The organism is Psychrobacter sp. UBA3480, assembly GCF_002377945.1.
Taxonomy (GTDB): Bacteria; Pseudomonadota; Gammaproteobacteria; order Pseudomonadales; family Moraxellaceae; genus Psychrobacter.
This window is the reverse complement of record NZ_DFQV01000033.1, coordinates 285,096-400,438: the sequence shown is the minus strand read 5'-3', so window position 1 is coordinate 400,438 and position 115,343 is coordinate 285,096. Positions and strand designations below refer to the sequence as shown.

At 43.7% G+C, this 115,343-nt stretch carries 92 protein-coding genes and 1 tRNA gene (2 of these 93 cut by a window edge); 41 read left to right on the top strand and 52 right to left on the bottom strand.

The features are described from left to right. The 7 genes from B2863_RS14605 to B2863_RS14575 form a co-directional block, all read left to right on the top strand. On the top strand, window positions 1-118 hold the 3' portion of the coding sequence (locus tag B2863_RS14605; RefSeq protein WP_296211810.1) for a DUF2058 domain-containing protein. Its footprint begins 416 nt before the window's first position; only the last 118 of its 534 coding nucleotides appear in the window; its start codon lies beyond the left edge, outside the window; its stop codon occupies window positions 116-118. 461 nt (window positions 119-579) lie between these two features. Continuing rightward, window positions 580-984, top strand: a complete 405-nt coding sequence (locus B2863_RS14600; protein WP_102078490.1) for a hypothetical protein — start codon at window positions 580-582, stop codon at window positions 982-984. Between the two features lie 348 nt (window positions 985-1,332). Further along, window positions 1,333-3,381, top strand: coding sequence for an FAD-dependent oxidoreductase (locus tag B2863_RS14595; protein ID WP_296211808.1), 2,049 nt, complete (start codon window positions 1,333-1,335; stop codon window positions 3,379-3,381). Window positions 3,382-3,577: 196 nt separating this feature from the next. After that, entirely contained in the window at window positions 3,578-4,876 is a 1,299-nt protein-coding gene (locus B2863_RS14590; protein ID WP_296211805.1) for an ABC transporter substrate-binding protein, read from the top strand. Continuing rightward, the gene (locus tag B2863_RS14585; protein WP_296211803.1) at window positions 4,873-6,636 is read left to right on the top strand and encodes an ABC transporter permease; all 1,764 of its coding nucleotides are present in this window, start codon (window positions 4,873-4,875) and stop codon (window positions 6,634-6,636) included. The genes B2863_RS14590 and B2863_RS14585 overlap by 4 nt, the downstream gene beginning before the upstream one ends. Before the next feature lie 115 nt (window positions 6,637-6,751). After that, window positions 6,752-7,384: an ATP-binding cassette domain-containing protein gene (locus B2863_RS14580; RefSeq protein ID WP_296211801.1), complete on the top strand. Its 633-nt coding sequence runs from the start codon at window positions 6,752-6,754 to the stop codon at window positions 7,382-7,384. 80 nt (window positions 7,385-7,464) lie between these two features. After that, on the top strand, window positions 7,465-8,091 hold the full coding sequence (locus B2863_RS14575; protein ID WP_296211799.1) for a CDP-alcohol phosphatidyltransferase family protein: 627 nt from the start codon (window positions 7,465-7,467) through the stop codon (window positions 8,089-8,091). Window positions 8,092-8,133: 42 nt separating this feature from the next. Here B2863_RS14575 and B2863_RS14570 read toward each other — a convergent pair whose 3' ends face one another. The 6 genes from B2863_RS14570 to speB all read right to left on the bottom strand — a co-directional run bounded on the left by B2863_RS14570 (window position 8,134) and on the right by speB (window position 16,832). Then, window positions 8,134-8,745, bottom strand: a complete 612-nt coding sequence (locus B2863_RS14570; RefSeq protein WP_057760610.1) for a TetR/AcrR family transcriptional regulator — start codon at window positions 8,743-8,745, stop codon at window positions 8,134-8,136. Between the two features lie 246 nt (window positions 8,746-8,991). Next, window positions 8,992-10,518, bottom strand: coding sequence for an aldehyde dehydrogenase family protein (locus tag B2863_RS14565; protein WP_296211797.1), 1,527 nt, complete (start codon window positions 10,516-10,518; stop codon window positions 8,992-8,994). A 155-nt stretch (window positions 10,519-10,673) separates the two neighbouring features. Further along, a complete protein-coding gene (locus B2863_RS14560; RefSeq protein ID WP_290178997.1) occupies window positions 10,674-12,080 on the bottom strand; it encodes a YjiH family protein in 1,407 nt (468 codons plus the stop codon). Beyond that, on the bottom strand, window positions 12,061-13,887 hold the full coding sequence (dld, locus tag B2863_RS14555; RefSeq protein WP_296211794.1) for a D-lactate dehydrogenase: 1,827 nt from the start codon (window positions 13,885-13,887) through the stop codon (window positions 12,061-12,063). Before dld ends, B2863_RS14560 begins: the two co-directional genes overlap by 20 nt. A gap of 105 nt (window positions 13,888-13,992) precedes the next feature. Next, entirely contained in the window at window positions 13,993-15,714 is a 1,722-nt protein-coding gene (locus B2863_RS14550) for a 5-guanidino-2-oxopentanoate decarboxylase (RefSeq protein WP_296211792.1), read from the bottom strand. Window positions 15,715-15,863: 149 nt separating this feature from the next. After that, window positions 15,864-16,832, bottom strand: coding sequence for an agmatinase (speB, locus tag B2863_RS14545; protein WP_057760617.1), 969 nt, complete (start codon window positions 16,830-16,832; stop codon window positions 15,864-15,866). Window positions 16,833-17,152: 320 nt separating this feature from the next. On the opposite strand from speB, the gene B2863_RS14540 reads away from it, so the two are divergent. Next, complete coding sequence (locus B2863_RS14540) at window positions 17,153-18,073, top strand: LysR family transcriptional regulator (RefSeq protein WP_201567603.1); 921 nt, start codon at window positions 17,153-17,155, stop codon at window positions 18,071-18,073. A gap of 150 nt (window positions 18,074-18,223) precedes the next feature. Here the strand turns inward: B2863_RS14540 and B2863_RS14535 are convergent, their stop codons facing one another. The 3 genes from B2863_RS14535 to B2863_RS14525 form a co-directional block, all read right to left on the bottom strand. Beyond that, complete coding sequence (locus B2863_RS14535; protein ID WP_201567601.1) at window positions 18,224-20,014, bottom strand: potassium/proton antiporter; 1,791 nt, start codon at window positions 20,012-20,014, stop codon at window positions 18,224-18,226. Window positions 20,015-20,465: 451 nt separating this feature from the next. After that, on the bottom strand, window positions 20,466-20,801 hold the full coding sequence (locus tag B2863_RS14530) for a GlpM family protein (RefSeq protein WP_224737711.1): 336 nt from the start codon (window positions 20,799-20,801) through the stop codon (window positions 20,466-20,468). A gap of 189 nt (window positions 20,802-20,990) precedes the next feature. Then, window positions 20,991-22,661 (bottom strand): alpha-keto acid decarboxylase family protein, encoded by a 1,671-nt coding sequence (locus B2863_RS14525; protein WP_296211788.1) that lies wholly within the window; start codon window positions 22,659-22,661, stop codon window positions 20,991-20,993. A gap of 260 nt (window positions 22,662-22,921) precedes the next feature. Here B2863_RS14525 and B2863_RS14520 point away from each other — a divergent pair. The 4 genes from B2863_RS14520 (at window position 22,922) to B2863_RS14505 (ending at window position 25,442) form a co-directional block, all read left to right on the top strand. Next, window positions 22,922-22,996 (top strand) — tRNA-Gly (locus tag B2863_RS14520). 285 nt (window positions 22,997-23,281) lie between these two features. Further along, the gene (locus B2863_RS14515) at window positions 23,282-24,355 is read left to right on the top strand and encodes an HNH endonuclease domain-containing protein (protein WP_296211786.1); all 1,074 of its coding nucleotides are present in this window, start codon (window positions 23,282-23,284) and stop codon (window positions 24,353-24,355) included. Window positions 24,356-24,378: 23 nt separating this feature from the next. Then, entirely contained in the window at window positions 24,379-24,999 is a 621-nt protein-coding gene (locus B2863_RS14510; RefSeq protein WP_296211784.1) for a class I SAM-dependent methyltransferase, read from the top strand. 131 nt (window positions 25,000-25,130) lie between these two features. Further along, window positions 25,131-25,442, top strand: a complete 312-nt coding sequence (locus tag B2863_RS14505) for a DUF1244 domain-containing protein (RefSeq protein WP_296211783.1) — start codon at window positions 25,131-25,133, stop codon at window positions 25,440-25,442. 74 nt (window positions 25,443-25,516) lie between these two features. Here the strand turns inward: B2863_RS14505 and B2863_RS14500 are convergent, their stop codons facing one another. The 7 genes from B2863_RS14500 to B2863_RS14470 form a co-directional block, all read right to left on the bottom strand. Next, entirely contained in the window at window positions 25,517-25,960 is a 444-nt protein-coding gene (locus B2863_RS14500; protein WP_191113811.1) for an SRPBCC family protein, read from the bottom strand. An 81-nt stretch (window positions 25,961-26,041) separates the two neighbouring features. Continuing rightward, window positions 26,042-27,046 (bottom strand): 23S rRNA pseudouridine(2604) synthase RluF, encoded by a 1,005-nt coding sequence (rluF, locus tag B2863_RS14495; protein ID WP_296211780.1) that lies wholly within the window; start codon window positions 27,044-27,046, stop codon window positions 26,042-26,044. 306 nt (window positions 27,047-27,352) lie between these two features. Beyond that, entirely contained in the window at window positions 27,353-28,057 is a 705-nt protein-coding gene (locus tag B2863_RS14490) for a hypothetical protein (protein ID WP_296211778.1), read from the bottom strand. Window positions 28,058-28,273: 216 nt separating this feature from the next. Continuing rightward, a complete protein-coding gene (locus tag B2863_RS14485; RefSeq protein WP_296211776.1) occupies window positions 28,274-29,413 on the bottom strand; it encodes a CaiB/BaiF CoA transferase family protein in 1,140 nt (379 codons plus the stop codon). Continuing rightward, a complete protein-coding gene (locus B2863_RS14480) occupies window positions 29,406-31,595 on the bottom strand; it encodes a 3-hydroxyacyl-CoA dehydrogenase NAD-binding domain-containing protein (RefSeq protein ID WP_296211774.1) in 2,190 nt (729 codons plus the stop codon). Before B2863_RS14480 ends, B2863_RS14485 begins: the two co-directional genes overlap by 8 nt. Window positions 31,596-31,666: 71 nt before the next feature. After that, window positions 31,667-32,875: an acetyl-CoA C-acetyltransferase gene (locus B2863_RS14475; protein ID WP_296211773.1), complete on the bottom strand. Its 1,209-nt coding sequence runs from the start codon at window positions 32,873-32,875 to the stop codon at window positions 31,667-31,669. A gap of 140 nt (window positions 32,876-33,015) precedes the next feature. After that, window positions 33,016-34,167: an acyl-CoA dehydrogenase family protein gene (locus B2863_RS14470; RefSeq protein WP_296211771.1), complete on the bottom strand. Its 1,152-nt coding sequence runs from the start codon at window positions 34,165-34,167 to the stop codon at window positions 33,016-33,018. Window positions 34,168-34,545: 378 nt separating this feature from the next. Here B2863_RS14470 and B2863_RS14465 point away from each other — a divergent pair, with 378 nt between their 5' ends. Next, entirely contained in the window at window positions 34,546-35,184 is a 639-nt protein-coding gene (locus B2863_RS14465) for a TetR/AcrR family transcriptional regulator (protein ID WP_296211769.1), read from the top strand. Window positions 35,185-35,363: 179 nt separating this feature from the next. Here B2863_RS14465 and B2863_RS14460 read toward each other — a convergent pair whose 3' ends face one another. The 5 genes from B2863_RS14460 to B2863_RS14440 all read right to left on the bottom strand — a co-directional run bounded on the left by B2863_RS14460 (window position 35,364) and on the right by B2863_RS14440 (window position 39,755). After that, window positions 35,364-35,999 (bottom strand): hypothetical protein, encoded by a 636-nt coding sequence (locus B2863_RS14460; RefSeq protein ID WP_296211768.1) that lies wholly within the window; start codon window positions 35,997-35,999, stop codon window positions 35,364-35,366. 403 nt (window positions 36,000-36,402) lie between these two features. Then, window positions 36,403-37,386: an MDR family oxidoreductase gene (locus B2863_RS14455; RefSeq protein WP_296211767.1), complete on the bottom strand. Its 984-nt coding sequence runs from the start codon at window positions 37,384-37,386 to the stop codon at window positions 36,403-36,405. Window positions 37,387-37,468: 82 nt separating this feature from the next. Next, window positions 37,469-38,101, bottom strand: a complete 633-nt coding sequence (locus B2863_RS14450) for a TetR/AcrR family transcriptional regulator (protein ID WP_296211765.1) — start codon at window positions 38,099-38,101, stop codon at window positions 37,469-37,471. 97 nt (window positions 38,102-38,198) lie between these two features. After that, window positions 38,199-38,783 carry a YqiA/YcfP family alpha/beta fold hydrolase gene (locus tag B2863_RS14445; RefSeq protein ID WP_296211763.1) on the bottom strand — a complete coding sequence of 195 codons (585 nt, stop codon included), beginning with the start codon at window positions 38,781-38,783 and terminating at the stop codon, window positions 38,199-38,201. A 57-nt stretch (window positions 38,784-38,840) separates the two neighbouring features. Continuing rightward, window positions 38,841-39,755 (bottom strand): hypothetical protein, encoded by a 915-nt coding sequence (locus B2863_RS14440; RefSeq protein WP_296211762.1) that lies wholly within the window; start codon window positions 39,753-39,755, stop codon window positions 38,841-38,843. A 738-nt stretch (window positions 39,756-40,493) separates the two neighbouring features. Here B2863_RS14440 and B2863_RS14435 point away from each other — a divergent pair. From B2863_RS14435 to B2863_RS14425, 3 genes are all read left to right on the top strand, one after another. Next, window positions 40,494-41,693, top strand: coding sequence for a sugar transporter (locus tag B2863_RS14435; protein ID WP_296211759.1), 1,200 nt, complete (start codon window positions 40,494-40,496; stop codon window positions 41,691-41,693). A 370-nt stretch (window positions 41,694-42,063) separates the two neighbouring features. Next, on the top strand, window positions 42,064-43,341 hold the full coding sequence (locus B2863_RS14430; RefSeq protein ID WP_296211758.1) for an MFS transporter: 1,278 nt from the start codon (window positions 42,064-42,066) through the stop codon (window positions 43,339-43,341). Between the two features lie 324 nt (window positions 43,342-43,665). Then, window positions 43,666-45,519 carry an autotransporter domain-containing protein gene (locus tag B2863_RS14425; RefSeq protein WP_296211757.1) on the top strand — a complete coding sequence of 618 codons (1,854 nt, stop codon included), beginning with the start codon at window positions 43,666-43,668 and terminating at the stop codon, window positions 45,517-45,519. Between the two features lie 152 nt (window positions 45,520-45,671). Here the strand turns inward: B2863_RS14425 and arfB are convergent, their stop codons facing one another. The 6 genes from arfB to B2863_RS14395 form a co-directional block, all read right to left on the bottom strand. After that, complete coding sequence (arfB, locus tag B2863_RS14420; protein WP_102091188.1) at window positions 45,672-46,085, bottom strand: alternative ribosome rescue aminoacyl-tRNA hydrolase ArfB; 414 nt, start codon at window positions 46,083-46,085, stop codon at window positions 45,672-45,674. 357 nt (window positions 46,086-46,442) lie between these two features. Further along, window positions 46,443-47,285: an HpcH/HpaI aldolase/citrate lyase family protein gene (locus tag B2863_RS14415; protein WP_296211756.1), complete on the bottom strand. Its 843-nt coding sequence runs from the start codon at window positions 47,283-47,285 to the stop codon at window positions 46,443-46,445. A 237-nt stretch (window positions 47,286-47,522) separates the two neighbouring features. Beyond that, a complete protein-coding gene (locus tag B2863_RS14410) occupies window positions 47,523-48,287 on the bottom strand; it encodes an SDR family oxidoreductase (RefSeq protein ID WP_205963284.1) in 765 nt (254 codons plus the stop codon). A gap of 148 nt (window positions 48,288-48,435) precedes the next feature. Continuing rightward, window positions 48,436-49,218, bottom strand: coding sequence for an SDR family NAD(P)-dependent oxidoreductase (locus tag B2863_RS14405; RefSeq protein ID WP_296211755.1), 783 nt, complete (start codon window positions 49,216-49,218; stop codon window positions 48,436-48,438). Between the two features lie 3 nt (window positions 49,219-49,221). After that, window positions 49,222-50,229, bottom strand: coding sequence for an NADP-dependent oxidoreductase (locus B2863_RS14400; protein WP_296211754.1), 1,008 nt, complete (start codon window positions 50,227-50,229; stop codon window positions 49,222-49,224). Between the two features lie 22 nt (window positions 50,230-50,251). Next, complete coding sequence (locus B2863_RS14395) at window positions 50,252-52,057, bottom strand: acyl-CoA dehydrogenase (RefSeq protein WP_296211753.1); 1,806 nt, start codon at window positions 52,055-52,057, stop codon at window positions 50,252-50,254. A gap of 181 nt (window positions 52,058-52,238) precedes the next feature. Between B2863_RS14395 and B2863_RS14390 the strand changes: the two genes are divergently transcribed. Next, window positions 52,239-53,261: a GlxA family transcriptional regulator gene (locus tag B2863_RS14390; RefSeq protein WP_114700239.1), complete on the top strand. Its 1,023-nt coding sequence runs from the start codon at window positions 52,239-52,241 to the stop codon at window positions 53,259-53,261. A gap of 19 nt (window positions 53,262-53,280) precedes the next feature. Here the strand turns inward: B2863_RS14390 and B2863_RS14385 are convergent, their stop codons facing one another. Continuing rightward, on the bottom strand, window positions 53,281-54,558 hold the full coding sequence (locus tag B2863_RS14385) for an LD-carboxypeptidase (RefSeq protein WP_296211750.1): 1,278 nt from the start codon (window positions 54,556-54,558) through the stop codon (window positions 53,281-53,283). Window positions 54,559-54,761: 203 nt separating this feature from the next. Here B2863_RS14385 and B2863_RS14380 point away from each other — a divergent pair, with 203 nt between their 5' ends. Beyond that, on the top strand, window positions 54,762-55,241 hold the full coding sequence (locus tag B2863_RS14380) for a YkvA family protein (protein WP_165597862.1): 480 nt from the start codon (window positions 54,762-54,764) through the stop codon (window positions 55,239-55,241). 109 nt (window positions 55,242-55,350) lie between these two features. Here B2863_RS14380 and B2863_RS14375 read toward each other — a convergent pair whose 3' ends face one another. Both B2863_RS14375 and B2863_RS14370 read right to left on the bottom strand, forming a co-directional pair. Further along, window positions 55,351-55,656 (bottom strand): hypothetical protein, encoded by a 306-nt coding sequence (locus B2863_RS14375; protein ID WP_296211746.1) that lies wholly within the window; start codon window positions 55,654-55,656, stop codon window positions 55,351-55,353. Between the two features lie 92 nt (window positions 55,657-55,748). Beyond that, a complete protein-coding gene (locus tag B2863_RS14370) occupies window positions 55,749-56,294 on the bottom strand; it encodes a hypothetical protein (protein WP_296211744.1) in 546 nt (181 codons plus the stop codon). Window positions 56,295-56,644: 350 nt separating this feature from the next. Here B2863_RS14370 and dnaQ point away from each other — a divergent pair, with 350 nt between their 5' ends. The 8 genes from dnaQ (at window position 56,645) to B2863_RS14330 (ending at window position 65,911) form a co-directional block, all read left to right on the top strand. Next, a complete protein-coding gene (dnaQ, locus tag B2863_RS14365; RefSeq protein WP_296211742.1) occupies window positions 56,645-58,279 on the top strand; it encodes a DNA polymerase III subunit epsilon in 1,635 nt (544 codons plus the stop codon). A gap of 147 nt (window positions 58,280-58,426) precedes the next feature. Further along, window positions 58,427-60,109 carry a hypothetical protein gene (locus tag B2863_RS14360; RefSeq protein WP_296211741.1) on the top strand — a complete coding sequence of 561 codons (1,683 nt, stop codon included), beginning with the start codon at window positions 58,427-58,429 and terminating at the stop codon, window positions 60,107-60,109. Window positions 60,110-60,374: 265 nt separating this feature from the next. Next, window positions 60,375-61,313 (top strand): NAD(+) diphosphatase, encoded by a 939-nt coding sequence (gene nudC, locus B2863_RS14355; protein ID WP_296211739.1) that lies wholly within the window; start codon window positions 60,375-60,377, stop codon window positions 61,311-61,313. Window positions 61,314-61,570: 257 nt separating this feature from the next. Further along, on the top strand, window positions 61,571-62,416 hold the full coding sequence (locus B2863_RS14350) for an RnfABCDGE type electron transport complex subunit B (protein ID WP_296211737.1): 846 nt from the start codon (window positions 61,571-61,573) through the stop codon (window positions 62,414-62,416). A gap of 120 nt (window positions 62,417-62,536) precedes the next feature. Continuing rightward, entirely contained in the window at window positions 62,537-63,232 is a 696-nt protein-coding gene (nth, locus tag B2863_RS14345) for an endonuclease III (RefSeq protein ID WP_296211735.1), read from the top strand. A gap of 489 nt (window positions 63,233-63,721) precedes the next feature. Next, complete coding sequence (gene metK, locus B2863_RS14340; RefSeq protein ID WP_057760687.1) at window positions 63,722-64,888, top strand: methionine adenosyltransferase; 1,167 nt, start codon at window positions 63,722-63,724, stop codon at window positions 64,886-64,888. A gap of 76 nt (window positions 64,889-64,964) precedes the next feature. Next, window positions 64,965-65,321: a DUF3144 domain-containing protein gene (locus tag B2863_RS14335; protein ID WP_102078350.1), complete on the top strand. Its 357-nt coding sequence runs from the start codon at window positions 64,965-64,967 to the stop codon at window positions 65,319-65,321. A gap of 233 nt (window positions 65,322-65,554) precedes the next feature. Further along, the gene (locus B2863_RS14330; protein WP_296211734.1) at window positions 65,555-65,911 is read left to right on the top strand and encodes a hypothetical protein; all 357 of its coding nucleotides are present in this window, start codon (window positions 65,555-65,557) and stop codon (window positions 65,909-65,911) included. Between the two features lie 128 nt (window positions 65,912-66,039). Here B2863_RS14330 and B2863_RS14325 read toward each other — a convergent pair whose 3' ends face one another. The 13 genes from B2863_RS14325 to B2863_RS14265 all read right to left on the bottom strand — a co-directional run bounded on the left by B2863_RS14325 (window position 66,040) and on the right by B2863_RS14265 (window position 83,916). After that, entirely contained in the window at window positions 66,040-67,692 is a 1,653-nt protein-coding gene (locus B2863_RS14325) for a BCCT family transporter (RefSeq protein ID WP_057760694.1), read from the bottom strand. Window positions 67,693-67,922: 230 nt separating this feature from the next. Continuing rightward, window positions 67,923-69,575 carry a BCCT family transporter gene (locus B2863_RS14320; protein ID WP_296211732.1) on the bottom strand — a complete coding sequence of 551 codons (1,653 nt, stop codon included), beginning with the start codon at window positions 69,573-69,575 and terminating at the stop codon, window positions 67,923-67,925. Window positions 69,576-69,819: 244 nt separating this feature from the next. After that, window positions 69,820-71,463, bottom strand: a complete 1,644-nt coding sequence (locus tag B2863_RS14315; protein ID WP_191113839.1) for a BCCT family transporter — start codon at window positions 71,461-71,463, stop codon at window positions 69,820-69,822. 178 nt (window positions 71,464-71,641) lie between these two features. Then, on the bottom strand, window positions 71,642-72,919 hold the full coding sequence (locus B2863_RS14310) for a PQQ-dependent sugar dehydrogenase (protein WP_296211729.1): 1,278 nt from the start codon (window positions 72,917-72,919) through the stop codon (window positions 71,642-71,644). A 206-nt stretch (window positions 72,920-73,125) separates the two neighbouring features. Continuing rightward, window positions 73,126-75,723 carry an ATP-dependent chaperone ClpB gene (clpB, locus tag B2863_RS14305; RefSeq protein WP_296211728.1) on the bottom strand — a complete coding sequence of 866 codons (2,598 nt, stop codon included), beginning with the start codon at window positions 75,721-75,723 and terminating at the stop codon, window positions 73,126-73,128. A 399-nt stretch (window positions 75,724-76,122) separates the two neighbouring features. After that, complete coding sequence (locus B2863_RS14300; RefSeq protein ID WP_296211727.1) at window positions 76,123-76,614, bottom strand: L,D-transpeptidase family protein; 492 nt, start codon at window positions 76,612-76,614, stop codon at window positions 76,123-76,125. Between the two features lie 111 nt (window positions 76,615-76,725). Beyond that, a complete protein-coding gene (locus B2863_RS14295) occupies window positions 76,726-77,517 on the bottom strand; it encodes an SDR family NAD(P)-dependent oxidoreductase (protein WP_296211726.1) in 792 nt (263 codons plus the stop codon). A gap of 72 nt (window positions 77,518-77,589) precedes the next feature. After that, complete coding sequence (locus B2863_RS14290) at window positions 77,590-79,305, bottom strand: AMP-binding protein (protein WP_296211725.1); 1,716 nt, start codon at window positions 79,303-79,305, stop codon at window positions 77,590-77,592. A gap of 308 nt (window positions 79,306-79,613) precedes the next feature. Beyond that, on the bottom strand, window positions 79,614-80,744 hold the full coding sequence (locus B2863_RS14285; protein ID WP_296211722.1) for a DNA topoisomerase IB: 1,131 nt from the start codon (window positions 80,742-80,744) through the stop codon (window positions 79,614-79,616). 210 nt (window positions 80,745-80,954) lie between these two features. Next, window positions 80,955-81,239 (bottom strand): pyrimidine/purine nucleoside phosphorylase, encoded by a 285-nt coding sequence (locus tag B2863_RS14280; RefSeq protein WP_057760713.1) that lies wholly within the window; start codon window positions 81,237-81,239, stop codon window positions 80,955-80,957. Between the two features lie 61 nt (window positions 81,240-81,300). Beyond that, a protein-coding gene (prfB, locus tag B2863_RS14275; RefSeq protein WP_102078362.1) for a peptide chain release factor 2 occupies window positions 81,301-82,396 on the bottom strand; the annotation gives its coding sequence in 2 pieces (ribosomal slippage) (window positions 81,301-82,323 and window positions 82,325-82,396; 1,095 coding nt in all). A 124-nt stretch (window positions 82,397-82,520) separates the two neighbouring features. Then, window positions 82,521-83,222, bottom strand: a complete 702-nt coding sequence (locus tag B2863_RS14270; RefSeq protein ID WP_296211718.1) for an HAD family hydrolase — start codon at window positions 83,220-83,222, stop codon at window positions 82,521-82,523. Window positions 83,223-83,379: 157 nt separating this feature from the next. Further along, entirely contained in the window at window positions 83,380-83,916 is a 537-nt protein-coding gene (locus B2863_RS14265) for a gamma carbonic anhydrase family protein (RefSeq protein WP_296211716.1), read from the bottom strand. Window positions 83,917-84,417: 501 nt separating this feature from the next. On the opposite strand from B2863_RS14265, the gene carA reads away from it, so the two are divergent. From carA to B2863_RS14245, 4 genes are all read left to right on the top strand, one after another. After that, entirely contained in the window at window positions 84,418-85,659 is a 1,242-nt protein-coding gene (carA, locus tag B2863_RS14260) for a glutamine-hydrolyzing carbamoyl-phosphate synthase small subunit (protein ID WP_296211714.1), read from the top strand. A 153-nt stretch (window positions 85,660-85,812) separates the two neighbouring features. Then, window positions 85,813-89,076 (top strand): carbamoyl-phosphate synthase large subunit, encoded by a 3,264-nt coding sequence (gene carB, locus B2863_RS14255; protein WP_102078365.1) that lies wholly within the window; start codon window positions 85,813-85,815, stop codon window positions 89,074-89,076. Between the two features lie 330 nt (window positions 89,077-89,406). After that, entirely contained in the window at window positions 89,407-89,883 is a 477-nt protein-coding gene (greA, locus tag B2863_RS14250) for a transcription elongation factor GreA (protein ID WP_057760725.1), read from the top strand. Between the two features lie 472 nt (window positions 89,884-90,355). Then, window positions 90,356-91,249: a hypothetical protein gene (locus B2863_RS14245; RefSeq protein WP_296211712.1), complete on the top strand. Its 894-nt coding sequence runs from the start codon at window positions 90,356-90,358 to the stop codon at window positions 91,247-91,249. A gap of 189 nt (window positions 91,250-91,438) precedes the next feature. Here the strand turns inward: B2863_RS14245 and B2863_RS14240 are convergent, their stop codons facing one another. Continuing rightward, window positions 91,439-91,990, bottom strand: a complete 552-nt coding sequence (locus tag B2863_RS14240) for a hypothetical protein (RefSeq protein WP_201579583.1) — start codon at window positions 91,988-91,990, stop codon at window positions 91,439-91,441. A gap of 245 nt (window positions 91,991-92,235) precedes the next feature. Here B2863_RS14240 and B2863_RS14235 point away from each other — a divergent pair, with 245 nt between their 5' ends. From B2863_RS14235 to B2863_RS14225, 3 genes are all read left to right on the top strand, one after another. Continuing rightward, window positions 92,236-93,504: a putative DNA modification/repair radical SAM protein gene (locus B2863_RS14235; RefSeq protein WP_057760729.1), complete on the top strand. Its 1,269-nt coding sequence runs from the start codon at window positions 92,236-92,238 to the stop codon at window positions 93,502-93,504. A 75-nt stretch (window positions 93,505-93,579) separates the two neighbouring features. After that, on the top strand, window positions 93,580-94,452 hold the full coding sequence (locus tag B2863_RS14230) for a TIGR03915 family putative DNA repair protein (protein WP_296211710.1): 873 nt from the start codon (window positions 93,580-93,582) through the stop codon (window positions 94,450-94,452). Window positions 94,453-94,602: 150 nt separating this feature from the next. After that, window positions 94,603-95,925, top strand: a complete 1,323-nt coding sequence (locus B2863_RS14225) for a glycosyltransferase family 4 protein (protein ID WP_296211709.1) — start codon at window positions 94,603-94,605, stop codon at window positions 95,923-95,925. 131 nt (window positions 95,926-96,056) lie between these two features. Here B2863_RS14225 and B2863_RS14220 read toward each other — a convergent pair whose 3' ends face one another. Both B2863_RS14220 and B2863_RS14215 read right to left on the bottom strand, forming a co-directional pair. Next, on the bottom strand, window positions 96,057-96,791 hold the full coding sequence (locus tag B2863_RS14220; RefSeq protein WP_296211708.1) for a cupin domain-containing protein: 735 nt from the start codon (window positions 96,789-96,791) through the stop codon (window positions 96,057-96,059). Continuing rightward, window positions 96,766-97,506 (bottom strand): gamma-glutamyl-gamma-aminobutyrate hydrolase family protein, encoded by a 741-nt coding sequence (locus B2863_RS14215; RefSeq protein WP_296211707.1) that lies wholly within the window; start codon window positions 97,504-97,506, stop codon window positions 96,766-96,768. The genes B2863_RS14220 and B2863_RS14215 overlap by 26 nt, the downstream gene beginning before the upstream one ends. A gap of 466 nt (window positions 97,507-97,972) precedes the next feature. Here B2863_RS14215 and B2863_RS14210 point away from each other — a divergent pair, with 466 nt between their 5' ends. The 6 genes from B2863_RS14210 (at window position 97,973) to B2863_RS14185 (ending at window position 106,033) form a co-directional block, all read left to right on the top strand. Beyond that, the gene (locus B2863_RS14210; protein WP_296211705.1) at window positions 97,973-99,316 is read left to right on the top strand and encodes a glutamine synthetase family protein; all 1,344 of its coding nucleotides are present in this window, start codon (window positions 97,973-97,975) and stop codon (window positions 99,314-99,316) included. A 1-nt stretch (window position 99,317) separates the two neighbouring features. Then, on the top strand, window positions 99,318-100,694 hold the full coding sequence (locus B2863_RS14205) for an NAD(P)/FAD-dependent oxidoreductase (RefSeq protein WP_227676907.1): 1,377 nt from the start codon (window positions 99,318-99,320) through the stop codon (window positions 100,692-100,694). Between the two features lie 198 nt (window positions 100,695-100,892). Then, window positions 100,893-102,386, top strand: a complete 1,494-nt coding sequence (locus B2863_RS14200; RefSeq protein ID WP_101205679.1) for a Na+/H+ antiporter NhaC family protein — start codon at window positions 100,893-100,895, stop codon at window positions 102,384-102,386. A gap of 132 nt (window positions 102,387-102,518) precedes the next feature. Beyond that, window positions 102,519-103,391, top strand: coding sequence for an N-carbamoylputrescine amidase (aguB, locus tag B2863_RS14195; protein ID WP_339343208.1), 873 nt, complete (start codon window positions 102,519-102,521; stop codon window positions 103,389-103,391). Between the two features lie 68 nt (window positions 103,392-103,459). After that, window positions 103,460-104,575 (top strand): agmatine deiminase, encoded by a 1,116-nt coding sequence (gene aguA, locus B2863_RS14190; RefSeq protein ID WP_296211700.1) that lies wholly within the window; start codon window positions 103,460-103,462, stop codon window positions 104,573-104,575. A gap of 84 nt (window positions 104,576-104,659) precedes the next feature. Next, window positions 104,660-106,033 carry an NAD-dependent succinate-semialdehyde dehydrogenase gene (locus tag B2863_RS14185; RefSeq protein ID WP_296211698.1) on the top strand — a complete coding sequence of 458 codons (1,374 nt, stop codon included), beginning with the start codon at window positions 104,660-104,662 and terminating at the stop codon, window positions 106,031-106,033. A 73-nt stretch (window positions 106,034-106,106) separates the two neighbouring features. Here the strand turns inward: B2863_RS14185 and B2863_RS14180 are convergent, their stop codons facing one another. From B2863_RS14180 to B2863_RS14165, 4 genes are all read right to left on the bottom strand, one after another. Beyond that, the gene (locus B2863_RS14180) at window positions 106,107-107,549 is read right to left on the bottom strand and encodes an APC family permease (RefSeq protein ID WP_296211696.1); all 1,443 of its coding nucleotides are present in this window, start codon (window positions 107,547-107,549) and stop codon (window positions 106,107-106,109) included. Window positions 107,550-107,609: 60 nt separating this feature from the next. Further along, window positions 107,610-107,786 (bottom strand): hypothetical protein, encoded by a 177-nt coding sequence (locus tag B2863_RS14175; RefSeq protein ID WP_296211694.1) that lies wholly within the window; start codon window positions 107,784-107,786, stop codon window positions 107,610-107,612. Between the two features lie 87 nt (window positions 107,787-107,873). Further along, window positions 107,874-109,133, bottom strand: coding sequence for a 4-aminobutyrate--2-oxoglutarate transaminase (gene gabT / locus B2863_RS14170; protein ID WP_296211692.1), 1,260 nt, complete (start codon window positions 109,131-109,133; stop codon window positions 107,874-107,876). A 201-nt stretch (window positions 109,134-109,334) separates the two neighbouring features. Continuing rightward, window positions 109,335-110,798, bottom strand: a complete 1,464-nt coding sequence (locus B2863_RS14165; RefSeq protein WP_296211689.1) for an NAD-dependent succinate-semialdehyde dehydrogenase — start codon at window positions 110,796-110,798, stop codon at window positions 109,335-109,337. Between the two features lie 220 nt (window positions 110,799-111,018). On the opposite strand from B2863_RS14165, the gene B2863_RS14160 reads away from it, so the two are divergent. Continuing rightward, window positions 111,019-111,789, top strand: coding sequence for an IclR family transcriptional regulator (locus B2863_RS14160; RefSeq protein ID WP_296211687.1), 771 nt, complete (start codon window positions 111,019-111,021; stop codon window positions 111,787-111,789). Between the two features lie 53 nt (window positions 111,790-111,842). On the opposite strand, the gene B2863_RS14155 is transcribed toward B2863_RS14160, so the two are convergent. Further along, window positions 111,843-113,051, bottom strand: coding sequence for a CaiB/BaiF CoA transferase family protein (locus B2863_RS14155; RefSeq protein ID WP_296211832.1), 1,209 nt, complete (start codon window positions 113,049-113,051; stop codon window positions 111,843-111,845). Window positions 113,052-113,249: 198 nt separating this feature from the next. Then, window positions 113,250-114,434 (bottom strand): acyl-CoA dehydrogenase, encoded by a 1,185-nt coding sequence (locus B2863_RS14150; protein ID WP_191113865.1) that lies wholly within the window; start codon window positions 114,432-114,434, stop codon window positions 113,250-113,252. Between the two features lie 176 nt (window positions 114,435-114,610). Between B2863_RS14150 and B2863_RS14145 the strand changes: the two genes are divergently transcribed. Beyond that, window positions 114,611-115,343: the 5' portion of an IclR family transcriptional regulator gene (locus B2863_RS14145; RefSeq protein ID WP_296211684.1), read on the top strand. 95 nt of this gene lie beyond the right edge of the window; the window shows 733 of its 828 coding nt (coding positions 1-733); it begins with the start codon at window positions 114,611-114,613; its stop codon lies off the right edge, out of view.

Genomic DNA, 115,343 nt, shown 5'->3' with positions numbered 1-115,343 from the left:
TCGTATTGATACAAAAATGGAAGGCTTTATGGTTGTGTCAAACGACACTGCTGAAGAAACACTGGCAGAAGACGATCCGTATGCCGCTTATGTTATTCCAGATGACTTGATGTGGTAAGGCATTATTCTACTGCTGTTGGCTTTACTATAGTGTTATAAGCATTCCCTCAAAAGCCCTTTATAGAATTTATGTTCTATAAAGGGCTTTTTGCGTTTATACGGGTTATGCAAATCTTTATAGCACAAAATAGACGTCAAATGTGTCGATAGGCTCAATCAAACGTACATAAATCAGGCTTCTTTAACCTAACATTGCTGGTTTGGTTAAAGAAAGTAACCTATCGCTATAATTGCCAGAATATGGATATAATCAACTTGAACAGTTATTCAATAACTACTACAATGCGTTTTTAGTACATTTTGTGGTAATACTTTGTTTATTTTTGAGTAATCACTCAATATTGTTCATATTTTACCTATGTTTGTTACTTGATAGTTCGGTGCCATCGTGCCCGTTTTATTTGCTTAATTTGTTCCAATTCACTTTTACTTTTACTTTTTCTCAAAAAGAGATAATCCATGCCAAAACATTTACCACTCTCACTATTGTTTCTTCGCCTTGGTGTTTTCATCGTATTTTTCTTCTGGACACTCGACAAATTCGTAAATCCTGAGCATGCCGCCAATGTGTTCGCTAAATTCTACGCTTTAGAAAACCTAGGCATCACTATTGTTTATCTGATTGGTAGCTTACAAATCATTCTTATTTTCTCATTTGTCATGGGTCTATTCAAAAAGTGGACCTACGGCATCATTTTATTACTACACGCCGCCTCTACTTTTGCATCTTTTGGTCTTTATCTAACGCCTTTTGATAACTTATTGTTCTTTGCGGCATGGCCGATGCTGGCAGCCTGTTTGGCGCTCTTCCTAATGAGAGACTATGACACCCTAACATTGGGTAAAAATACGTCTCCAGTATAAATGTCAGCGGCAGTGCTTATTGCTTAAGTAGTATAAATATCAGACAGCAAGACATAATTTATATACTATTAAGACTGCCGACTTAAATTTTTTATCGTAGTTAGGCGATTCAGACAATTCGATTTGATCACCACGTTACTTAAATATAGTTACTTAAGTTTAGTTATTCAGATGATGAGTGTTCTACTGTTTGAGCAATAACTACGGTTTTAGCCTTCGCTCCCTTATTTGGCCGGATTTTCCATGATTAAAAGAATATTTTTAATACTATTAATATTGATATTAGCGGCAAGCTTTTTTTATTTTGACCTAAATCAATTATTGACGCTTGATGGCTTAAAAGGGTCGATGGCGCAATTTAATGAATACAAAGCGCAGTCACCGCTATTGATTATCGGTGGGTTTTTCTTACTATATGTCGTTGTTACTGCCCTCTCCTTACCAGGCGCTGCGATTTTGACGCTAGCCGCTGGTGCGCTATTTGGTTTGGTTCAGGGCTTACTCGTTGCTTCATTTGCATCGAGTATTGGTGCTACCATTGCCTTCTTGGCATCGCGATATCTACTGCGTGATACCATCAAACAGCGCTTTCCTGAGCGGTTGGCAGCTATTGATGCAGGCGTCGAAAAAGAAGGCGGATTTTATTTATTTACCTTACGTCTGGTACCCATATTTCCATTCTTCTTGATTAACCTATTGATGGGTGTAACCTCTATCAAAACATGGACTTACTACTGGGTCAGTCAAATCGGCATGCTGGCTGGGACATTTGTCTTCGTCAATGCAGGGACACAGCTGGCACAGATAGACAGCTTATCGGGTATTTTATCTTTCAACTTAATTGTCTCGTTTGCTTTATTAGGTTTCTTCCCATTAATAGCAAAAGGAGTGTTGAACATGTTTAAAAAACGCCGTGTTTATAAAGGCCATACCAAACCTAAAAAGTTCGATCGCAATATGATTGTGATTGGCGCAGGCGCTGGTGGATTGGTCACAAGCTACATTGCCGCAGCAGTAAAGGCAAAAGTCACACTGATTGAAGCAGGTGAAATGGGCGGTGATTGTCTCAATTATGGCTGTGTACCTAGTAAAGCCATCATTAAGAGCGCAAAAATCACTGATCAGATTCGCCATGGTGAAAACTACGGGTTAGAGAACACTGTACCGCAGTTTTCATTCAAAAAAGTGATGGCACGCGTACAGCAAGTAGTGGCTGATATCGCACCGCACGATAGTGTTGAGCGTTATACCAATCTGGGCGTCGATGTGGTCAAAGGCTATGCTAAATTAGTTGACCCGTGGACAGTAGAAATCCAGCTAAATGACGGCGGCATGCAGACCCTAACGGCGCGTACCATTGTCATTGCCACTGGCGCTCGCCCATTTGTACCGCCTCTACCAGGTATAGAAGAAACAGGCTACGTAACCAGTGACACGCTATGGACTAAGTTTGCTGAGCTAGAAGAAGCCCCGAAAAAGCTAGTAGTGCTAGGCGGTGGTCCAATCGGTAGCGAGCTTGCGCAAAGCTTTGCCCGTTTAGGCTCCAACGTGACGCAAATTGAGATGAGCGATCGCATTATGGGTAAAGAAGACCTTGAAGTGTCTACCTTTGCTCACAAATCGCTCACTGAAAGCGGTGTCAATATTTTGACCTCGCATCAAGCGATGCGCTGCGAGATGCGTGATGGCAAAAAATACATTATCGTCAAACACAATGAAACAGAAATCGATATCGAGTATGATGAGCTTCTTTGTGCCGTTGGTCGTAGCGCACGCCTCGAAGGTTATGGTTTAGAGGCACTAGGTATCGAAACCAATCGTACTATCGTGACCAACGAATACTTAGAGACGTTATATCCTAATATTTTTGCTGCAGGCGATATCGTTGGTCCATACCAGTTTACTCATGTCGCTGCCCATCAGGGTTGGTACGCCGCAGTGAATGGCTTATTTGGTAATTTTAAAAAGTTTAAAGTAGATTATCGCGTCATTCCTTGGGTTACGTTTATCGACCCAGAAGTCGCTCGTGTCGGTATCAACGAGCAAGAAGCCATTGATAAAGGTATCGATTACGAGATTACTCGTTTTGAGTTTGAAGAGCTGGATCGTGCCATTACAGATGGTGCCGCTAAAGGTTTTATCAAAGTCATCACGCCAAAAGGTAAAGACAAAATATTGGGCGTTACGGTAGTGTCTGAACATGCAGGCGACCTAATCGCTGAGTTTGTATTAGCAATGAAACATGGTCTGGGTCTCAATAAAATATTGGGCACCATTCATAGCTACCCTACTTGGGCAGAAGGTAACAAATACGCCGCTGGTGAGTGGAAACGTGCTCATGCGCCTGAGACCGTATTGAGTTGGCTAGAAAAATACCATACTTGGCGTCGCGGTTAATTAATGACGGTTAGTTAATAGCAGCGAATTAAGAGCAGTTTGCTGATTAATGTCATTAAATGACGCGACTGGTAGGAAAGTTCTAAAAGACTCCAATAAAGCTGGTTTAGATTTTGTGATATCTGTTTGGTTTGACATGGCAGACTATGAAATCTTTACCAGCTTTACTAACATTTAAATCATAACGGAAACTTGAATGCGCGTTATTACCGCTTTACCGATGCTCAAACGTCTTACGCGATATAGCACCTACGCTATGGTGATGAGCATTTGTATTGGTATATCAGCAAGCACAGCATCGCCAACTACTGCCAATATTAACCAAGACTTGTCACCTTGGCAGCAGATAGAAGCCCAAGGCAGCAACCAAGATGTTTACTTTTATGCATGGGGCGGTGATCCGCAAATTAACGCCTATCTACAATGGGTCGCCGATCAAGTCGATGATAAATATAATATCAACTTAGTCCATGTCAAATTGAGCGATACCAGCGAAGCAGTCAGTCGTGTACTGGCAGAAAAATCTGCTCATAATGACGATCAAGGCAGTGTGGATCTCATCTGGATTAATGGTGCTAACTTTGCCACCATGAGTGAGAGCTCATTACTACTCAAGCAATGGGCAAACAAGCTGCCCAATTTTGCGTTGACTGATCCGGACAATAATCCAACCGTAAACTTTGACTTTGGTGTGCCGACCAACGGTATGGAAGCACCATGGGGACAAGCCTCTCTGACGTTTTATTATGACAGCTTATCGACCAGTAAACCGCCAACAACGCTAACTGAACTGACCACTTGGACAGCACAAAACCCTGGCCGCTTTAGCTACCCAAAGCCACCTGATTTTTTGGGTATGAGTTTCTTAAAATACGTCTTAGTCATGCTGCATCAGCAACAAGACGCTCAAACGGGTAAAAACACTAGCGCACAGCTCAACTTGCCTGCCACTGAAGAAAACACCGCGCTCGTATTAGATCCGCTGTGGGCGTTTTTAGATGGCTTTCATCCAACCTTATGGCGTAATGGCGAGCAGTTCGTGCAGACAGGTGCGCAGATGCGGCGCTTGGTCGATGATACTGAGCTGAGTCTCGCGTTTACCTTTTCGGCACCAGAAGTTCCTGCGGCCGTGCAGCGATATGACTTACCCCAGAGCATTCGCAGCTATGCGATGAGTGACGGCAGCTTAAGCAATACTCATTTTGTTGCCATTCCTTATAATGCTAGCCATCCTCAGGCGGCACAATTAGTAGCCAACTTTTTAATGAGTCCAGAAGCCCAAGCAAAAAAACAAACCCCCTCGGTATGGGGTGATAAAAGCGTACTGGTCCAATCTACGCTTAGCCCTGCACAACAAGCATTATTCAAAACCAAGCAGCCCCATCCAAGCGCCCTGCCCTTTGACAGTGTCAAACGCACGGTAAGCGAGCCGCATCCAAGTTGGGTAGAGGCCATCCAGCAAGGCTGGCAAGCACGTTATGGGGTGAGTCCATGAGCCAAGGTTTTGACAAAATAACGAAAAAAGGTGATAGCCCTAGACCTATTACGCTTGAGAAAAAAGATCTGTTTACGCGTATCGTGTCTTTTAGCCCCAAACTCTTAATTCTTATATTAATATTACCGGTACTCTGTGGCCTCATCTGTGTACTGTTGCCTGCTCTGAGCTGGCTTCCTGCCCTAGAAAAAACAACCTTGAACCTGCAAGGGTTTATAGACCTGTGGCAAACGCCTGGGATCACGCAAATGGCTGCGTTAAGTCTTGCTACAGGACTTATCAGCACCTTACTTGCTTTTGTCATTGCCCTGATGATATTGGCCGCGTTTTTTAACAGTGTTTGGTTGCAGCGTATTGAGCACTTACTAAGCCCCATCTTGGTCATTCCTCATGCAGCTGCAGCCATTGCCGTTGGATTTTTGATTGCGCCGTCAGGTATGTTTGCACGGCTCATCTCCCCGTGGCTAACTGGTTGGGAGATGGCACCCGATGGTATGTTTCCACATGATCCATACGGTATCAGTATCATCTTAGGCTTAACCTTAAAAGAGCTGCCGTTTTTATTATTAATGGCTTTAGGCGCGCTTGCTCAGCCTGAGCTTGGCAAAAAACTGCGTCAACAATATACCGTTGCGCTTAATTTAGGTTATTACCCAATTACTGCCTTTTTTAAGGCGGTCTTGCCCCTGTTATATCCTTTTCTACGTTTACCGATTTTGGCCGTATTGGCCTATGCCAGCGCGAGTGTCGAGATGCCGTTGATATTGGGCCCTAACACACCGCCAACGCTTGCCGTCTCTATCATACAATGGTTTAACGATGTTGACCTGACATTGCGTATCAAGGCATCAGCAGGCGCATTATTACAACTCGTATTGACAGCAGGTTTAGTCGGCTTTTGGCTGGGCGGCGAAAAAACTATCAAGGCAATATTTAGTGTTTCGTCAGTCAATGGCAAACGACATTATGCAGATGCTATTTGGCAAAAAGTCACCGCCATACTTACCGTAGGCGTGATTGGTTTTATGCTACTGTCACTCTCTGGGCTTGTATTATGGGCCTTTGCAGGATTTTGGCGGTTTCCGGCGATGCTGCCAGAGCAATTCGTGCTACTACATTTTCAAAGTGCTTTTACCCAAATGAGCACGCCATTGGTCAATACGCTTAGCATTGGTGCCGTTAGTACTGCCTTTGCTGTTTTTCTGACGTTGCTATGCTTGGAAGCTGAGCAACTGAGTGCTAAACCACTGTCACACTTCACCAGTTTTATTATTTACTTACCGCTCTTGGTGCCAAGTGTTGCGTTTTTATTTGGCTTGGTATGGTTACAGCAGTTGGCCAATCATCAATCAGAATTTTTTAATGTGGCGTTTGCCCATCTTTTATTCGTGCTACCGTACGTGTTTTTATCGTTGGCCAGTAGTTATCGACGCCTAGACTCACGTTTTGCTCATGTGGCCGCTAGCCTTGGTGCTGCCCCTATCAAGGTCTTTTTCCAGATAAAACTGCCGCAGTTATTTGCTCCTATTTTGATTGCCATTGCTCTTGGTCTAGCGATTAGCTTTGGTCAGTATTTGCCAACTCTATTGGCGGGTGGCGGACGTATTGCCACTATCACGACTGAAGCGGTGACACTGGCGAATGGTGCCAGTAGGCGTACCAGTGCTGTCTATGCCATCATGCAAATGGCGCTACCGCTCATCGGTTTTATAGTGGCTTGGATGCTACCCAAATACTTCTTTAGAAGTGGCGCACGGTAGCAGGCTGACCATGAATAAGTACAGTTGTGAAAATAGCCGTTATGAAAAAACTAGCTGCTAAAAATACTGAATATTAAAATAATTAGTCGTGAAAAACGTAAATAAAGGGTTCCTGATGCCATCATCTCTACAGATAAAAGACTTACAGCTGTTCCGTCAAAACGAGCAGCTATTGAGTATCAATGAGCACATCGCTGGTGGCGATATCCTAACCGTGATGGGCCCTTCTGGTAGTGGCAAGTCCAGCTTACTAAACTGGCTAACAGGCACTTTGGCTAGCGATTTTTCCGCGACGGGTACTGTTTGGTTAAACGATGAGAACGTGACGCACCTGCCTGCGCATTTGCGCCGTATTGGTGTGCTGTATCAAGACGCACTGCTATTTTCGCATCTATCCGTCGCAGGCAACATTGCTTTTGCCATGCCAAAAGGAAACAAAAAACAGCGAGTTAAAAAAATAGCGCAGTCTTTAGCGCAAGTGGGTTTAGAGGGGATGGGAGATCGTCATCCTGATAATCTATCAGGTGGTCAACAAGCACGTGTCGCCCTACTGCGCACGCTGCTGAGTGAGCCCAAAGCGATACTACTTGATGAGCCGTTTAGCAAACTTGATACTCAATTGAGAATGGATACGCGACAATTGGTATTCGATCAGATTCGTACTCATAAGTTGCCTGCTATTATGGTCACGCACGACCAAAGTGACGCTGAAGCAGCCAATGGCAAAGTTATTTATGTAGGACGATAATTTTAGATATCAGAGTCAAATATCAACGCTAAATACCCAATCAAAATATCAAAACAAGCAAAATATAAAAGGCAGCTCGCATGCTAGACAAATTTATTACGCCCGTCATCAAGCCGTTGCTAACCCCAATAGTAGCGACATTGCATAAGCTCGGCATCACGGCTGATCAGCTTACGGTAGCTGGGTTTTTGGTTGGTATGTTGGCATTACCACTACTCGCGTTTGAGCTATGGTATGGCGCACTGGCAGTGATTATATTGAATCGTATCTTTGATGGGCTAGATGGTGCGATGGCACGCTATGCACAGCAAAGCTCAAGTGCAGGCGGTTATCTCGATATTACCCTCGACTTTCTGTTTTATGCAGCTGTACCACTCGGGTTTATCTTGGCCAATCCTGCGCAAAACGCTATTGCAGGTGCATTACTACTGGCGGCATTTATCGGTACAGGTTCGAGCTTTTTGGCCTTTGCGATTTCTGCAGAAAAGTTTCAATTAGACAAGCCTCAGTTTAAGTATAAAAGCTTTTATTATCTTAATGGTCTTACTGAAGGTACCGAGACCATTGCTCTTTTTATCGCTCTCTGTATTTGGCCTCAGCATTTTGTGCTACTTGCTGGTATCTTTGCTACCGCCTGCGCTATTACTATTTTCACTCGTATACATGGTGGGTATCATACCCTCAAGCAGCTCGAATCTACCAAGTAAGCGCCTGAGATATACACTATATTGAAACCTAGCAATGAACCTCTAAGCATTTACTGAATCATCTAGTCGCAGTGCTTCTATAGATAAGGCCATATCTTCAGCAAGGGCGTGTACCGTCGAGCTCTCTATGTCACGCTGTGCAAAGGCACGCAGCCCCATAACTTCTGCTTGTAAGCGGCGACCAAGCCTAACTGGATCAAGCTCACTATCCATCTCACCGACATTCTGCGCTTCCTTAAAGCATTCTATAAAACGCGTCTCCATACCTGCCAGCAGCATTTCTACCTTGGTTAACGCTGTTTGCTCACGCGCACCTAGCTCTAGTAAGCTTTTGACCAACATACAGGCTCGGCTCGGTAATGCTTTGTCACGAATCCCGCCAAGCTGACGTATATAAGCGGCCAGTCCCAATAAAGGCGTTTCATGATGGCTCAACACTCGCTCAAGCTCAGTCAATCCTAGACGCGCATAGTATTCTAGTGCTTCTTGAAACAGTCCCTCTTTATTACCAAAAGCGGCATAGATACTGCCTGGGCGCATATCGAGCGCTTGCTCGATGTCTTTTAGAGACGTGGCATGAAAGCCCTTTTGCCAAAAAAGCTGTAGCGCACGCTCCAAGGCATCATGACGGTTGTAAAGTGCGGTGCGTGACATAATGTGCCCCATTTAAAAAGCCGTGACCTCATATAAAAATGGGCACGGCTATAAAACTTGAATGATTGCTCAATTTTATCCTGAATGGGTGCGACAGTAAAGTTAATATAAGAAACGGTCTGGTAAACAAACGTAATGCTAGGGCGCGACTTAGCTATCAACAATCATTTCACAATAATTCAACAGTCATGCTGATAGCTAGGAAATAGCCACTCTATAGTGGCTATAATCTAGTTAAAAATCCAATTAATCGGTCAGTAATACATGTTTGCTTTTCTGATAAGCAGACAAACCATCGCCGCCCAACTCACGGCCAATACCGCTTTGCTTAAACCCGCCCCAACCCGCTTCTGGTAGTACGATTTGTTGCTCGTTAATCCAGATATGCCCGGCTTTGATTTGTAGCGTCATCTCAAGCGCAGCAGTCTCATCGGCGCTCACGATGGTTGCTGCTAGAGCAAACTTGCTATCATTGGCTAGGCGAATAGCCTCTGCATCGTTAGTAAAGGTTGTACTGACTAATACAGGCCCAAACACTTCCTCCATCCATAACTGACTGGTCGTTGGCACATTCGTATAGACAGTTGGCTTTACAAAATAGCCAGATGCTTCTAATAGCTCACCGCCGGTTAAACAGTCCAGATTTTCAGCTGTCGCAATATCAAAGAATTTTTTAACTTGATTCAGCTGCTGCTCGCTCACCAATGGGCCCATTTGCGTCTCTGTCGCAAAACCATCACCCATTTGCAAACTTTCCGTTTTTATTTTTAACGTCTCAAAAAGCTGTTCAGCGATGTCTTGATGGACAACCAATCGCGAAGTGGCCGAGCATATCTGACCTGCATTGGAAAATATGCCGCCAATGATTAAATCACAAGCGTAATTAATATCAGCATCTGCGCAGACCACAATAGCAGACTTGCCACCCAACTCTAGGCTAATGTCTTTGATACCTTTTGCTGCTTGGATCATGACCTTTTCGCCGACAACATTGCTACCAGTAAACGATACTTTGTCAATCAGCGAATGACTGGTCATAGCAGTGCCCACTTCAGCAGCACCCGGTAAAATATTAACCACCCCTTTTGGCAAGCCAATCTCAGATAAGATATTACCTAGCATAAGCTCTGGTAATAATGTCACCTCAGACGGTTTTAATAGCACAGTACAACCTGCCGCTAGCGCAGGTGCCAACTTCCAAGAGGTCGTCACCATTGGGAAATTCCAAGGGGTAATCAGCGCACAAATACCTACTGGCGAGTATGTCTTTAACAAACGAATACCCGATTCAAGCGTTGATACTTTAGACCATGTTGCCTGCTCTGTGATGAGATTGGCATAGTAGCGATAGCAGGCAATAGCGTCCCCTACGTCTATCTTTGCTTCCTCAATTGGCTTGCCGTTGTTTAATACAGATAGTCCAACCAACTTATCGAATTGCTGTTCCATAGACTCCGCAATCGCATTTAGATAGCGGGCACGCTCACTTACACTAATCTGTGACCAGCTAGCAAAGGCTTCATCAGCTGCTTCGACTGCTTGCTCTACATGGGAACTGGTGCATAAGCGTGTCGTTGCAATCACCTCGCCTGAATTTGGATCATACAACGCATGGTTATTTGTATTATCAAAGCTTGCATTATCACCGTCAGTCGCGAGTGCTTCAATCGTAACCCAATCACCATTGATATAAGCGGCATTTAATACAACTTCGTTTTGAGCCGTTTGTATGGCAGTTTCTCTGGTTAAATCTGTAGAGTTCAGCATTTCCATAATGGTTAATCGCCTTATATTTTTGATCAAATTGTCTTTATGTGCGTAACGTCCGTAACGTCATTGGCTAAATGGTCGGTTTAACTGACTACAGAAAAACCGACCATTTGTATATTATCGTCAGGCTAGATGCCTTGTGAATACTAGACACGCCTCTAATACAGTAGATGCGCCACAGACGTAATTACTACCAAGCTGATAAGCGTACGAAGGATAAAGATTAAAAATAGCTCTAATACATTTAGCTTAATGTTTGACTTCAAAATCAGCGCACCCACTTCAGACATGTAGATAATCTGAGTAATTGAAGCAGCACCAACGATGAAACGTGTCATCTCACTTTCAATGCTTTTACCGACCAATGCTGGCAAGTACATATCTGCAAAGCCCATAATCATGGCCGGGCCAGCTTTGGCCGCTTCTGGAATCTGTAACCATTCAAGTACTGGCACTAACGGTGTCGCAATCCAATTAAAGACAGGCGTGTACTCTGCTAAACCAAGACCAATCGTACCGATAGCGAACGTTACTGGAATCAATCCCAAATAGATATCAAACAGATTGTGTACGCTTCGTTTGAACACTTTACCTAAGCTAGGCATAGAATGCGCGCGAGTGACGGCACGATTGACCGCCCACTGGTACGTTGTATATTCAGCAGGGATGCCTTCATCTAGCATACTTTTGCCCGAGTGATACGTATCAGGCTTGAGTGACAATGGCGGTATACGTGGCATGATAATCGCAGCGATAAAACCAGTTAGCGCAATGGTCAGATAAAAGAAGACGAAGTTATTATCCACGCCGATGGTTTTGGCAACCACATAGGTAAAGGCGATAGAAGTGACTGAAAATGTGGTCGCGATAATGGCAGCTTCACGCTGGCTGTAGAAGCTTTTGTCATACTCTTGCATAGTGACTAGCAGGCCGATAGACGCTGCACCAAACCAAGAAGACATCGCATCGACAGCAGAACGACCAGGCAGTTTGAAAAGCTTGATAAATACTTTACTGGCTAAAGTACCCAAAAACTCCATCAAGCCGAAATCAGTCAAAAATGGCAGCGATAAAATGGCAAAGAAGAACAATGGAATCAAGACAGGTATCAAATCCTCAAAAATGACACCGCCCGTATTCCGATTGATAATAAACTCAGGGCCGACTTGTAGAAAAATCATCCAAACAAATGCCATTCCTAAAAACCGGATAGCAAGCCAAAACCACTCAATATCAAAGAGTTTTTTAGCGAGCGAACCTTCATTTAGATTTGGCTTCAATACTTTGACGGCTAGCGCACCAAAAAAGGATATCGTCACGAGCGCCATCGTGATATAGGTCACCAAACCACCTAAGGCGGATTGTAATGTATCGGTCAACACACCCAATAATATCGTGACTTTACCATCCCACTCAAACGGTATGATAAATAACGCAATACCCAATGCTGAAAACAACAAAAACTTCCACATTGCTGCACGCCACTGTCCTGCTTTTGGCGTTTCTGGATCGACCGTATTATTCCCTAAAATCGGCTGCTGCGACTTATCCATATAACTCGTCATTTAACTTCTCCTTGATGGGCGATGATTGCCAGTTTTTCCATTTCTCTGTCTGACCAATACCTGGGTTAAGCGAATTGGTTGGATCCAGTTTTTTATAAAAATAATGTAGCTCAGTTTTAGCAGGATACACATGCCCCACATTGTGCTCAGCAGGATACTCAATATGACGTTGGTCATAAAATACCAGCAGCTCATCCTTGAATTGCTTGGCATTGGTCTTAGGTTTTAACAAATAGTCTTGGTGCATGACATAACAGAAAAAATGCCCCAAATAAAAAGTTTTGCTGACTTGTTCTTGCAAATATTCAGGTAGAGTCTCGTCCCAATCTACGGCATTTCTAGGTAAGGCAATGTCGGTCGATAGCAGCTCGCCAAATTTGTCTTGATTTAAATTATGATAACGAAACATGGCAGCGGTCGCGGCACTGCGAAATACCAGTAACAATTGTGATTCAAGCTCTGTACATACATGCAGCGCACCTTGATACTGCTGTAGATGATTTTGCAAAAATGCCTGCGCAGCGACGATATTATTGCCGTCGTTTTTATTAGAATCTTTATTAATGCCATTATCAAAGTCGTTATCAGAACCATCTGCGACTTTTATAATCAAATGGTATTTATATGAGAGCGCTTGCGTACTCAAAGTGGCTGGTAATGACGGCGGCATAAACCTAGATGTCATCTGTAATATCCGATCTGGCAGCGTCTTTGGAAGATGCCACTTATCCAGATAGTAGCCAATCTTTGCTTGCAGTCGATACAGCGATCCTATCTTGCTAGCAGGAAGCTTACGCATGCTCAGACAAGTGTCTCGACCATAACGCATGGTAATGTCGTTATAGTCTTTGTGCATATACTCAGCCAACACAGGTAATTTTAACTCGCTTTTTAACCATTGTTTTCTAAGTGTGGTCAAGGTATCAGCGTCGTTAGTCGAGATATAAAACGTTTGCTCGTTTTTAGGCTTGGCAAATGTCGCTACCCTCACCGCAAATACAATGACCTTGCCAGCTGAGCCAGATGCTTCATACAGACCGTTGGGATCATTGTTAAATCGAGCAGGTGTCTCTGCCTCACAATCACGGACTTTGTATTGATAATGATGGTTGGTACAGGCTTTACTGTTACTCGTACTATTTGAGACCTTATTAAACGTACCAGCTTGCAAGTTCTCTAGCATTTCCTCTGGCTGCGACCCCAAATCCAGTCCCAGATGATTGATTAACTCAAACGCTCCTGAGGTATTGCGTCTGGCAAATAACGCCATCTCAGTGTAAGCAGGTCCACGCTGCACCAACATCCCGCCCGAGCTGTTGCAGATGCCGCCTATCACTGATGCACCCACACAACTAGAGCCCAGTACTGAATGCGGCTCACGCCCTAATGGCGCAAGGGTCGACTCTAATTGCTGCAAAGTAGCGGCTGGCAAAGCAACCAGCTCTGCTGCATCATTAAATAAATGCACACCGCCCAATAACTGCATAGAGATTACGACTAGTAGTCGATCATAATCTCCATTCGGAGTTGAACCACCTGTTAGGCCTGTATTGGCCGCTTGAGCAATGATAATCACGTCAGCGGCTGCACAGATATTAATGACGCGCCATAGTGCCACAAGAGAGTGCGGTATCACAACTGCGATGGTCGCATCTGTGACAGCCTCAATCGCACCTTGCACATAAGACTGCTGTTGGCTAGGTTTTGTCAATACATTGGTCATACCAACGACAGCAGCAAGCTCCGTTAACAAACGCGGCATTTGCTCATGTCTATTTTCTGACATTTCTCTAGCATTGGGCGTCATGAACGTGCTTCCTTGCGTAACCAGCGTTTGTCATTTTTTTGTCGTTTTTTAGAACTGTGACTATCAGTTTCGTGATTATCCGTGGCATTAGCGCCGGTATTACTATTAACTAAAATAAGTCACTGTCTCAGCCATTTCCTTTAGAAAGTCGTCTGCTTCATCAATCTCATAAATGATTGGTTGTTTACCCTTAGTGTCTGTTTCTAATGCGTCTAGCAATTGCTGCTTATCAGTAATTCTGCGATAGCCAGCGCCAAATCCTGCTGCTAATGGCTCAAAGTTTGGCGTTTTGATATTGACGCCAATCAATGGTAGGCCGCCCTCTTCCATATAACGACGTATCTCACCGTAGCCTTGGTTGTTCCATAGCAAAACGATCAATGGTAGCTCAAGCTCGGCTGCGCAGATAAGCTCGGCAATTGTAAATTGAATGCCGCCATCACCCATTAGACTGATGACAGGTAAATTTGAGCCAACCATGGCCCCGATAGCAGCAGGCAAACCATAGCCTAACGTGCCGAATCCCGTCGAAGAATTAAACCATTTACGCGTCGCTAAGGCTTCAAGACCAAGGTTGCCACTGTAGACAGGCTGCGTTGAATCACCAACGAAAATAACGTCTTCTACTTCATCTCTAATCAGCTTTAGTAATGCATTTTGACCCGCAAAATCTGTCGTTACGTCCTTTAAGATGGCCTGCTTTGCCTCATTGACGCGTGACAGTGCTTGATGGTCAAATGTCTGACCCTCTAAGCGGCTGCATAAACCACTAATCGCCATTTGTGCGTCGGACAGTACCGCGATATCTGCTCTAAATGGACGCTGCAATTGCTGTGCATCACAGTCGATACGGACCAGCGTGCCGTTGATTTTGAACCCACCATTAAAGAACACATCATAGTCAGTCTCACCAAGCTCAGTACCAATCGCTAATACCCAGTCTGCTTCTGTAATCACGGCTCGGCCTGCGTCTAATGACTGGTTGCTACCCAAACTTAATGGATGGCCAGGTGGCAGCAAACCTTTGGCATTAATCGTCAAAAACGTTGGTGCATCTATCAGCTCTGCCAATCGTTGTGCATCTTGATCGACATCGACGCAGCCGCCCCCATAAAGTATTACAGGGTTTTTCGCGGTTTTTAATGACTGTACGATCAGGTCTAATTGCGTAGGATTCGGCAATGGTCTTGTGACCTGCGGTAGGCTCAAATTATTTGTACTAGCTTCGCTATTTGCTACAGCATTTAAACTAGGCGGCTTAGCAACATGACTGGCATCAGCGGTGATGACATCGATAGGAAGCTGAATATGTACAGGGCCAGGACGTGCACCATTAAATAAGGCAAAAGCTTCTGCAATGACTTTTGGTAACGATTCAGGTTGCCAAATAGTCTTACTCGTCAATGCTACTTTACTAATCATGCCTTGCTGATCGTGAAGCTCATGTAAATGCCCTTCGCCACTACCCGTGTCTTTGACTTTATTGACACTAGAGATCACTAGCATCGGTATCGAATCAGCCAATGCCTGCGCCATCGCCGTCATAATATTGGTCATACCAGGGCCAGTGATGATAAAGCACACGCCAATCTTGCCAGAGGCACGGTAGTAGCCATCCGCCATAAACCCAGCACCTTGTTCATGACGCGGTGTCACATGACGAATATTGGTATTAGGTAGACCGCGATACAGCTCTACCGTGTGCACACCAGGGATACCAAAAACGGTCTCTACACCATAATACTCTAGCCACTGCACCAATAGCTCACCACAGGTCAATGATAATGTGTCAGACAAAGAAGAAGGCGTTTGCGTCAATTGGGTCATGGGTCAGTCATCCTAAAAAATTTCGCTGAATATTCAGATAATTATCAATACCTCAAAACAACCTTTGTATTTTTTCTTTCATACCGATTATTAGTCACTAATTACTGGCTGCAAAGGTTGCTCATTATAGAGGTAATCATTGATGGTAATTAGTAAACCGCCTTAACCTTGTCGTCATAGCGTACGCCCGGCAGGATGCATAGCATCTCGAACAATAAGTTCGCTGCCAATACCGAGGTATTACCAAATGGATCATACGGTGGTGATACTTCAACCAAATCTCCGCCCACTACATCTAGGCCGCGCATACCGCGTATGATTTCGATACCTTGAGTAGAGGTCAGACCACCGATTTCAGCAGTACCCGTACCTGGGGCAAACGCAGGATCAATACCGTCGATATCGAAGCTCAAATAGACAGGACCATCGCCTAGCTTTTCGCGTACTTCAGCCATGAGCGGTGTTAGCGACTTATACCAGCACTCTTCAGCAGGTACCACACGGAATCCTTGCTCAGTTGACCAGTCAAACTCTTCAGCGCTGTAGCCTGTACCACGTAGACCAATCTGTACCACACGATTGCCATCGATGAGGTTTTCTTCGACAGCGCGGCGGAATGGCGTACCGTGAGCGATTTTTTCGCCAAACATATCATCATTGATATCAGCATGGGCATCGATGTGCACCATACCGACAGGGCCGTGTTTTTTGGCAAGTGCGCGCAAGATAGGCAGTGCAATGGTATGGTCGCCGCCTAATGTTAAAGGGATCGCACCGTGTTTGACGATTTTATCGGTATAGAATTTTTCGATGATATCAACGCTTTTTAGCAGGTTGAATGTATTGATAGGCACATCGCCGATGTCAGCGACTTGTAATGACTCAAAAGGTGCAGCGCGAGTGGCCACATTGTAGGGACGAATCATTCTTGACTCATCACGAATCTGTCTAGGACCCAATCTTGCACCGCTACGGTTGGATGCACCAATGTCTAAAGGTACGCCAACGAACGCCACATCTAACCCTTCAGCATCGGCTTGAGTTGGCAGACGCATCATGGAAGCGAAACCGCCAAATCTTGGCATATCATTGCCGCTTAATGGTTGATTGAATGTCATAAGTTACTTCCTTGTTCTATTTGGTTTAAGTACACAATTTGCTACATGCCATTGACAATACATAAATATAAGAGCATGAACCATGGTAAAATTCAGAAGCAAACTTCTATTTTTTCGTAGTAAACGAAATTTACATATTATTATCAGAAGTTTTGACAAGCAGAATATTTTGTTAGGTAATCTTAAAACCTTGATAAAATTAGCTTTTACTTTTTATTCCTTAATGGATAGTACGAATACACATACAAAAGTAAGGTTGATGAAAATTACTCAATTCTTATCCATTACTATTTAATTAATTTGATATAGGGTGGCGATCGATGCTAGATGAGCTGATAAAAATAGATATAAAAACGCTGCGTAGTTTTATGGCTATCGTAGAGTGCCAAGGCGTGACGGCCGCTCAGTCACGCTTAAATGTCACGACTTCTGTCATCAGTGGACATTTGACCCATTTAGAAGACCGCTTAGGAATGACGCTGTGCCATCGTGGTCGTGCAGGGTTTAAGCTCACAGAGGACGGTGCGGCAGTGTATGAGGCTTGTTTGAGCTTTACAGAAGCCGTTGCCAGCTTTCAACATCAATTGCACTACATCCGTCAGTTAGATTCTGTGCGTGGTGGTCACATCAGACTGTGTTTAATCGATCAGATGCCGACGCTTTTTTATGATGCGCTGCGTCAGTGTTTGGCTGCTAGCTACCGTGACAATCCATTAATACACTTTTCGATTGACGTGCAAAGTCCTGAGAGTATGATAGAAAAGCTCCTCGGTAACGAGAGCGATATTGGTGTGGGATACTTTGGTAGCTTTCCGCCGCTATTGACCTTTCAACCTGCTTTTATCGAAACACAAGTGGTCTGCTGCGGGCGTGAGCATCGTTCATTTCATGAGCCTGACAAGCTAACATTTGAGGAATTAGAGCAAGACCATCATTGGGTGAAACGAGGCTATATTACTGATGTCAGTATCAACCATATTCGCCCAAAAATACTGAGCGCAACTACCTATCAGATGGAAGCCACCGCGCAGCTTATCCTAGCAGGTCACCATGTGGGTTACTTGCCACGCGATCTAGCAATGCGCTATGAAGAGATGGGGCTGATGAAAATACTACTGCCTGATGAGGCAAGCTATGAAGTGAAGCATCACTGGGCATACCGAGAAAACCTACACAAACATGTGGCAGATTTTTTGAATAAAATGATAAATTTGTTGTCAGAGAATTATTCTAAAGCCTAATTTATCAGCACATTTTGCTACTTGGACTCTCAGTGTTTCTTAATTATAGAATTCTAGTAGCTGGTGCATTGTCTTGAAAGTAATGCCTTCAAAAATTAAGCCTTATCTTGCTATTTTGATAGTTAGCTATTACAAAGTTACGATAAACATTTAAGCGGTCGCTACTTGGTCTTGGTACTTTAGACCAATGGTTCTTAACTTTCCTTTGTCATCGACTTCCTTAATAACCAGCGACCATTCATCACTTATTACAACGGTATCGCCCGACACTGGCGCGGTACCTAAATGTGATTTCACGTACTCGGCCACCGTCTGCTCCCACATGTTTTTTGCGCTGTCTTCATCGGACGTTTTGAGTGTTTTTACCAATGTCTCAGACGCCATAATTCCTGTAAAAAACGGCAAGTCTCCAAGCTTGACACTCGGTGATAGCAACCAATCGCCATAGAAGTCATCGATAGCTTTGCGATCTAATGTCGTGTCATTAAAAATCTTGGCAATTTTGCTCGCGTGATTACCTCTCATCGCATACCAGACACTGTCGCCGAATTTTAGCTTTGTGTTGTCATCGACTACTACGATTTGCTGATTACGGACTAGCGCAAAGACACTGATTTCATCTGGGTTGATGCCTTTGGATATACCCATAGGATGACGTCCAATGGCAAATGCACCCGACTTTGCCTCAAACTCATACAGCGTGATACTGGCCTTATCAGATACCCAGACCTCATGCTCTTCTTTGGGATCTTTATTGGTTGGAATACGTACTTTAAATAGATTGGCCATCGTCGGGATAGTTGTGCCTTGCAAAATCAACGACAGAACTACGACCCCAAAGGCAATATCAAACAGCATAAAAGCATTATCTATCCCAGCCATGACCGGTAAAATCGCCAAAGTAATAGGCACTGCACCGCGTAAACCAACCCAAGAGATAAACCCAATTTCTCTGTCTTTAAATTTGAAAGGTTTGACACTGGTATAGACGGCAATAGGACGCGCTACAAAGATCATAAAGAGCGCGATTGCAACCGAATAATGCCAGACATTGAGGACGTTTGAGGGAGTGACCAGCAGTCCTAATACCACAAACAGTACTGCCTGAGACAGCCAAGCAAAGCTGTCCATCACTCGCATGACATGCTCTGTCGAGCGCACCTTATGGTTGCCGATTAGCACACCAGTAAGGTATACCGCCAAAAATCCACTGCCGCCAATGAGATTGGTCGCGGCGAACACAGCCAAACCAGCAGAGAGAATCAAAATAGCGTACATGCCTTCTGCCAAATGTACCTTGGGCAATAATCGGGATAAGAAATAACCGAACAATAAGCCCATACCTAGCCCAAAGCTCAGCTGCTGTAGCAATAAAACTAAAAAGCCAAATACTGTCTGACCATCAGGATCAACATTTAAGGCAATCAAACCAGTGACTAATAAAATAGCCAAGGGATCGTTGGCACCAGACTCAAGTTCAAGCGTAGCCTGCACACGGTCATTTAGCTTGACGCCGCCATTACGTAATAGAGAAAATACGGCGGCGGCATCGGTCGAGCCGACAATCGCTGCCATCAGTAAACCAAAGCGCCAATCGACATCGAGCAGCCAAGTGACAAATACACCTAGCACCATGACCGTGACCAACACGCCCCACGTGGCCAGCGTAATTGCAGGCTTTAGACCCACTCGAAATGATTTAAAGGAAGTGCGTAAACCACCATCTAGCAAGATACAGGCTAAGGCTGCCTGCCCAACGAAATTGGCTAGCGCATATTGAGAGAACTCAATACCCAAGATACCCTGCTCGCCTGCCAACATACCCACTATCAAAAACAGCAACAATAATGGTACGCCTAAGCGCGCCGATAATGTACTCGCCATGATACTGGCGAAAATTAATACTGCGCCTACGAGATACAGGATATTTAAGGTATCCATTTTTTTTGAGCCCTATTTTTTATTATTAAGAATAGTAATTGATTGCGATGGGGTTTTCGTTATCTTGCTGTTAGTAGATATTACACCAGTGAGCCTATCATAAGCGGCCGTTATTCAAAATATGAATGACAATTATTTATGATGATATTAGCATTACCATCAGAACTAGCAGCCAATACTAGGGCGTGTCTTCATTTCAAAAATGGTGATAAAAATGAGATAAATTGCCGTCAAACAAGAAAAATAGCGCAGCTAATATCGGGATATTAACCAGCTATTTGACGCTGTTTGACAAGATTTAGCCATTTTTAGCCCATTTAGATGACTATCGGGTGAATTGAAGACACGCCCTAGATCAATAAAAAAGACTTCAATAAAAAACGCTCTAATATTAAAGTTAAGTTTATAAAATATCATTGCTGTGCTAAAAGAGTTTACGTCTTAATATCACTTAACCCTGAATGTATTGCCATGTCAGTACCAGAATCGCAGCCGCAACCGTCCAAGCGACCACCCCTAATAGCAGTGCCTTGTATAAACTCATATAACTGATGCTAAAAAACACCACAAAGGTATAAATCAAATGCGGTATGACACCAAGCATACTAAATATCAACGCGACCTTTAAATCAGCAGGACTGCGCTCAGTACCAACGATAAAGTGACTGATTAACGTAAACGTAGGGAATAGTGGCGCAAGTGCCGCCAAATAGAAAAATCGGGTTTGGGCGAACATTTGAATCGCCAGTACCATCAAGGCGCCGATGAGCATTTTTAACCAAATCACGACGGGTCCATCTCCTGTTGACTATAAAGGCTGAACGTAGCCCAATCCGCCATGATACTAAAGTCTGCAAACTGACATAAGAGCAATCGCTGATTAATTAATCCGTATGATAAAAAATGCAAAAAACCCCACTCAGCTAAGTTGCTAAATGGGGCTGTTACTTTTATTCAGTAAGTTTCTACGAATTGCTTAATCCTTTTTTGGCTTTAGTGCCGCGCTGATGTCTGCCAGCAATGGCGGAATATCATGCTTGTCTGCGATCACCTCAATCATTATAAGCTTATCGGTAGTCGCAGCAGCTTTGTCGAAAGCAGATTTTAGCTCGCCTGCTGTCTCTGCTTTGAGTAATACGCTATTTTCTTCTGTCGCGCCAAACGCTCGCGGCATGATTTGCCAATCGCATTTAGGAATATCATTATAGTATTGGTTTTCGCCATGAATCGCGCGCTCTACCGTATAGCCGTCGTTATTGATTAAGACAATTACAGGATTGATGCGCTCTTGAATCATGACCGCTAGCTCTTGGATCGTTAGCAATGCTGAACCATCCCCAATCAATAACACACTGCGCTTATCTGGCGATGCGATTGCCGCGCCCAAGCTGGCAGGCAACGTGTAGCCAATTGACCCCCACATCGGCTGCCCATATGACGTTACCCCTTCTGGCAGGCGCACATCACTGATACCAAAATAGGCCGTCCCTTGTTCAGAAAACACCAAGTTATTGTGGTCTAAGCGGTCAGCGATAATATGCCATAGGTCATCTTGGCGGATAGCCTCACTGTCTTTACCTTTTTGTTCGTGCGGCTTAACTTCTTCACAGAAAGGTTTTGGCACGATGTTAATGCCAGAGGTCATCACTTCATGCAGGGCTTGCAACGCATCTTTTAACGCAATCGGTGCAAAGTTCTTACCACTGATAGAGGCACGCTCATAGTGCAAGTCTACGACCACATCTTCATTGATATCTTGGCTAAACCCTGCGGTAGTAGTGTCAGTATATTGCACCCCTACTTTGATAAGGCATTCGCAGTTTTCTACCGCATCTTTGACAATTGGACGCGAAGCAACACCCGCATAAGTGCCTGCCCAACGATCACTATTTTCATCAAGCAGCGTCTTGCCCCAAGATAGCGTGGTATAAGGAATATCTGTATCAGCGATCAATGCTTTGAGCTGTGGCTGTAACCCCAAACGATGCACCATCAAATCTGCCATTAGTGTCGTGGTCTTGTTTGGCAAAAACTCGGTTAGTGCTTGCTTAAAATCTGATAATGCCGCTTGGCTAGTAATGTCTTCTTGGCTATCGATCAACTTGGTCGTTGGTGGGTAGATAGGCTGACGCGCGACGTCTGGTGATAATAGTAAGTAACCTGGGCGATGCTTTTTAAGTATTAAGCGAATCACTCTATCAATTTCTGAGGCAGCGTTCTCAGGGGTGAGCTGCGCACGGGCTACCGTTACAGGCTCGACCATCTTAATAAAATGATTGAATACACCATCACCAAGCGAATGATGAATACGGCGCTTTGAGTCTTGTAGCGCTGTGCTTGGTGCACCGACGATATGCAATACCGGTGCGTACTCAGCAAAAGAACCTGCGGTCGCGTTAATCGCTGATAGTTCGCCTACGCCAAAAGTCGTCACCATGGCGGCAAACCCACGCTCACGTGCATAACCATCAGCAGCATAGCCAGCATTTAGCTCATTGGTATTACCCACCCAGCGTAACTTGTCAGAAGCAATAACGTTATCCAAAAAAGTTAAGTTAAAATCACCAGGCACGCCAAATATCTCAGATGCACCCGCTTCTGCGACACGATCAAACAAATAATCAGCGATGGTATATTGTTGACTCATTTTTTATCCTTATGACTTATCTTTGTAAATATTGATAATTGTGAATGTGATTACGATTAAATTATAAAGTGCGTCCCAGCTTATTTATGTACTACAAAGCTTTTGGAATACATATTATAATAAACCGTTATAACATATATCCATGGCCAGAAGACATGCCTATTTTAATAACTTTAATTTTTTTCGTCATAGGTGTTGACACCTAAAAAAAACTGCGTATAATACGCCTTCATCAACTGACGATAGTTAATTGATAATTAGCGGGAATAGCTCAGTGGTAGAGCATAACCTTGCCAAGGTTGGGGTCGAGAGTTCGAATCTCTTTTCCCGCTCCAAATATAGCTTAAAAAAGCACTAAAATCCTCACTTCTTAAATAAGAAGTGAGGATTTTTTTTGTCCAATTTTCAGGGGCTACAGCGTTTCTGTATCTTATTACCCAATCAAATCATTAAGTTAATCTAACCAGATAAAAGTCTCAAAATCAGCACCGTGACCAAAACGTGACCATTTCGAACTAACCCTCTAAAGTGGAAATATCATTTCAATTGTCAAAGTTATAGTACTATTAGAGTTGACTATCACTACAGTCCATTCTAATTAACGACAGATTGAGCCATTCATGAACTTCATAGACGTTGAGCCCACGCTAGAAAATTACTGGCGAGCTATTATTCTGTTTGGTAGAAACACTGCTTCTTATAAATTCGCGCTTGCCAAAACTCTAATCGATGTCAGCTTAGAGAGAGATTCTGACTTGATTTCGCTCGAAGATTTAGCGCTGCCCTACGCCTTTCATCTATGTGAACATCTAAAACATAGCCCTAAACAAAGCACTTTTAATAGTAGTAAGTTTATCAATGCTTGCATTCAATTCAACCATCAACAGATTAGCGAAGATGAACTCATTCATGTCACGAATAAAGAAGGATTTAAATACGTTTTGGACGCATTTCATGTAGTCAATACTAAAGCAGTGCAAGAACGTTTTTATGATGTAATTGATGAAGAGTTTTTTGTTGACGAGCGTAAACACAATAAAGGAATACGTCTAACAGATAACTTATTCAAGTTATTTCATGTGTTTGATAATTCGGCTAAAAATCTGAATTTAGAGACAGAGTCACGTTGGAACTTGGTAGAAAAAGCGTGGGAGCTCAATATTAATAAAGGTTTAATTTCGGTTGAATTTGACCAAGATACCAAACAATTATTTACTAAAGATACGAAACATTGCCGCATTGATATTACCAGTTCAAGAGGTGCATTAAACGGGTATCAAAAGAGCAAATGCTTTTACTGCTTTACAGAAATCAGTGTTGCTTCTAATGACATGATGCTAGCAGACGTTGACCACTTCTTTCCGCATACTTTAAAAGCCCAAGTAGCAACCGCTGGTTGCTGTCGGCCAGTTAATGTCGATGGGGTTTGGAACTTAGTACTTGCTTGCTCTAATTGCAACCGTGGTATAGATGGTAAAGCTGCTAAAGTACCTAATATTGAGTTATTGAAAAGACTGCATACACGCAACGAATATTTGATTGGCAGTCACCACCCATTACGCGAAACTTTAATCAATCAAACCGGTATAAATGAGAAGACACGTCAGCAGTTTTTGCAGAAGTCTTTCAACTTTTCAAAAGAACATTTGATTCATGTCTGGCAACCTAGACAACAAGGAAGTAGTCTCTTCTAATAATGATCAGCGATATATAGCCCATGATAAATAAATCAAACACCCTAGCCTTTTATGATAGCAACGCAAATTCATTCTTTGAGCAAACCATTAGTGTAGATATGCATCAGCTATATCAACCTTTTATAGACAACTTCCCTGTTAGACCAGTACACCAGCAACACATACTAGATTTAGGCTGCGGCTCAGGTCGTGACAGTATCCACTTTGCCAACTTAGGCTTCAATGTTACTGCTATTGATGGTAGCCGAGAGCTGATTGAGCGGGCAAAAATTCATCACAATAATATGATTTATTGGCAGTGCGTAACTTTCGAGCAAATTCCATTTCAGAAGTGGCATAAACGATTTACGAGTATTTGGGCATGTGCTTCGCTGCTTCATGTACCTTATGAAGATCTTCCTGAATTAGTAGATAACTTACTCACCATGCTGACAGATGAAAGTAATTTTTACGCATCTTTTAAATATGGCAATAGAGATCGTATTGAGGATGGACGTTTTTTCTGCGATATGAATGAAGAACGTTGGGAAACCTTAAAGCAAAAAATCAATCATAAGTTCAAAGAAGAAACTTGGCTTACGATTGATCAAAGAGCGAATAGAAATAAAGCATGGTTTAATATTATGATTAGGAAATTTTAAGCTGATAAATCATTACTATGCTTGAGTTTGTTGTACTCGTTTTTAATATAGAACGACATAGGTTGCGCAATATTTATATCGTTAGTATCATCTCAGTTCTAAAGTGGCTCAACTACAATTAGGAAAATATTATGGCAAAATTAGAATCAAACATCGAGTTAGAAGCCGCAGCATTTCGGCGCTTACTAGCTCATTTAGACGAGCGTAAAGATGTACAAAATATCGAGCTAATGAACCTTGCCGACTTCTGTCGTAACTGTTTATCTAAATGGTATAAAACGGCTGGTGAAGAGCGTGGTATTGAAATCGACTACGAGGATGCTCGCGAGCTTGTTTATGGCATGCCTTATGCTGAGTGGAAAGAGAAATATCAACAAAAAGCCACGCCAGAGCAGTTAGCGCGTTTTAACGAGATTGAAGCTGCCAAGAATAAAACGGATTAAAGCTGACAGTGATGGCTCAATAAAATAAGCCACCACTATAGAGTGATATCAAAAAAACCAATACTGCTGCTAGATTAGCGGCTTTCTATAGACTTGAGTATGCTACTAAACCCTATGGTTCCTTGTTTCTGCATTTGACGGTCAAATAGGCGACCGACTAATGGCAGTGGTACAATCAATCGACCCTCAGATACCCAAGTCACGTGTGTGGTGCCATCGCCCAAGTCTTTTAAATCAATGATACCTTTATCATGCTGCATTTTGATAGGTTTAGATTTTTCGATTTGGTATTGCATATGAGTAGGACGCTCAAACGCTGTAATCCGCTCCCAGAACTTAACGGGTCCCGTTTGAATGCTACGTAAAGCCCCGACGCCATTGCGCTCTTCGTTACCTTCGGCTACTAACTTAGCAACCCCCACCGCTTTAAATGAGCCATAACTGGCATGGTCACTCAGTGCTTCAAATACCTCATCAATCGGTTTTTTGACAATGCGTTCTACTTTTATTTTAAACATAATATTATCTCTTTAAGATTAAAGTTATTTAGCTTACTGCCATTTTAAAAATAAATATAGCCGTCACATTGTGAAAAATTATTACCGTGAAGAGCCTCTACCTTTCGAAGGACGCCTGCCATTGGTAGTAGGTTTGCCATTGCCTCCGGACTTACCCTTACCCCCTGACGGCTTACCACGACCAGTAGGACGTCCATCCCTACCTTTAGAACCTGCTGGCTTTCTAGCATCATCCTTGGCGTATTTGTTACGCCCCTTTGCTACACCTGCCGATTTTGTAGATGGTTTTGACTTTGACGAAGCATCAGCACGAGGTTTCTTTCGTGGCGCATTGCGAGATTTCTTGTTTGAGTGATTGTCTTGCGAAGAGGAATCTTCTACAGATTTAAGTAACACAGACAGCTCTTTTGAGGTTAAGTCTCGCCAGTCACCAACGGGAAGACCCTTGAGACTTACATTCATAATCCGCGTACGTTCAAGCTTGACGACTTCGTAGCCAAAGTGCTCACACATACGGCGAATTTGACGGTTTAAACCTTGAACGAGCGTGATGTTAAAGACATTAGGAGCTACTTTAGTCACTGGGCATTTTTTGGTCATCTTGCCAAGCATCGGCACACCGCCCGCCAAACCTTCGATAACACTATCAGTTAACGGCTTATTTACCGTAACTAGATACTCTTTTTCATGGTTATTACCAGCACGTAGTACCTTATTGACCAAATCACCATTATTAGTCAAAAAGATCAAACCTTGAGAATCTTTGTCCAAACGGCCAATCGGAAAAATACGCAAACTATGTCGCACAAAATCGACAATATTATTCTTCTCAGAACTTTCCGTGGTGCTCACAATACCCACTGGCTTATTCAACGCAATAAAAATAAAATCATCAGGTTCTCGTGGCTCAATAAGCTGCCCGTTGACTTTTACCGCATCTCCAGCAGCCACTTGATCACCGACCGAAGCACGTTTGCCATTGATGTATACATTACCTTGTTCAATAAAGCGGTCAGCGTCTCGCCTAGAGCAAATACCACTTTCGCTGATGTATTTATTTAAACGAGTCGAGGAAGCGTTGAACATAAAGCACCATTTTACCTGATAAGAAGCGTTTTTTGCTAAGAAAAAAGCCTAAATTGAATAGATCAACAATAACGAAATAGCTCACATTATATAGGAAATCGACTGACCCTTTGAGGGGAGATGGGTAAAAACCTAGAAATGTATAGCGTCATGTAATTTTGGATGATGTCGAAAGAACTTATTTATGAGGTTGTGAGTTTAAAAAACCTCACCATTCATCATACGAACAGGGAGGCTTTTTTCTAGTTTTTTATTTTCAAATTTATTCTTTTGACGTTAGATCACTTCATTAACTTATCTTACTCACTACTCAGCATCATCCAACAGTTTATTAAGCTCGTCCACCATTGGATCGTCAATAATACTGCCTTCTACATAGCTGATTATCTCATCTACAGTCGTCAGATCCATTTCACGAATACCTAAACTGGCTAGTTGCGCATTAATCGATTCTAAGCTGTCATTATCTTCAGTATCATCTAATAAATCCTCTTCAAATCTACCTCTGACAAACCAGTACATTTTTTCTAGTACGGTTTCTTTTTTGGTCAAAGTAGAATAACCGTCGCCATAAATAAATAGGTTAAAATGATAAGGTATTTCTACATCATTGATGAAAAATATACGTTGGCACTCTAATGTATAGGCTTGAATTTCTTCGTTTTCAGTGCTTTCATCACTTTTATTGTCTTCATCATATTCAATCGCCTCTTCTATCAACTCACCTAATATCTGATAGTCGCCGACTTTGATTTTGTGATTATAAATGATAGCAGAGTCTGCGATTGCATCAAAAATAATGGCACTGACATCTAAGGTATGATTATCGATATCATAGAATGCTTTTAACGCTGGCAAAAACTCGGTCAGCTCTTCTTCAGGCACTTGAATGAGAAACTGCTGCTCGTATATTTTAATCATATCTTCAGGAGCATAGGTATTAGCAGTATTGGTCTCGTTTCTACCTGTTGGCTGCAAAGGTAAAAAATTATACGGGTTATGTTTGGTCATTCAGAACTGCCTTTTTGCTTAAGTTAAATTTATTAAATGTCTGTGTTGCTCAATCTCTAAGAGCCTTTGAACGCGCTACTATTTTTCAGTACCGTAAGGCTTTAGGATTTATGGGCGTATTGTCTCTTATTCAGACAATTTTAGATAGACAGTTATAAATATACAAGTTCAATCATTCTAGTTTAGACAGGCAGTCAGAATAATACAGACTAATTATTAATTCACTTGCTGCCACCCTGACGTCGCATGATGTTCATCTTGATGTGCAAATAAAGGGTGAGCTCTAGCTTCATGTAGACTCAACACAGGGGTCACACAGACATCCGTTACTGAAAATACAAGTTGCCAATACTCAAGCGTTTGACTGGCAAATTTTTCCGCGATTGTGTTGGTCGCGGCTTCACTCTCGGGTCTATTGGGCATGATACCAAGTTGCCAGTGTATTTCTTTAAGCGACGGCAGCTCCAATACCTCACATAGACCTTGCCAAAATTTCAGCTCCAAGGAACCAACCGCCATATGACGCTGATCAGCGGTTTGGTACAATCGATAGCATGGTAATGCACCGCCTAAAAAATCATGCTGCGGCAGTAGAGTGTCGTTTACGCCATTTCCTGAAAGGCTATTAATCAGTTTGCCTGTTACCTTTGGCATGACCATATGGTTGTACAAACTGTGCGTCATGCTAATAGCAATGTGTCGCCCTTTGCCCGTATGTTGGGCGGCAAGTACAGCAGCCAACAGGGCTATCACGGCTGTGTCACTACCACCTGCCAAATCCGCAAACTGGATATTGGGCATAGCCTGCTCACCCTGCGCTGTTTTTAGCTGATCAAGCACACCGCTCATAGCCATAAAGTTGATATCATGACCGGCTTTATTGGCCCAGTCATGATTCACTTGAGAGCCATCTTCTGAGTCAGCATCTTCTAAATAAGCACCTTCTTTTGTGTAATTGCCTGCTACGCCATAGCCAGTGATTGACACTATGACTAGCTTTGGGTTAATGGTATGCAGGCCCTTAGCATCTAGCCCCATTTCTGCCAAGACACCTGGGCGAAAGCTATCTAGCATCACATCGGCTTCTTTAAGATGTGCTTTTATAGCTTCAATCGCTTTGGGATCATGAAAGTCATGCTTTTCGGTAGTCTTACCGTGGTTCAGAGCTGCGAATAATTCACCAAATACCCGAGCAGGATCACCTTGTTTGGGTTCGATTTTAAGGACGTCCGCGCCCAAATCCGCAAGCAAACGCGTGGCAAAAGGCCCAGGTAGGTTACGAGTCAGATCGACCACTCGTAACCCTTGTAGACAGTCAGCCATTTGATCATGATTTGATACATGCACATCAGTCATCAGAGAACGCCTCGCCTTTGACTGTCATATCTAACAAGATTTGAGCAGGCTCAAAACGTTTGCCATATTTCGCAGCCAGCTCACGACTCCGCTCAACAAATGCACTCACGCCCATTACATTGATAAACTGTAGCGTACCGCCATGCTGCGGTGCAAACCCCCAGCCAAAGATAGACCCTATATTAGTATCGGCCACTGAGCGCACGACATTTTCCTCATAGCATTTAGCAGATTCATTGGCTTGAATAAACATCAGGCGATCCACCAAATCTTGCTGCGATGGTTGCTCTGATTTCGGCGGATATAAATTTATCAGCTCAGGCCATAGATGCTTATCACCTTCTTTTGGATAGTCGTAAAAGCCCTTGCCATTTTTCTTACCTTCGCGCCCATGCTCATTGACCAATATTTTTAGTATGTCATAAGAAGGCCGCACTACAATTGGCTTACCTTCGGCTGCCATATCAAGCTGCTGCTGTTCGCTGACATGCAATGCGAGGCTCAACGACACTTCATCTTGTAATGCTAGCGGCGGCATCGGCATACCTGTTTTTAGTCCGGCGACTTCGATGCTACGCGGATGTACACCCTCTCCTAGCATGGCGATACCCTCTGAAACATAGGTGCCAAATACTCGCGAGGTATAAAAGCCATGACTATCATTGACGACGATAGGCGTTTTACCTATTTGCACAACATAGTCGAAAGCTTTGGCCAACGTTGTATCGTCGGTTTGCTCACCCATGATAATCTCAACCAGCGGCATCTTGTCTACTGGCGAGAAAAAATGCAGACCGATAAACTGGTTTGGTCGCGTACTGGCTTTTGCCAATCCTGTAATTGGTAGCGTCGAGGTGTTAGATGCATAGACGGCCGTGTTTGAAATCACCGCTTCACTTTGCTGGGTACACTTGGCTTTAATTTCTCGGTTTTCAAACACCGCTTCGATAATAAGATCACAATCTGCCAAATCATCATAAGAAACGGTTGCCGTGATGCGTTCTAAGAGAGCTTGTTTTTTTTCTTCGGTAGCGCGCTGTCGGCTAATGGCTTTATCCAAAATATTAGCAGAGTACGCTTTGCCTTTTTCAGCATTGACAATCTCTGTGTCCAATAAGACAACATCTATACCTGCTTTGGCGGTGACATAAGCAATGCCTGCGCCCATCATGCCAGCGCCCAAAATACCGACTTTTTTAGTTTGGGTCTGCTCAAATCCTTGAGGCCGAGACTGACCTTTTTTGATGCTATTTAGCTGCGTCCATAAGGTGTTAATCATGTTTTTAGATTCAGTGGACAGTACGCAAGCGGCAAAATAACGCGACTCAATTTCAAGCCCTGTATCAATATCTACTAGGCATCCTTCAAACACACAAGACATAATATGAGTGATCGCAGGATAGTTGCCATGTGACTTCTGATTGGCCATGGCTGGGGCGATAGAGAATATAGGAACTACCTTTGGATGCTTACTATCGCCACCAGGGATTTTAAAACCTTTTTTATCCCATGGCTGCTGAGCGCTTGAATTATTTTGAATCCAGTCTTTTGCTTGCTTCAGCATATCTGCTTGATCAGTGGCTATTGCATCAATAAGTCCAATATCTTTTGCCGCTGCTGGGCGTAATTCTTTACCTTGCGTCATTAGCTTCAGTGCTGCTTGAATACCAACTAATCGCGGTAAGCGCTGAGTACCGCCGCTGCCAGGTAACAAGCCCAGTTTCACCTCAGGCAAACCTAGCTTGGTCTTAGGCGTGTCAATGGCAATACGATAATGACATGCTAGCGCCAGCTCTAAACCACCACCCAGTGCGGTTCCTGTCATAGCAGCGACGACAGGTTTACCTGAGTTTTCAAGCTGACGCATACTGCCTTTGAGCCCTTCAGTCAGTGCAAATGCTTGCTCGGCTGTCTTTATCTGGTTCAATTGATCGATATCTGCCCCGACCACAAAGGTGTCTTTGGCCGATGTAAGAATTAAGCCTGTAGCTGAATCATCATTGATAAAACTATCCACCATCGTGGCAAACGACTCCGTAAAGCCGTCACCGATGACATTCATTTTGCGTTTGCTTTGGTCAATCGTGACCGTGACGATACCATCGTTGTCATACTGGGCAGAGAAGTTTTCTAGTACATTAATGGCTGTTACGCTATCTGCTGTCTGGTTATTTGTCATCATTTTTATCCCTTAAATGATTCTTTGTATATTGCGTTTTAGTCTAATTGGTTTTCAGTCTATTTTAGAAAAAGTTAAACGCGCTCGATAATGGTGGCAATACCCATGCCACCGCCCACACATAGCGTAATCATAGCGGTCTTTAGGTCACGTCGTTCTAACTCATCAAGGACAGTCGTCATCAGCATCGCGCCTGTTGCCCCAAGCGGATGACCCATGGATATTGCACCACCGTTGACGTTGACGATATCAAGCGAGATTCCAAAATCATCAGCGGTATTCATCGGCACAGCAGCGAAGGCTTCGTTGATTTCCCAAAGGTCTATGTCAGAGGCTTGCATGCCCGCTTTATCAAGGGCTTTTTGGCAAGCTGGCGTTGGACCTGTCAGCATAATGGCAGGCTCTGAGCCAATGACTGAGGCCATTGTGATCTTGGCGCGTGGTTTTAACCCTGCTTTTTGACCAGCCGCCGCGCTGCCAACCAAACAGATAGCTGCCCCATCAACGATGCCTGAAGAGTTACCCGCATGGTGTACGTGGTTTACGGTTTCAATCGTGGTATATCTGTCCAAGATAACGCTATCAAAGCCCATTTTTCCCGGCATAATAAAAGAAGGTTTTAGACCAGCTAAGGTCTCGACATTGGTATTAGGACGGATGGTTTCGTCTTTATCTAACAGTATCATGCCATTGATATCGGTGACAGGGACGACGGACTTATCGTAATAGCCCTTCTCCCATGCCTGTGCAGCGCGGCGATGCGACTCGGTGGCAAAGGCATCGACATCACTACGACTAAAGCCTTTGAGCGTCGCGATGGTATCCGCACCTACTCCTTGCGGTACGAAATGCGTCGCTTCATTGACACGTGGATCCATGTACCAAGCACCGCCATCTGAGCCCATCGGCACACGGCTCATAGACTCAACGCCGCCTGCCACTACCATGTCTTCCATACCTGACATGACTTTGGCAGCCGCCAAATTGATAGATTCCAGACCAGAGGCACAAAAGCGAGACAAGGTAAGACCTGCCACACTTTGTGCCCAGCCAGCATCTATCGCAGCAATGCGCGCAATATCAGAGCCCTGCTCGCCCACTGGCGTCACGCAGCCAAGCACCACATCATCGACCAAACTGGTGTCCAAATTGTGGCGTTGTTGCATCTCCTTTAATAAAGTGCGCGTCAACCAAATCGGTGATGCCTGATACAGCGAGCCATCCTTTTTCCCTTTACCACGCGGCGTACGTATCGCATCATAAATGTAAGCAGTCTCAGTCATAAAAAATCCTTTTTTTATTTTAAAATAAATAATACTTATCGCAATCTGGTCAGCTTGCTTATTGAATAGTTTGCTTGCGGCCTATTGAGTTTGATTACTAAATAGACCGTTCGCTTAAAATCAATCAATGAGTAGCGCGTCTACATGAAGCGTGATGCCAGCTCTTTCATAATCTCATTGGTGCCACCATAGATTTTTTGTACGCGCGCATCGGCATACAAACGCGCGATAGGATACTCTGTCATATAGCCATAACCACCAAACAGTTGCACACACTCGTCAATCACTTCACACTGCTTTTCAGTGACCCAATATTTGATTAATGATGCATGCGGTACGGACAGTTTGCCATCTAACATCGCATCGACTGCCGCATCACACATGGTGCTGGCAGCGAGATAGTCGGCATAGCACTCTGCCATCTTAAAACGCGTATTTTGAAACTTCCAAATAGGTTTACCAAAGGCCTCACGACCTTTTACATAATCTAGTGTTAAGTTTATCGCCAGCTTCATCGAGCCGACCCCTGATAACGCAATAATCAAGCGCTCACGTGGCAGCTCCTGCATCATCTGGATAAAACCCATACCTTCTACCGTGCCGAGCAGGTTGGTTTGTGGTACACGGACATTACTAAAGAACAGCTCTGAAGTATCCTGAGAGGTCAGACCAATCTTGTCGAGATTGCGTCCACGTTCAAACCCTTCTACTTTGTCCGTTTCGACGATGATGAGTGAGACGCCTTGCGCGCCTTTTTCACGGTCTGTTTTGCATGCTAACAAGATCAGATTGGCATGCTGACCATTGGTAATAAAGGTCTTGGAACCATTGATAATGTAGTCATCACCATCTTTTACCGCATAGGTTTTGATGTTTTGTAGGTCAGAGCCAGTACCAGGCTCGGTCATAGCGATAGCGCCGATATATTCGCCCGTTGCCATTTTGGATAGCCACGCTTGTTTTTGTTCTTCAGTACCGTGGTCTAAAATATAAGGCGCGACAATGCCTGAATGCACCATACCGCCAAATCCCGATTGATTGGCCTCAGTCTGTGCGTAGATAAGCGCGGCTTCATGACCGAAATCGCCGCCGCCGCCGCCATATTCAGTAGGTATCGCCGCACACAAAAACCCCATCTCGCCTGCCTCTTTCCACGCATCGCGATCAATCATGCCATTTTTGCGCCATTGCTCATCTTTAGGATCCCAAGATTGAAACATTTTTAAGGCGCTGTCGTACACCATCTGATGCTCTTCGGTCATCCAGTTTGGGGTGAATTTTTCGATACTCATGACGTCTATCCTTGACAAGGTGGAGTGAATAACAACTATATAGTCAAGTCTATATAAATCCGCTACATCGTCATCCTCGCTAAGCATACTAATGTATAACTTGCACTCAGTTTCCTTGTATCGAAATTATATTGAACTGACTATAACTAAGCCATTTTTTGAATTATGGTAATTTATATTACCATAATGGATATATGATAAATTCTTTGTATTTATTAATATACGAGTCTTATACTAGGCTACGAAAAACCACTTCGCAATCAATTAAATAAAAATGGTAATCTATATTACTTATTAATTTGATCACGTTAAACTATCGAGCAAATCATTTAACTGGTAGGACGTATCAAATAGCTAATACTTTAAGAAGCGATAAATATGAAAACCTTTAATCATTCAGATAGCCTCATGCAAACTCGATCTCTAGCGCCCCTATCCGATATGCGGCCCGCAACTTTGGATAAAATTGAGCAAGCTGTTCGTAAAGTCTTTGCAGGATTTGACGCTAACGAGGTGACGATGGCGCAGATTGCAAAATCTGCAAATGTCTCTTTGCAAACGCTCTACAAGTACTTCGGGGATAAGCAAACGCTGTTTTATACCATTATGGATATTGTGCTCGGCAGATTAGCCGCTAGAATTATGGATCATTTGCAAGGGATTGATAGCGTACAAGATCGTCTACGTAAGACGTTGTGGGTCTGCTTTGATTTTGTCGACTCGCATCCAGATGCGGTGATGGTGCTGTCTTCTGTTTCGGCATCGCGTATACGTAATATCGCAATCTATGAAAACAAAGAGTTAATTGGCGCGTTTTTAGCGGTATTAGAAGATGGACAAAATCGCGGTGTGCTCAATGATACTGTTCCTTTGCACATACTCTTCGATGTGTTTATGGGGTTCATCAGTCGACTTGGCTTAATGCATACCATTCGCCAAACGGAAACACCGTTAAATGCAGAATTCGATGCGCTATTTGTGATTTTATGGCGCGCCATCTCTAAACCTGAAGCCTGACGCTTAAAATTAATTTTATAAAACTGATATTTAGCAGTGTTCGACTCTTACAAGAAACATAACGTAAAAAACCAAAAAGCCCCACGATAAAGTGAGGCTTTCTTATATTTTTTTTCGGTCAATGTGATTATTCAATCAATGTAATTAACAGCTCGTGCTGTTTATACGCTCAAAAAATTTTAGATACTGCTAGATTTTGGCAATCCATACTCTGCATGGTCGACCACGTGGTTGTTTTGTTCAATAGTCAGTCGATAGCCTTTGATGATACCGTCGTATGGCAAACTGCCCTCATACTGCTGATAATGCTCGAAGATGCTGTCTTGAATCACTGATTTACGGGCAGCATCGTCTAGTTTGGCAAAACCACTAGGCAAGTGTACTTGCGCAAAACGTGAAGCCGCACCACGAGACATCCAGTTATCAGCACTCGCAAATGTAAAATCCACTTCCGCTCGTAAGCTATACTTAGGTAGCGTATGAGAGCAATTTGCCAAGTCATATTTAATCTGCGCAATATCTTCTGCGAATGGCTGATACGGTATTTCGAGTACGGCAAACAGCTTCGCTAAAAATTCATCAGCAGTAAAGTATTTATCCATGTAGCTACCATCAAGCCCAAGAAATTTGCTCGACAGTACATGGCGCAGGCGGTCATAGGCAGGTATAGTATGTTTAAGAGGATAGCCCATTTGCTTGACGATATCTTGCGGGCGCAGCTCAAGCGACTCTATTTGATTGATAATATGTTGCGCTAGAGAATGACGTGGATGATAACGACGGGTATATTTAGATGGATTAGCAATGTGGCTCATGATATTGAACACCTTAGACTCCTGTAACTCCGACGAAAAAGTATGATATACGCCCAAATAGGCAAAAAATCAGGCACAAATGAGTTTGTCGGAGTACAGGCTCATGCGCTTTACCAGAGTTGTTTTATATCGTGCTGGAAGTTGCAAGGTTTGTCACACAGCCATGAGACTATTGTCATGGTCGGCGATAACAAAACTGTTAAACCCACGATAGATTGTTCAACGATAATAGCACATCAGACGATAGAAAATAAATACTGATATTTGTGACCGTTTGTGAATAATTCTTTTTCACACTGATCAATCAATACTGGACTTTTCTATACACCACTTATTCATGTGCTAACACGAGGCTCAACATAGAAACATCAGTGTTGAAGTATTAAAGGTCATGCTTGCTAAACTAACGGTTAACATCAACAACTATTCGACCACGAACCTTACCATCCAACAATTCACTTGCTGTCGGAATGACTTCGCTTAGGCCAATCTCTCTGGTAATTGCCTCTAGTTGTGTCATATCCAAACTCGTGCTCAAGCGCTGCCATGCTTCTACGCGCTCAGCGTAAGGTCGCGTCACGCTGTTAATTCCAAGTAAGCTGACACCGCGTAAAATAAAAGGAGCAACAGTAGCAGGGAAATCCATGCCTTGAGCCAGTCCGCAGGTAGCGACTAAACCATCCTCACACGTACTGGCACAAACGTTGGCCAACGTGTGACTACCAACAGAATCAATTGCAGCGGCCCATCTCTCCTTACCAAGCGCACGTCCTGGACTACTCAGCTCATTACGGTCAATGATCGTCGTTGCACCAAGGCTTTTTAAGTATTCTGCTTCTTCTAAGCGACCCGTAGAAGCGGTGACAGAGTAACCTTGGTTTGCCAAAAGTGCGATGGCAAAGCTACCAACGCCGCCATTGGCACCAGTCACTAATACTTCGCCACTCTCTGGTGTGAGTCCATGACGCTCTAATGCGATTAGACAAAGCATCGCAGTATATCCTGCGGTGCCTATCGCCATCGCTTGACGCTCAGTCATTGATTCAGGAAGCGGGATAAGCCAGTCACCGTTTAACCGTGCTTTTTGAGACAGTCCACCCCAATATTTCTCACCCACGCTCCAACCATTTAACAACACCTTGTCACCAGCTTCGTAGTGAGGATGGCTGCTTGTTTCGACAGTGCCTGCTAAATCAATCCCTGGGACCATAGGAAATGTGCGTACCACAGGGCTACGACCCGTGATGGCCAATCCATCTTTGTAGTTGAGCGTGCTATATGCCACACGAACCGTAACATCCCCTTCTGGCAATTGCGTGTCCTGTATCTCAGTCAGATTAGACTGATAAGCACCGTCATTTTTTTCAATTAATATTGTATTAAACATAATCGCTCCTATTTAGACCAATCGTCTTATAAATGAGTAAAAAAATAATTTAGACCGGTCGTCTAAAAATATAGATAAAAAATTACTTCTGTATTCCTGCTACAAAACCTCGGAAAAAAGTATCTAATGGATTGACATCTTGCACCAACTTAGCACGCAAAACTGCACCTTCCCATCCAATCCAAAAGAAAGCAGCAAGCTCATCACAATCACTATTAGAATGTATCTGCCCTTGTTGCACTGCTAGGCGCAAACAAGCCGCTAAACGCTTCTGCCAATCAAGCAATATACCTTCTAGCTCACAACGAAAACTCTCAGGTAACACGACGATTTCTTGGCCTAAGTTGCCTACTAAGCAGCCACGTCGAAATTCATGCTTGATCATTCCTGACTTAGCATCTTCAACAAAGTCACTAATACGCTGCATAGGAGACACTTGCTCGTTTAAAAAACAATGGTCCAGCTTGCGAGCAAAATACAACGCGTACTGCCGTAATACTTCCTGTCCAAACGCTTCTTTATTTTTGAAGTAATTGTAGAAAGAGCCTTTAGGCACATTGATGCGTTTGAGTATGGCATCAATCCCAGTGGTCGCAAAGCCCTGCTCTGTCAGCATCTCCATCCCAGATCTTAAAAGAGCCTCACGGGTATCCGTAAACTCTCGTTCAACATTAGGTGGACGCCCTCGACGGGCTTTTGGTTTAGTAATTGTCATTCATAGATATTATGACCGATCGTCTTTAATGTCAATCGATTATTTTTAGCGGTTTATTTATTCATCAGTCGCGATATTTTTTTGACTGCCATTGCTATCAGTCCTCACCATGATATGTCGCCTCGTCCATCCAAACGATGGGATTTTCGCACAGATGAGTTAAGTGATACCAAATATCACTGCTACGAGCGATGCGGTGATGACCGCCTGTAAAGTAATCGATTTCCCAGCTCTCAGGCAGATTTACCAAGGTTCGTCTAGCGACTGCTACGTCTAGGCTTTCATCATCGACTTCTACCATCACTCGTACCATCTCAGTGTTAGAGGTAGGGAACGACAGCTTCATATCAGCTACGTCAGGGATACGGTCAGCCACCACCTCACTTGGATAAATACAAGGCGCAATCAACAATGCACGCAAGTTGTATTTATGGGAAAAGTGATTGGCAAACCAGCCGCCAAGCGAATGCCCTGCTAACACTACTCGTGGATACTGTGAGATTTTCTCGCGAATCAATGCATCATAAACCTCAAATATTTCTGCAAAATTCTCTCGATAGTTGACCGTTTGACAGTATTTTGGCTTACGCGTGATACACGTATACTTACTGGTCTCATTGCTTGAATCGAGACCATGAAAAAACAATAAAAACGTGTCGTTGTTTTCGATATGAAACATCATAAAGCTCTCCTTTTTTAATTATTATTTAAGTTCATGCTCAATAATTTGACTCATAAATTAAACTGGTTTTTGGCTAGCCACCTGCGCTTGGGAGAGGCTCAAAATCTCCTCACAGGCCTGCATTGAGATATTTTTTGCAAAGCCTTCGTTAAACCAAAAGTCATAAACCGCTTGGACAATAGCTTTCACCGCTTTTGCATTTTCTGACTTTTGTTCTGTTAGTTTCATCGCAATGTCTTGCGCCTGTATATCCGACTCGCTATAAGGCGCGCTCCAGCCCACGCCATAACGATAAAGTACATCATTTATCGCTAATATGAATATGGCGTTTGATATGCCAAATGACCCGATAAGCCTGTCAAGCATTGCACAGCGCTCTTCATAAATACTGGCCTCTATCGGTATATCAGCCCGCTCAGACAGACAGTCACAACTCACCATGTGCGAGGGTTTACTAAAATCATCCCACAACAATGGATAAGTTCCTCGAATCCCGCCCTTTTCCACTATATTAAATTGCCAGATCGCATAATGAGTATCTGGCCCTTTATAAGGCACATGTACGAACCACTGCATCATCACATCACTGTCGTACATGATATGAGTACTACCAATCCGCACGCCCTGCTTATGCAGTACATCCTGATATACGCTATTTATGTCATCACTATAGAGCGTCACTTTACGTAAGTTTTCATCACTGCTATCGCCCAACTTTGTTCGTGCTTCAGTTATGTTTCGATAGGGTTTAAATGGCGCTACCCATCTGAGCATCTCATTAGTATTGTTCACGAAGTAAATATCATCTTCATAACTGTTTATAGAAACCGTTTCGAGGTAAAACAATGGCTGTTTTCGCCCTCGTCCCCTTTCATCATTTGCTAGTGCCGTTATACCAGATAGCTTTGAACCATCCGACCACTCGAAATTATCTAACCGTTTTTGCTCAAACTGATACGTTAATGTCGTCATCGTTATATCCTTATTATTTTGATTTTGGTTTTTTCGCTGCAGTTTTTCATTGTTGTTATATTCTGAATGCTGATTTCAAGCCAGCCGAGTCTATTCGCCATTGTTTAAATGACGTCATTATCTATAAAGTTACGTAAATTAATCGACTTGGTAAGGTAGTATTTTTTTAATTCCGATAGACTTTTTAGCCACAGTTTTTCGCTGTTGCATTGCTTATATTTTTGCAATGTTAACGAGCTTTTTTCTGCTAGGTTTTTCGTTCATTAATAAATATGGTTTTTTAGGTTTGTACAGGCGCAGAAGTTTAGGATAAAACGTAAATAACATTACTAGAAAAAATTCGCTAAGATAGCGTTTAAAGACTCAGTTAAAAAGTGAAGCATTGCGCCCCGAGGGTTAACTGGTTTTTACCTCATGTCATTTTGCCTGACCTAATAACTATAATATAAGCTCACATAAAAATAAAGCCGTTTAAAACTTCTACGACAACTGGTGTCGCTTCTTTTTAAGTGGATTGTATTTTAGTCGTTAGCAAGTATCCCAAGGCAATAAGTATAATTTACGATAGTTTCATATTGCTCGAGTATCTTCAATAAACGTCCAATTAACAATCCTTATCAAAAAACACCTTTCACGATTGACGTGGGCTTGCTATCTTGCCCCGCAAACCTTGTATTCTAATTAAGCCTACCCCACTTTGACCTATCACACGTAGTATTCGCATCTGTATTGGATTTTATGACACATAAACTTGAGGCCAGCTCAAACGCTCGCCGAACTCAGTATTTTCAAGTATTTTTGATGGGCGTTAGTGCCTTTATTATGAACACCACAGAATTTGTCCCTGTGGCGCTGTTGAGCGACATTGCCCAAGACTTCTCTATTACGACGGCAGAGACTGGCTGGATGTTGACACTCTATGCTTGGATTGTCGCAGCGATGTCATTGCCACTAATGTTATTGACCAGTCGATTTGAGCGCAAGCGCTTGCTCTTGGGTCTTTTTGCCGTATTCATTGTCAGTCACGTACTGTCCGTATTTGCATGGAGCTTTGACGTGCTGCTCATTAGTCGGGTCGGGATTGCATTATCGCATGCGATATTTTGGTCGATCACAGCTGCAATCGCGATACGCGTCGCGCCTGAAGGCAAAAAAGCCATGGCGCTTAGTGTACTGGCGACTGGTACATCGTTAGCAATGGTACTGGGTGTACCGCTAGGACGTTTAGTCGGACAATGGTTTGGCTGGCGAGCGACATTTGGCGGTATTGGCGTCATTGCCTTAATTGTATTTATTTTACAAGCGAGACTCTTACCAACACTACCTAGTATGTTTGAGGGGTCTTTTAGAAAGATTCCAGAGCTACTAAAAAATTCTTTATTGGTCTGTCTGTACCTGCTTATCTTATTGGTCTTTACAGCGCACTACACGGCTTATTCTTATATAGAACCATTCATGCGCCAAGTCGGTAATATCAGTGCAAACGCTGCGACTTTTGTACTGTTGCTATTCGGTGCAGCAGGAATTGTGGGCAGTGTGATTTTTAGTCGTTGGGGCGATCGGTTCAATACCAGATTGATGCTGATATCGACCATACTGATGCTCGTGTCTATGCTTGCGCTGTTGCTAGCAGTGTCCTCTGTATGGGCGCTCAGTTTTATCGCCTTACTGTGGGGCGCGGCGCTCATGCTATTGATTATCTCAATGCAGGCCAAAGTCATCATGGTCGATGTCAATGCGCAAGACATGCTGATGTCGATGTTCTCAGGCATTATCAACTTAGGGATTGGTACGGGTGCACTATTCGGCGGTTATGCCGTGACGCACATTTCACTATCTAGCGTAGGATATACAGGTGCGGCTATCGCAGTTGTGGCGCTACTATTAATGCTATTTATGATCAAGCGTTTTCCTGAATTGAGTAAACGACTTGGCTAGCTAATAAGCCTATATTGAAGGATAGCCAAAAAATAGCAGTCGGGAAGGAATCGTCAGAGAACAATAAGCAGAATGCCAGCCATATAAATGGGCTGGCATTTTCTTTATGCGTGAATACAACACTGTAGCCTATGAATCATAACGATGATTGCTTAGATACTCATTGAACGAACGTTCAGCTACAGTTATACTAATTTTATTGGACATAAGTATGCTTAGGCTATAAGTATATTTAATAAAGGACTGATAGGGATTAAGCACAAAAGGATGAGTGTGAAATGGATACTATTCAAAACAAGGAAGTCATTGCCTACGATTTAAATTTAGTGACGATATATATTGCGAATTTTCAACTTGTTGGAGATTCGTGATGCCTGATGGAATGACTCAACAAGACAGTCCAGATCAAAGAAATCATGATAACACTGCGCCTCTTAAGCTAGGCAGATTACATTACGCTTGGATCGTTGCTGCAACAGGCTCTGTAGCAATGTTCTGCGGACTAGGATTGGGACGATTCGCATTTGGCATGTTACTGCCATCCATGTCATCCTCTTTAGGATTAAATTATACTCAAAGCGGAATCTTGGGATTCACCAACCTGATAGGATATCTCATTGCGGTGCTTTTAAGCCCTTTTATTCTGCCTCGGTTGGGTACTCGAACGACTGCGACGGCAAGCCTCCTCCTCATTGCTGTTTCTATGCTCGGTATGGCTTTGACCACCAGTTTTCCAATACTCTGCGCACTCTATGTGCTGACTGGTATCGGTAGCGGCGGCGTGGTCTTACCAACGATGAGCGTCATGTCGCATTGGTTTTTTCCTTCGCACCGCGGGCTCGCTTTAGGATTAGTCATGGCGGGACCCGGCTTTGGTATCATTTTATCAGGCTTCGTCGTACCCAAACTCTTACCCTTCTCTACTCTATTGTCTTGGCAAACAGGTTGGCTAATTTTCGCCGTGATTAATATTGCGGTAGCTTGGCTTACTTTTACTTTGATTCGCAATCATCCAGACGATGTCAGACAAAGCCCTTTTGGGCGCGCACCTACCTTACCTGCTAAAAATAAGAAAAAGCTAGAACGTAGCAATATTAAGCTACTCGTACATCTAGGTGTCATCTTTGCTATTTATGGCGCTACTTATATGGTTTACGTTACCTTCATCGTGACCAGCATGGTTAGCTCGTATCAGCTGAGTGAAGCGATTGCTGGTGGTGTTTGGGCATGGATTGGACTGCTTAGCATGTCCTCAGGCATGTTGTTTGGCTGGATTTCTGACCATATTGGTAGACGCCTTGGTCTGGCGTTGGCTTTTTTCTTCCTTGCCATCGCTTATCTGTTGGTCGGACTTACTGATTGTAGTTTGGGACTGTATTTGTCAATTATACTGTTTGGCTTAGTGGTGTGGAGTGTGCCTGTCATTATGGCAGCTTCGGCGGGCGATTATTTCGGGCCTGCGGCGGCGGCAAGTGCGCTCGCAGCGCTGACCTTTGCTTTTTCAGGTGGGCAAGCTCTTGGGCCAGTAGCCGCAGGTTATCTTGCAGAAATCACTGGAGATTTTAGTATCAGTTATATGATATCTGGTATAGCCGCTTTTGTAGCGCTTGGACTTGCCTTATTATTACGTCCACAAAAACAAGCTTAATTTCAGTTTTCATAGTATTGGATACTGTTAGCTATACTTACTCTTGCCACCAGTGACGTCTGTATGCGCATTTGGCCTGATTATCTTATTATGGAATGCTGCTTTGATACTATTTATGATTGAGCAGTTGCTTAGGCTAAATAAGCAATTATGTGAGCGAGACAGTATGATTTTTCAATACTTGAACACCCCTTTTTTATGCTCTAAAAACTTGTTTAAATAAGGCAATATTCTTGCAATTTTGCAATCAAAACGATTGCTAGCTTTCTAAAAAGTGGTTACACTCGGTTGACAAACTATTACATTGATGACAAGGAAGTCGCTATGCCTCGTAATACCTCACGTTCTAAAATTAGCCATACCACTCTTAAAACTTTTACCAAAAGCATGCTTGCTATCAGCCTATCTATCGCTGGTATTTCTCACGCAAATGCTTATGACAGTGTCACCTTTTTCGGTGACAGCCTGACCGATGGTGGCTATTTTAGTCAAGTTGTACCAGGTCCTGCTCAGTTTACCACCAACCCTGACAACACTTGGGCAACCTCATTCGCTGAGCAGCTAGGTACCACAGCTGTTCCCGTTGTATTCGGTAGTCCTCAAACTGGTAATAACTACGCTATCGGCGGTGCAAGAGCAGGCGAAGAAGCTGTCTTCCCTGGTGGTATTCCTATTGCTTCTGCCAATAGCCAAGTCGATAGCTATCTCGCCAATAACAAAGTAGATCCTAATGGGTTATATGTGGTGTGGGCAGGTGCAAATGACTTGCTTGCAGCGGCTGAAGATCCTGCTAATGCCCAAGCGACCATACTTGGAGCAGTAGCTAGCCAAACCGAAACGATTAATGCATTAAAAGACAATGGTGCTAAATATATCTTGGTACCTAATATTCCCGATGTCGGTCTAACCCCTAGAGTTATTGATCAAGGGCCTGTAGCACAGGCGCAAAGTACTGGTGCTACTAGCCTATACAATCAATTCATGCTTAGTGCCGCAGCAAATACTGGCGCTAATATCATACCGCTAGATATGTTTAGCTTAACTCAAGAGATCATTGCCTCTCCTGCTCAATATGGTTTCACTAACGTCACCGATGAAGCTTGCGGTGACAACAACAGCTCTCTAACTTGTGGACCTGATACTCTTGTAGAAGCAAATGCCAACGAAACCTACTTCTTCGCTGATGGCATACACCCAACAGGTGCTACTCATCAATTGATTGCCGACTATGCAAACGCTGTAGTCACAGCGCCTAGCTTAATCGGTGTACTGCCTCATATTGCAACGACAACCGGACTTGCAACCAATGAGCGCTTACAGTCACATGTTAACCAAATCCAAAGCAGTGAGCAAAAACCTGCCCGTACACTATGGGCCGTCGGTGAAGTCGCTAATCAAGAAATTGCAGGGTTTGATGGTGATAATAATACCCAAGTATTGCTTGGCGTAGATTTTGCTCACCCTAACTCAGCCAATGCAGTGACAGGCTTATACGGCAACATCACTCAAAAAGACTTTGAAAACTCAGACGTTGGCACAGGTTTGAGTGATATTGATCTAGGAGAGATCGGTTTTGGTGTCTATCATAGCAACAAGTTTGGCGGTTTACAGATCAATGGTGCTGCAGGATTTGGCAACATGGATGTCGATGTCACACGTGCTGTCACACTTGGTAGTAACCAACAGCAGTTTAAGTCAAATGCTGATGGCAAGCGCTTTTATGCCAACTTGCAGGCAGGCTACCCAATGCAAGTGAGCAATATTGCCGTTACGCCTTATATCGGTGCCACAGCGAGCCGCGTAAAAATTGACGGACTCAAAGAAAAAGAGATGTCTGGCATTGCTATGCAGTTCGATGAGCAGAAATACTCTACGACATATGGCAAGCTTGGCCTCAAAGCCAATCATAGCTTGATGGAGAACCTAAACTTATTTGGTGATATTCATTACCAAAAGCAGCTGAGTGACAATCGCGAAGCGGTAACCGCACGTTTAAATACGCTATCAAATATCAGCTTTGAGACGCCTATGGTCGAAACTGATGATGATAACGTTGCTATGACACTTGGCCTATCTAGAAGCTTTGGTCTATTGAATGCTAATGCTGGTGTCACACATTCACAAGGTAATGACGACGACTCAACCAGCTTATTCGTTGGACTTAATGGTGCATTCTAAATAAGCCGTTAATCTAGAATAATGGTATAGGTGATAGTTAATCGCCTATACCATTGTAAATTCAAAAGTTGCCACAACCTACTACGGTTTTTGTTCTCTAACCTTTCCTCTCGTAAAACCTTTCAACGACAAAACCTAATATCGCAAACTCTCTAAAAATCTACTTTACCGCGCAAAGCCTTTGTCTTACCACGTTGGGTCTTTTTATCTACCCGTTTACGTTTGGCATTTCTGCTTGGCTTGGTAGGCCTTCTCGTTTTATTAACGTAAGTGGCTTTGGTTATAAAACTTTGCAAACGCTCAAGCGCATCTATTTTATTGCGCTCTTGCGTTCGAAACTGCTGCGCCTTGATAATTAGTACGCCTTCCTTGGTTATTCGGCTATCTTTGCTATTTAGCAGTCGCTGCTTGTACTCATCGCTCAGACTTGAGTTGTTAATATCAAAACGCAGGTGAATGGCAGAAGATACTTTATTGACATTCTGCCCACCTGCGCCTTGCGCTCGTATGGCACTGATCTCTACCTCATTATCATTGAGGCTAATATTATTATTGATGAAAATCATAGTATGCTTTTATCGAATGTGAATAGATATGGTTCATGATAAAGCATTATATAGTCAATCCTCTATAAATTAGGTACGGTGTCAGTCTCGCTTAGTATACTGCTTGTAATACTTTCACTCGGCTTTCTAGGGCTCGTCCTCATTTTAAGAATGGGGATAAAAATGAGATAAATCGCAGTCAAACAAGGAAAATAGCGCAGATAATATCGAGATATTAGTCAGCTGTTTGACGCCATTTGGCAAGATTTAGCCATTTTTAACCCATTTAGATAACTATCGATTAAATTGAGGACACGCCCTAGTAACCAAATTATATTGAACCGACTGCTTATATTTAACTAACTATGGATTGGTCTGCTACTTTGCCAACAGTTGACGACAACGTTCAATCACTGGAGCATCGACCATCTCTCCATCTACTTTAAATACTGCCTGGCCGCTCCGCTCGTACTCCTCGACCACACGCTGTGCAAATAACAAAGTCTCATTTGTTGGTTGCAATGCTTGTTGGACAACTGCCACTTGTTTGGGATGAATACACAGCATTCCTGACATGCCCATTTGTGACCATAGCTGTACTTGGGCGCTTAGCCCTACTTCATCATTGAAATCAGGATAAATGGTATCAATTGGTGGTGACAATTGGTGCACTTTTGACGTTAGGATTAACTGATAGCGGATTTGGTTGGCGATCATATCAGCGGCAGGCGTTCCTACTTGCACGTGCAAATCATTGCACAAATCTAAAAACCCGTAACTAAACGTGACCAAGCCGACCGCTTTTGCCATACTATCGATTTGATACAATCCTATCGCACTCTCAATCAATGCAATCACGGGTAAATTGGTAAGCTGATATACGCTTTCTATATCATCTATTTGCTCGGCTTTAGCCAATAACACGCCAGTCAAATTAGGCGTTTTCTGACAGAGCACTATGTCTTTAAAAAATTCTTCGCTACCTGCCTTATTAATACGTACCCAAATCGGCTGATAACCTGCACTATCGTGATATTGCTGTAATGCTTCGCGTGCGGATGCTTTATCCTCTGGCGCAACGGCATCCTCTAAATCGACAATAACCGCATCTGCACCACTAGCAAGGGCTTTCGCTACTCTATCAATGCGAGTCGCTGGCACAAACAGCCATGTTTTATTTTGAGAAATCGTTTTTATTTTATTGTTGATAACTGAATTCATGCGTGACTCCATCATATTGTCCAAGTAGCTATTAGCATATTTATTATGCCACTATACAGCTGATGCTCATTTAAAATTAGCAATTTATTTGATAGTGCAAAACCAAGATTACTTAGACATTCTATTAAAAAACCAAATCAAAAAACCGCATGAAAATAAATCTCATGCGGTTCTTGAGTCTAATGCAGTTTTAAACAATTACTTTCTTATCTAACCTATGTCTTATAGATTATCTAATTAAGCCAGCATACCACCATCGACAACGATTGTTGCGCCTGTGGTATAGCTTGAGGCATCCGACACTAGATATAACACCGTACCAGCCATTTCATCAGGCTCAGCCACACGTCCTAGCGGAATCGAGTGTAGTGCCATTTTTAAGACTTTATCGTTGGTAGTCAATGCGGAGGCAAACTTAGTATCCGTCAAACCTGGCAATAGCGCATTAACACGGATGTTAAGTGGGCCACATTCTTTAGCAAAGGCTTTGGTCATGCTAATGACTGCCGCTTTGGTAATTGAGTAGATACCTTGCTTATCGCCTGCTACTAAGCCGTTGACCGATGCGGTATTCAAGATGACGCCGCCGCCCTGATCTTTCATCATTTTGCCAGCGGCCGTCGACATAAAGAAGTAACCACGGATATTAACTTCAACAGTCTTATCAAAGGCGGCTAAATCTGTATCTAAGATATGACCATAGTAAGGGTTGGCTGCAGCGTTATTAACTAAGATATCAATTTGACCAAATTCACTTTTGATATGCTCAAAAATTGCGTCAATTTGCTCCATGTCTCCCACATGACATGCAAAAGCACTGGCCTTATGACCGTCAGCTTTAATGCTATCTGCAACTGCTTGGCAAGCATCAATTTTGCGGCTAGAGACAATCACATGTGCGCCTCTTGATGCCAATAGACGGGCAATAGACTCACCAATACCACGGCTCGCGCCAGTTACTAAAGCAACCTTACCGGTTAAATCAAATAAATCTTTCATCATTATTCCTTATATTTTTATAAATTTTATATTCTCAAACAATCATGCTTGAGCGCTATCACTAGGTTGCTAAACGCAGATAATCGCTGTCATATCTAACAGCGATTATCGAGCACTAATGAACTGAACAAAGAGCGCTCAACGATCACGGTTACGCTAGCATACCACCATCTAAGGTGAAGGCATGACCGTTCATAAAGCTGCTCTCATCGCTGGCTAGCCATGCAATCGCACTAGAGATTTCATTCACATCTCCTAGACGGCGCAGTGGACTGGCCTTAATCGTTGCTTGCTGCGTACGTTCATCCATGGTCGCCATGGTATTGCGTACCATTGGCGTATCAATGAAGCTTGGACATACGGCGTTAAAACGAATATTGGCACGAGCATATTCATGAGCAGCAGATTTGGTCAGACCCATAACGCCATGTTTAGCTGCACTGTAGGCTGAAATCATAGGCGCTGAACGCAGACCTGCAATAGAGGCGACGTTGATCACATGACCACCGCCATTAGGTATCATACAATTGACGGCAGCACGCATACAGTGCCAAACGCCTTTTAAATTCACTGCGATATTGCGATCAAAATCATCATCACTCAGCTCATGCATTGGCGAAGGCTTGTGATCGATACCAGCATTGTTTACCACCACATCTAGGCCGCCAAGCGTTTCTACTGCAAAGTCAAACAACGCACGTACTTCATCACCACTGGTCACGTCTACTTTTTTGAAGACGATACTGTTGCCAGCATCTTGACCTTGTTTAGCAACTGCTTCGCCCATTTCTTCTGCCATATCCCCAATCACGACTTTTGCGCCGCGACTGGCTAGCAATAATGCGCTTGCTGCGCCGATGCCTGAGGCACCGCCAGTGATCAAAATTCGTTTGCCCGTTACATCTGATGCAATTCCGTTTGTATTCAGTGTCATGATCTATCCCTCTACCTTAAGTACTAGTTTGCCGAAGTTTTCACCGTTAAAGAGCATCATCAAAGTATCAGGGAACGTCTCGATACCTTCAACGATATGGTCTTTCACTTTCATATCACCTGACTGAATCCAGCCAGCAATCTCTTTCATGGCGATTGGGTATTCTTTGATATTATCGAACACCACGATGCCTTCCATGCGAGCACGATTGACCAATAGTGATAGATAGTTCGATGGGCCTTTTACTGCTGTGGTGTTGTTATATTGGCTGATAGCCCCGCAAATAACGATACGCGCATGTAGATTAATCTGAGTAAGCACGTCATTTAAGATATCACCGCCTACGTTGTCAAAGTACACATCGACGCCGTCTGGACAGGTTTTCTTTAGTGCTTTTTTCACATCTTCGTTTTTGTAATCAATCGTCGCATCAAACCCAAGCTCATCGACCAAGAACTTGCATTTCTCAGCACCGCCCGCGATACCGACGACGCGGCAGCCTTTAATTTTGGCAATCTGACCGACCAAGCTACCAACCGCCCCAGCAGCGCCAGAGACGACCACGGTCTCACCCGCTTTTGGCTGACCCGTCTTTAGGAGACCGAAATACCCTGTCATCCCCGGCATACCTAGTACACCCAAGTAATAAGACAGCGGCGCTAGGCTCGGATCAACTTTATGCAGACCAGTACCATCGCTGACCGCATATGACTGTACGCCGTCGTGACCTGCGACATAGTCACCTACTGCAAATTTTTCATTTTTACTTTCAATCACTTCACCCACAGTACCGGCGCGCATCACTTCACCAATTTGTACTGGCGCGATATAAGATTTGGCATCGTTCAGCCAACCACGCATCGCCGGATCGATAGAGATGTATTCAACCTTAATCAGTAACTGACCATCGGTAATCGTCGGTATTTCTGTCTCGGTATAATCCCAAGTTTCAGCGCTTGGCTCGCCTACTGGTCTTGCTTTTAGGCGCCATTGTTTATTAATTTTTGTCATGTCTCTTTCCTTAGAGTTGTCCTTAGAACCAGTCCGCTTGCATATCAGTGCAAACTGAGTTGGTGTTGGTTAATAATTCGATGTCGCGTTTAACTAATGGTAGTTCCCAATCGATGAAGTATTTAGCCGCTTGTATCTTGCCTTTATAAAAGTTCTGCTGCTCGACATCTTGCGTCGTATTTAGTAGCTGCTCGGCTTTACTGGCTTGGCGAATCCAAATCCAGCTCAGTACAATTGAGGCAAAAATATTCATTAGTGCTTGAGCATTACCAGTCAATGTCAGCGCTTCTTCTGTCTGCAACACTTTGCCCAAATGCACGAGCACTTCATGCAACTGACCCATATAAGGCATCAGCTTGCCTGCAAGTTGCGCACTCTCAGGCGTAGTGATGCTTTCCAAATCTTGTGTAATTTCACGTTTTAGGATTTGAATGCCTAACCCACCTTTTTGCCATAACTTACGGAATGACAAATCTAGCGCCTGCACACCGTTTGTGCCTTCATGGATAGGATTTAGACGATTGTCACGCCAAAACTGCTCAGCCTGATATTCACGCGTATAGCCTGCGCCGCCCAATACTTGAATACCTAAGTCATTGGCTTTTGGGCCATATTCAGATGGCCATGCTTTTAGCACTGGCGTTAGCAAATCCAACAACTCTGTTAGCTCATTTTTTAGCGTTTCGTCTTCACAAGTATTGATACGGTCAATTAGGTTTGAGCCATATAGACATAATGAGATGCCGCCTTCAGAGTAAGCTTTTTGTGCCAATAGCATGCGCTTTACGTCACCATGCTGAATAATAGCCGTTGCATCATCTTCAGGCTTATTGTTTGGCGCAATGCGACCTTGTGTACGGTCTTTGGCATAATCTAACGAATACTGATAGCCACGATAACCAATCATAGACGCACCAAAACCAACTGCAATACGTGCCTCATTCATCATTTTGAACATATAACGCAGACCAAAGTGCTCTTCGCCGATCAAATAACCATGACAATCACCTTCATCGCCGAAGCTCAATGCTGTAGAAGTCGCACCTCTATAACCAAGCTTATGAATCAGTCCGGTGAGATGTACATCGTTACGCTCGCCAACAGACAAGTCATCGTTCAAGCGATATTTAGGCACGGCAAATAAAGAGATACCTTTAACACCGCCTGGACCACCTGGTACTTTTGCTAATACCAAATGTACAATATTATCAGACAGCTCATGGTCACCTGCTGAGATATAAATTTTGCTGCCTTTGACGCGATACGAGCCATCGTCTTGTTTTACCGCAATGGTTTTGATATCAGCAAGCGACGAACCTGCGTGCGGCTCGGTCAATGCCATGGTGCCGGTGAACTCGCCTGTCAGCATGCGCGGCATAAAGGCGGCTTTGATATCATCGCTAGCAAAATGCGAGATAACGTTGATTGCCGCAGTGGTCAGAAATGGATAGGCAGTCGTTGATGGATTGGCTGCCATAAAGTAGCCTGCCACAGCAGTCATAACCGTCTCAGGCAACTGCATACCGCCGTCTTCAAAACTGTAACGACCGGCGATAAAGCCAGAATCACGGAACGCATCAAAAGCAACTTTTACATCGTTTATCATGCTGACTTTTTTACCATCGAACTGCGGCTCGTTCTTATCTGCAATATGGTTGTGCGGTAAAAATAAATCTGTCGCAATCTTATTTGCCGTCTCTAACACAGCATCAAATGTCTCGCGGCTATGTTCTGAGAACTTTGCGTGCTCAGTGAGTGATTCGGTGCCTAGTACATCATACAATTGGAAAGGTAATTCAAAATCGTTTAGGAGGGTATCTGCGGCCATAGTATTCTCGTTAACTGATTAAATGTGGTTATCAATTGATATTAGTCTAATTTGATACCTGTCCGTATTGTCATTTATGACATAATTATGGTCAAATAAGACATAAACAGAGTATCTAACTGGTTAAAATCAACCAAATAATGGCTATTTTGGCAAGCACAGCAAAGGAAACGAGTGACTTATGCCCTATTTCAAACCTTTTAAAATGATTATTCTTGGCTTCGATGGTGTACTTGGCAGTGTGCTCTCTGGCGCATTGGACTTGTTTTCATTCACAGGGGTCAGCTGGCAGCGCTTTTCAAATGAGTCTGTAGAGCCACGGTTTAATGTGCAAATCGCCAGCTTGGGTGGCGGCGATATTAGGTGCAGCAATCGGTTAATCATGCAAGCCCACTGTGATATCCGAGACGTGACAGAATGTGACTTATTGCTTGTGCCAACCATTGGCGACTCTATTGATAAGGTATTGACGCAAAACAGTGAGCTACTGCCCCACTTAGTACGGCTTGCGAATACCAAGGCCGATATAGCAAGCAATTGTAGCGGAGCATTTTTTTTGGCAAAGGCAGGATTATTAGATCATAAGATAGCCACCACACACTGGGGCTATGCCAATAAGTTTAAGGCAGACTTTCCATTGGTGGACTTACAAGAGAATCAGTTTGTGACTCATTCAAGAAGCGAGTCAACAAACCAGTCAGGCAATATATTTTGTGCAGCTGGCGGCAGCGCCTTTTATGATTTGGGGCTATTATTGATTGAGCGCTACTGCGGACGTGAAATCTCTACACAGGTGGCAAAAACCCAAATTATTGATAGCAAAAGAGGCAGTCAAAATAGCTACACTAATGTGACGTTGCACAAACCGCATTCGGACCATTTGATTAAACAAGTACAAGAATATATCGAAGAAAACTTTCAGCATTCTTTGCAGGTCAGTAGTTTAGCCGCTATGGTAAATATTACCCCGCGCACTTTAAATAGACGTTTCCAGTCCTGCGTGGCGATGCGACCGATTGAATATATTCAGGCTGTTAGAATTGAACAAGCCAAACGCTTACTTGAATTAGGCGATGTATCAATAAAGTCGCTTGCCGATCAAGTAGGTTATGATGATATCTCTTCATTCACGCGTCTATTTAAACGTGCGACAGAGCTAACGCCTAAAGAGTATCAAGATAAGTTTTCACGGTTGGCTATTTAAAAAGGACAGTGCTTAGCGTTTAAGCAGTCTGCCACAAGCCTTTCACTTGGATGGCATCAGCCTTGATGATTGGATAGTTGGTAAATACTAGCTGATACCCACCAACGGTATCGGCGCTAATTTGACAGGCTGCCCCCAGCGGAAAGCTGTATTTTTTACCGATATGACCAAAAGGCATACCACTATATATCGGCAACCCTGTCAGTTCATGTAGTTGGCGAATGACTGTGGCGACATCATAACGTTTGTCATAACTGTCCTCACCTGCACCAGACAATGCCCCGAATACAATCGCTTGCTGACCTTTAAATATGCCTGCGAGATATAAGTCATATAACATGCGCTCAATACGATACGCCTGCTCGCCGACATCTTCTAAGAATACAATACCGCCATCAATACGCGGTAAATACTCACTACCTGCCAGCGCTGACACCACGCTTAGATTACCACCCCAAATCGTACCAGTTATAGTTTTTGGCTCAGCACTGGTCAAAATACTGGGTAAGCTAGAACTGGTTACAGAAGCGTCTGATATATTAATAACCAGATTGGGATTGGTCAGCACTTCAACAAACTGCTGACAGCTGACTTTATCAGGCGCAGTTTTACCAAACTCGCTATAGAGCATTGGCGCGGCAAGCGAGCTCATTGACCCTTTTGCCAATAGCGCGCACTGAATAGCCGTCACATCACTGAATCCTGCGAGTATCGTGCCGCGCTCCTTCATAATGCGTCCTAGCGTCGCCCAATCCACCATAGGCAATATGCGCATGGCACCGTAACCACCGCGCACACCTAGCAGTAGTTTTGGCGCGGCTATTGCCCCAGTGGCAAGGTTTTGAAAATCGCTAGCACGCTGTGAGTCCGTTCCCGCAAAGCGTAAGTACTGACGATTGGTAATAGCAGGATTCTCTACTTTAAACCCAGCACAAGCCACACGATCTAATGCTAACTGATTACGCTCATCACTACCACCGACATTGGAGCTGGCAAAAAGTCGCGTCTCAATCGTAGGCGTGATACAACCTACCTGCGTCAGTGCCTCCTGTGACATTTGTGATGATAAGTGTCCCTCTAACAACGAAGTTGGCAGATCATCTTTAGTCAGTTGCGAGTTATTGCCAGACTCGATAGGACTGGCTGCAAGCGCTTGAGAAATACCTTGGCTCGCTAACACTGCTGTGCCTGCACTCACACCGATTCGACGTAGAAACTGCCGGCGGTTTAGCCCAGATGTTGTTTCAGTTGCACGACTGTTTTTATTATCTGTCCATGCCTGACGCTTAATCCCCATATCTTGCTGCTACCTTATCGCTTTTATTTTTATGACTTGTGTTTTTAGACCTTGTGGCAGCATATTGTAGACGCTTTTCTGACACTAATGGTTGCCTAATCTTTACCGATATTTACTTTTTCGCTACTGAGACACACAATATAGGTCGATTAGATTTGTTACTGTAAATACAAATTCATCGCAAAAAACAAAAGGTAATAATTATGTTTAATAAAAAAACCGATAAAAACAAGTCACTTGACTCTAATCTAGAATATTTGCTAGGCAAAGAAGACAAGCTTAAAGAAAAGTTAGAGGACAGCGGCTATCTTGAGCCGTTTAGTGATGATTTAATGCTATTTATGAGTCTTGTCAAAGACTATTACAAAGGTGACTACCGTAAGATTCCTTTTAAGACAATCTCAGCTGGCGTTATCGGTGCGCTCTATGTGCTAAATCCAATTGACCTCATTCCTGACTCTATTCCGTTTATCGGCCATATCGATGATGCGTTAGTACTTAAATTTTGTTTAAAGCAAGCCAGAAAAGATCTGCAAAAATACAAAGAATGGAAGCAGGAACAATCAGCTACTAAGGATAAGTTAGAATCTAACAATGATACGGATAAGACTGATAACGACAAGACTAGTACTGATGAGAAAGACAGCGACGAGACTGGTACTAATCTGAAGAAAGCCTCGTGAAGATTAATACTTTCAGCTATTAAAAAACTGCACTATCGAAAAAGCCACGATCGCGAATTAATATTTCGGTCGTGGCTTTTGTTATTCACAATTCATTCAATACTGTATTTTAATCAGGCACTTCATAATTAGCTTTTTCTGGGTTAAGACCAAACGAGTAAACGAAGGTCGCAACGAGGCTATTGACAATAATGAAAGGTAAATCAATCGCAGCATGACCAAGTGCATAGCGACCAAGCAGCCAAGAGACGAGCAACATGATAATAAAAAATGCACCCAAATATGCCAAAATTGCAGGGTGTTTTAAATTATAAGGCTGCTCAGGCGTCGGTTGTTTGTCTAATACATACGTCCTTACCGCCCAACCAGCTGCATAAGAGAACCCGCCTAACACCACGTAACTGAAAAAATTCATATCGCTTAACTCTAATGGTATGACTGTTTATAACAAAATACTGTCTATGGAAATGTCATCCACCAACAATAATATTTATAGTCAATACTTATCTAAATACTATTATCAACATTATCGATAACAAGATTGGCATGTGGATTGGCTAAAATATCAGTATTCACCTCATCACACTCCACGCGGTAGATCGTATTCGCACCTCGGTAAATATACGACAAGTACTCACTGTCTAAGAGCGGATCAATATTTGCATAGGCTGGTTTGACGTGCACCAGTACAAGCACTCGATCAGGACGACCAATGACTGCATCAACATTGTCTGGGTCAATAGAGAAGAACTGCGGTATGTCGCTATTGTCTATTATTTCTAACGGCTCTGGAGTATCCCAGACGCGCTTAGCAGTGACGGGTTCTTTCATCTGCATTACCCAAGTGTCGTCTTGCTGGCTGACTTTTATCTGAGCAGGCTCATCTTGACTCACCGTATAACAACCCTCAAAGACAGACAGGTCGGACGCGACTTCGGTATCTGCTTGAGGGCTAGTATCATTACAAGCGCTCAGAAAAATCGCGCTGCTAGTAGTTACACTGAGCATCAAATAGGTCAGTCTCTTATTAAAGAAATTCGAGCGTAAGGACATAATGGGGTTATCCTGCAATCATGCATTAAAAACTTTTATTAAGTGTACTATTATCAAAATGTCACTAGATAGCTGTATAAGAAAAATGCGGTTAGGCATCTTTGTAGCAAAGGCAGCTCTGTCATTAAAAGCCAGTGGCTTTCAGCGAGCTTCGCTATTTTAACAGAAAACTAGGACGTTACTATTATGTTATAAGTTACCGTAAGGGTTTTATGACTTTGTGCGTCACGACTGCCCATATTTATGATAGATTTGCTATACTCACAACGTCATCATCATCGTTCGAATAACGTAAACGAGATGCTCTAGTACTACCCTATGCTTACCACTTATCAGGTCCATATTCTTTTATGTCAGACAACCCTAATTCAATGCCAAACACTCATAAAGACAACGCGATTGATCCATTGGCTGCTAAAACCAATACCACTGTGGCCTATACTGATGGTGCTTGCAAAGGCAATCCTGGCGCTGGCGGCTGGGGCGCACATCTTATATTTAGTGATGGCAGCACGCAAGATTTGTACGGTGGCGACAAAGAAACTACCAATAACCGTATGGAGCTAATGGGCGCGATACAAGCCCTGACTCATGGCCCGAAGGAGCATACTCTTGAGATTTGGACTGACTCCAGTTATGTCCAAAAAGGCATCACTGAATGGATTGAAGGTTGGAAGAAAAAGGGCTGGAAAACTGCCAGTAAAAAGCCAGTCGCTAATCAAGACCTATGGCAACAATTGGATAAACTCTGCCAACAGCGTGATGTTAGCTGGCATTGGGTCAAGGGTCACGCTGGACATGCTGGTAATGAAAAAGCAGACGAGCTGGCAAACTTAGGTGTCACCTCAAACAGCGGCCATTCATCTATAGTCAGTGAAGCAGACACGACTAAAAAAAAAGACCAAATAGTGACTGATATTGATACTAATACTGATACCTTGCAAAAATCGTCTAGCGCTGACTGGCTAAGTTTCGATCCATTGGGTCTAGGTATGATGGACGATGAGTTTGATGAAGATCTCTTAGAACCTGAGCCGCTAAAGGAAGATAGTCAGAGTACAGCTAACACTCTTAAGATGAATGAAAACATTGCTGTAGAATCTAGCAACCATCAAGACAATACATACAACCCGACGAGTACCAAAGCTATGCCAGACATTCAAACGCACCTAGATGATACCGTCGACAATGATATGTTGCCAAGTGTAGAATCTGATGCCCCTAAATTCGATGGGGATACTAGCCGTGCCAACCCATATTTCAAGCCGCTACTACCAAAGCCGATACATCGCCATGAAGCAGATCGTCAGCTTATTATGGATACAGAAACCACAGGGCTTGATGCACTAAAAGGCGATCGTATTATCGAGGTCGGTATTGTGGAGCTAGTCGGACGTAAGTTTACTGGTGAAAAGCTGCACGTTTATATCAATCCGCAGCGCGGTATGGATGATGAAGTCATTCGTATTCATGGTATCTCTGAAGCATTTTTGACCGACAAGCCGACCTTTGATCAAGTGGCTCAGTCTTTGTATGACTTTATGGACGGCGCTGAAATTATCGCTCATAACGCTACTTTTGATATGAACTTCTTAAATATGGAGTTTGCAAAAGTTGGTCTGAATGATTTTGCTAATCGAGTGCAAGTAACCGATTCACTGGCGATGGCCAAGCAGCAATACCCTGGGCAAAAAAACACGCTAGATGCCCTCGTGCGTCGCCTAGATGTTGGTAAGCAGGACCGTACTTTTCACGGGGCATTACTTGACTCAGAGATTTTAGCTGAAGTTTATTTGGCGATGACTGGTGGACAGGTCACGCTTGCCATCGAAGAGGATACAGATACCGATGGCGGACAAACTGCTCATGCAAGTTTCGCCAATTTAGCGAATTTATTGCTGCCATCAACGGCGGATGAAACTGCTGACCAAAGCTGGTATACCGCTTTGGCAGAAGATTATCCTGCACTAAAAGCTAGCATGTAATTGTCGTTCGAATTTTTATTGAACCGACATTTGTATAATTTAGTCTTGATTATTATGATAGAAAGCGTTAAAACATCACTAACCAATATTTTCTAAATCAAATTTACACTATTGCTATCCTCATCAGTACATTATGGAAAAATACTTATGGACCAGTCTGCGCAAATGAAGTTAACCGCCCCAACACTTAGTGTTACTGATTTTAACCTACCATCACTTCATTTATTGCATGATGAGGTTATAGCAACGCTTAAAGATACCGAGATTCATTTGAGTGAGTTCAACGATGATAGTAGTCAGGCACCTTTGCTGTCAGACTCTATCGAAGTATTAAAGCAGCTGTCTTGTATTTTTAAACTGATTTCTTTGGTCGGTGCAGAATCATTGAATGATGCTATTGTTGGTGCTCTACAGAGACTTTATGACAATGGTGATAACAACGATACTGATTTGATCATGGATCTATCAGAAGCCATCATGACCTTAGATCGTTATGTCGAGTTTGTACTATTGACTGAATCAGTAGAGCCTACTCTACTCATACCTGTCATTAACAAGCTTAATGCGCATAGTCAAAAATCTCCTATTACAGCAGACTATTTTTCTGCATTTGGTAGCAGTAGTGTCATCATCGCCAATCCTGAACAAAACTTTGAATCTCTAAGCACACTTAATCTAGACACAGAGCTGCTGACCAACGCGTATCGTAGTGGCCTTGGCATTGCACTACTCAATCAAGATGGCAACATTAACTCCGCGGATCAGCAAAAGCTGGATGCTATGAGTGCAGCTTGTGCATTAATCGCGTCAAATACTGATAGCTTATTCTGGCAAGCGGCGACTGCTGCCGTGACTGATATCGCAGCAGTATTACCATTAAACCTAAGTCAAAAACACACACTTATCTATTTAGAGCAGCAATTTCAAAGCTATTTACCAGTAATGGATACTCGCTTTGCAGATTTAGTGAGCTTTGCCTGTCAACGTGATAACGAGCAAGCGCAGCAATTACGTGAACAGTATGCAAGCAATCATTTAGAAGGTGCGCAGCTAGAACAAATGAAGCGCTTTTTGTTCGGTCCTAACCGCGAACTTACCGATACGTTAAACACAATTATTCAACATCAAATCAATAACATTAAAGAACACGTAGACAGTTATGCACGTGGCGATTCAATTAATCCTATTGACATGCAGACAGCGCAGATTATTAAAGAGTTGACTGAACTGAGTTCGGCATTGCGTTTATTAGGTCTGTCCAACGCAGCCAATAGTCTTAGCGAAGCAGCAGAAGCTGTGAGCCATTGGCAAGCGCCTTCTCCTGAAGATTTCGATCATTTGCTACTAGCGTTAATGCACGCAGAGAACGTCACCATTGCTATGGCAGAGATGCATACACCAGGGGCAATCTATCTGCCACTGAATAACCCGCATATCTCATTGCATCAGCTTAATACGGCCAATGATACCTTGATACAAGAAAGCCGAACTGCTATTGCTAGTGCCGAGCAAGCCATCAATGATTATTTGGCGGAGCCTGTGCGCGACATGCTCAATATCCAAAATATTCCTGGGATGATGCGTCAAGTAGCAGGCGCAGTACGTTTCTTACAGTTGGCCACACCTGCCAGCATGCTGAGTCAGCTAGCCAACTACATTGAAAAGCGTATCGAAGGCGGACGACGTATCGAAGACAGTACATTAGCCTGCATCGCTGATGTTATCATGGCGGTCGATCATCACTTAGATGGTTTTGAGAATAATCGCCCTGTTAGCAAGCAAGCACTTGATGTGGGGCAGCAAAGCTTAAGCCACCTACTTGCTGCTTAACTTTTCTCATTGTTATGTCATGATCATCACCTCTTAACCATGGCATCTCATTTACGTATAGATAGTTCAAGATAATGTATGTACAAGTCAGGCATGTGAAAGCACTACAGTCATTAAGTGAACTAGCCTGGTCATTCGGCTGAACCAGCCTGACAATATATATGGATATCTGGGTATCCGGTTACATAGAATTATTGATATTTTACTCTAAGACAGTCTGTGTCTACGTCGATGCGGACTTACTTTATAATGTTTGGAATTTTATATGGCCCATGCTTTTGTATTAAGTGATGACAGTATCTTATGCCGTCAGATGCCAGATGGTTGGTGGCCTTTGCAAGTTCAGCTATCGCCCGATAGTAATGACTTAAGCGAGCAAGCTTATCAGGTTGGTCACGTAACGCTACACGAGAGCCTAGCACCAAATCATTGGTTAGCAGACGATAGCACTGGCAACCATGCAGATGATACGGTTAATGCCAATATGGCTCATAGCTTTACCGCTCAAGCCACGAGCGCCATGACTTATGACTATGCAGTTGCTCATAACGTGACGCTACCAATTATTGCTGAAAGTAGTGGTAACACTTTTGTTCCTTATCGAAAACTGATGACTCATTTGCCAGTCGCTTTGTCAGATCAGATTAGCCAAGCGATACAGCTATTAAGTTGGCAAGCAGATACGCAGTTTTGTAGTCGCTGTGCTAGTCCTACTGTACATGCCGACCAAGGCGAACGTGCCATGGTTTGTCCAGTATGTCGATTGCGCCAATATCCTCGCGTACAACCGTGCGTCATTACCGCTATTACTCGGCCAAATCCAGTGACGGATGAAATGCAAATCTTATTGGCTCACCATCATCGTCATGGACAGCAAAACCTACCGCCAATGTATGGTTTGATCGCAGGGTTTGTAGAAGTTGGAGAGAGTCTGGAGCATGCCGTAGTACGTGAAGTCGCAGAAGAGGTCAATATCAGCGTATCAGATATCCGCTACGTGAGTAGTCAGCCATGGCCATTTCCCTCTAATTTAATGCTTGGCTTTCGTGCATCGTATGCCAGTGGCGATATTATCTTGCAAGAAGATGAATTAGCACATGCTGATTTCTTCGATCTCTCAAACCTACCCAGAATTCCACCAAAGGGTAGTATCGCTCGTGATTTGATTGATCAAGTGGCTAAAGAACAAAATATAGATTTATAATCAGTCCTTATCTATAAACACCACATTACGCTATAGTATTGTATTTTCAATCTCATCTCTTTAAAATCGCTGCTCCTGTGATAAGCTTTTTACTTTAAACTTTATTTTTTAATAAGTAACACGCTAACCTGAGCAGTAAAACGCTGACAGAGCAGATGCTCTTATAGATACTGTTTTACAAAGACCGCTTTCTCAACCTTTTATCTCTATTTATACTAATACCTATTCTTACGACTGGTATTAAGGTCCTTAATTAAATGCAAAGTAGCACCAATATACGCTTAATCAATCTACCTATCTTATTCGATGCATTACACATTGATACCTTGCCCGCTGACATACAGGAAAAAATTGCACGTGTGGATGCTTGTTTGCCACAGACGCAATGCGGGCTATGTGAGCATCCAGATGGTTGCCTGCCATATGCCGCTGCGATTGTATTAGATGGCGAGCCGTATAATAAATGTGTGCCCGGTGGTCAGCCAGTCACCAATGCGATTGCTCAGACTCTCAATCTAGATACTCCTAACACTACGCTTATGGCAGTGCCTTCACAATGGCCAATAGATGCCACCTCTGAACGTCCGACCGAGGTTCGTGCGGTTATCCGTGAAGATGACTGTATTGGCTGCACCAAATGCATTCCTGCTTGCCCAGTCGATGCTATCGTTGGTACTGGCAAACATATGCATACAATTTTTACAGATTTGTGCACAGGCTGTGAGCTATGTATCGCGCCCTGCCCTGTTGATTGCATTGACTTAGTTACCATTGAGCGGGAAATATCTGAGCCTGAGCGAATAGCAGAGCAAGAGGATTTAAGACAACGCTACCACACTCATTTGAAACGTGTGACAGAACAGCTTGCTGATACGAGCAATAGTAGACCTGTCGTTAGTATGGTAGAGGCTAAGCTCAATAATGCAGCAAGCCAGTCTCTAAACATCAGTGAATCGCAAGCGAAAAACACCATTGCGGCTGCCAAGCTCCGTACCAAAATCAAAAAACTAGAAAAGCAGCTGAGTGTGCGTGCAAACGATAAGAAACAAGCAGAGCTCGAATCTTTACAAGCCGAGCTTGAGTCATTGCAAGTAGCGCTATAACGGTAATAGCTGATTACGCAGTTAGTTCGTTAATAAATTGATACTTTAATCATCAACATGAATGCTAGCGCTAGCATATAATTTGGCACAATCATTCATCAAAATAATAGTCAAAATGCCATGAGTAAAACGGTCAAACATAAAACAGCTGACACGCCGCCCTCTAGACGAATGCCCAATCGTGACGTGCGTCCATTCTTTGAAAAACTGGCAGCGACTATTGATGAACCTGTCACTGAACTCAATTATGACAGTAATTTTGAATTACTTATCGCGGTAATTCTGTCCGCACAAGCGACTGATGTCAGTGTCAATATTGCTACCAAGCAATTGTACCCTGTGGCCAATACACCTGAAGCCATACTGGCACTAGGCGAAGACGGTCTAAAATCCTATATCAAAAACATTGGTTTATATAATGCCAAAGCAAAAAACGTCATCAAAACCTGCCATGATTTGATTGAGAAATTTGATAGCACTGTTCCTGATAACCGCAAAGACTTAGAATCACTGGCAGGTGTCGGCCGGAAAACTGCTAACGTTGTGCTAAATACGGCCTTTGGCCAGCCGACCATGGCCGTTGACACGCATATCTTCCGTGTGGGCAATCGTACTGGGCTTGCCACTGGCAAAACCGTACTAATCGTCGAAAAAAAGCTGGTCGAGCGTATCCCAGAAGACTTCATCGTAGACGCCCATCATTATCTTATCTTACACGGCCGCTATACTTGCCAGGCACGTACACCCAAATGCGGCGCCTGTCCTGTCTATGAAGAATGCATGTTTAAAGATAAAGCTGCATTTTTAGAGTTGTAACGTATTGTTCATTTTAAGCAGATGCTGCTGCTAGCTAATTGCTCAGCTAGATAAACTGCTATCCAGTAACCACCTTTGATTGCAGTGAACTGCTTGTTGAGCATTTCTTATAGTAGAGCAAGTGTTGCTCACTAGAGTTTTATAACGTTTCAAGGTAGAATAACCCTATTTTGCGTTAAGAGATTTTGGCCATTACCCTGCTTCTGATAAGGCAATCTGCACATTAGCGTTGTCTATTAGGGCAAGTACTAACCCAATTCGTTACCGCCAAGACCATATTAGAGCGAGGCAGTATCATTTTATATATTGATTGAATGATAGTCAGCTCACCTTTTGGTCATATTTATTAGCAAAGATTTTAGTCAAAACCGATTTTAAATTGAGAAATACCGATTATCTGCCGCGTAAATGCGTGGTCAAAATTAATTAGAGCAGCACCCAGATATGCTGCTTTTCCTACCCTTATTGATTCAATTAAGCGATCCCATTATGCGTGAATACAACTTATTTACCTCAGAATCTGTGAGCGAAGGCCATCCTGACAAAATGGCTGACCAAATCTCAGATGCTATCCTTGACGCTATCTTACGTGAAGATCTGCACGCACGTGTGGCATGCGAAACCTTAGTAAAAACAGGCGCAGTCATACTTGCAGGTGAAATCACTACAACGGCAAATATCGATTTAGAGCGTCTGGTTCGTGACACTGTAAATGGCATTGGCTATCATCATTCAGATTTAGGCTTTGATGGCGAGACTTGTGCAGTCATCAACATGCTAGGCAAGCAATCTCCTGAAATCGCCCAAGGCGTCGATCGTAGCGACCCTGAAGAGCAAGGTGCAGGCGACCAAGGTTTAATGTTTGGTTATGCCAGTAATGAAACCGAAGTCCTGATGCCAGCGCCTATCGAGTATGCTCATCGTTTGATGGAGCGTCAGTCGGAGCTGCGCCGTGCAGGCGAGTTGCCATGGTTGCGTCCAGATGCCAAAGCGCAGGTGACCTTGAAGTATGACGGCAATCGTCCTGTCGCCATCGATGCTGTTGTATTATCAACACAGCATGATCCAAGCATCTCGCAGTCAGACCTACAAGAAGCGGTGATGGAATCTATCATCAAGCAAGTGCTACCAGCTGACTTATTGCACGCTGGCACACGCTATCATATCAACCCAACTGGTAAGTTCGTGATTGGCGGTCCTGTCGGTGATGCTGGTTTGACTGGTCGTAAAATTATTGTTGATACTTACGGCGGGATGGCACGTCATGGTGGCGGTGCGTTCAGTGGTAAAGATCCTTCAAAAGTCGATCGCAGTGCTGCTTACGCGGTACGTTATGTTGCCAAAAACATCGTAGCAGCAGGTCTTGCTGAGCGCTGTGAAGTACAAGTCAGCTACGCGATTGGTGTCGCTGAGCCTACCTCTATCTCTGTTAATACCTTTGGTACTAGCAAAATCAGCAACGATGAAATCATCCGCTTGATTCGTACGCACTTTGACCTACGTCCTTACGGCATTACCCGTATGTTGAACTTACTACAGCCAATGTATCAGCAGACTGCTACCTTTGGACACTTTGGTCGTCCAGGCTCAGAGACTGCCTTTACGTGGGAAAAAACAGACAAAGCTGATATCTTAAAAGCAGACGCTGGTTTATAAGAGTCACTACTTTAAAACGTTTACCAACCATTTTTATATACTAAAAACTACTGACACTTATTATTAGGAGTTGCTTATGTCTCAAGACAATATTCAAGACCAAAACGCTGATGCTAACATCGAAATCACCCCTGAAATGCAGGCATTCTATCAACGTGCTGACGCTATCATCGGTATCGCCAACAGCCAGCTAGGTCCTGAAGCACATTCAGGTCAAGTAGGTGCTTCTTTATTGTATGCTGCAGCACGCTATAGCGCATCAGTTGCCTCTATCGGCTTCGTCAAAGGCGATGATTTCGCCAAAGAAAAAGACGATATCGTCGAGTTTTATGTCAAACAGTATCGCCAAATGCTGAGCGACAATTTGACTGATTATGCTCAAAACTTTGACAAGTACGTGCAGCTAAACCAAGATGACAAACCAGCTGAATAAGCGAATTTCGTCAGTCTAGATGTCTTTGATTTAGATATACTGTCATAAAATCAGTATTTGATGGCAGAAAACAAAACCCCAAACTCAATTGAGCTTGGGGTTTTTTGTATGGTGTTTAAGTAGATAGCTACTGACAAATGAGCTACCATAAATGACTAAGTATTTATAATTAGTAAGCAAATCAATCATCGATAACAGGACGCTATCGAATATTATGAATAAGGACATTTCTTATGAAACAAACTATATCTACTCGTCGATTTTCCACAATTAATCAATCTTCGTTCAAACCATCATTACTGATACTGACTTTAGCCTTAGTTTTAACTGGCTGTAGCTCTATGTCTGATATCGGTACGTCTGGTCACATACCTACCCCATCCAGTCCTGATCTCAGTCAACAATTTGAAGGTAATCTTACTCAATGCCCACCCGCTAACCCTGCCAATAATATCTGTACGGCACAATATGAACCCGTCTGTGTAAAAACGAAAGTTGGATCAATTGTTAGCTACCGAAAGGCTAGCAATGCTTGCTCAGCCTGTAATATTCCTGAAGCCATTGGTTATACAAAAGGCGAATGCAATTAATCTATAAAGCGGTTATATCGAAAGCTGCTGTATTGGAAGACTTTCTATTAAAAATATTGAACATCCATAAAAATACCCAGCTTATGACAAGCTGGGTATTTTTGTATCTAAGAAATAAACTCTAAAGCTTAAGCATCTTTCTCAAGTGCTGGTGGGCCTTTTAGCAACTCTTCATCACGGAACTCATTGGCCGAGTTATGCTCTGCTGACTCTTCTGTGGTGAACCATTGCTGATTACGATACAGTATCAAACGATCTCGACTGAGACCACGCAATAGAGAATACATCATCACGACGATCACAATAGCAAAAGGAAATCCTGAGACAATCGATGCCGCTTGTAGTGCACTCAAACCACCTGCTGCCAATAATACAGCGGCAATAACACCTTCAGAACCTGCCCAAAATAAGCGCTGTATCTTTGGCGGATTGGTATCACCACCTGATGTCAGCATATCGATAACAAAACTGGCTGAATCCGATGAGGTAACAAACCATAGGACAATCATCACCACGATGAGCAAGTTGACCGCACCCGTTAATGGATAAGACTCCATCAATTTAAAGATAGCACTACCTGTATCGGCTTTGACCGCCTCGATCAGACCTGGACTAACTATGTTAGGGTCTGCTGCTGCCACCAACTCCATATTTACCGCAGAACCACCAAAAGCAGTAAACCACAGGAACAATATCGTGATAGGAATTAATAATACGCCTAATATAAACTCACGGATGGTACGGCCACGAGAGATACGTGCAACGAATACCCCAACGAATGGTGACCAGCTAATCCACCATGCCCAATAGAAAATCGTCCAAGAGGCTTGCCAGTTTTCTTCGCCTCTATAAGACTCTGTCCACAAACCTAATGGCACGATTTGATGCAAATAATTACCGATGTTTTCTACGAAGCTATTAAAAATAAACTGCGTAGGCCCAAAGATAATCACAAAACTTAGCAATATCACAGTGAACAATATATTGGTATCACTTAGACGCTTGATGCCTTTATCCAATCCCATAAACAGAGATAACCCTGCTAGCATGGTGATAAGGCCAATCAAAATAATCTGCACCGTAATATTATTGGGTATACCAAATAACGTCTCAAGGCCTGAGTTAATCTGCAATACGCCAAGACCTAACGTGGTCACTACCCCAAACATCGTACCAAATACGGCGAGCGTATCTACCGTATGTCCCCAACCGCCGTAGATTTTTTTACCCAATATTGGGTAAAGTGTCGAACGGATAGCCAGTGGCAAACCTACTCGATAATGAAAATATGCGAGCGATAGCGCAACCATGCCATATAGCGCCCATACATGTAGACCATAATGTAGGAATGAGATATTCATCGCTTGCTTGGCAGCGGCGACTGTCTCCGCCTCGCCTAATGGTGGTGCCATGAAGTGATACAACGGCTCAGCGGTGCCCCAATAAAGCAGCCCAATACCGATACCTGCTGAAAACAACATGCCGATCCAAGAAACCATATTGTACTCTGGTCTCTCATTCTGATGACCGAGTCTGATATCGCCATAGCGGCTAAATATCATATATATACTCATGACCAATGTTAAATTGACCACGACAATAAAGAACCAACCGAAGCGTAAAGAGACAAATGCTTTTGCTTGGTTAAATACTACTTCTGCTTGTTCATTGAATAAAGCGCCAAAAATAATGAACGCCAGTATCAAGATTGCTGAAGTCAAAAATACAGGTTTACTTACCCGCGGAAAAGGGCCTAATCGGCCAACTTTTACATGATCCATAGGTATATCCCCAAAAAAGTGCGTAACCATACCAAGGTATGAACGAATTATCAAATATAACACCTTGTAAATACTGCCGAATGTATAGAAATAGTAGTAACATTTCGGTAATAATTTTCAACGATCCGAATCCATCCTGAATAAATTTAAGTATCTTCTCCCAATAAAGAAGCCCCAACTTAAAAATAAATTGGGGCTTCTATTAAAAGCTTAAATAGTTTTTTTTACTTTTAATCACCTTTTACAATCTTAGGTGGTCCTTTGAGTAGATGCTCATCAGCAAATTCATCTGCCGAGTTGTGATCTGCTGACTCTTCAGTAATATAGTGCTGCTGCGCTCTATATAGTATCAATCGATCGCGACTCAAACCACGCAGTAGCGCATACATCATGGCAAATATAACCAAAGCAAATGGCAGTCCTGCTACGATAGCGGCTGCTTGTAACGCACTCAATCCACCAGCAGCCAACAAAACAGCAGCAATGACGCCTTCAGTGCTTGCCCAAAATAAACGTTGAATCTTTGGCGGATTGGTATCACCACCTGCGGTCAGCATATCGATAACAAAACTTGCTGAATCTGATGAGGTCACAAACCACAATACAATCATAATTACAATCATAAATGTGATGGGTTGCGCCAATGGATAGTACTCAACCAATTTAAAAATGGCACTACCAAAATCTGTTTGTACCGCCTCGACCAGTCCAGGACTAACCAACGCCGGATCAATAGCAGCGAGCAGCTCCATATGAATAGCAACGCCGCCGAAAGTTGAAAACCAAAAGAACAATATAGTCATGGGGATAAGTAATACCCCAAGTACAAACTCTCTAACCGTACGACCACGGCTGATACGAGCAATAAACACGCCGACAAATGGTGCCCAACTTACCCACCATGCCCAATAAAATATCGTCCATGCTGACTGCCAGTTTGCCTCACCTTCATAAGACTCTCCCCACAGACCTAATGGCACAACCACTGAAAGATAGTTGCCAATATTTTCTAGGAAGCTATCAAAAATGAAAAGCGTCGGCCCTAAGACGACCATAAAACCAAGTAGAATAGCCGTTAGACCAATGTTCACATCGCTTAGACGCTTGATACCCTTATCCAAGCCCATCATGACAGAACATGCGGCTAAAGCAGTAACAAAAGCAATCAGAGCGATTTGGATTGTAAGGTTATTAGGAATACCAAATAATTTCTCAAGTCCTGAGTTAATTTGCATCACTCCAAGACCGAGTGACGTCACCACACCAAACATCGTACCGAATACGGCTAAGATATCAACGGCATGACCCCACGATCCATATATCTTTTTACCCAATATGGGATAAAGGGTTGAGCGAATCGATAGTGGTAAGCCACGGCGAAAATGGAAATAGGCTAAAGATAGCGCTACAATCGCGTACAATGCCCAAGCATGTAAGCCCCAATGTAAGAAGGTAATATTCATCGCCTGCTTGGCGGCTTCTATCGTTTCCTTTTCACCAAGTGGTGGTGCCATAAAGTGATATAAGGGCTCTGCTGTACCCCAGTAGACAAGTCCAATACCGATACCAGCAGAGAACAGCATACCGATCCACGAAAATAGACTGTACTGTGGTGTCTCAGTTTGAGCACCAAGGCGAATATCGCCATAACGGCTCATAGACAAATAAACACAAAGTCCTAAGGCCACATTAACGAGAATAATGAAAAACCAACCAAATTTATCGGTAATAAAGCCTTGTAAAAAACTGAACAACGTACCGGCAGATTCAGTAAAAAAAACACCAAGAACAATAAATGTAATAATAAGTAATGCTGAAGTTAAAAAAACAGGTTTACTTACCCGCGGGAAAGGGCCTAACCTGCCAACTTTTACATGATCCATAGGTATATCCCTAAAAAAGAGCGTAACCATACCAAGGTATGAACGAATCACTAAATATAACACCATGTAAATACTGCCGAATGTATAGAAATCGTAGTAACATTGCAGCAATAATATTTCGACAAACTGAATTTGTTCGGAATAAATTTAAATATCTTTACCCAATAAAGAAGCCCCAATTTAAAAGTAAATTGGGGCTTCTTCTATCAAAAGATTAAGTAGCTGTATTAATGCTATCTACTTCTTAGTCACCTTTAACAATCTTAGGCGGCCCTTTTAGCAGATGCTCATCGACGAACTCATTCGCTGAGTTATGGTCTGCTGATTCATCCGTAATAAAGCCTTGCTGCGCTCTGTATAGAATCAGACGATCACGACTCAAACCACGCAGTAGCGCATACATCATCACAAAGACCACTAAGGCAAATGGTAGTCCTGCTACGATCGCTGCCGCCTGTAGAGCAGACAGTCCACCAGCCGCTAGTAAGATAGCAGCGATAACGCCTTCTGTCGTTGCCCAAAATAAGCGCTGGATTTTCGGTGGGTTGGTATCGCCACCAGCAGTCAACATATCGATGACAAAGCTAGCAGAATCTGACGAGGTCACAAACCATAGCATAATCATAACGACAATCAGTAGCGTAATTGGTTTTGCCAATGGATAGTATTCAACCAGTTTAAAGATGGCACTACCAGAATCCGCTTGTACTGCTTCTACCAATCCTGGGCTAACACCTGACACAGCAGAAGCAAGCTCCATATGAACAGCAACGCCGCCAAAGGTGGTAAACCAGAAGAACAAAATCAGCATTGGAATCAGTAGTACACCAAGCGTAAATTCGCGGATAGTACGGCCACGAGAGATACGGGCAATAAAGATACCAACGAATGGTGCCCAACTAACCCACCATGCCCAATAAAATATCGTCCAGCTACTTTGCCAATCTGTACCGCTATAAGACTCACCCCATGTACCTAGAGGTACAATCACAGTCAGATAGTTGCCGATGTTTTCGATAAAGCTATCAAAGATAAATAGCGTTGGTCCTAAGATGACCATAAACGCTAATAAGACGATAGTGAAACCAATATTGATATCACTTAAGCGCTTAATACCTTTATCCAAACCCATCAAGACTGAAGCTGCCGCTAGCGCTGTGATGAAAGCGATCAAGCCAAACTGTACGGTAAGACTGTTAGGCGTACCAAACAGCTTTTCGAGTCCAGAGTTGATCTGCATAACTCCAAGTCCGAGCGAGGTAACCACACCAAACATCGTACCAAACACAGCCAAGATATCGACCGTGTGTCCCCAACGACCATAGATCTTTTTACCAAGTAAGGGATACAAAGTAGATCGAATCGATAATGGCAGGCCGCGACGGAAATGGAAGTACGCTAAAGACAGCGCTACAATCGTATAAATCGCCCAAGCATGTAGACCCCAATGCATAAATGAGATATTCATTGCTTGCTTGGCGGCTTCTACTGTCTCGGCATCGCCCATTGGTGGTGCCATAAAGTGATACAGCGGCTCTGCTGTACCCCAATAAACCAGACCAATACCAATACCTGCAGAGAATAGCATGCCAATCCAAGAGAACAGATTATACTGCGGTCGCTCTGTTTGGTTACCTAGTCGAATGTCACCATAGCGACTCATTGCCAAATAAATACAAAGCGCGAGCGCGGTATTAACTAGAATAATGAATAGCCAACCAAACTTATCGGTAATAAAATTTTGTAAAAAACTAAAAACAGCCCCTGCTGTTTCGGTGAAAAACGCACCGAAAATAATAAAGCCAACAATCAGCAGTGACGATGTAATAAACACAGGTTTACTTACCCGCGGAAAAGGTCCTAATCTGCCTACTTTTACTTCTTCCATGTGCAAGTCTCAAATTTCAAGGAACGTTACCTTAACAAAATAGGTCTTAACTATCAATCTATTACAAAATAAAACTTGATAAAACTATTAATTTACTCTAAAAGAATTTGATAGTTTTATTAAAATAATTAAATATACAGGTAGGTAAATACGTCGTTAATTCGATGCTATCTAGATGTTATTTGGGCAATAATCTGAGTAATTGTGCATCATTACCGTCTTCAAGTGTCCACACTTGCCCGTCTACTGCTAGCACACTGCGTACACGCTCTCCCATGTCATAGCGATAACGCTCAGCCGCGGTATTGTCGTCGTTTATGCCCACTACGATAAGCGCTTTAGATGACAAGCCACTTATAAGCGCATTGCCCTGCCAGCTAGGAAAGTCATTATGAGTACCAGCCGCATAGATGCTCATAGCAGATGGTGATATGACAGGTGTCCAAGTAATTTTGGGTGCCGCAAACTCTGGCTTTGTGTCATGGTCAGGAATGTCTAAACCTGAATAATTGCGGCCATTGGATACCACTGGCCAGCCATAATTGTTACCCTTCTCAATAATATTAAATTCATCCCCGCCCTTTGGTCCCATTTCGTGCGCCCAAAGCTGTCCACTATCATCAAATGCCATACCAAGCACATTGCGATGTCCGATGGTCCAAAACTGTTTGGCCAACTCATTGTCAGTAAACGGATTGTCTGTCGGAGCGTTACCATCAGGACTTAACCGTATTATCTTACCCAAATTGCCATTCATGTCTTGTGCTGGGTCTTTGTCTTGACGCTCGCCTGAGCTGATATATAGATGGCGGCCATCGGGCGAAAACAGCAAACGATGACTATAATGTCCCTGCCCTGTGACTTTCGGAGACTGTTGCCAGATAGGCGTGATATCTTGCAACGTAGGTGTGGCTGTCTCTAATCCTGAGAGTGTCGCCTTGATCACTTTGGCACCAAATTTATTGCTATCACTTCCTGTTCCTGCTTCTGCGTAGCTAAGATAGACGGTATTGGACGTCGCGAAATCTGGAGCCACGATGATGTCTCCCAAGCCGCCTTGACCACCGTAAGCGACTGTAGGAATGCCTTCGACTTTAGTCTTATTACCCGTCGCGGTATCTACGATAAATAGCTCACCTGTTTTTTGTGTTACTAGTAATTTTGGTGCTTTGCTATCTGCAATGGGTAACGCTGTCATAGCCCAAGGCTCATCAAAGGTAGCGATTGCTTTGGTGGTAAAGTCAGGCTTGCTAGTCTTTGTTTGTGTAGTGCTTTTTGTGGCGGTTTGAGCATCGTTATCTGAAATGGAAACTTCTTGAGATTCTGTTGCGGTACTTTTATTATTACTAGTACTTACTGCTGAAGGATTGGAGCACGCAGCAGTGCTAAACAACAACGCTGCAACAATTAGCGGCGAAGTTAAAGGCATATTTATACGTTCAATATGGGTTGTCATCGTTCTGTTTCTCCATTCAGTTGATACTTATACTATTAGTCATTGATTTAGTTATAGCATAGTCCTGAGACTTAAGAGATATCGAAATGGTAAAAAAACAGTAACGTAAATCGCGCCTTATAAATAAAAACCCCTTACCTACAATTGTAGATAAGGGGTTGAATTACGCGTACAGTTGGGTCATAAAGACGTCAAGGATAAACTGATTAGCTCATTCTAAGCTTATCAAAAGTTAGCTTGTCATCGGCACCCACATCGACTTTGATAATATCACCAGCGACAAAATCACCTGCTAATAGTTTCAATGACAATGGGTTTTCGATCTCTTGTTGAATGGCACGCTTCAAAGGACGAGCACCATAAACAGGGTCATAACCCACGGCAACCAATTTATTCATCGCATCTGCTGACAGCTCAATATCCATCTCACGCTCTTGGATACGCTGACGTAATCGATCCAATTGAATATCCGCAATACCTGCCATCTGCGACATACCAAGCGGATGGAAAACTACGATTTCGTCAATACGGTTGACGAACTCTGGACGGAAATGCTGCCCAACAGAATCCATTACTTCCGCTTTGATATCCTCGTAGCTCTCGCCAACCATTTCTTGTATCTTGTGCGAACCCAAGTTACTGGTCATGATGATCACGGTGTTTTTGAAATCTACTACACGACCTTGCGAATCGGTTAAGCGACCATCATCCAATACTTGCAGCAAGATGTTAAACACATCAGGATGCGCCTTTTCTACTTCATCGAACAATATGACGCTATATGGCTTACGGCGTACGGCTTCAGTCAACGTACCGCCTTCTTCATAACCGACATAACCTGGAGGCGCGCCCACCAAACGACTGACACTGTGTTTTTCCATATATTCACTCATGTCGATACGTACGATCGCATCTTCAGAGTCAAACAAAAAGTTTGCTAGTGATTTGGTCAGCTCGGTTTTACCAACACCCGTAGGTCCCAGAAATAAGAACGAACCAGAAGGACGGTTGGGGTCAGATAAGCCTGCACGGCTACGACGTACCGCATTGGCCACCGATTCGACCGCTTCGTTTTGACCGATAACACGCTCATGGAGCTTTTCTTCCATTGCTATCATCTTGTCACGCTCGCCTTGCATCATTTTGCTGACTGGAATACCAGTCGCGGCCGCAACCACTTCGGCGATTTCGTTGTCTGTCACCTTATTACGTAGCAATTTGACACCGCTACCTTCACCTGTCTGCTCTTTTTGCTCTGCCAAGTCAGACTCATGAATACGTCGTTCTAACTGCGGAATGGTTTCGTATTGCAGCTTACTCATGGTCTCATAATCGCCTTCGCGGCTAGCCTTGTCATACGCAATACGGGCTTTATCTAGCTCGTCTTTTAGCTGTTGACTGCCTTTGACCAGTGCTTTCTCTGCCTGCCAAACCTCGTTGAGATCAGCATACTCTTTTTCCAATTCCGCTATTTGCGCATCGAGCACTTTACGCTCGGCTTGCGCGCCAGCATCTTCTTCATTTTTGAGCACTTCACGCTGCATTTTTAATTGAATCAAACGGCTATCAAGCTTATCTAATGATTCAGGTTTACTGTCCATCTCCATGCGCAGACGACTGGCCGCTTCATCAATTAAATCAATCGCCTTATCTGGTAGCTTACGATCGGTGATATAGCGGTGACTCATGCGCGCAGCAGCGATAATGGCACTGTCTTGAATATCGACGCCGTGATGCAGCTCGTAACGCTCCTTTAGACCACGTAATATCGCAATGGTATCTTCGACCGTTGGCTCATCGACCAGCACTTTTTGGAAACGACGCTCAAGCGCGGCGTCTTTTTCGATGTACTTACGGTATTCATCCAGCGTTGTCGCCCCGACACAGTGTAGCTCACCACGTGCCAATGCAGGTTTTAGCATATTGCCAGCATCCATCGCGCCTTCAGATTTACCCGCACCAACCATCGTGTGCAGCTCATCGATAAACAAGATGACATTACCTTCTTGCTTAGCCAAATCACTCAATACGCTTTTGAGACGCTCTTCGAACTCACCGCGGAATTTTGCCCCTGCAATGAGCGCACCTAAATCTAACGACAGCACTTCTTTACGGCGCAGACCTTCTGGTACATCACCATTGATGATTTTCTGTGCTAAGCCTTCAACGATAGCTGTTTTACCAACGCCCGGCTCACCGATAAGTACAGGATTATTTTTGGTACGGCGTGACAGCACCTGAATAGTACGGCGAATCTCTTCGTCACGGCCAATGACTGGATCTAGCTTGCCAAGCTCTGCTTGTTCAGTTAGATTAATCGTATATTTATTAAGTGCATCACGCTGATCTTCGGCGTTTTGGTTATTCACCGTATCATCACCGCGCAATTGCTCAATCACCGCTTTTAGTTTGCTTGCCGTTACGCCAGCACTTTCAAATATCTTTTTGGTTTCGCCCTGCTCAGCGAGTGCCAACATCACCCATTCTGTTGCGATAAAATCATCGCCTTCTTTTTGCGCCTGACGATCAGCCAAGTTCAAGATTTTTACCGAGTTTGGGTTAAGGTTGACGTCACCTGTCGGCTCCGAAATCGTTGCTTGATTATCCAATGCTTTGGCCACGCCATTTTTTAGCGCTGGGATAGAAGCACCTGCTTGTTGGCAGATAGATAAATTAGATTCATCTTGTAGCAACACGGCAAGCAAATGCACAGGATCAATACCTGTATGATCGCGACCTAACGCTAGACTTTGTGCTTCTTGAATAGCGGACTGCAATTTTTGAGTAAACTTCTCAAATCTCATGTCTATATCCTTTTATAATTGGTATTCTCAGTAGCACCTCTAAGGATTATCTTATTCCAGTGCCCACTGTTATCTGTCACTTATATAAGGTATATATACACCTATTTCAAGACGATTACCAAATAAAACCTTACTTAAAGCAATGATATTTATTATTAATAATATTTAAATGATTTATTAATATTAGTTAAAAGTAGTTAAAAGGTAAGAAACGCTATTCTATCAATGCAAATAAAAGATAAATCTCCATTAAATACGTTAATGAATAATGCATCTACTTAATATAAATTAGATAACAATCCGACTATTCTACTCCACGATTTCGATAGGAGTACCAAGTGTCACTGCATCCATAATTTCATCCATCTCATCATTGGCAACAGCGATACAGCCATCTGTTCAATCACGTCGTTGATTAAACAATGCCAAATACCCAAAGCCATTCATTTGCCCATGAATCATAATATCGCCACCTGGATTGACCCCTAATGACTTTGCTCGTGTCTTGTCCTCATCATTGGGATAGCTAATATGAATAGAGCGATGCGCAATAGAGTTCTCATTTTTATAATCTAAGGTATAAATCCCAACGGGCGTACGCTGGTCGCCCTCTTGTTGCTTGTGACCTGATGGACTTTCCCCTAGCGCAATACGATACGACCTAATAACTTTACCATCGCTCATCAGTTTTAAGATTCGATCTGATTTGTCGACGAAGACTCGGTCAATGACTGTAGAAGGAGGAATGGGATTCTTGGGTTTTGAGGTGCTTTTGACATAAGCAATAGCGCTGGTGCTGACAATGGCAGCTAGACTAAGACCAATGATAATGGGCAACCAAGGCGTACGCTGCTCTTTTGATGAGTAATATTTTTTATAAAAAAATGGCATAGACTCTGACTCCCATAATTAATTTTTTGTCATTAATCATATGTATCAAAGCACTATGCCAGATTCTGTAGATACGTTTTGTGCAAAAGTGATGAATCACTCAATAGACTGCTACACCATACGAATTGCACCATCTAAGCGAATAACTTCACCATTTAGGTAAGCATTATCGATGATATGAGTCACCAATTTGGCAAACTCATTGGGAGCGCCTAAACGTCTAGGATATGGCACACCTGCTTCTAGCTGCTCACGTGCCTTTTCAGGAATACTGTCCATCATCGGCGTAGCAAAGACACCTGGTGCGATGGTCATAACGCGTATACCATGACGTGCCAGCTCGCGAGCAAGTGGCAAGGTTAGACCAACCACACCTGCTTTAGACGATGAATAGCTGGCTTGACCTACTTGTCCGTCAAAGGCTGCTATAGAGGCTGTATTAATAATAATACCTTGATCTGCATTCTTTTCTACATAGCCGCCTGCATTGCTATCATTAGCTATACGCTTGGCAATGCTAGCAGCGACCAAACGGGCGACATTAAATGAACCGACCAGATTAATATTGACCCCGCGGCTAAATGACTCAAGGTCTGCCGGATTATTATCACGATCTAGCAGTTTTTGTACCACTACAACACCCGCACAATTGATAGAACCTTGTAAGCCGCCGAAAGCTGACTCAGCCATCTCAACGGCTGCTTGCACTTCATCGCCGTTGGTGATGTCACAGCGCACAAAGCGCGCACTATTACCCAGCTCAGCGACTAGTGCTTGCCCTGCTGATTCGTTTAGATCAGCGATAACGACGTTACCACCTTGATCTACAATCGCCCGAGTCACTGATTCACCTAATCCTGATGCCCCGCCTGTGACCAAAAAGCTGTTTTCTTTAACTTGCATGATTATTCCTTTAAATTTTTGCTTCTTATTAGATGTTTTTCTATTAAATTTATAGACGCTTTACCAAGTTATTTATGCAGCAGACAGACTACGCAGCAAAAAGCGTTGTATCTTACCACTTGGCGTTTTCGGCAGTTCTGTCACAAACTCGACCTCACGTGGATAGGCATGAGTGGATAGACGTTTACGTACTAGCTCTTGGATTTCTTTGGCGATTTGCTCACTGCCTTCGATGCCATCTTTTAGCACCACATAAGACTTGATGGTATGACCGCGCACTTCATCTGGCACGCCTACCGCCGCAGACTCTGCCACTGCTTCATGCTCTAATACGGTGTTTTCGACATCAGTGGGGCCTACGCGGTAACCTGCGGTAATAATAATGTCATCATCACGTCCTGAGAACCAGTAGCTGCCGTCACTATGACGCTCGACCACGTCGCCTGTCAGATAGTAATCATCTACAAAGGCTTGTTTTTCATTCCAGCTATAACCACGGAAATAGAACGCAGGTGACTGACTGACGACAACTGCCAGTTGCCCTTGCTCACCATCGGGCAGTACATTCATATCATCATCTAATACGACTAGCGTATGACCTGGGAGCGCCATACCCATCGAACCAACAGGACAATCATGTGCCAGTGCATGATGTGCACAGCAAGTCATGCCAGTCTCTGTTTGCCCATATTGGTCTTTGACTTGGCACGCCAGATAGGTTTCAACCCAGTTGACCACTTCGGTATTCAGCGTCTCTCCTGCCGAGTTGGCACAGCGTAAAGACAGCTTAGCATTAGTATCGTTATGAGCGCCTTCATTAACACTATCAAACACGCCACTAGATTTCATCATTCGAAATGCAGTTGGTGAAGAGGCTAAATTGGTAATCTTATGACGTACCATAAAGTCACGGGTATTGGTCGCGTCGAATCCTGCTTCATTAAAATAAGTGGTGATGCCCAGTAGCAAAGGCCCTGTGATGGCATAGTACAAGCCATATGCCCAGCCAGGATCGGCCATGTTCCAATACTGATCATCTTCGCGTAGATCGATGGCATAACGCATATATAGGTAAAAAGCAGGTAATGCAGCCAATGGAACGCTGACCCCTTTTGATTTACCAACCGTACCAGAGGTAAACATTTGCAAAAATGGTGCATCCGTATCGAGCAATACTGGTTCCATCGTTTGCGATTGGGCTGCCATAGACTGGCCATAGTGATCGTCACCCCATGTCTGGGCATCTTCCATACTGCCGACCAATACCATTTTGGTTTGCTCAGCCAAATCTTCAAACTTGCTGCGATTTTCTAAGTTAGTAAAAACGACTTTGGTGTCGGCTTTATCCATCCGATACTTGATTGAATCATAGCCAAAAGCAGTAAATAGCGGCTGATATACGGCTCCGATACGCCATGTTGCCAATACAACAGTAAGTAGCTCAGGCGTGCGCGGTAGCATGGTCGCTACCTTATCTCCCGCTTTTACCCCATACGACTGTAGCAAGTTAGCGATTTGAGCACTCGCTTTATCAAGCTCACCAAAACTCATGCGTGTTATGTTGCCTGCCGTGTCTTCGTGTACTAGCGCAGCATTGTCAGCGCGACCATCGCGTACATGGCGACCACAGCAAGCCATATAAGCATTTAGTCGATCGTTCACCTGCTCGCCAAAGATTTCTGACAGCAATGTATTCATATTAAAATTATTATAGTAATCGGTATAGTTTTTTGGTGTGACGGTAGTATCTGTATCAATATTCGTCGGAGTTTGAGAGGCGGTGTTCATAAGCTAATCCTTTAGCAATAGCAAGTAACTGGTAAAATGGTATTTATGATTGCAAAACGGTCACATCCTATAGACCGTTTCATAGGTTCGTATTTATCATGCCCTATTAGTAACGCATTTTTACGTTTATTTCAATACATAACGTATCATTTTTATTTTATAGAAATAAAGATAATCCATAACTAATTATCATTAATTCGCTATAAGTCCACGAAGACACCTACAATCAATAGCCAAAATACTGCCAAATATTTTCAATTTCCTATTAAAGAATTAACACCTCAATATTATTATTTAAAACCTCACACTTAAACATCAGCTCTTAAAAACCCTAACAATGCTTTTTCTTCATAGCTTTGGTATTTTTTGGTTCGTCCACGGCGGGATTGTTTGTAAGCCTCAAAGAATTGCCCTGCCAAAAAGCGCTCAATGACAATGGGATGAATATAAGAGGCACGGCATACGGTCGGCGTGTTGCCTAGTTCTGCTGCCACACTTTTTACCATATCAGTGACTAATTGCTGTCGCTCAGCGCTTTCTGGTGCACTGGCAAGTATGCTAGCACCTGCAGACGTTTGTAGCTCATCATATAGGTAGCTTGCCGCGAGTACACTGGCCATCCATGTGCGAAAATCCTTTGCGCTGTACAGCTTGCTTTCACAGTCCATGCCACACGTATGCATCCGTAAGTAATCATTGATATCGCTACTGTCGACGACTTGCTTATGTCCGTTGTCATCTAGATATTTGAATATCTGATAACCTGGTAGTTCAGAGCAGGCCTGCACGATGTCAATCAATCGCTCATCTTGCAGCTCAATATGGTGTTCTTTTGCGCTTTTTCCGACGAAATCAAACGCCAGTCCATTGTCGGTTTCACTGACATGCTTACTGCGTAGCGTACTCAGACCATAGCTTTTGTTTTGCTTGGCGTAGCGGCTGTTACCGATACGAATCAAAGTGGTCTCTAGCAATTTAACAACGGCAGCGAGTACGTTGGTACGTGATAACGACTCTGCTTCCAAATCTATCTCCACCTGCGCGCGTAGATTGGGCAATGCCTCTGCAAATCCTATCATCGCATCAAACTTTGCTTGGTCACGGATATTGTTCCATGACGGATGATACAAGTACTGTTTGCGTGATTTTTCGTCTCGCCCTGTTGATTGCAGATGGCCTCTTTCATCTTGACATATCCAGACCTCTGACCACATAGGCGGTATCACCAATGCATCAAAACGCTGACGCAATGCTTTGTCTTTGACCGTGTTGCCCGTTGCATCACGATAAGTAAAGCCGCGACCCCAACGTCTACGCTCGTAGCCCGGTTCATCGTCACTCACATAACGCAAATTAGCACGGCGTGCGAGATGCTCGTAATCATGACGCACGTCTTTGGTCATTGTTTGCTGGCTTGCCTTTACTGTTGCCTTTGTCATAAACCTGTATACCTTTAATAATTCATGGCTTTAGCATAATTAATGACGGTAGTTTTTGCTGTTTATTTGGCACAGACAAAGTGTAATGCTGTGTAAAACATGGTTTTCAGGATAGTAGCTTAAAATTTATTTGAAATATGACACAAAAAAAACGCCAAGCATAAAATACTTGGCATTTTTCGTTTTGATACTGCTATAACTTAGAAGTCGTTATTTACCATATACACATAGATAAGCGGTTTCGACGTCTACTTTTACTTGGAACTTTTGATTGGCTTCAACCGTGAATTGCTCGCCAGCGTTAAACGTTTGCCACTCATCACTCTCTGGCAGCTTAACCGTCAATGCACCGCTCACCACGCTCATGGTTTCGAATTCACTGGTGCCAAACTCATATTCACCAATTTCCATGACGCCGACAGTCGCAGGCTTGGTCGCCGTTTGAAAAGCAATAGAAGTCACTTTATCATCAAAATAATTATTAACGCTTGGCATAATTTTCCTTAATTAAATATTGGTTACTATTTTAAAACGGCTGCTTATTTAAAACGGCCTTTTACAGTCCTGCTTTTAGACTCGCTTCGATAAACTGATCGAGGTCACCATCTAGCACCGCTCCGGTGTTAAAGGTTTCAACACCCGTACGCAAGTCCTTGATACGTGAGTCATCGAGCACGTACGAGCGAATTTGACTGCCCCAACCGACGTCAGACTTGCCATCTTCGACTGCTTGCTGTGATTCCATACGTTTTTGCATTTCAAGCTCATACAGCTTAGCACGCAGCATTTTCATCGCGGTGGCTTTGTTACCATGTTGACTACGCTCATTCTGACAGGTCACTACCACGCCCGACGGCTCATGGGTAATACGTACCGCAGAATCTGTCGTGTTTACGTGCTGACCACCCGCCCCAGATGAGCGATAGGTATCGATACGCAAATCCGCAGGATTGATATCAATCTCGACGTTGTCGTCAATCTCAGGCGAGACAAACACCGCAGCAAACGACGTATGACGACCATTATTACTATCAAATGGTGATTTACGTACTAGACGATGGACACCAATTTCGGTACGCAACCAACCAAAGGCATAATCACCTTTAATCTCAATGGTTGCCGACTTGATACCAGCCACGCTACCTGAGGACACTTCAATCACATCTACTTTGAAGCCATGAGCTTCTGCCCAGCGTGTATACATGCGCAGCAGCATCTCAGCCCAATCTTGCGCTTCAGTACCGCCACTGCCTGACTGAATATCCAAGTAGCAGTTGTTTGGATCCATCTCACCGCTAAACATTCGGCGGAATTCTAAATCAGCGACACGTTTCTCGGCGCTATCTAGCTCGCTCTGCACATCAGCTAGCAAGGACTCATCTTCTGCTTCGACTGCCAACTCTAGCATAGCAGACGCGTCCTCTAGTGTGGTTTCAAGAGAAACCACCACATCGATGACACCGTCAAGGTGACTTTTTTCTTTATTAATTTTGGTCGCGCGCTCTGGATCGTTCCATAGCTCAGGGTTTTCTAACTCTAAATTGACTTCTTCTAAGCGTTCTTGCTTACCATCGAAGTCAAAGATACCTCCGCAAGTCCTGCCCACGCTCTGATAAATCTTTAATCTGTTCTTGATACGGATTGATTTCCATAAATATTCCTGTTTTTCTAATAAAATAAATAACGCATGTGGCGCTATTTTAAATGAGATTGATACTAAATGGTTCGCTAATTATCGCTGATGCCAATGTTGCTACTATTACTATCTTAAATAATCTAGATCGACCAATCTTCTACTGCCCATCGATGGGCCAAAGCATGTGCATGTAACGCATCATCAGGTGATACGCAAACGGCCACATCAGCCCATTCGAGTAACGGAATATCATTTTTGGAATCTGAATACGCATACGTTTTTTCAAACGTGATACCAGAGGCTTGCTGTTTATTTAGCCATTTATCCAAATGGTATATTTTGCCCGCTTGAAAGTTTGGTCTGTCAGTTAGCTTACCTGTATAGCGATTATCTTTGATCTCTAATGGCGTTGCCAATACATTGGCTTCTTCTACACCAAAACGCTTGGCAATGGCCGACACTACAAAATCATTGGTCGCAGAAATAATCACTACATCGTGCCCTTGCTCAATGTGCTGACACAATGCTTCCATTGCTTTTGGGCGAATATGTGGCTCGATTTCGCTTTTGATATAGTCTTCTCTTAGCTCATCCAGTCTATCAAGCGGCAGACTGTTTAAAAACTGCGCGACAAACTCATTGTACTCTGTCGCGTCTAGCGTGCCTTCAATATAGTCATTATAAAATTTCTGATTGGCAGTACGGTACTGCGCCTCATCGACAAGGTCATGCTTTACGATATACTCACCCCAGAGATAATCGCTATCGACATCAAGTAATGTATGATCTAAATCAAATAGTGCCAGTTGTTTTTGTTTTGTTTGTGCTTGATTTGCCTGCATGGTGAGACCTTATCGTTGGTTGCGAAAAAATATGAATTATTTAATAAAATTGGGTACATTATGCATTAAGGCTGAGCGTATTAATTGAACAGTCTATCAATGAAATAAGTATGCGCCCTATCGTCTATCTATTTAAACTTAGCTCGTTTACTTACCCTTAGTCAGGCATTGCTATTTCTGTTAAGCCTGTTTTAAATTTCTGGCAACGCTCAGCATAATGTAGCGCTGACATTTTTAGCATCGCGGCTTGCTCATCTGTTAGCGTCTTGACCACTTTTGCAGGCGCGCCCATCACTAGCGAGTTATCAGGAATAACCTGACCTTCAGTAATCAAGGCTTTCGCCCCTATCAGGCAGTTTTTACCGATTTTGACATTGTTAAGTACCACAGCGCCAATGCCAATCAAGCTATTATCACCGACTTCACAGCCATGTAGCATAGCCAGATGACCGATAGTCACGTAATTACCAATAGTGACTTTGATACCTGCATCAGTATGAATCACACTGTTTTCTTGGACATTGCTATAGTCACCGATATGAATACGATCATTGTCACCGCGTATCACTGCACCGAACCAAATATTGGCTTGATGGCCTAAATATACATCGCCCATCACTTGCGCTGAATCTGCTACCCAACCGTTGAACGGCACAGCAAACTCTGGGGTTTTGTCTAAATACTGATAAATCATAACGACTCCTTGTCATCTTCATTATTGTCATAACAAACGATCATAAAAATTGGGTCTAGCGCTTCGCTGTCCATTGTGGCAAAGCCAACTGCGAAAATCCAGCGCTATTAATACACGCTAGATGTTGATTTTGATAAAAGAGAAAGGAGTCAGTTTCTGCTTAGGCTATTTTATAAAGTCAATATCTTTATAAAGACCGGATTATTAGCCATGAAATGACTATTAATCCAGTAAATCGGCTAGCTATAACCGTCTATTTTGTATATAATACGCAAAATCTGTGCCTAAGCGAGCGGACATGATGCAAGTTACCTATTCACTATCTAGTGGGTTTTGTAGTTTTCATCAATAATGTCTTCTCGCTTTTTTGTGGAAAATTTTTGTGTGTCGCCCTTTTTTACTTTTATATGACAACAGTCAAATGCCGTAAATAAAAGGATACGGAGCAATTTTAGACCAACAAAACATGATGGCACTCACCAATAACAGCGGAGGCAATCCTTGAATTCATCGGCAGAAATACAAGCAATTTTGGCACTAGCAGACGGTACAATCTTTCGAGGTGTCAGTATCGGCAGCCTAGGTCATCGTATTGGTGAAGTGGTATTTAACACAGCCATGACAGGGTATCAAGAAATCCTAACCGATCCAAGTTATGCCCGCCAGCTAGTGACTTTGACTTACCCTCATATCGGTAATACAGGCACCAACGCTGAGGACACAGAATCTGGCAATGGCCATAAAGTATGGGCAGACGGTCTTATCATCCGTGATGCCACCATGGTAACCTCTAACTTCCGTAACTCAGAGTCACTTAGCGACTATTTACAGCGTAATGAGACAGTGGCTATCGCTGAAATTGATACCCGTCAGCTAACACGTCTATTACGTGATAAAGGTGCACAGAACGGCTGTATCATGACTGCCTCAAACGGCGAGACGATCAGTAGCGACGATGAGCAAAAAGCGATTGAGTTAGCGAAAGGCTTTGCAGGTCTAAAAGGCATGGACTTGGCAAAAGAATGCTGTACTAAAGAGAACTTCGAGTGGACAGCGGGTACCTGGGATTTATCAGACACCCTACTCAACCGCGATATCCCTGGTAGTCATGATAGCGGTACTGGCGGCTTCTTTAAGCAACTCGGCACTCACATCGATTCTAAACACAACGTAGTCGCTTATGACTTCGGTAGCAAAACCAACATCCTACGCATGCTCGTCGACCGCGGTTGTCACGTAACGGTTGTACCAGCACAGACCCCTATCGCTGATGTGCTAGCAATGAACCCAGATGGCATCTTCTTATCAAACGGCCCTGGTGATCCTGCAGCTTGTGATTACGCTATCGATGCGGTACGCCACATCATTGAGCAAACTGACGTGCCAACGTTTGGCATCTGCTTAGGCCATCAGCTGATTGGTCTGGCTAGCGGTGCAAATACCATCAAGATGAAAACAGGCCATCATGGTGCCAACCATCCAGTACAAGACTTGGCGACTGGCACGGTTATGATTACCAGTCAGAACCATGGTTTTGCGGTTGATGAAGACACGCTACCTGACAACGTTAAATCTACTCATCGCTCACTATTTGATGGTACCAACCAAGGTATCGAGCTGACCGATAAGCCTGTATTTAGCTTCCAAGGTCACCCAGAAGCCAGCCCTGGTCCACATGACTGCGCGCCATTGTTTGATAAGTTTGCGGATATGATGGAACAGTCTAAAACTGCCCAAGCGTAAACGGTTGATTATAACTACATAATAAGTAAACGCTTGAATCGTCCATAGCGGTTCAAGCGGCATTAAATAAAGCACTGCAAGCATAAGACGCCATGAGCGTTATCAAAAATAAAGATTACTCAAATTATCACCCAAACGAAGGTAGCTCTAACTATGCCAAAACGTACCGACATAAAAAGCATTCTTATCATTGGCGCAGGCCCTATCGTCATCGGCCAAGCATGTGAGTTTGACTATTCAGGCGCACAGGCGTGTAAAGCACTAAAAGAAGAAGGCTACCGCGTCATCTTGGTCAACTCAAACCCTGCGACCATCATGACTGACCCTGTCATGGCTGACGCGACCTATATCGAGCCGATTACTTGGCAAACCGTTGAGCAAATCATTGCCAAAGAACGTCCAGATGCAATCTTGCCAACGATGGGCGGACAGACAGCACTAAACTGTGCGCTAGAGCTAGACAAGCACGGTGTATTGACCAAGTATAACTGCGAGTTGATTGGTGCAACCAAAGACTCAATCGAAATGGCAGAAGATCGCAACTTGTTTGATAAAGCCATGAAGCGTATTGGCCTTGAGTGCCCTCGCGCTGAAACGGCTGAAACCATGGAAGAAGCCTTTGCTACTCAAGAAAAAATGGGCTATCCGTGTATCATTCGTCCATCATTCACCATGGGTGGCTCAGGCGGTGGTATCGCTTATAACCGTGATGAGTTCATTGAAATCTGCGAGCGCGGATTTGACTTGTCTCCAAACCATCAACTGCTTATCGATGAGTCATTGATTGGTTGGAAAGAATACGAGATGGAAGTGGTTCGTGACAAAAACGACAACTGCATCATTATCTGTGCCATCGAAAACTTTGACCCAATGGGCGTGCACACGGGCGACTCAATCACCGTCGCACCAGCACAGACCTTGACCGACAAAGAATACCAAATCATGCGTAATGCGTCATTAGCAGTACTACGTGAGATCGGTGTAGAAACGGGCGGTTCAAACGTACAGTTCGGTATCAACCCTGATACTGGTCGCATGGTCGTCATTGAGATGAACCCACGCGTCTCGCGCTCGTCTGCCCTAGCCTCAAAAGCCACTGGTTTCCCGATTGCCAAAATCGCAGCGAAACTGGCCATTGGTTATACGTTAGATGAATTGCAAAACGACATCACTGGTGGCAAAACGCCAGCCAGCTTTGAGCCTGCGCTTGATTATGTCGTGACTAAGATACCTCGTTTTAACTTCGAAAAATTCCCACAAGCAGACAACATCCTATCGACTCAGATGAAATCGGTCGGTGAAGTGATGGCAATTGGTCGTAACTTCCAAGAGTCGATGCAAAAAGCATTGCGCGGTATGGAAACAGGTGCGGATGGTTTTGATGAGCAAATTGACTTATCAAAAGTAAGCGTTGAAAAGGCGCGTAGCGAGATTATCAATCGCCTAACCATTCCAACACCTGAGCGTATCTACTACGTTGCTGATGCCTTCCGCGTCGGTATGAGTGTCGATGAAGTGTTTAACTTTACCAAGATTGACCCATGGTTCTTGGTACAGATCGAAGACATCGTTAAAACAGAAGCCACCGTAAAATCACTTGGTTTTGGCGGCTTAAACGAGAAAAATCTACGCAGCTTTAAACGCAAAGGTTTATCAGATTTGCGTTTGGCCAAATTACTTGGTATCTCACAAAAGCAACTACGCAAAAAGCGTTGGGATTTGAACGTCTATCCAGTCTATAAGCGTGTCGATACCTGTGCCGCAGAGTTTGCTACTAGCACGGCCTATATGTACTCGACGTACGATAGCGAATGTGAAGCAAACCCAACAGACAAAAAGAAAATCATGGTTATCGGCGGTGGCCCTAACCGTATCGGCCAAGGTATTGAGTTTGACTACTGCTGTGTACATGCAGCGCTTGCCATGCGTGAAGACGGCTACGAGACCATCATGGTCAACTGTAACCCTGAAACGGTTTCAACCGATTATGACACTTCTGACCGTTTATACTTTGAGCCAATCACATTAGAAGACGTGCTAGAGATTGTTCGTATCGAAAACCCTGATGGCGTGATTGTACAGTTCGGTGGTCAAACACCATTGAAACTTGCTCGTGCACTAGAATCAGCAGGCGTTAAAATCATCGGTACTAGCCCAGATGCAATCGACCGTGCCGAAGATCGTGAGCGCTTCCAGCATATGATTCAGCAGCTAAACCTAGTACAGCCATCAAACGCACTAGCAACCAGCTTGGAAGATGGCTTGGTTAAAGCAAAAGACGTAGGCTATCCATTGGTTGTACGTCCATCTTATGTATTAGGTGGCCGCGCGATGGAAATCGTCTACAATGAAGACGAGCTAAGACATTACCTACGTACTGCGGTACAAGCATCGAACGAAGCGCCTGTCCTACTCGATCGCTTCTTAGATGACGCTATCGAAGTCGACGTTGATTGTGTATGCGATGGTACTGATGTTGTCATCGGCGGTATCATGCAGCATATCGAACAGGCGGGTGTCCACTCAGGTGACTCAGCATGTTCGCTACCGCCATACTCACTGTCTAAAGAGCTATGTGACGTGATGCGCGCACAAACGGTCGCTATGGCAAAAGAGCTAGGCGTTATCGGTCTAATGAACGTACAGTTCGCGGTAAAAGGCGAAACCGTATATATCCTAGAAGTGAACCCACGTGCTGCACGTACAGTACCGTTCGTCTCTAAGTGTATCGGTACTTCGTTAGCACAGGTTGCTGCTCGCTGTATGGCTGGTACTTCGCTTAAAGATCAAGGCTTTACCACTGAGATTGTCCCAGCATTCTATGCGGTCAAAGAAGCGGTATTCCCATTTGCTAAGTTCCCAGGTGTTGACCCAATCTTGAGTCCTGAGATGAAATCAACGGGCGAAGTTATGGGCGTGGGCAAAACCTTTGGCGAAGCATTCTACAAGGCCATTATCGGTAGTAATGAGCGTCTGCCAGGTCTACCAACTGAAGGCGAGACAAAAACCGTCTTTATCTCAGTTCGTGACAGTGATAAAGCCCAAATCGCTCCGATTGCTCGTCAGCTTGCAGACTTTGGCTTTAAGATTGTCTCGACCACTGGCACGCAAAAAGTACTGAGCGACGCTGGTATCGAAAGTCAACAAATCAACAAGGTCACTGAAGGTCGTCCGCATATCGTTGATGCCTTGAAAAACGGCAAAATCGACCTTATCATCAATACTACTGAAGGTAAGCAAGCTCAAGAGGATTCGTTCTCTATTCGCCGTAGTGCACTACAAGGCAAAGTATTCTACGTCACCACGTTAGGTGCCGCTGATGCCGTCTGCAAATCTTACGCGATTGACTTACCGTTTGATGTCTATAAGTTACAAGATTTGCATGAGCAAGCAAAGTCTATTGACGTGGCTGAATAATTTCAGTAGATTAAGCATAACCGTTAGGCTTGCCTAAAAGCTCACTCAAGTATCGTTGTTTGCTTTAAATATAGCCAACCATGCTTGAGGAACGATACCTTTACCGTGATAGACCTAAAAAGCATAGTGGCTAAATTGCGACTATGCTTTTTATTACGTAAGCTTAAGTGCGCCTATGCTTGAATTGAGGTGAGATACACTCATAAATGATAGCCAACTTATTCATTACATCGTCTTAATTATCACTCTTTTATATTTTATATCCATTGCAACAACACTGACACCATCTCATTATGAGGTGGTGTGGTGTTATTGGTTTAAGGAAAAAACATGCAACGTTACCCAATGACTCCGCAAGGACACGCGGCTCTAGAAGCCGAATTAAAACAGCTAAAAAGTGTCGACCGTCCACGCATCACAGCATCGATTGCTGAAGCACGCGAACACGGCGATTTGAAAGAAAATGCTGAATACCATGCTGCCCGTGAGCAACAAGGTTTTTGTGAAGCACGTATTCGTGACATCGAAGCTAAACTTGGTGGCGCTCAAGTCATCGATCCTTCGACACTGCCAAAAGAAGGCCGTATCGTGTTTGGTGTCAGCGTCGTGATTGAAAACATGGACACCGAAGAAGAAAAACAGTACAAAATCGTTGGCGATGATGAAGCTGACTTTAAAGCTGGCAAAATCTCAGTCAACTCACCAATCGCTCGTGGTTTGATTGGTAAGTTCGAAGGTGACGAAGTGCGCATCGAAACGCCAAAGGGCGTGGTTGAATATGAAGTCATGAAAGTTATATATGACTAATAGCTACACTGCGTTCTAATCTATAAATTTGATGTTCTCAAAGTTAGACAGTTCGAGAAATGACTTTTAGATAGTAGTTTTTATAGCAGCGCTTACGACTGGCTACTTTGCTATTCAATTCCATAGATGAAAGCTGTACTACACATAAATAGCATTTATACCATTTCGGTTACATAATGCTGCTTTTATCCATGATTTGTTTTGGCGCATAATTATTTGAGTTTGAGTGCACAATAGCTTCAATATTCAGTTTATTCAATAAGAAATAGTTAAGATTGAATAACCTTCTATGCAAGTTAACACTGCTGCGCTTTTACTAAAAATAATGATGGTCTGATCGCAAACATAGGCTAACATCAGCACTACTACCCTCGTTATTTGGCATATTTTTTGGTGTCATATAGCGGGGGTTTTGTTTATCTAAGCATTATCTATTGTTGTATTACTTACTATTATTTTTGAGGAGTCTTTTATGATTACGAACAATGGTTTTCAAACACCAACTGCTAAAACAACTATGACAAAAAATGCAGCTATGTCTGCATTACTAGCAGGTATCGTGTTAGCCGCATCATCCGCCAATGCTGCCCCTGAGATTGCTATTAGCTCATCTGCGAGCGGTAGCACCACTGTTGTCGAGCAATACTCTGATGGCAAAACTGCTACGATTACGGCGACGCCAAACGGTATCACCATGCAAGACGGCATGCCGTACGCGGTGACTCAGGTGACCACTGTGCCACGCTACGTCGTGCGTCAGTCTCCTGTTGTCCAAGGTACGACGACCGTTACTAGCGTACCAGTGACTAACTCTATTACCAATAAAGTCACTAAAGTAGATGTGATTACCACGCCTGCCAGCAGCGTGACGCAAGTACTACCTGTCGCAACCAATGTCACCCCGCCAGTGATTATGCAGCAGCCAATGACCAATCAAGTAACGACCACGACGACAACTTTGGACACATTGCAACTGACCCCTACCTTTAGTACGCCTGGCGTGGTCAATGCCAACACCAAAGTCATGAAAATTCTAAAAAATGCTGATGGACGTGAAGTTGCCGTTCCTGCCAATCATATTGCCCCAGGCGATGTGATCGAGTATCACACCACTTATACCAACACCACAGCACAGCCGGTTAATGATATCAACGCCATGATTTCATTACCAAGTGGCGTCCAGTTAGTCTCGTTGAATAGTCCTCTGCCGACGCTTGCTACCACTGGCGGAGACAGCTATCAAACCATTCAGCAGGTTGGCAATACGGTGGTTGTCCAAGAAAACTACTCTGGTCTGAAATGGAACTTAGTGAACTTTGATGCCAATGCGGCCAAAACCGTCATCATACGTGCCAAGGTTCAATAAACATTAAACTGTCGTATATTATTATTTAACGGTTATCGTTATATGTAAAAGGTCTTGCTGACTAGCTATCTAGTCAGCAAGACCTTTTTTGTGTCGGCGGCTTGGTTTTGGGTGTGGTAAAGCACTGCTTTAAGCTTAGGATATAAATGCTTGATGCAGTGGCAGAAATAGCTGAGCTTTTAGAGAAGATTATTTTTCTTTATACAGAATAGGCCGATTAATTAGATTATTAAGTTTTGTCATAAAAAAGATAAAACCAAAACCAAAGATTGACGTAGTGAGCACTCTTATCATGTTTTGATCGAACATTAGGTTTTTGGTATCTTCGTAAGTTATTTGCAGATCTTCCTCTGATTCTCTAATGTCTAAGCTGACTAATTGCGGTAAATTATTCGATACGCCTAAAAAATTGGGCTGATAGTACCAACCAACTCTTGCGTACTTGCCAAGCCTAGGTTCAAGGTATGTAGGACCCATACATGACCCAGTATTAATAAAGCCAAATACATTATAGCTACAGCCGTAAAGCGTTATTTGTTTAGGATTTTCGATAGATTGCAAGGCTATACTAAATCCCGTATCAGTGATAATGCCTTCACTGTATTGTAGCTCCAACTCCTGCGGAAAACCTCTACCCTGCCATTCCAAAAAATTGAGTGCAATGAAAAAAGATATAAACGAGACATTTAGAAACGTATCGAACTTTTGAGACGCTGATTTTTCTTTAAATTTTTTGAGCATAAAATCCCTCTAAAAGAGCCTTTCTTGGAATGTTTGAAAAAATCTATATTTACCCTTAAAAAGTGAATATATTAAGCCACAGAGTTTAGCCTTTAAATAAACCTCAAACTACTGTTTACTATATCAGACACGAATCATACGACACTATTTGTCGTGTTGTTTTTGGGATTCTCCTATAAATACAATGACTTAGCGATAATTTTGGTAAAATAGTCCTTCATTAATTAATTGGTAAAACGCGACTTATGGCAAACATCAATTATGAAAGATTACAGGGCAAACTCAATATCTTGGCCGATGCTGCCAAGTATGATGTCTCCTGCTCATCCTCCGCTGGTACTCGCAAAAACCAAGGCGGCGGACTAGGTGATGCCTCTGCAACAGGTATCTGTCACAGCTATACCGAAGATGGTCGCTGCGTCAGCCTGTTAAAGATTCTTTTGACCAATCACTGCATTTACGACTGTGCTTATTGCACCTCGCGCAAGAGCAATGACACGCCGCGCGCCGCGTTCAGTGTCGAAGAAGTCGTCGACTTAACCATGCAGTTTTATCGCCGTAACTATATCGAAGGGTTATTTCTTAGCTCTGGTATCTTTAAAAGTGGCGACTATACGATGGAACGACTGGTCGAAGTTGCCAAACTCTTGCGTACGCGTGAGCGCTTTAATGGTTACATTCATCTAAAGACCATTCCAGGTGCGTCAAAAGAGTTGCTGCTAGAAGCAGGATTATATGCGGATCGTTTGAGCGTCAATATCGAGATTCCAACCAAATCAGGGTTGGCTTTGCTTGCGCCAGAAAAATCTCACGATCAATTAAAAGCACCAATGGAGACGGTAAAAGAAGAAATCATCACCATTCGTGAGAGCCGTAAGACTCATAAAAAAGCGCCTAAGTTCACGCCAGCAGGTCAGACCAGTCAAATGATCGTTGGTGCAAGTAACGAGACTGACCTACAGGTGATTCAGCTATCGAGTCACTTCTACAAAACGTACGATCTCAAGCGGGTCTATTACTCAGGTTATGTACCTATGCTCTCTGATAATCGCTTGCCTGCGATTGGAACGCCTGTGCCGATGGTGCGGGAGAATCGTCTGTATCAGGCAGATTGGTTAATGCGTTTTTATGGTTTTGGTGCGCATGAGATTGTGGAGCCGGAGTCACCATTCTTAGATTTAGACTGCGATCCAAAACTGGCTTGGGCAATACGCCATCGCGAGCATTTCCCAGTCAATATTCAAACAGCGACTTATGAGATGATTGTGCGTATCCCAGGTATCGGTACAAAGACTGCTAAAAAAATCGTCAAAGCACGTAAGTTCAATCAATTAACGCTATACCATCTAAAAAAGATGGGCGCTGCGGTCAACCGTGCTAAATACTTCATCGCAACCACTGGTAAAAACGAACACCTTGCTCATTTAACGCGCGATAATTTCCGTCAGTATGTATTGGCTCAAACGCAGACCAAGTTTAACGATCAACGTACTGGGCAGTTGGCTTTATTTTAGAATGGCTCTAGGTATTGTGCGTTAAAAAACCTGCTATCTCGCTACTGTATTTATGATAGAAATGTAGGATATAACATGTCAGCACTTATGCAAAATGACTCTTACGCTGTCGGTCAATTGACGCCTAGCATTGTACTGTATGAGCCTAGCTTTGAAGGTTGGTTGAGTGCTGTGTTTTATGTCTATGCCAATCGTCTACAAGATGATGTGTCACTGAAACTAACGGCGCAAGACTGCTATGTGCCCTCACTCATCGCTCAGGCGATTAGCGTGGCAACTGATGAGGACAAAGCCGAGCGGGTGTTAGTCAAATTAAATACCTTATTAGGTCGCTCAGGCATGCGAAATATCTTATGGGGTTTTTTATCAGAGAAAGAAGATATCGGTACGACATTGTTTCGCGTGGTCAAATACGCCATCGACTACCCTAGCCGTCAGATTATGCAAGATTTAGGTAACTTAGATGTTCTGGAGCTAGTACAGACAGTCAAATCGGTTGGCCGTGAGAAACATCGTATGGAAGCATTTGTACGTTTTGAGCATACGACTGATGATATTTACTTTGCACGTGTAGAGCCTGATTTTAATGTACTGCCACTAATCGGAGAGCACTTTCGTCAGCGCTATCAAGATCAACATTGGGCGATTTACGATCTAACTCGAGGCTATGGCATCTATTATGATAAAAGTAATAGCACGCCATCACGTCCAGCGAAGCTGCAAACCATCACCGACCTCGATGATGCGGTACTACGCAATCCTGCTAGCATCCATAGTCCTGATGAGCAGCGCTATCAAAAATTCTGGCAAGGGTATTTTACCAACGTCAATATCAAAGAGCGTAAAAACCCTAAGCTGCATAAACAATATCTCCCGCAGCGCTACTGGAAATACTTGAGTGAAAAACAAGTACTGCCCAATGCTGAACATTTACAAAAACGACGCTAACGGCTTTTGGTGTTTATTAATCCACGTCTTACGCTTATATAGTGTAAAAACCGCCTATCTGACCTCATCTTTTTATCTTGATGGTTGAGTTTTAATCGCTTTTAACTGACAATAGCAAATTGATATTACTAACCGGTGACCAACGCTATTATGAAAGTTATGCGCTTACTGTCGTCTCTAAAGCATGATGAATCCGAGCGCGGCATTTTTCATCTTGGGCGAGCATTGGTCAAAAATGAGCATACCTCTATCATTGTCTCGAGTGCCGATGAAGACAATGACTTGGTTAGACGTCTCAAGCGCGATGGCAATATATACCATCAGCTGCACGTAAATAAAAAGTCTTGGCTATCGCTATTGCAAGTCTCTGCCCTACGGCATTTGATAGAAAAGTACGAACCTGATGTCATTCATGTACATTCGCGTACCCCTGCATGGATATTGCATTTGGCACTGCGCCGCGCTCGCGTCAGGCGTTTTCCCAAACTGGTCTCGACCATGTATGGTTTTTATCCTATTAATAAGTACTCTCAAGCCCTACTCAATGTTGATACGATAATTACCGTATCTGATAGTGTCACGCAATACTTAAAAAAAGGACTGCGCATCGAAGACGTAGATCCTAAGGTCATCACGCGTATCTATCGTGGTATCGATACTCGGCGCTACCCTTATCGTCATAATCCGTCGGTCTATTGGTTACGTCATACCTTTGCCGAGTACCCTGAGCTTGAGCACAAAAAATGGCTCGTATTCCCAACCGTCATCGGTAATGAGTACGGGCAAGAGTGGCTAATAGATATTTTGGGTAACCTGCAAGAGCAATTCCCAAATATTCATGTCATTATTATGGATGAAGACTATAAAGACGGCGATGTCGCTCATGAAGATTTTCGCCAACGTACTAACAGCTTGGGACTGGCTGAGCGCATTACCTATGTGGGTAGCAAACGTAATGATATGCGGGAATGGCTATCGGCGGCCAATATCGTCATGGCACTTGCCAATGAGCCCGAGTCAATCGGTATTAATGCCCTACAAGCCATACATCTAGGTACGCCCGTTATTGGTTGGGATCAAGCTGCCTTTAGCGAGATTTTACAACCACTCTACCCACAAGGATTGGTAAAAAAGTACAATGCCAATGCGCTTTGTAAAGCAGTTAGAAACCAGCTAGAGAGCGTGACGCGTCCTGAAATGACCAACAAATTCACCATGCGTGAGATGATTGAAAAGACGCTTGAAGTGTATCAAAACTTACATGATGCGGCGCTTGCCGAAGAACAAGCAGAAGCAGATGCTATCGCAGTTCGACGCATCAAACGCAGTCTGAAAAAAGCGTCTAAACCTGCCCTAAATGTCGCTGTGAAAAATATCGAACCTGTTGCTAAAAATCCAAAAATAAAGCTAACCAAAGAAAAATCTAAGACAGCAGATAATGTAGATACGACAGAAACCACTGAAGACAATTAACAGCCGTAAGCCAAGCGTTGTATTCGATAGGTAATTTTATAATCAAAAAAAGGCTACTCCTAAAATGGAAGTAGCCTTTTTTGTTCAATTATCACTGGGCAATATTAAAACTGACGAAATTTAGCTTAGGTTTAGTATGTGGTTGGTGTATGGGCGCTTACGATACGGGTAACGCTATCGGTAGGATTAATAAAAGTATGCGGCTGAATGGTATCAATCACATAGCTATCACCTTGATTTAACAAGTAGGTACTGTCTTCGATACGGATAATAATCTTACCCTCGATGACCGTACCAATCTCCTCCCCTTCGTGAGCGATTTTTTCTTCTGTTGAGCTATTTGGCTGATAGGTTTCTATCAAGAACCCTAAGTTCCTTGTCCTGCTGCAGTTATAGACCTGCTTTAGCGATACTTTGCTATTAGGTTCATTGAGCTCTAATAGATCTTTTGGCGTGACGATCACTCTAGCCTTTGGCTCTTTCCACTCGTCACTAAAAAACGTGGTCAGATCAGAACCCAATACTGTCAAAATCGCCTTTAACGTATTGACCGCTGGACTGACCTTATTGCGCTCAATCGAGCTGATAGACGTGTTCGTCAACCCTGAAAGTTTTGCCAATTTACGTTGCGAGTAACCTTTTGCTAGACGCAGCTGGTTAATCTTTTTGCCAATGTCTTCTTTCAACGATTCATCTGTTTCAGAATCATTCAATTCGTCATCATCGATATCATCTATTTCAATATCAACATCAGCTGCATCTTTGTCATCGACACTATCAACATCGTTTTCAATGTTATCACTATCAGTGACAGCAGTCTCTGCCTTACTTTTAGTTGTGCTACTCGGTTTGTGGTTCTCTGGCATGGTGAATAAATTCCGTGAATAGAAATTTGGATAAGCTATCTTGCGCATAATTTAACTCAGGATGCCATTGTACACCAATCATAAATGGATGTTGTAACAAGCTGATAGCCTCCACCAGACCGTCAGGTGCTAACGCTTCGACGAATAAACGCTCGCCTACTTTATTGATAGCTTGTTTGTGCAAAGAGTTGACGTGCCACTTTTCACCGAATGCTGCCAGCCTTCCTTGAGGTTGAATGATGACGTCATGTATGGGCTGATACTGCACCTCAAGCGGTTGGGTATTGTCTTCTAAATGCTGCTCATAAAACCCATCAATATCACGCCAATCAGGATATAGCGTGCCACCAAAATGAACATTCATCTCTTGCAAGCCTCGGCACACTGCAAACAGCGGAATGTTTTTTTCGTCTGCATAAGCCAGTAATTTGAAGCTCAGCTCATCACGGCCTAGATCTTGTTTGGCTTCGGTATGTAACGCGCCATAACGAGTTGGGGCGACGTTGCTATAACTACCAGTCAATAAAATTCCATCTGCTATTTCTAGTAGCGCATCGAAGTTTTCGCTATCGGCAGCTGTATTTGGCAGTAGTATGGGATTGCCACCGTAAAAGTTTACTGCATCGATGTATTTTTGATATACCGCCTGTGCTGGCTGTCCGTCAACCATCTTATGACAAGACACAATAGCAATAATAGGTCTGGAATTTTTCATATCATTTTCCCTCGTTATAACAACTAGACCTAGGCTGTCTATGTTGTTTAATCCCTTATTTAGCTAAAATTTAACACAACGCTTCTTATAATGTAAACTATAAACTTCATTAATATCGGTATTTGTACTAAAAACCTGCATTTGAGTTATTTTAAGATAATTTTAAATAAAAATTGACAATTATAGTTTTCATCCATATATTAAAAGTCAGCAGCAATGATAACCAACATAGTTTAACTTTTAGACTGAATAAAAACGCCTAAGAGCACAGTCTATAGGTCACTAATATCATTGATAAAAAATTTAGCAGTAGTACAAACACCTCAGATTCAACCCGTCATTTATCAAATACTTATTTATTAAGTGTTCGTTATAAATGCCACTAGCAGAGAGTTTAGACACCACAGCCAAAACGTAGTAGCAGTAACAAACCAAGTAATTCTACAAATTCATAGGAAGAACAGACATGATGACAACCAATGGAATGGTCAGATCTGCAAACAGCACAGAGTACGTCTATGTTGCCGCAGGAGATATCAATGGCTTACTTCGTGGTAAGCGCATCCCTTTTGATCAAATGGAAAAAGCAGAAAACGGCGCAATCCGATTACCTCTGTCCATCTTAGGTGTCGATATATGGGGCGCTGATGTCATCGAGTCTTCGCAGTGCAATGGTGATATTGATGCTATTGCCCGTCCAACTGGTCGCGCTGCTTATCCTCTTCTCAATACCAGTGCCCCTTCATCGCTACTACCGATTTGGCTATATACCGAAGACAATGAGCCTTACTACGGTGATGCCCGCCACGTTTTGGACTACATTAGCAAAAAGTTCAAAGCACTGGGGCTGACGCCAGTGATGGCAACCGAGCTAGAGTTTTATTTGGTTGACTATACTGAGGGAGAGACACCCAAGCCGCCTATCCGCCCTAAGAGCGGCTTAAGACTAAATAAAACGTCCATCTTGAGTATCAATGACCTATTACAATTCGATGAATTTTTAGATGAAGTCTACGAGCAGTGTGGAAAGCTCGATATCCCTGTCGATGCGGCACTGGCTGAAAATGGTTGTGGGCAGTTTGAAATCAATTTATTACACGTAGATGACCCATTAAAAGCTGCTGACGACGCGATTTTGTTTAAACAAGTGGTTAAGGCCGTGGCAGCTCGTCGCAAGCTTACCGCTACCTTTATGGCAAAACCTTTTGGCCTACAGTCTGGCAATGGCTTTCATGTACATTGCAGCTTATTAGATAAAGATGGCAACAACGTATTCGATGATGGATCAGATGAAGGCTCAGATATGTTGCGTCATGCAGTCGCTGGACTGCTAAAAACCATGTCAGATTGCACCTTATTATTTGCACCACATGTCAACTCTTACCGCCGCTTTACCCCCGGTACATTGGCCCCCAACAACGTGTCGTGGGGTTATGAAAACCGCACCGCAGCTGTACGTATCCCAGGTGGCGACTCAAAAGCACGCCGTATCGAACATCGGGTGTCTGGCGCTGATGCCAACCCTTATCTCGTTTGTAGCGCAGTACTAGCAGGTATACTGTATGGTATCGAAAACAAGCTTGAAGCGCCTGAACCGATTAATAGCATTACTTATGATGCAGCAGAACTAAAAACCTTACCGTTGGACTGGCTCTCAGCCATTCGTCAATTTGAGAGCAGCAATGTGGTTGACTCACTGTTTCCAAGCGAGATGATTGAGCTATTGATTGCGGTCAAAAAGCAAGAAGCCAAACGCTTTGCTCAGCAAGTGACCAACCTTGAATACCTCACCTATTTACAGGATGTTTGATATGTCAAATAGTAGCCCAAATAGCAATCAAAGTAGCAATATGGCAACGAACCAAAACCCACCTTCTAATAACACGCGCAATATCCCGCATTACTCGGATAAGGGTCAATACCCTGATAGCTATTATGCAGCCAGTCGCAACCCTAAGCCTGACAGACCAACGCTTAAAAACGATATTCAAGTAGAAATCTGCGTGGTCGGTGGTGGTTATAGCGGCTTATCAACTGCCCTACATCTTATCGAAACAGATCATGAAGTCGTTGTGCTTGAAGGCGCACAGATTGGTTGGGGTGCATCAGGTCGTAACGGCGGTCAAATCGTCAATGGTCTAAATGCCAGCCTGCAAAAAATCAAAAAATCTTATGGTCAACAAAGCGCAGACTTCGTCGGTCAGCTCGTGACTCGCGGTGGCAAAATCATTCGCCGGTTTGTCAGTGACTACGATATCAGCTGCGACCTCAAAGAAAAAAACATCTTTGCAGCATTGAATAACGGACAGCTAAAAGATTTGCAAGAGACGCATGCACTGTGGGAAAGCCACGGTATGCACGACCGAGAAATGCTAGACAAAAATGGCATTCAAGAGCATATCAAGTCAGATGCTTATGTGGGCGGCGTCATCGATCATTCAGGTGGACATTTCCACCCATTAAACCTTGCATTAGGTGAAGCAGCGGCTATCGAAAAAAATGGCGGCACGATTTATGAAAACACCTTAGTGGTAGATATTGAATACGCTGACGACTCTATTAAAGTCATTACTGAGTTTGGTACGGTGACCTGTAAGCAAGCCGTTCTATGCGGTAACGCTTATCTCAATAAAGTCATTCCTAAACTGACTGATCGCGTGATGCCAGTATCGACGCAGATTATCGCGACCGAGCCATTGGGTGATTTGGCCGATCAACTGCTCCCTACTGATGTCTGTGTCGAAGATGTGCGCTACATTCTTGACTACTATCGTCTCTCAGCAGACAAACGCATGTTGTTCGGCGGCGGTACGGTGTATGGCGGTCAAGATCCTGCTGATATCACGGCAAAAATCAGACCCAATATGAATAAGATTTTCCCAGAGCTGCGCGATGTAAAAATCGACTACGCGTGGAGTGGTAACTTTGCCCTGTCCTTCTCTCGTGTACCACAAATGGGCAAACTACATGAGCGCGTATATTTCGCCCACGGCTATAGTGGACATGGCGTAACAGGCTCTCATCTGTTCGGGCAAATCTTGGCTGATGCCATCAATGGCAAAACCAAGGAGTTTGACACCTTTGCACAGATACCTTGGATTCCATTCCCAGGTGGCAGGGCTCTACGAGTCCCTTACTCGGTCATGGGCTCGTGGTGGTATGCACTAAAAGACACCACCGGCATGTAAATACATGACCAACCGTGCATAAAAGCGGTCGATATAGACGACGTTTTTATCATAAAAACTACTGTTGCCTTGACCTATCACAGTAATGGATTGCTGTGATAGGAAGCTCGATAGAAAGTTGATTCGCTACTGTCTGTCGAGCATCAACCACCGAATAGAGTTTGTTTCAAAAAATGAGGTTCTACAGGGAGCGCAAGTATGAACATGAAACTCAATGATGCTGTCGAAGGGCACTATCATAACAAGCGAGTCTTTCTCACCGTAATAGTAGCCGTCGTCATCTATCTGGCCTTTGCTTGGCTATCCATGAGCCGTGGTCCAGATGAATCTTGGGGTGCTTTATCTTTATTACCCACATTATTAGTATTAGTCACCGCCATTGTCTCTAGGCGACCGTTTGAGTCTATGATCGCAGGCTGCGTCGCTGGCCTTGTGATGCTCAACCCCTTTGATCTGGTTTCCCCCTTTGCAGACAATATGTCGATGGTCTTGGGCAACGAGACCATTATCTGGATTGTCCTCGTCTGTGGTCTGATGGGCGGGTTAATTCAGCTCCTTGAAATCAGTGGCTGCCTAGATGGTTTTAGTGAATGGCTACAAAAAATTATCAAGTCGCGTCGTCAGTCATTGTTGGCCACTTTTGCTTTGGGTGTTGTGGTCTTTATCGATGATTACTTGAACTGCTTGGCCGTATCCACCTCCGTCAAAAAACTCACTGACGTCTATAACGTCTCTCGTGAAAAGCTCGCCTATATCGTCGATTCGACCGCTGCCCCTATGTGTATTATCGTGCCTATCTCTACTTGGGCAGTCTACTTTGCAGGTCTACTAGAAGAAAATGGCGTAGCAGCAGATGGCGAAGGCATTGGACTTTATATCAGTGCTATTCCTTATATGGCCTATGCTTGGTTTGCCTTACTGATTGTATTCTTGGTTGCTTATGGCATATTGGGCGATTGGGGACCGATGAAAAAAGCAGAGAAACGCGCCAAGGCTGGTAACCCTGTTCCTGAAGCATTTGTCGAAGAGCAACTAATTTCAAATGTCAAAGCCAAGCGCAAGCTGTCATTCAAAGCCAACATCGCTAACTTTGCTTTTCCGATGATTCTATTGATTGTCTCAACCGTTTACTTTGAAATCGACCTGTTACGCGGGGCACTATTGACCTGTTTTGTGACTGTCGTTGTCTACTGGATGCAAGGTATCTTGAGCTTTGAGACACAAGTTGAAGCCATCTTTAAAGGCTTTAAAGTCATGCTCTATCCCCTCTCAACCGTTATTGGTGGTTTTTTCTTAAAAGCAATCAACGATGAGCTTGGTATGACCATGTATGTGATTGAAGCTATCACGCCTTATATGACCATTATTATCTTCCCTGCGGTTATCTTTGCGGTCATGGCATTCTTGACCTTTGCCACTTCATCAAGCTGGGGTTTGTACGTGTTGGCGATGCCTATCGTGTTCCCAATATCGCTCGCCCTTGGCGTGAGCACACCACTTATGATTGGCGCCTTGTTATCGGCCTCATCATTCGGTAGTCATGCGTGTTTCTTTAGTGATTCATCATTACTTGCCGCGCAAGGTGCTGGCTGCTCACCCATGCAGCATGCCTTTACCCAGTTCCCGTATGCGATGTTAGGTGCAGGACTCTCCGTCGTGACCTTCTTAGGATTGGGCTATATGATGGCTTAAGCCGATAAAACTTAACCAATATGGACTTAACTATTGTCGCTATACACTAACGAATGATGAAAAATTGTTCGTTAGCAAATACGAATCATCATTTACCTATAGTATTACTTATCTATCAATAAAAGGATTGAGATCATGCGAAACGTTACTGTGGCGACTACGCAAATGACATGCGGCTGGGACATCCAGCAAAACATTGCGACCGCGACTGACTTGGTCAAAAAAGCGGCCAACGATGGTGCCAATATTATCTTACTTCAAGAACTGTTCGAGACGCCCTACTTCTGCCAAGTTCATGACTTTGATTATTTTAAACTGGCGACTTCAGTCGAAGATAATGCAGCTATCAATCACTTCAAACAACTAGCGAAAGAGTTAGAAGTGGTACTACCGATTAGCTTTTATGAAAAATCAGGCAATACATTCTTTAATAGCATCACTGTGATCGATGCCGATGGCGAGATATTAGGCACTTATCGCAAAACGCACATACCAGACGGTATTCCTTATGCCGAAAAGTTTTACTTTACCCCTGGTGATACAGGATTTAAGGTTTGGCAAACCAAGTACGCTAAGATTGGTGTCGGTATCTGCTGGGATCAATGGTTCCCTGAATGCGCCCGTAGCATGGCATTGATGGGTGCCGAGTTGCTGTTTTACCCGACTGCCATTGGTGATGAGCCGACACTCGGTATCGACTCAAAAGGCCATTGGCAGCGCTGTATGCAAGGCCATTCTGCAGCCAACCTGATGCCAGTTATTGCAGCCAATCGCATTGGCACAGAAACCATCAGCCAAAATGGCAATAACAGCACGATGCAGTTTTATGGTAGCTCGTTCATTACCGACGGCCGCGGCGACATCATAAAAGAAGCGTCAGCAGATACTAGCGAAGTGATTAGCACTACCTTTGACTTAGATCAACTGGCTATGGATCGTCAGCAATGGGGTGTGTTCCGTGACCGTCGTCCATCGATGTATGGCACACTGCTCACTCACGGTTAACCTGATTTCCGTCTCTTTAGTTTACTCTCACTATTTTTATAGTCGCTCGTGTACGATAAGGTGATTTTATGTCTATATTACTGACAGACTCAACCCCGCAGCAGGATGGCTTTTATATGCCAGCAGAGTTTGAGCCAATACAAAAGGTATGGATGGTCTGGCCATACCGTGCTGATAACTGGCGACAACAAGCTGTCCCTGCCAAGAGGGCTTATGCTGATGTTGCATTGGCAATTAACAAGCTTTGTGAAGTTGGCGTACTGGTCAATCCTGATGATTATCAGCAGTGCCGCGATAGCTTGCCTGATGATATCGACGTTATCTCTATGCCTAGCAACGATGCGTGGGCGCGTGACACAGTGCCGACATTTTTAATCAATGACGCAGGCGAGCTACGCGCTTGTGATTGGACATTCAATGCGTGGGGCGGAGACTATGATGGCCTCTACTCGCCATGGGATGACGATGATAAACTTGCAGAACGCTTGTGTGAGCAGCGTGATATTCCGCGTTATCGAACGGATGACTTTGTCATGGAAGGCGGCGCGTTTCATGTCGATGGTGAAGGCACGGTTTTGACCACGCGTATGTGCCTGCTAAGCCCAGGGCGCAATCCACATCTGAACGAGCAGCAAATCGAGGACAAGCTAAAAGCCTATCTCAATGTCCAAAAAGTGCTCTGGGTCGATGATGGTATCGATCCTGATGAAACTACAGGTCACATCGATGATATCGCCTGCTTTGCGCGCCCTGGTGAAGTGGTTTGCTTATTCACTGATGACCCTGAAAATCCGTTTTATGAAGCAACGCAAAAAGCCTATAAGCAGCTCTCAAATATGACTGATGCAAAAGGCAGACGACTAACAGTCCATAAGCTATGCTGTACCCAACAGCCAGTGACCTTACCTGATGATTATGACATTGTACAGTCTGACGACGCCAAACCTCGCCTAACGGGTGATGTTTGTATCGCCTCATATGCCAACTTTTTGATTTGTAATGATGCGGTCATCGTACCGCAATATGATGATATAAATGATGCACTTGCCATCGAGCAGCTTGAAAAAGTCTTTCCTCAGCATCAGGTAGTGGGAGTACGAACAAGAGAGATTGTTTTTGGTGGCGGTAATATTCACTGTATTACACAGCAGCAACCAAAACCATCAATCAAAGGCAGTAACTAAAAGCTTTAATTAAAAGTACCCGCATAAAAATATAGACCCAAATGGATTTTGAACCCAATAATATTTTAAAATAAAGGACATAATATGAGCGATTATCAAGTTAATAACCCAGCCACTGGCGAAATAGAAGCCACTTACCCTACCGCCACTGAACAAGATATCCAGCAAGTCATTGAGCAAGCCGACACTGCTTATCAAGACTGGCGTAAAGTGCCATTAAATGAGCGCAGTGCACTACTGCATAAAATCACTGATATCTATCTTGAGCGTCAAGACGAGCTATCACGTATCGTTGCCAACGAAATGGGTAAACCTGTTGCCCAAGCAAAAGGCGAGATCGGTCTGGTTGCCGATATCTACCGCTACTATGCAGACAACGCTGAGCAGCTACTAGCGCCAAGCACCATTGATGTAGACTCAGGATCAGCATCGGTAGAAAAACACCCTGTAGGCGCGCTACTAGGTATCATGCCGTGGAACTATCCACATTACCAAGTAGCCCGTTTTGTCGCGCCAAACTTTATGGCAGGTAATACAATTATTCTAAAACACGCACCGCAGTGTCCAAACACCGCAGAAGTTATCGTCGATATCTTCAAAGATGCAGGCGTGCCTGAAGGCGTTTATAACAATATCTTTGCAACCAATGAGCAATCAGCGACCATTATCAATGACACACGCGTACAAGGTGTCTCGCTAACGGGTTCTGAACGCGCAGGACAAGCCGTTGCAAAAGAAGCTGGCGGCGCACTCAAAAAAGTCGTTTTAGAATTGGGCGGTTCAGATGCCTTTATCGTCGCAGCCGATGCCGATATCGAGCAAGCGATACAAGGCGCTATCTCTGGTCGTTTTGGTAATACTGGACAAGCCTGTAATGCAGCCAAGCGTTTGATCGTCATTGAATCAGTCTACGACAAATTCGTCGAAGGCTTTACCAATGCGGTCAGTAACATGACTTTGGCCGACCCGCTTAAAGAAGATACGTTCATTGGCCCAATGTCATCAAAAGCCGCTGCGGTCAACTTGCAAGCGCAGCTAGATAGCGCTATCCAAGCAGGGGCAACGGTATTGGTAGAAGGCGGCATGGACAAAGACAAGCCTGGCGCTTGGTTTAAGCCTGCGGTACTGACTGATGTGACTGAATCCATGGATGTGTATCGTGAAGAGCTGTTTGGTCCTGTAGCAGTCGTCTATAAAGCAAATGATATCGACCATGCCATCAAGATTGCCAACGATGTGCCTTTCGGTTTGGGTGCGTCTATCCAAACGCAAGATGCGGCACTGGCTGCTGAAATTGCAGACAAACTAGAAGTGGGTATGGTCACTATCAATGCGCCTTCTGGTTCTGAGGCCAATACACCATTTGGCGGTGTTAAACGTTCAGGCTTTGGCCGTGAGCTTGGCACTCTTGGCATTACTGAGTTCTTAAATTATAAGCTGATTCGCGATAAGTCTTAGTAGATTAAAACCTTAGTTAAATAAAAAAAGCCTAACGTTTGACGTTAGGCTTTCTTATGCAAGATAAGTAAGTCTACTTTTTATATGGATTTTCTTTTAACCATTGTTGATTAACAATTTTGAGCTCATGTAGCTCATGATCCATAATGTCTTTACTCTTACCAGGATTCTTCATCGTGGCATAACCGTACAATACCCCACCAAGTACAATCCAGCCAAGGAAAATCCACCACTCAATAGCGACGAGTGCTGATGGCATACCTGGTAGATATAGTGCCAACATGCCAAGACTGAGGATAATAGTAATGATACCGACCAATTTACCTGCTGGTACTCTAAACGGACGTACCATATCAGGCTCACGGTAGCGCAGCACTAAGAATGAAAGAGCCACACAAGTATAAGCAATAACAATACCGAACCCGCCAGCATCTACAATCCATACCAGCATTTTGCGACCAAATAATGGGGCAAGTGTCGCGAGACCACCGATCAATAAAATCGCATTGACGGGCGTATTGTATTTCGGATGCAGTTTGCACAAAAACTGCGGCAACATGTGCGTTTTGCCCATAGCATATAGCAGACGACTACCACCGATAAGAAACGCATTCCAGCTCGATAAAATACCTAGCACACCGCCAATAACCAGCAACGTACCTGCCCATTTACCATTCCAAGCATTGGTCATCGCATCAGCCGTTGCCAATGTTGAGTCTTGTGCTTGTAACAGCGGTAAAGTCTTACCCACACTCCAAGCGACTGCTACATACCACAGTACAGCAATAATAATAGAGACGATCAAAAACTTACCGATGTTCGGACGAGATAGATTGATTTCTTCTGCAGCTTGCGGAATAACATCGAAGCCAACGAATAAGAACGGTACCATCACCATCACCGTCATGATGCCACCCATACCGCCAATAAAATTAGGCGCTTGTACGGTATTAGAGGTTTCAGGGCTGAACAGTAACGCCCCTACGAACAGTAATATACCCACTAGAAAGATACCGACGACTGCTGTTTTTTGGAACCATGCACTGACTTCCATACCGCGTATGTTCAGCCAAGTAACAATCACTGAGCCGAGCATCCCGACGCCTACCCAGGTGGCGTAAACATCCCAGCCAGCAACATTCCAAAGATACCCTTGGCTATAATTGGGAATAATGTATTCGACGACGGTGGGCAGTGCTACTGCTTCGAACGCAACGACTGAGAAGTAACCGAACAAAATACTCCATGAGCAAATAAAGGAGACATTGACCCCTAGTGCTCGGTGGGTATAGGTATGCTCACCGCCAGTAATTGGCATGGAGGCCGCAAGTTCAGCATACGTCACGCCAATCAAAACGACTACCAGACCGCCTATTAAAAAGGCGCTAATTGCGCCCCATATACCTGCCGAGATGATCCAACTACCTGCCAGTACAACCCAGCCCCAACCGACCATTGCACCGAATGCCAGTGCAATGATATCGAACACCCCTAGCGACTTTTTTAATTCAGACATAACCTACTCCTTGTCTGTGTTTCATCCGTGTGAGCCTGTTACAGCTACACTATTTTTGTTTCATGGGATCATACCCATCATGTTTGTTGTGTCTGTCGCGTCGCCGCAAAGTTTGGCTTTTCTATCGGTATAGTATTCAAACAGCAAAAACAAAAACGGCGTCTTGACTTGCAAGGCGCCGTTAAAAAACTCACTCAAAGCGAGTGTTATAAGGGCAACCTTGCCGTTATCTTTCATACAATCTTTTAACCAATATAGGTACTTGAACTAGCTGTACTTGGTTAAAAGCGATCCATCGCTAAAGTAAATAACACTCAGTATTGCTTATGCCGTTAGAATACCTTTGATGATATCAAGGCCTTCTTGTAGCACTTCATCTTCAACCGTCAATGGCACCATCACACGAATGGCATTGCCATACATACCACAAGACGCTAATAGCAAGCCTTGCTCAAAAGATTTTGCTTTTAGATTGGCTGCGGCGGCTGCATCAGGTTTGCCTTCGCTATCGATCAGTTCAAACGCTAGCATAGCGCCCTTATGACGGATATGACCGATACTGCTTAGGTTTAAGCCTTTTAAGAATGAAGCAATGGTATCGCCAATTTCGATACTACGCTCAAGTAAGTTTTCTTCTTCAATAACTTCCATGACAGCAAGCGCTGCCACACAGGCAAGTGGGTTACCAGAGTAAGTACCGCCTAGGCCGCCGACTTGCGGCGCATCCATGATGTCAGCACGACCGATGACCGCAGAGATAGGATAGCCACCAGCCAAACTCTTCGCAGCAGTCATTAGATCAGGCTCAACGCCTAGCTGCTCACCTGCGAACAACGTACCGGTTCTGGCGAAACCACACTGTACTTCGTCAAAAATAAGCACGATGCCATGCTCATCACAAATCTCGCGCAAGGCCTTGGCAAATGACGGCGTTACTTGATGGAAACCACCCTCGCCTTGGACTGGCTCGATGATCATTGCTGCCACTTCACTAGGATCGATATCTGCTTGAAAGATCATGTCAAGGCTGTGTAGCGCTTGTGCTTCTGTTACGTTCAACTCTTCTGCAGGGAACAACGCATGGAATACAGGTCCTGGCATCGGGCCAAAGTTCTTTTTGTATGGCAATACTTTGCCGGTCAGGCTCATACACATCATGGTACGACCATGCCAGCCACCAACAAAAGAAATCACGCCTGGACGACGGGTTTTAGCACGAGCAATCTTGATGCAGTTTTCAACCGCTTCTGCGCCAGTAGTCAAAAAGAACGCTTTAGTATCGCCGCTGATAGGCGCTTTTTCGCATAGCTTTTCAGCCAAATCCACATAGCATTCGTAGTTAATCATTTGCGCCGCAGTGTGCGTAAATTTGTCTAGCTGCTCATGAACACGTTGGGTGATTTTTGGATGGCTATGACCGGTGTTCAATACTGAGATACCACCGACAAAGTCGATATAGCGCTTGCCTTCGATGTCCCAGATTTCTGAGTTCTTCGCTTTTTCTGCAAAGATAGGAAAGGCAACCCCAAGTCCTGTTGGTAAAACAGCTTTGCGGCGCTCAAGTAATGATTGATTGGTAGTCATGGGAATGTCCTTTTCTTTGTTCGTAACATAAGTGCCAGTTAGGGATTGGCGGTTTATTTGATGTTTGTCTTTGTACTCAGTAGATATCACATGGTGCTTGTTTGACCCAAAACACCATAGATATCCAAAAATTTACGCTAGTTTTTTCTTTTTTAATTGTTACTGTGCTAACCATTAAGCCAACTCATTAGGTTATGGCTATTAGGTGATATCAGAGCACCAGTATTTGGTCGTGATATAGTCTTCGATACCATATTTTGAACCTTCACGGCCAAACCCAGATTGCTTCACACCGCCAAATGGGGCAACTTCTGTAGAAATCAAACCCGTGTTATGACCGATGATGCCGTACTCAAGACCTTCGGTAACGCGCCATGAACGTGCATAGTCGCTACTATAGAAGTAAGCGGCCAAGCCATAGATAGTATCGTTAGCAGCACGGATAACTTCTGTTTCGTCTTTGAAGGTAAAGATAGTCGCAATCGGTCCAAAGATTTCTTCAGAAGCAATGTCCATATCACTACTAATATCGGTGATAACCGTTGGGTTATACGTCAGTTCTGAAGCATCATTAACACTACCACCAGTGACCAGTTTTGCGCCTTTATCTAGCGCATCTTTTAGCAAGCCTTGAACTTTATCTAACGCTTTTTTGTTGATAAGAGGACCGATATCTACGCCTTCTTCTAAGCCGTTGCCTACTTTTAACTCAGCGACTTTTTTGACAAAGACATCTAAGAATTTATCTTTAATGCTGTCTTGAACGTATACGCGGTTGGCACAGACACAGGTCTGACCAGCGTTACGATATTTAGAAGCGATTAAACCGGCAGCGGCTTTCTCTAGATCGGCATCATCAAAGACGATAAATGGCGCATTGCCACCCAACTCTAACGATAGCTTCTTAATAGTTGGCGCGCATTGTGCCATCAGCGTACGGCCTACTTCTGTAGAGCCTGTGAATGATAGTTTATGAATGCGTGCGTCACCCGTTAGGATGTCGCCGATGACAGAAGACTTACCAGTGACGACCTGAATGACGCCAGCTGGAATGCCCGCTTGCTCTGCTAACACGCCAAGTGCCAATGCCGAATACGGTGTCTCAGTAGCAGGTTTGACAATAATCGTACAGCCTGCTGCTAATGCAGGAGCAACTTTGCGCGTGATCATCGCAGCTGGGAAGTTCCAAGGCGTGATAGCGGCACAAACACCGACTGGCTGCTTAAGAACGACATGACGTAGCTGTGTGCTATTAGCAGGAATCACATCACCATAGACGCGTTTGCCTTCTTCGGCAAACCAGCGGATAAAGCTGTTGGCATAACCCACTTCACCACGTGATTCAGTCAGCGGCTTACCTTGCTCAGCGGTCATGATAATAGCCAAATCTTCTTTATTAGCATCGATTAGATCAGCCCACTTTTGCAATAACTCTGCACGCTCTTTGGCTGTTTTTGCTGCCCAGTCTGCTTGGACGTCATGAGCGTAAGCAACGGCTTCGTTGACATCTTCTGTGGTCAGACTTGGTACAGTACCAATGAGTTCACCGTTAAAAGGATTATTGACATCAAGCACAGCTTCATCACTAGCAGCATGCCAGCCGTCTTTAATGAAGCAAGATTGTTTGAGTAAATCTGGATTTGATAACTGCAGCGCGTGTGACATGTTGACGCTCCTTGTCATATAAGGTGTATTTATAAGAATGGATACAATAGTAAGTCGTAAATAATTATTGATAATTCGTTGTTTGTTCAATATACTGAACACGTATTCTATATACGAGACATCATTATAAGAACGATATGACGCGATTTGCAACCCTTAATCTCATTATTTTAAAAATTATCTTGTACTTCTTTCTTTTATTTCACTTTATAGGTTATTTATGAGCTCGACTGCCGTGCCTGCGCTAGACAAAACATTTCAGATTTTGGACTTGATTACCGATAGCTCACAGCCTCTGACAGCGGCTCATATCGCCAAGGAACTGGGGCTACCGCGTAGCTCCACTCACAACATTTTGCAGAGTCTATTGACCAAGCATGTCATTTACAAAGACCCTGAAAGCCGTTTTTATTTGGGTTCATATTTGATGTACTGGGCAGGCAAGTACGAGCAGCAGCAAGGCGTGGTGCAGTTGTTTAAAGATTTGATTGTGCAGTATCCGGTACTTCTTCAGCACACAGTTACCTTGTCAAAACTTGATTTGGGCGAAGTGGTATTTTTGGCTTGTCATGAGTCCCCTGCGCCGCTTGGATTTACTTTTCGAGCAGGCGTTCGCGTACCTGCCGTATTTTCTGCGACAGGCAAAGCCATGCTATCCACGTTGTCGATGGACAGTATCAAATCATTGTATAAAGATGCGTTTCCAACGCCTATGACCCAGCATGGGGTCAAGAATTTTACCGATTTGGCAACTGAGCTTGCGGCGATACAAGAAAGCCGAGTATCGCTCGATGACGGTCAACTACGAGATGGGATGTACTGCTTGGGCACTTATATCCGTAATGCATCAGGCAATGCGGTCGCTGGTATGGCGGTGAGTTTTTTGCAAGGAGAGTATGAGTCTAAACGGGCTGAGGTCAGTGCGGTATTGATTGAATTGGCCGAGCAAATTGAGCAGCATTTAGGCTTTAATCCTAACGCTGAAAGGTAACGTTAGGATTGAATATCGGTGCAGGTCTAAAAAATATAATCTAAAAAACGCTACTAAATAATCCCATCGGCTTTTAACTTAGCGATCATCTCACTGTCATAACCCAAATCAGCAAGTGTGCTATCAGTATGCTCGCTCAACTGCGGTGGCGGCGTACGATAGCTGACTGGTGATGCGGATAACTTGATAGGGTTACCAAGTGCGCGTACTGGACTGCCTTGCTCGGTGAAATTAACAATCATATTCCTTGCTTGCGCTTGCGGCATGGCTAGGGCTTCAGCCACATTATGAATCGCGCCGCATGGAATACCTGCTTGATCTAAAACCTCTAGCCAATAGGTACGTGGTTGCTTAGCAAATTGCTTAGTCAGCTCACCGCACAGCAGCTCGCGGTTGGCAACGCGTTGTGGATTGGTCGCAAAGCGCTCATCGGTATGCCAATCAACTGCGAGCACCTCACACAGTTTGGCAAATTGACTGTCGTTACCACAGGCTAAAATAAAGTGCTGCTCGCCCTCACCAGCAAATACTTGATACGGCACGATATTAGGATGCTGATTGCCTAGCCTTGGCGGTATCTTATCTGAGGCCAAATGATTCATACCGACATTGGCTAGCATGGCAAGTGCACTATCAAGCAACGCCACATCGACATGTTGACCAACACCCGTATTTTGACGCGCCAATAGTGCCGCCTGAATACCAATCGTCAACTGCAAACCTGCAAATAAATCGACGACTGCCACGCCAACTTTGTGCGGTTCGCCATCACTAGGGCCTGTGATGCTCATCAGCCCTGATAATCCTTGGATAATATAATCATAGCCGGGACGTTTGGCATCGGGACCTGTCTGTCCAAACCCTGTCAATGACGCATAAATCAGTCGCGGATTATGTTGTTTTAGACTGTCATAATCCAAGCCGTATTTTTTCAGCCCACCCACTTTAAAGTTTTCTACCAAGATATCACTATCAGCGGCCAGTTTTTTAATAATGTCTTGTCCTGCAGGCGTGGTGATATCTACCGTGAGCGATTTTTTATTGCGGTTAATTGTCGCGTAATAAGCGGAGGTATTATCACTGAATATAGGCGGTGCCCAATGACGCGTTTCATCACCGATATGCGGACGCTCAACCTTGATAACGTCTGCACCAAGGTCAGCAAGTACTTGGGTACAAGAAGGGCCAGCCAGCACTCTCGATAAATCGAGCACCTTGATACCATGCAATGCGCCCTTTGGCATATTAGCCATATCAATCATATCTGTCATGAGATTCCCTTACTCTGTCGCGTATTTTTTAATCATAAAATTGTTATTCAGGATGTAATTGCTAAGCAGTTACATCCTGAATAACAACTAAAAAACGTACGTTACTGTTAATGCTCTTTTTGATAAAAAGCCAAGCAGTGACGTACGTCATAAAATACATTTGTATCAAAAATTATTAGCTAAAAACTCTTAGAAGAACGCTTGAATGCCTGTCTGTGCACGGCCTAGGATAAGCGCATGAATATCATGTGTACCCTCGTAAGTGTTGACGGCTTCCAAGTTCATCACGTGACGGATGATATGGAACTCATCAGAGATACCGTTACCGCCATGCATGTCACGAGCGATGCGAGCGATATCAAGCGCCTTGCCGCAGTTATTACGCTTAATAAGTGAAATCATTTCAGGCGCTGCGTTGTCTTCATCCATTAAACGACCGACACGTAGCGCTGCTTGTAGACCTAACGTGATTTCTGTCTGCATATTGGCAAGCTTCAACTGCACCAGCTGCGTTGCCGCTAGCGGGCGACCAAACTGCTTACGATCGAGCGTATACTGACGAGCTGCTTTCCAGCAGAATTCAGCCGCACCCATCGAACCCCAAGCGATACCATAACGGGCTTTATTCAAGCAGCCAAATGGTCCTTTTAGACCACGGATATCTGGGAAAGCATTGGCTTCAGGGACGAATACTTTGTCCATGACAATCTCACCCGTGACTGATGCACGTAGTGAGAATTTGCCTTCGATTTTCGGTGCTGATAATCCTTTCATGCCTTTATCTAAAACAAAACCGCGAATCTCACCCGCATCATCTTTTGCCCACACGACAAACACGTCAGCGATCGGACTGTTGGTGATCCACATTTTATTACCGGTCAGTTCATAACCGCCATCTACAGCGCGCGCACGAGTAGACATCGACGAAGGATCAGATCCTGAGTCTGGTTCAGTCAGACCGAAGCAGCCTACATACTCACCCGAAGCAAGCTTAGGCAAATAACGCTCTCTTTGCTCTTCTGTGCCATACGCCCAAATAGGATGCATCACTAGGCTTGATTGTACGCTCATCGCTGAACGGTAGCCCGAGTCAACGGCTTCTACTTCTTTGGCAATCAGACCATAGGCAACACTCGATAAGCCAGCACAGCCATAACCTTCAATCGTGACACCAAGCAGACCCATTTCACCCATTTGACGCATGATATTACGGTCGAAATTCTCATTGCGATTGGCCTCAATAATGCCAGGCATCAACTCTTTTTGAAAAAACTGACGCGCGCTGTCGGTGACCATGCGCTCTTCTTCAGTGAGCTGGTCACGTAGTAAAAAAGGATCTTCCCAATCAAAACGTGGGCTAGTAGATGTTGCCATGTGGATCTCCTTGGTATCAGTCATCCTGACTGACGAATAGTGATTGATACATCATTTGGTCTAACAAGTCATTGACTTCGTTATTCCGCTGTGCGAAACTTAGTTTCATAATTTAGAACCATTTAACCAAACTTTCGCTGCGCTGTAAACCTTTATCAAAAAAAGATGAGTATAAAATGACGAAACCCTTATCAATAGCTACTCCGCTACTCGAACGCATGCATGCAACAATGAGTCAAAATAAGGAAGAGAATGACCGACAGTTTGTAACTGCATTGGGTCGCGGACTGATCATACTGGCGGCTTTTGAGCATAATGAGCGGCTCACCCATCAACAGCTATGTCAAATGACAGATCTGCCAAAAGCAACCATTACTCGCCTTATTCACACTTTGACCACGCTTGGTTTTTTACGAACGAATGATTATGGTCAGTATCAATTGGGCAGTAGTGCTGTACGTCTCAGTGCGACCGCGTGGAGTCGCCACGATATGGTCGCAGCGGCTGAGCCTTTACTGCGACAGTTTGCTAGTGAGAATGAAGTATCAGTGAATTTGGCAACTGAAGTCGAAGGAGAGATGCGCTATCACGCCTGCTGCCGTAGCCCCGCTCGCCTATCGGTCAATTTACAAGTTGGCTCAGCTGTACCTGTCGCACGCACTGCTATCGGACGTGCTTTTTATACGGTAAGTACGCAAGCGAGACAGGCGATCATCATTAGCAATCTAAAAGAGAATTTATCTGTTGAAGAATATAACGATGCACAAACTGCCCTAGCCAGCGCGGCAGAGCATCATGAAAAATACGGCTATACGATATCAGATGGGGAATTTTCTACCGACATATTGGCAGTCGCCGTTGGCGTGTTTGATGTCGCCACTGGGCAATATACCTACTCGCTCAATGCCA

What these genes read in the sequence shown, in the direction of transcription:
- B2863_RS14315 (WP_191113839.1), bottom strand. Translation starts at nt 71,463, where the DNA reads ATGGAAGAAGTAAAAGTAGGCAGATTAGGACCTTTTCCGCGGGTAAGT.
- B2863_RS14415 (WP_296211756.1), bottom strand. Translation starts at nt 47,285, where the DNA reads ATGAATTCAGTTATCAACAATAAAATAAAAACGATTTCTCAAAATAAA.
- arfB (WP_102091188.1), bottom strand. Translation starts at nt 46,085, where the DNA reads ATGATTTTCATCAATAATAATATTAGCCTCAATGATAATGAGGTAGAG.
- B2863_RS14465 (WP_296211769.1), top strand. Translation starts at nt 34,546, where the DNA reads ATGAAAACCTTTAATCATTCAGATAGCCTCATGCAAACTCGATCTCTA.
- B2863_RS14220 (WP_296211708.1), bottom strand. Translation starts at nt 96,791, where the DNA reads ATGCCAGAGAACCACAAACCGAGTAGCACAACTAAAAGTAAGGCAGAG.
- B2863_RS14240 (WP_201579583.1), bottom strand. Translation starts at nt 91,990, where the DNA reads ATGCTCAAAAAATTTAAAGAAAAATCAGCGTCTCAAAAGTTCGATACG.
- B2863_RS14570 (WP_057760610.1), bottom strand. Translation starts at nt 8,745, where the DNA reads ATGTCACGCACCGCACTTTACAACCGTCATGATGCCTTGGAGCGTGCG.
- B2863_RS14535 (WP_201567601.1), bottom strand. Translation starts at nt 20,014, where the DNA reads ATGGATACCTTAAATATCCTGTATCTCGTAGGCGCAGTATTAATTTTC.
- B2863_RS14515 (WP_296211786.1), top strand. Translation starts at nt 23,282, where the DNA reads ATGAACTTCATAGACGTTGAGCCCACGCTAGAAAATTACTGGCGAGCT.
- gabT (WP_296211692.1), bottom strand. Translation starts at nt 109,133, where the DNA reads ATGACTACCAATCAATCATTACTTGAGCGCCGCAAAGCTGTTTTACCA.
- B2863_RS14455 (WP_296211767.1), bottom strand. Translation starts at nt 37,386, where the DNA reads ATGTTTAATACAATATTAATTGAAAAAAATGACGGTGCTTATCAGTCT.
- B2863_RS14210 (WP_296211705.1), top strand. Translation starts at nt 97,973, where the DNA reads ATGATGACAACCAATGGAATGGTCAGATCTGCAAACAGCACAGAGTAC.
- B2863_RS14445 (WP_296211763.1), bottom strand. Translation starts at nt 38,783, where the DNA reads ATGATGTTTCATATCGAAAACAACGACACGTTTTTATTGTTTTTTCAT.
- carB (WP_102078365.1), top strand. Translation starts at nt 85,813, where the DNA reads ATGCCAAAACGTACCGACATAAAAAGCATTCTTATCATTGGCGCAGGC.
- B2863_RS14505 (WP_296211783.1), top strand. Translation starts at nt 25,131, where the DNA reads ATGGCAAAATTAGAATCAAACATCGAGTTAGAAGCCGCAGCATTTCGG.
- B2863_RS14460 (WP_296211768.1), bottom strand. Translation starts at nt 35,999, where the DNA reads ATGAGCCACATTGCTAATCCATCTAAATATACCCGTCGTTATCATCCA.
- B2863_RS14205 (WP_227676907.1), top strand. Translation starts at nt 99,318, where the DNA reads ATGTCAAATAGTAGCCCAAATAGCAATCAAAGTAGCAATATGGCAACG.
- B2863_RS14200 (WP_101205679.1), top strand. Translation starts at nt 100,893, where the DNA reads ATGAACATGAAACTCAATGATGCTGTCGAAGGGCACTATCATAACAAG.
- nudC (WP_296211739.1), top strand. Translation starts at nt 60,375, where the DNA reads ATGGCCCATGCTTTTGTATTAAGTGATGACAGTATCTTATGCCGTCAG.
- B2863_RS14280 (WP_057760713.1), bottom strand. Translation starts at nt 81,239, where the DNA reads ATGCCAAGCGTTAATAATTATTTTGATGATAAAGTGACTTCTATTGCT.
- B2863_RS14325 (WP_057760694.1), bottom strand. Translation starts at nt 67,692, where the DNA reads ATGGATCATGTAAAAGTTGGCCGATTAGGCCCTTTTCCGCGGGTAAGT.
- dnaQ (WP_296211742.1), top strand. Translation starts at nt 56,645, where the DNA reads ATGTCAGACAACCCTAATTCAATGCCAAACACTCATAAAGACAACGCG.
- metK (WP_057760687.1), top strand. Translation starts at nt 63,722, where the DNA reads ATGCGTGAATACAACTTATTTACCTCAGAATCTGTGAGCGAAGGCCAT.
- B2863_RS14185 (WP_296211698.1), top strand. Translation starts at nt 104,660, where the DNA reads ATGAGCGATTATCAAGTTAATAACCCAGCCACTGGCGAAATAGAAGCC.
- B2863_RS14215 (WP_296211707.1), bottom strand. Translation starts at nt 97,506, where the DNA reads ATGAAAAATTCCAGACCTATTATTGCTATTGTGTCTTGTCATAAGATG.
- B2863_RS14430 (WP_296211758.1), top strand. Translation starts at nt 42,064, where the DNA reads ATGCCTGATGGAATGACTCAACAAGACAGTCCAGATCAAAGAAATCAT.
- greA (WP_057760725.1), top strand. Translation starts at nt 89,407, where the DNA reads ATGCAACGTTACCCAATGACTCCGCAAGGACACGCGGCTCTAGAAGCC.
- B2863_RS14575 (WP_296211799.1), top strand. Translation starts at nt 7,465, where the DNA reads ATGCTAGACAAATTTATTACGCCCGTCATCAAGCCGTTGCTAACCCCA.
- B2863_RS14165 (WP_296211689.1), bottom strand. Translation starts at nt 110,798, where the DNA reads ATGTCACACGCGCTGCAGTTATCAAATCCAGATTTACTCAAACAATCT.
- B2863_RS14180 (WP_296211696.1), bottom strand. Translation starts at nt 107,549, where the DNA reads ATGTCTGAATTAAAAAAGTCGCTAGGGGTGTTCGATATCATTGCACTG.
- B2863_RS14475 (WP_296211773.1), bottom strand. Translation starts at nt 32,875, where the DNA reads ATGACTGAGACTGCTTACATTTATGATGCGATACGTACGCCGCGTGGT.
- B2863_RS14405 (WP_296211755.1), bottom strand. Translation starts at nt 49,218, where the DNA reads ATGACACTGAATACAAACGGAATTGCATCAGATGTAACGGGCAAACGA.
- B2863_RS14410 (WP_205963284.1), bottom strand. Translation starts at nt 48,287, where the DNA reads ATGATGAAAGATTTATTTGATTTAACCGGTAAGGTTGCTTTAGTAACT.
- B2863_RS14300 (WP_296211727.1), bottom strand. Translation starts at nt 76,614, where the DNA reads ATGCCATTTTTTTATAAAAAATATTACTCATCAAAAGAGCAGCGTACG.
- aguA (WP_296211700.1), top strand. Translation starts at nt 103,460, where the DNA reads ATGTCTATATTACTGACAGACTCAACCCCGCAGCAGGATGGCTTTTAT.
- B2863_RS14330 (WP_296211734.1), top strand. Translation starts at nt 65,555, where the DNA reads ATGAAACAAACTATATCTACTCGTCGATTTTCCACAATTAATCAATCT.
- B2863_RS14350 (WP_296211737.1), top strand. Translation starts at nt 61,571, where the DNA reads ATGCAAAGTAGCACCAATATACGCTTAATCAATCTACCTATCTTATTC.
- B2863_RS14490 (WP_296211778.1), bottom strand. Translation starts at nt 28,057, where the DNA reads ATGACCAAACATAACCCGTATAATTTTTTACCTTTGCAGCCAACAGGT.
- B2863_RS14390 (WP_114700239.1), top strand. Translation starts at nt 52,239, where the DNA reads ATGCCCTATTTCAAACCTTTTAAAATGATTATTCTTGGCTTCGATGGT.
- B2863_RS14375 (WP_296211746.1), bottom strand. Translation starts at nt 55,656, where the DNA reads ATGAATTTTTTCAGTTACGTGGTGTTAGGCGGGTTCTCTTATGCAGCT.
- B2863_RS14335 (WP_102078350.1), top strand. Translation starts at nt 64,965, where the DNA reads ATGTCTCAAGACAATATTCAAGACCAAAACGCTGATGCTAACATCGAA.
- B2863_RS14425 (WP_296211757.1), top strand. Translation starts at nt 43,666, where the DNA reads ATGCCTCGTAATACCTCACGTTCTAAAATTAGCCATACCACTCTTAAA.
- B2863_RS14285 (WP_296211722.1), bottom strand. Translation starts at nt 80,744, where the DNA reads ATGACAAAGGCAACAGTAAAGGCAAGCCAGCAAACAATGACCAAAGAC.
- B2863_RS14485 (WP_296211776.1), bottom strand. Translation starts at nt 29,413, where the DNA reads ATGACTGATGTGCATGTATCAAATCATGATCAAATGGCTGACTGTCTA.
- B2863_RS14150 (WP_191113865.1), bottom strand. Translation starts at nt 114,434, where the DNA reads ATGGCAACATCTACTAGCCCACGTTTTGATTGGGAAGATCCTTTTTTA.
- speB (WP_057760617.1), bottom strand. Translation starts at nt 16,832, where the DNA reads ATGACATTCAATCAACCATTAAGCGGCAATGATATGCCAAGATTTGGC.
- B2863_RS14310 (WP_296211729.1), bottom strand. Translation starts at nt 72,919, where the DNA reads ATGACAACCCATATTGAACGTATAAATATGCCTTTAACTTCGCCGCTA.
- B2863_RS14155 (WP_296211832.1), bottom strand. Translation starts at nt 113,051, where the DNA reads ATGATTGATATGGCTAATATGCCAAAGGGCGCATTGCATGGTATCAAG.
- dld (WP_296211794.1), bottom strand. Translation starts at nt 13,887, where the DNA reads ATGACGCCCAATGCTAGAGAAATGTCAGAAAATAGACATGAGCAAATG.
- B2863_RS14295 (WP_296211726.1), bottom strand. Translation starts at nt 77,517, where the DNA reads ATGCAAGTTAAAGAAAACAGCTTTTTGGTCACAGGCGGGGCATCAGGA.
- B2863_RS14270 (WP_296211718.1), bottom strand. Translation starts at nt 83,222, where the DNA reads ATGCAGGCAAATCAAGCACAAACAAAACAAAAACAACTGGCACTATTT.
- B2863_RS14510 (WP_296211784.1), top strand. Translation starts at nt 24,379, where the DNA reads ATGATAAATAAATCAAACACCCTAGCCTTTTATGATAGCAACGCAAAT.
- B2863_RS14600 (WP_102078490.1), top strand. Translation starts at nt 580, where the DNA reads ATGCCAAAACATTTACCACTCTCACTATTGTTTCTTCGCCTTGGTGTT.
- rluF (WP_296211780.1), bottom strand. Translation starts at nt 27,046, where the DNA reads ATGTTCAACGCTTCCTCGACTCGTTTAAATAAATACATCAGCGAAAGT.
- clpB (WP_296211728.1), bottom strand. Translation starts at nt 75,723, where the DNA reads ATGAGATTTGAGAAGTTTACTCAAAAATTGCAGTCCGCTATTCAAGAA.
- B2863_RS14580 (WP_296211801.1), top strand. Translation starts at nt 6,752, where the DNA reads ATGCCATCATCTCTACAGATAAAAGACTTACAGCTGTTCCGTCAAAAC.
- B2863_RS14440 (WP_296211762.1), bottom strand. Translation starts at nt 39,755, where the DNA reads ATGACGACATTAACGTATCAGTTTGAGCAAAAACGGTTAGATAATTTC.
- B2863_RS14385 (WP_296211750.1), bottom strand. Translation starts at nt 54,558, where the DNA reads ATGGGGATTAAGCGTCAGGCATGGACAGATAATAAAAACAGTCGTGCA.
- B2863_RS14370 (WP_296211744.1), bottom strand. Translation starts at nt 56,294, where the DNA reads ATGTCCTTACGCTCGAATTTCTTTAATAAGAGACTGACCTATTTGATG.
- B2863_RS14225 (WP_296211709.1), top strand. Translation starts at nt 94,603, where the DNA reads ATGAAAGTTATGCGCTTACTGTCGTCTCTAAAGCATGATGAATCCGAG.
- B2863_RS14400 (WP_296211754.1), bottom strand. Translation starts at nt 50,229, where the DNA reads ATGACAAAAATTAATAAACAATGGCGCCTAAAAGCAAGACCAGTAGGC.
- nth (WP_296211735.1), top strand. Translation starts at nt 62,537, where the DNA reads ATGAGTAAAACGGTCAAACATAAAACAGCTGACACGCCGCCCTCTAGA.
- B2863_RS14235 (WP_057760729.1), top strand. Translation starts at nt 92,236, where the DNA reads ATGGCAAACATCAATTATGAAAGATTACAGGGCAAACTCAATATCTTG.
- B2863_RS14435 (WP_296211759.1), top strand. Translation starts at nt 40,494, where the DNA reads ATGACACATAAACTTGAGGCCAGCTCAAACGCTCGCCGAACTCAGTAT.
- B2863_RS14595 (WP_296211808.1), top strand. Translation starts at nt 1,333, where the DNA reads ATGGCGCAATTTAATGAATACAAAGCGCAGTCACCGCTATTGATTATC.
- B2863_RS14290 (WP_296211725.1), bottom strand. Translation starts at nt 79,305, where the DNA reads ATGAACACCGCCTCTCAAACTCCGACGAATATTGATACAGATACTACC.
- B2863_RS14540 (WP_201567603.1), top strand. Translation starts at nt 17,153, where the DNA reads ATGCTAGATGAGCTGATAAAAATAGATATAAAAACGCTGCGTAGTTTT.
- B2863_RS14175 (WP_296211694.1), bottom strand. Translation starts at nt 107,786, where the DNA reads ATGAAAGATAACGGCAAGGTTGCCCTTATAACACTCGCTTTGAGTGAG.
- B2863_RS14550 (WP_296211792.1), bottom strand. Translation starts at nt 15,714, where the DNA reads ATGACCCAATTGACGCAAACGCCTTCTTCTTTGTCTGACACATTATCA.
- B2863_RS14560 (WP_290178997.1), bottom strand. Translation starts at nt 12,080, where the DNA reads ATGACGAGTTATATGGATAAGTCGCAGCAGCCGATTTTAGGGAATAAT.
- B2863_RS14265 (WP_296211716.1), bottom strand. Translation starts at nt 83,916, where the DNA reads ATGATTTATCAGTATTTAGACAAAACCCCAGAGTTTGCTGTGCCGTTC.
- B2863_RS14230 (WP_296211710.1), top strand. Translation starts at nt 93,580, where the DNA reads ATGTCAGCACTTATGCAAAATGACTCTTACGCTGTCGGTCAATTGACG.
- B2863_RS14380 (WP_165597862.1), top strand. Translation starts at nt 54,762, where the DNA reads ATGTTTAATAAAAAAACCGATAAAAACAAGTCACTTGACTCTAATCTA.
- B2863_RS14160 (WP_296211687.1), top strand. Translation starts at nt 111,019, where the DNA reads ATGAGCTCGACTGCCGTGCCTGCGCTAGACAAAACATTTCAGATTTTG.
- B2863_RS14245 (WP_296211712.1), top strand. Translation starts at nt 90,356, where the DNA reads ATGATTACGAACAATGGTTTTCAAACACCAACTGCTAAAACAACTATG.
- B2863_RS14590 (WP_296211805.1), top strand. Translation starts at nt 3,578, where the DNA reads ATGCGCGTTATTACCGCTTTACCGATGCTCAAACGTCTTACGCGATAT.
- B2863_RS14320 (WP_296211732.1), bottom strand. Translation starts at nt 69,575, where the DNA reads ATGGATCATGTAAAAGTTGGCAGGTTAGGCCCTTTCCCGCGGGTAAGT.
- B2863_RS14525 (WP_296211788.1), bottom strand. Translation starts at nt 22,661, where the DNA reads ATGAGTCAACAATATACCATCGCTGATTATTTGTTTGATCGTGTCGCA.
- B2863_RS14565 (WP_296211797.1), bottom strand. Translation starts at nt 10,518, where the DNA reads ATGGAAATGCTGAACTCTACAGATTTAACCAGAGAAACTGCCATACAA.
- B2863_RS14395 (WP_296211753.1), bottom strand. Translation starts at nt 52,057, where the DNA reads ATGGCCGCAGATACCCTCCTAAACGATTTTGAATTACCTTTCCAATTG.
- B2863_RS14450 (WP_296211765.1), bottom strand. Translation starts at nt 38,101, where the DNA reads ATGACAATTACTAAACCAAAAGCCCGTCGAGGGCGTCCACCTAATGTT.
- B2863_RS14480 (WP_296211774.1), bottom strand. Translation starts at nt 31,595, where the DNA reads ATGATGACAAATAACCAGACAGCAGATAGCGTAACAGCCATTAATGTA.
- B2863_RS14360 (WP_296211741.1), top strand. Translation starts at nt 58,427, where the DNA reads ATGGACCAGTCTGCGCAAATGAAGTTAACCGCCCCAACACTTAGTGTT.
- B2863_RS14500 (WP_191113811.1), bottom strand. Translation starts at nt 25,960, where the DNA reads ATGTTTAAAATAAAAGTAGAACGCATTGTCAAAAAACCGATTGATGAG.
- B2863_RS14470 (WP_296211771.1), bottom strand. Translation starts at nt 34,167, where the DNA reads ATGAGTATCGAAAAATTCACCCCAAACTGGATGACCGAAGAGCATCAG.
- B2863_RS14585 (WP_296211803.1), top strand. Translation starts at nt 4,873, where the DNA reads ATGAGCCAAGGTTTTGACAAAATAACGAAAAAAGGTGATAGCCCTAGA.